This is a genomic window from Pseudomonas putida, from assembly GCA_041879295.1.
GTDB classification, from domain to species: domain Bacteria; phylum Pseudomonadota; class Gammaproteobacteria; order Pseudomonadales; family Pseudomonadaceae; genus Aquipseudomonas; species Aquipseudomonas putida_Y.
The window spans coordinates 5395075-5510417 of record CP047152.1; the positions used below are offsets into that span (position 1 = coordinate 5395075).

General features: G+C 62.5%; 100 protein-coding genes (2 of these 100 only partly in view). 44 read left to right on the forward strand and 56 right to left on the reverse strand.

Annotated elements, in window-relative coordinates; genetic code table 11:
* Window positions 1-1233 carry the 3' portion of a nitrogen regulation protein NR(I) gene (gene ntrC, locus GST84_24570; protein ID XGB15344.1) on the forward strand. 204 nt of this gene lie to the left of the window's left edge, so the window shows 1233 of its 1437 coding nt (coding positions 205-1437); its start codon lies off the left edge, out of view; its stop codon occupies window positions 1231-1233.
* A gap of 358 nt (window positions 1234-1591) precedes the next feature.
* Here the strand turns inward: ntrC and GST84_24575 are convergent, their stop codons facing one another.
* A complete protein-coding gene (locus GST84_24575) occupies window positions 1592-2029 on the reverse strand; it encodes a hypothetical protein (GenBank protein XGB15345.1) in 438 nt (145 codons plus the stop codon).
* On the opposite strand from GST84_24575, the gene trmL reads away from it, so the two are divergent.
* Window positions 2028-2489, forward strand: coding sequence for a tRNA (uridine(34)/cytosine(34)/5-carboxymethylaminomethyluridine(34)-2'-O)-methyltransferase TrmL (trmL, locus tag GST84_24580; GenBank protein ID XGB15346.1), 462 nt, complete (start codon window positions 2028-2030; stop codon window positions 2487-2489). The genes GST84_24575 and trmL overlap by 2 nt on opposite strands.
* A 155-nt stretch (window positions 2490-2644) precedes the next feature.
* Here trmL and secB read toward each other — a convergent pair whose 3' ends face one another.
* The 3 genes from secB to GST84_24595 are packed head-to-tail and all read right to left on the reverse strand — an operon-like array spanning window position 2645 to window position 3839.
* Window positions 2645-3130, reverse strand: a complete 486-nt coding sequence (gene secB / locus GST84_24585; protein ID XGB15347.1) for a protein-export chaperone SecB — start codon at window positions 3128-3130, stop codon at window positions 2645-2647.
* 39 nt (window positions 3131-3169) lie between these two features.
* Entirely contained in the window at window positions 3170-3424 is a 255-nt protein-coding gene (grxC, locus tag GST84_24590; protein XGB15348.1) for a glutaredoxin 3, read from the reverse strand.
* A 1-nt stretch (window position 3425) separates the two neighbouring features.
* Complete coding sequence (locus GST84_24595) at window positions 3426-3839, reverse strand: rhodanese-like domain-containing protein (GenBank protein XGB15349.1); 414 nt, start codon at window positions 3837-3839, stop codon at window positions 3426-3428.
* Between the two features lie 207 nt (window positions 3840-4046).
* Here GST84_24595 and GST84_24600 point away from each other — a divergent pair, with 207 nt between their 5' ends.
* From GST84_24600 to GST84_24615, 4 genes are all read left to right on the forward strand, one after another.
* A complete protein-coding gene (locus GST84_24600) occupies window positions 4047-5582 on the forward strand; it encodes a 2,3-bisphosphoglycerate-independent phosphoglycerate mutase (protein ID XGB15350.1) in 1536 nt (511 codons plus the stop codon).
* A 140-nt stretch (window positions 5583-5722) separates the two neighbouring features.
* Entirely contained in the window at window positions 5723-7030 is a 1308-nt protein-coding gene (locus GST84_24605; GenBank protein XGB15351.1) for a peptidoglycan DD-metalloendopeptidase family protein, read from the forward strand.
* Between the two features lie 78 nt (window positions 7031-7108).
* Complete coding sequence (locus GST84_24610) at window positions 7109-8425, forward strand: PDZ domain-containing protein (protein ID XGB15352.1); 1317 nt, start codon at window positions 7109-7111, stop codon at window positions 8423-8425.
* A gap of 8 nt (window positions 8426-8433) precedes the next feature.
* Window positions 8434-9201: a divergent polysaccharide deacetylase family protein gene (locus tag GST84_24615; GenBank protein XGB15353.1), complete on the forward strand. Its 768-nt coding sequence runs from the start codon at window positions 8434-8436 to the stop codon at window positions 9199-9201.
* Between the two features lie 43 nt (window positions 9202-9244).
* Here GST84_24615 and GST84_24620 read toward each other — a convergent pair whose 3' ends face one another.
* Both GST84_24620 and GST84_24625 read right to left on the reverse strand, forming a co-directional pair.
* On the reverse strand, window positions 9245-13930 hold the full coding sequence (locus GST84_24620; GenBank protein ID XGB15354.1) for a hypothetical protein: 4686 nt from the start codon (window positions 13928-13930) through the stop codon (window positions 9245-9247).
* Between the two features lie 117 nt (window positions 13931-14047).
* On the reverse strand, window positions 14048-16051 hold the full coding sequence (locus GST84_24625; protein ID XGB15355.1) for a BCCT family transporter: 2004 nt from the start codon (window positions 16049-16051) through the stop codon (window positions 14048-14050).
* A 475-nt stretch (window positions 16052-16526) separates the two neighbouring features.
* Here GST84_24625 and betI point away from each other — a divergent pair, with 475 nt between their 5' ends.
* The 6 genes from betI (at window position 16527) to GST84_24655 (ending at window position 27595) form a co-directional block, all read left to right on the forward strand.
* Window positions 16527-17183, forward strand: a complete 657-nt coding sequence (betI, locus tag GST84_24630) for a transcriptional regulator BetI (protein ID XGB15356.1) — start codon at window positions 16527-16529, stop codon at window positions 17181-17183.
* 39 nt (window positions 17184-17222) lie between these two features.
* Window positions 17223-18695, forward strand: coding sequence for a betaine-aldehyde dehydrogenase (gene betB, locus GST84_24635; protein XGB15357.1), 1473 nt, complete (start codon window positions 17223-17225; stop codon window positions 18693-18695).
* Window positions 18696-18772: 77 nt separating this feature from the next.
* On the forward strand, window positions 18773-20470 hold the full coding sequence (betA, locus tag GST84_24640) for a choline dehydrogenase (GenBank protein ID XGB15358.1): 1698 nt from the start codon (window positions 18773-18775) through the stop codon (window positions 20468-20470).
* A gap of 415 nt (window positions 20471-20885) precedes the next feature.
* A complete protein-coding gene (locus tag GST84_24645; protein XGB15359.1) occupies window positions 20886-22628 on the forward strand; it encodes a potassium/proton antiporter in 1743 nt (580 codons plus the stop codon).
* Window positions 22629-22663: 35 nt separating this feature from the next.
* Window positions 22664-25972: a mechanosensitive channel MscK gene (gene mscK, locus GST84_24650; GenBank protein ID XGB15360.1), complete on the forward strand. Its 3309-nt coding sequence runs from the start codon at window positions 22664-22666 to the stop codon at window positions 25970-25972.
* A 162-nt stretch (window positions 25973-26134) separates the two neighbouring features.
* Window positions 26135-27595, forward strand: coding sequence for a YdiU family protein (locus GST84_24655; protein XGB15361.1), 1461 nt, complete (start codon window positions 26135-26137; stop codon window positions 27593-27595).
* Window positions 27596-27946: 351 nt separating this feature from the next.
* Here the strand turns inward: GST84_24655 and GST84_24660 are convergent, their stop codons facing one another.
* Together GST84_24660 and GST84_24665 are read right to left on the reverse strand one after the other, a co-directional pair.
* Window positions 27947-28720 carry an AAA family ATPase gene (locus tag GST84_24660; GenBank protein XGB15362.1) on the reverse strand — a complete coding sequence of 258 codons (774 nt, stop codon included), beginning with the start codon at window positions 28718-28720 and terminating at the stop codon, window positions 27947-27949.
* Window positions 28721-28796: 76 nt separating this feature from the next.
* Complete coding sequence (locus GST84_24665; protein ID XGB15363.1) at window positions 28797-29696, reverse strand: LysR family transcriptional regulator; 900 nt, start codon at window positions 29694-29696, stop codon at window positions 28797-28799.
* Window positions 29697-29804: 108 nt separating this feature from the next.
* Between GST84_24665 and GST84_24670 the strand changes: the two genes are divergently transcribed.
* A complete protein-coding gene (locus tag GST84_24670; protein ID XGB15364.1) occupies window positions 29805-31049 on the forward strand; it encodes an MFS transporter in 1245 nt (414 codons plus the stop codon).
* Window positions 31050-31069: 20 nt separating this feature from the next.
* Here the strand turns inward: GST84_24670 and GST84_24675 are convergent, their stop codons facing one another.
* The 24 genes from GST84_24675 to GST84_24790 form a co-directional block, all read right to left on the reverse strand.
* Window positions 31070-31540: a hypothetical protein gene (locus GST84_24675; protein XGB15365.1), complete on the reverse strand. Its 471-nt coding sequence runs from the start codon at window positions 31538-31540 to the stop codon at window positions 31070-31072.
* Window positions 31537-32649 carry a hypothetical protein gene (locus tag GST84_24680; GenBank protein ID XGB15366.1) on the reverse strand — a complete coding sequence of 371 codons (1113 nt, stop codon included), beginning with the start codon at window positions 32647-32649 and terminating at the stop codon, window positions 31537-31539. The genes GST84_24675 and GST84_24680 overlap by 4 nt, the downstream gene beginning before the upstream one ends.
* Entirely contained in the window at window positions 32642-33499 is an 858-nt protein-coding gene (locus GST84_24685) for a general secretion pathway protein GspK (protein ID XGB15367.1), read from the reverse strand. The genes GST84_24680 and GST84_24685 overlap by 8 nt, the downstream gene beginning before the upstream one ends.
* On the reverse strand, window positions 33496-34089 hold the full coding sequence (gene gspJ, locus GST84_24690; protein ID XGB15368.1) for a type II secretion system minor pseudopilin GspJ: 594 nt from the start codon (window positions 34087-34089) through the stop codon (window positions 33496-33498). Before gspJ ends, GST84_24685 begins: the two co-directional genes overlap by 4 nt.
* Window positions 34076-34459, reverse strand: a complete 384-nt coding sequence (gene gspI / locus GST84_24695) for a type II secretion system minor pseudopilin GspI (GenBank protein ID XGB15369.1) — start codon at window positions 34457-34459, stop codon at window positions 34076-34078. Before gspI ends, gspJ begins: the two co-directional genes overlap by 14 nt.
* On the reverse strand, window positions 34437-34901 hold the full coding sequence (gene gspH / locus GST84_24700) for a type II secretion system minor pseudopilin GspH (GenBank protein ID XGB15370.1): 465 nt from the start codon (window positions 34899-34901) through the stop codon (window positions 34437-34439). Before gspH ends, gspI begins: the two co-directional genes overlap by 23 nt.
* Entirely contained in the window at window positions 34898-35344 is a 447-nt protein-coding gene (gene gspG / locus GST84_24705) for a type II secretion system major pseudopilin GspG (GenBank protein ID XGB15371.1), read from the reverse strand. The genes gspH and gspG overlap by 4 nt, the downstream gene beginning before the upstream one ends.
* A gap of 1 nt (window position 35345) precedes the next feature.
* On the reverse strand, window positions 35346-36551 hold the full coding sequence (gene gspF, locus GST84_24710) for a type II secretion system inner membrane protein GspF (protein ID XGB15372.1): 1206 nt from the start codon (window positions 36549-36551) through the stop codon (window positions 35346-35348).
* Between the two features lie 2 nt (window positions 36552-36553).
* Window positions 36554-38017 carry a type II secretion system ATPase GspE gene (gspE, locus tag GST84_24715; GenBank protein XGB15373.1) on the reverse strand — a complete coding sequence of 488 codons (1464 nt, stop codon included), beginning with the start codon at window positions 38015-38017 and terminating at the stop codon, window positions 36554-36556.
* Window positions 38014-39852 carry a type II secretion system secretin GspD gene (gene gspD, locus GST84_24720; protein XGB15374.1) on the reverse strand — a complete coding sequence of 613 codons (1839 nt, stop codon included), beginning with the start codon at window positions 39850-39852 and terminating at the stop codon, window positions 38014-38016. Before gspD ends, gspE begins: the two co-directional genes overlap by 4 nt.
* Complete coding sequence (locus GST84_24725) at window positions 39849-40211, reverse strand: hypothetical protein (protein XGB15836.1); 363 nt, start codon at window positions 40209-40211, stop codon at window positions 39849-39851. The genes gspD and GST84_24725 overlap by 4 nt, the downstream gene beginning before the upstream one ends.
* Window positions 40212-40347: 136 nt before the next feature.
* Window positions 40348-40860, reverse strand: coding sequence for a hypothetical protein (locus GST84_24730; GenBank protein XGB15375.1), 513 nt, complete (start codon window positions 40858-40860; stop codon window positions 40348-40350).
* Between the two features lie 56 nt (window positions 40861-40916).
* Entirely contained in the window at window positions 40917-42386 is a 1470-nt protein-coding gene (gene gbpA / locus GST84_24735) for an N-acetylglucosamine-binding protein GbpA (protein ID XGB15376.1), read from the reverse strand.
* Window positions 42387-42492: 106 nt separating this feature from the next.
* Window positions 42493-42852 carry a NirD/YgiW/YdeI family stress tolerance protein gene (locus GST84_24740; protein XGB15377.1) on the reverse strand — a complete coding sequence of 120 codons (360 nt, stop codon included), beginning with the start codon at window positions 42850-42852 and terminating at the stop codon, window positions 42493-42495.
* Window positions 42853-42968: 116 nt separating this feature from the next.
* Complete coding sequence (gene hemE, locus GST84_24745) at window positions 42969-44033, reverse strand: uroporphyrinogen decarboxylase (GenBank protein XGB15378.1); 1065 nt, start codon at window positions 44031-44033, stop codon at window positions 42969-42971.
* Window positions 44034-44227: 194 nt separating this feature from the next.
* Window positions 44228-45646: an FAD-dependent oxidoreductase gene (locus GST84_24750; GenBank protein ID XGB15379.1), complete on the reverse strand. Its 1419-nt coding sequence runs from the start codon at window positions 45644-45646 to the stop codon at window positions 44228-44230.
* Window positions 45647-45769: 123 nt separating this feature from the next.
* Window positions 45770-50215: a glutamate synthase large subunit gene (gene gltB, locus GST84_24755; GenBank protein XGB15380.1), complete on the reverse strand. Its 4446-nt coding sequence runs from the start codon at window positions 50213-50215 to the stop codon at window positions 45770-45772.
* Window positions 50216-50588: 373 nt separating this feature from the next.
* Window positions 50589-52172: an AAA family ATPase gene (locus GST84_24760; protein XGB15381.1), complete on the reverse strand. Its 1584-nt coding sequence runs from the start codon at window positions 52170-52172 to the stop codon at window positions 50589-50591.
* A 15-nt stretch (window positions 52173-52187) separates the two neighbouring features.
* Window positions 52188-53285 (reverse strand): 3-dehydroquinate synthase, encoded by a 1098-nt coding sequence (aroB, locus tag GST84_24765; protein XGB15382.1) that lies wholly within the window; start codon window positions 53283-53285, stop codon window positions 52188-52190.
* A gap of 96 nt (window positions 53286-53381) precedes the next feature.
* A complete protein-coding gene (gene aroK / locus GST84_24770; protein ID XGB15383.1) occupies window positions 53382-53900 on the reverse strand; it encodes a shikimate kinase AroK in 519 nt (172 codons plus the stop codon).
* 4 nt (window positions 53901-53904) lie between these two features.
* Entirely contained in the window at window positions 53905-55167 is a 1263-nt protein-coding gene (locus GST84_24775) for a pilus modification protein PilQ (protein XGB15384.1), read from the reverse strand.
* Entirely contained in the window at window positions 55091-56092 is a 1002-nt protein-coding gene (gene pilO / locus GST84_24780) for a type 4a pilus biogenesis protein PilO (GenBank protein ID XGB15837.1), read from the reverse strand. Before pilO ends, GST84_24775 begins: the two co-directional genes overlap by 77 nt.
* An 11-nt stretch (window positions 56093-56103) precedes the next feature.
* The gene (locus GST84_24785) at window positions 56104-56640 is read right to left on the reverse strand and encodes a fimbrial protein (GenBank protein XGB15385.1); all 537 of its coding nucleotides are present in this window, start codon (window positions 56638-56640) and stop codon (window positions 56104-56106) included.
* Window positions 56637-57518, reverse strand: coding sequence for a pilus assembly protein PilM (locus tag GST84_24790; GenBank protein ID XGB15386.1), 882 nt, complete (start codon window positions 57516-57518; stop codon window positions 56637-56639). The genes GST84_24785 and GST84_24790 overlap by 4 nt, the downstream gene beginning before the upstream one ends.
* A gap of 203 nt (window positions 57519-57721) precedes the next feature.
* On the opposite strand from GST84_24790, the gene GST84_24795 reads away from it, so the two are divergent.
* The gene (locus GST84_24795) at window positions 57722-60175 is read left to right on the forward strand and encodes a PBP1A family penicillin-binding protein (protein ID XGB15387.1); all 2454 of its coding nucleotides are present in this window, start codon (window positions 57722-57724) and stop codon (window positions 60173-60175) included.
* A gap of 181 nt (window positions 60176-60356) precedes the next feature.
* Here the strand turns inward: GST84_24795 and GST84_24800 are convergent, their stop codons facing one another.
* The 3 genes from GST84_24800 to rpmE form a co-directional block, all read right to left on the reverse strand.
* A complete protein-coding gene (locus tag GST84_24800) occupies window positions 60357-61625 on the reverse strand; it encodes a malate dehydrogenase (GenBank protein XGB15388.1) in 1269 nt (422 codons plus the stop codon).
* 178 nt (window positions 61626-61803) lie between these two features.
* Window positions 61804-62625: a thermonuclease family protein gene (locus GST84_24805; GenBank protein ID XGB15389.1), complete on the reverse strand. Its 822-nt coding sequence runs from the start codon at window positions 62623-62625 to the stop codon at window positions 61804-61806.
* Between the two features lie 2 nt (window positions 62626-62627).
* Complete coding sequence (rpmE, locus tag GST84_24810) at window positions 62628-62843, reverse strand: 50S ribosomal protein L31 (protein ID XGB15390.1); 216 nt, start codon at window positions 62841-62843, stop codon at window positions 62628-62630.
* A 167-nt stretch (window positions 62844-63010) separates the two neighbouring features.
* Here rpmE and GST84_24815 point away from each other — a divergent pair, with 167 nt between their 5' ends.
* The 3 genes from GST84_24815 (at window position 63011) to GST84_24825 (ending at window position 67854) form a co-directional block, all read left to right on the forward strand.
* The gene (locus GST84_24815; GenBank protein ID XGB15391.1) at window positions 63011-65230 is read left to right on the forward strand and encodes a primosomal protein N'; all 2220 of its coding nucleotides are present in this window, start codon (window positions 63011-63013) and stop codon (window positions 65228-65230) included.
* A 187-nt stretch (window positions 65231-65417) separates the two neighbouring features.
* A complete protein-coding gene (argS, locus tag GST84_24820; GenBank protein XGB15392.1) occupies window positions 65418-67154 on the forward strand; it encodes an arginine--tRNA ligase in 1737 nt (578 codons plus the stop codon).
* A 1-nt stretch (window position 67155) separates the two neighbouring features.
* Window positions 67156-67854 carry an SPOR domain-containing protein gene (locus tag GST84_24825; protein XGB15393.1) on the forward strand — a complete coding sequence of 233 codons (699 nt, stop codon included), beginning with the start codon at window positions 67156-67158 and terminating at the stop codon, window positions 67852-67854.
* Window positions 67855-67944: 90 nt separating this feature from the next.
* On the opposite strand, the gene GST84_24830 is transcribed toward GST84_24825, so the two are convergent.
* Entirely contained in the window at window positions 67945-68364 is a 420-nt protein-coding gene (locus GST84_24830) for an NINE protein (GenBank protein ID XGB15394.1), read from the reverse strand.
* A gap of 166 nt (window positions 68365-68530) precedes the next feature.
* On the opposite strand from GST84_24830, the gene GST84_24835 reads away from it, so the two are divergent.
* Entirely contained in the window at window positions 68531-69157 is a 627-nt protein-coding gene (locus tag GST84_24835; protein XGB15395.1) for a peptidase P60, read from the forward strand.
* 126 nt (window positions 69158-69283) lie between these two features.
* Here GST84_24835 and GST84_24840 read toward each other — a convergent pair whose 3' ends face one another.
* Entirely contained in the window at window positions 69284-70282 is a 999-nt protein-coding gene (locus GST84_24840) for a PilT/PilU family type 4a pilus ATPase (protein ID XGB15396.1), read from the reverse strand.
* Window positions 70283-70347: 65 nt separating this feature from the next.
* Here GST84_24840 and GST84_24845 point away from each other — a divergent pair, with 65 nt between their 5' ends.
* From GST84_24845 to GST84_24885, 9 genes are all read left to right on the forward strand, one after another.
* On the forward strand, window positions 70348-71034 hold the full coding sequence (locus tag GST84_24845) for a YggS family pyridoxal phosphate-dependent enzyme (protein XGB15397.1): 687 nt from the start codon (window positions 70348-70350) through the stop codon (window positions 71032-71034).
* Window positions 71035-71072: 38 nt separating this feature from the next.
* Complete coding sequence (locus tag GST84_24850) at window positions 71073-71891, forward strand: pyrroline-5-carboxylate reductase (GenBank protein ID XGB15398.1); 819 nt, start codon at window positions 71073-71075, stop codon at window positions 71889-71891.
* 10 nt (window positions 71892-71901) lie between these two features.
* Window positions 71902-72492 carry a YggT family protein gene (locus tag GST84_24855; GenBank protein ID XGB15399.1) on the forward strand — a complete coding sequence of 197 codons (591 nt, stop codon included), beginning with the start codon at window positions 71902-71904 and terminating at the stop codon, window positions 72490-72492.
* A gap of 99 nt (window positions 72493-72591) precedes the next feature.
* Window positions 72592-73731 (forward strand): homoserine O-acetyltransferase, encoded by a 1140-nt coding sequence (locus GST84_24860; GenBank protein XGB15400.1) that lies wholly within the window; start codon window positions 72592-72594, stop codon window positions 73729-73731.
* Window positions 73732-73738: 7 nt separating this feature from the next.
* Window positions 73739-74359, forward strand: coding sequence for a methionine biosynthesis protein MetW (metW, locus tag GST84_24865; GenBank protein ID XGB15401.1), 621 nt, complete (start codon window positions 73739-73741; stop codon window positions 74357-74359).
* A 22-nt stretch (window positions 74360-74381) separates the two neighbouring features.
* Complete coding sequence (locus GST84_24870) at window positions 74382-74816, forward strand: DUF4426 domain-containing protein (protein ID XGB15402.1); 435 nt, start codon at window positions 74382-74384, stop codon at window positions 74814-74816.
* On the forward strand, window positions 74813-75409 hold the full coding sequence (gene rdgB / locus GST84_24875) for an RdgB/HAM1 family non-canonical purine NTP pyrophosphatase (protein XGB15403.1): 597 nt from the start codon (window positions 74813-74815) through the stop codon (window positions 75407-75409). The genes GST84_24870 and rdgB overlap by 4 nt, the downstream gene beginning before the upstream one ends.
* Window positions 75406-76581 carry a radical SAM family heme chaperone HemW gene (hemW, locus tag GST84_24880; protein ID XGB15404.1) on the forward strand — a complete coding sequence of 392 codons (1176 nt, stop codon included), beginning with the start codon at window positions 75406-75408 and terminating at the stop codon, window positions 76579-76581. Before rdgB ends, hemW begins: the two co-directional genes overlap by 4 nt.
* Window positions 76582-76590: 9 nt before the next feature.
* The gene (locus GST84_24885) at window positions 76591-76917 is read left to right on the forward strand and encodes a DUF3392 family protein (protein ID XGB15405.1); all 327 of its coding nucleotides are present in this window, start codon (window positions 76591-76593) and stop codon (window positions 76915-76917) included.
* A 207-nt stretch (window positions 76918-77124) separates the two neighbouring features.
* On the opposite strand, the gene trmB is transcribed toward GST84_24885, so the two are convergent.
* The 4 genes from trmB to GST84_24905 all read right to left on the reverse strand — a co-directional run bounded on the left by trmB (window position 77125) and on the right by GST84_24905 (window position 79398).
* Window positions 77125-77847 carry a tRNA (guanosine(46)-N7)-methyltransferase TrmB gene (gene trmB / locus GST84_24890; protein ID XGB15406.1) on the reverse strand — a complete coding sequence of 241 codons (723 nt, stop codon included), beginning with the start codon at window positions 77845-77847 and terminating at the stop codon, window positions 77125-77127.
* A 9-nt stretch (window positions 77848-77856) separates the two neighbouring features.
* Window positions 77857-78669 (reverse strand): thiazole synthase, encoded by an 813-nt coding sequence (locus GST84_24895; GenBank protein XGB15407.1) that lies wholly within the window; start codon window positions 78667-78669, stop codon window positions 77857-77859.
* Window positions 78670-78723: 54 nt separating this feature from the next.
* Window positions 78724-78924 (reverse strand): sulfur carrier protein ThiS, encoded by a 201-nt coding sequence (gene thiS, locus GST84_24900; GenBank protein XGB15408.1) that lies wholly within the window; start codon window positions 78922-78924, stop codon window positions 78724-78726.
* 102 nt (window positions 78925-79026) lie between these two features.
* Window positions 79027-79398: a DUF423 domain-containing protein gene (locus tag GST84_24905; protein ID XGB15409.1), complete on the reverse strand. Its 372-nt coding sequence runs from the start codon at window positions 79396-79398 to the stop codon at window positions 79027-79029.
* 64 nt (window positions 79399-79462) lie between these two features.
* Here GST84_24905 and mtgA point away from each other — a divergent pair, with 64 nt between their 5' ends.
* On the forward strand, window positions 79463-80176 hold the full coding sequence (gene mtgA, locus GST84_24910) for a monofunctional biosynthetic peptidoglycan transglycosylase (GenBank protein XGB15410.1): 714 nt from the start codon (window positions 79463-79465) through the stop codon (window positions 80174-80176).
* A gap of 328 nt (window positions 80177-80504) precedes the next feature.
* On the opposite strand, the gene rpoH is transcribed toward mtgA, so the two are convergent.
* From rpoH to ftsY, 4 genes are all read right to left on the reverse strand, one after another.
* On the reverse strand, window positions 80505-81359 hold the full coding sequence (rpoH, locus tag GST84_24915; GenBank protein ID XGB15411.1) for an RNA polymerase sigma factor RpoH: 855 nt from the start codon (window positions 81357-81359) through the stop codon (window positions 80505-80507).
* Between the two features lie 111 nt (window positions 81360-81470).
* On the reverse strand, window positions 81471-82496 hold the full coding sequence (locus tag GST84_24920; GenBank protein XGB15412.1) for a cell division protein FtsX: 1026 nt from the start codon (window positions 82494-82496) through the stop codon (window positions 81471-81473).
* A complete protein-coding gene (gene ftsE / locus GST84_24925; GenBank protein ID XGB15413.1) occupies window positions 82493-83164 on the reverse strand; it encodes a cell division ATP-binding protein FtsE in 672 nt (223 codons plus the stop codon). Before ftsE ends, GST84_24920 begins: the two co-directional genes overlap by 4 nt.
* Before the next feature lie 2 nt (window positions 83165-83166).
* On the reverse strand, window positions 83167-84660 hold the full coding sequence (gene ftsY, locus GST84_24930) for a signal recognition particle-docking protein FtsY (GenBank protein XGB15414.1): 1494 nt from the start codon (window positions 84658-84660) through the stop codon (window positions 83167-83169).
* A 231-nt stretch (window positions 84661-84891) separates the two neighbouring features.
* Here ftsY and GST84_24935 point away from each other — a divergent pair, with 231 nt between their 5' ends.
* The 6 genes from GST84_24935 to GST84_24960 all read left to right on the forward strand — a co-directional run bounded on the left by GST84_24935 (window position 84892) and on the right by GST84_24960 (window position 92140).
* Complete coding sequence (locus tag GST84_24935) at window positions 84892-86247, forward strand: insulinase family protein (GenBank protein XGB15415.1); 1356 nt, start codon at window positions 84892-84894, stop codon at window positions 86245-86247.
* The gene (locus GST84_24940; GenBank protein XGB15416.1) at window positions 86240-87730 is read left to right on the forward strand and encodes an insulinase family protein; all 1491 of its coding nucleotides are present in this window, start codon (window positions 86240-86242) and stop codon (window positions 87728-87730) included. The genes GST84_24935 and GST84_24940 overlap by 8 nt, the downstream gene beginning before the upstream one ends.
* A complete protein-coding gene (rsmD, locus tag GST84_24945; GenBank protein XGB15417.1) occupies window positions 87730-88332 on the forward strand; it encodes a 16S rRNA (guanine(966)-N(2))-methyltransferase RsmD in 603 nt (200 codons plus the stop codon). The genes GST84_24940 and rsmD overlap by 1 nt, the downstream gene beginning before the upstream one ends.
* A 90-nt stretch (window positions 88333-88422) precedes the next feature.
* Window positions 88423-89724, forward strand: coding sequence for an insulinase family protein (locus GST84_24950; GenBank protein XGB15418.1), 1302 nt, complete (start codon window positions 88423-88425; stop codon window positions 89722-89724).
* On the forward strand, window positions 89717-91087 hold the full coding sequence (locus GST84_24955; protein ID XGB15419.1) for an insulinase family protein: 1371 nt from the start codon (window positions 89717-89719) through the stop codon (window positions 91085-91087). The genes GST84_24950 and GST84_24955 overlap by 8 nt, the downstream gene beginning before the upstream one ends.
* A gap of 60 nt (window positions 91088-91147) precedes the next feature.
* Window positions 91148-92140, forward strand: coding sequence for a hydrolase (locus tag GST84_24960; GenBank protein XGB15420.1), 993 nt, complete (start codon window positions 91148-91150; stop codon window positions 92138-92140).
* A 102-nt stretch (window positions 92141-92242) separates the two neighbouring features.
* On the opposite strand, the gene GST84_24965 is transcribed toward GST84_24960, so the two are convergent.
* Entirely contained in the window at window positions 92243-93097 is an 855-nt protein-coding gene (locus GST84_24965; protein XGB15421.1) for a sulfurtransferase, read from the reverse strand.
* A gap of 35 nt (window positions 93098-93132) precedes the next feature.
* On the reverse strand, window positions 93133-93798 hold the full coding sequence (locus tag GST84_24970) for a TetR family transcriptional regulator (GenBank protein XGB15422.1): 666 nt from the start codon (window positions 93796-93798) through the stop codon (window positions 93133-93135).
* 151 nt (window positions 93799-93949) lie between these two features.
* On the opposite strand from GST84_24970, the gene GST84_24975 reads away from it, so the two are divergent.
* The 5 genes from GST84_24975 (at window position 93950) to GST84_24995 (ending at window position 98446) form a co-directional block, all read left to right on the forward strand.
* On the forward strand, window positions 93950-95380 hold the full coding sequence (locus GST84_24975) for an aldehyde dehydrogenase family protein (protein XGB15423.1): 1431 nt from the start codon (window positions 93950-93952) through the stop codon (window positions 95378-95380).
* A 10-nt stretch (window positions 95381-95390) separates the two neighbouring features.
* Complete coding sequence (locus GST84_24980) at window positions 95391-95876, forward strand: twin-arginine translocation pathway signal protein (protein ID XGB15424.1); 486 nt, start codon at window positions 95391-95393, stop codon at window positions 95874-95876.
* A 20-nt stretch (window positions 95877-95896) separates the two neighbouring features.
* Window positions 95897-97495 (forward strand): GMC family oxidoreductase, encoded by a 1599-nt coding sequence (locus GST84_24985; protein XGB15425.1) that lies wholly within the window; start codon window positions 95897-95899, stop codon window positions 97493-97495.
* A 112-nt stretch (window positions 97496-97607) separates the two neighbouring features.
* Window positions 97608-98093: a pantetheine-phosphate adenylyltransferase gene (gene coaD, locus GST84_24990; GenBank protein ID XGB15426.1), complete on the forward strand. Its 486-nt coding sequence runs from the start codon at window positions 97608-97610 to the stop codon at window positions 98091-98093.
* A 101-nt stretch (window positions 98094-98194) separates the two neighbouring features.
* Window positions 98195-98446 carry a YfhL family 4Fe-4S dicluster ferredoxin gene (locus tag GST84_24995; protein XGB15427.1) on the forward strand — a complete coding sequence of 84 codons (252 nt, stop codon included), beginning with the start codon at window positions 98195-98197 and terminating at the stop codon, window positions 98444-98446.
* A 161-nt stretch (window positions 98447-98607) separates the two neighbouring features.
* Here the strand turns inward: GST84_24995 and mutM are convergent, their stop codons facing one another.
* Together mutM and GST84_25005 are read right to left on the reverse strand one after the other, a co-directional pair.
* Window positions 98608-99420, reverse strand: a complete 813-nt coding sequence (gene mutM / locus GST84_25000) for a bifunctional DNA-formamidopyrimidine glycosylase/DNA-(apurinic or apyrimidinic site) lyase (GenBank protein ID XGB15428.1) — start codon at window positions 99418-99420, stop codon at window positions 98608-98610.
* Window positions 99421-99423: 3 nt separating this feature from the next.
* The gene (locus tag GST84_25005) at window positions 99424-100296 is read right to left on the reverse strand and encodes an HDOD domain-containing protein (GenBank protein ID XGB15429.1); all 873 of its coding nucleotides are present in this window, start codon (window positions 100294-100296) and stop codon (window positions 99424-99426) included.
* Between the two features lie 121 nt (window positions 100297-100417).
* Here GST84_25005 and GST84_25010 point away from each other — a divergent pair, with 121 nt between their 5' ends.
* Together GST84_25010 and ilvD are read left to right on the forward strand one after the other, a co-directional pair.
* Complete coding sequence (locus GST84_25010) at window positions 100418-101614, forward strand: methyltransferase domain-containing protein (GenBank protein XGB15430.1); 1197 nt, start codon at window positions 100418-100420, stop codon at window positions 101612-101614.
* 270 nt (window positions 101615-101884) lie between these two features.
* Window positions 101885-103726, forward strand: coding sequence for a dihydroxy-acid dehydratase (gene ilvD, locus GST84_25015; GenBank protein ID XGB15431.1), 1842 nt, complete (start codon window positions 101885-101887; stop codon window positions 103724-103726).
* Window positions 103727-103841: 115 nt separating this feature from the next.
* On the opposite strand, the gene GST84_25020 is transcribed toward ilvD, so the two are convergent.
* Window positions 103842-104897: a haloacid dehalogenase-like hydrolase gene (locus tag GST84_25020; GenBank protein ID XGB15432.1), complete on the reverse strand. Its 1056-nt coding sequence runs from the start codon at window positions 104895-104897 to the stop codon at window positions 103842-103844.
* A gap of 244 nt (window positions 104898-105141) precedes the next feature.
* On the opposite strand from GST84_25020, the gene GST84_25025 reads away from it, so the two are divergent.
* Window positions 105142-106533, forward strand: a complete 1392-nt coding sequence (locus GST84_25025; GenBank protein ID XGB15433.1) for a cation:dicarboxylase symporter family transporter — start codon at window positions 105142-105144, stop codon at window positions 106531-106533.
* A 124-nt stretch (window positions 106534-106657) separates the two neighbouring features.
* Here GST84_25025 and GST84_25030 read toward each other — a convergent pair whose 3' ends face one another.
* Complete coding sequence (locus tag GST84_25030) at window positions 106658-107173, reverse strand: dihydrofolate reductase (protein ID XGB15434.1); 516 nt, start codon at window positions 107171-107173, stop codon at window positions 106658-106660.
* 54 nt (window positions 107174-107227) lie between these two features.
* Between GST84_25030 and GST84_25035 the strand changes: the two genes are divergently transcribed.
* Complete coding sequence (locus GST84_25035; protein ID XGB15435.1) at window positions 107228-108619, forward strand: DUF2868 domain-containing protein; 1392 nt, start codon at window positions 107228-107230, stop codon at window positions 108617-108619.
* On the forward strand, window positions 108612-109976 hold the full coding sequence (locus tag GST84_25040; protein XGB15436.1) for a DUF3482 domain-containing protein: 1365 nt from the start codon (window positions 108612-108614) through the stop codon (window positions 109974-109976). The genes GST84_25035 and GST84_25040 overlap by 8 nt, the downstream gene beginning before the upstream one ends.
* Before the next feature lie 315 nt (window positions 109977-110291).
* On the opposite strand, the gene GST84_25045 is transcribed toward GST84_25040, so the two are convergent.
* From GST84_25045 to GST84_25065, 5 genes are all read right to left on the reverse strand, one after another.
* A complete protein-coding gene (locus tag GST84_25045; GenBank protein XGB15437.1) occupies window positions 110292-111317 on the reverse strand; it encodes a putative 2-aminoethylphosphonate ABC transporter substrate-binding protein in 1026 nt (341 codons plus the stop codon).
* 18 nt (window positions 111318-111335) lie between these two features.
* Window positions 111336-113060: a putative 2-aminoethylphosphonate ABC transporter permease subunit gene (locus tag GST84_25050; GenBank protein ID XGB15438.1), complete on the reverse strand. Its 1725-nt coding sequence runs from the start codon at window positions 113058-113060 to the stop codon at window positions 111336-111338.
* Window position 113061: 1 nt separating this feature from the next.
* Window positions 113062-114120 carry a putative 2-aminoethylphosphonate ABC transporter ATP-binding protein gene (locus GST84_25055; GenBank protein XGB15439.1) on the reverse strand — a complete coding sequence of 353 codons (1059 nt, stop codon included), beginning with the start codon at window positions 114118-114120 and terminating at the stop codon, window positions 113062-113064.
* Between the two features lie 119 nt (window positions 114121-114239).
* A complete protein-coding gene (locus tag GST84_25060) occupies window positions 114240-115109 on the reverse strand; it encodes a LysR family transcriptional regulator (protein XGB15440.1) in 870 nt (289 codons plus the stop codon).
* Window positions 115110-115118: 9 nt separating this feature from the next.
* Window positions 115119-115343: the 3' portion of a heavy metal translocating P-type ATPase gene (locus GST84_25065; protein ID XGB15441.1), read on the reverse strand. It continues 2034 nt past the right edge of the window; 225 of the gene's 2259 nt are visible here — the last part of the coding sequence; its start codon lies beyond the right edge, outside the window; the stop codon is at window positions 115119-115121.

The window sequence follows — 115343 nt, forward strand, 5'->3', positions numbered from 1 at the left end:
CAGATCCGCGAGCAGCACCCACGCCTGCCGGTCATCATCATGACCGCCCACTCCGACCTGGACAGCGCCGTGGCTTCCTACCAGGGCGGTGCCTTCGAGTACCTGCCCAAGCCATTCGACGTCGACGAAGCGGTATCGCTGGTCAAGCGCGCCAACCAGCACGCCCAGGAGCAGCAAGGCCTGGATGTGCCACAGAACCTGGCGCGCACCCCGGAAATCATTGGTGAAGCCCCGGCGATGCAGGAGGTGTTCCGCGCCATCGGACGCCTCAGCCACTCCAACATCACCGTGCTGATCAACGGCGAGTCCGGCACCGGCAAAGAACTGGTGGCCCACGCCCTGCACCGGCACAGCCCGCGCGCAGCATCGCCGTTCATTGCCCTGAACATGGCCGCCATCCCCAAGGATTTGATGGAGTCGGAGCTGTTCGGCCATGAGAAAGGTGCCTTCACAGGTGCTGCCAACTTGCGTCGCGGCCGTTTCGAGCAGGCCGATGGCGGCACGCTGTTCCTCGATGAAATCGGGGACATGCCTGCCGACACCCAGACCCGCCTGCTGCGTGTACTGGCCGATGGCGAGTTCTACCGCGTGGGCGGCCACGTGCCGGTCAAGGTCGACGTGCGCATCATCGCCGCCACCCACCAGAACCTGGAGTCACTGGTGCAGGCCGGCAAGTTCCGTGAGGACTTGTTCCACCGGCTGAACGTGATCCGCATCCATATTCCGCGCCTGGCCGACCGCCGCGAAGATATCCCCGCCCTCGCCCGTCACTTCCTTGCCCGGGCCGCCCAGGAGCTGGCAGTCGAGCCGAAGATCCTCAAGCCGGAGACTGAAGAGTTCATCCGCAACCTGCCATGGCCGGGCAACGTGCGGCAGATGGAGAACACTTGCCGCTGGATTACCGTGATGGCCTCCAGCCGTGAAGTGCTGATCGGCGACCTGCCGCCAGAACTGCTGAACCTGCCACAAGACGCCGCGCCGGTAACCAACTGGGAGCAGGCCCTGCGCCAGTGGGCCGACCAGGCGTTAACGCGCGGCCAGACCAACCTGCTGGACAGCGCAGTGCCGAGTTTTGAACGCATCATGATCGAGACGGCACTCAAGCACACCGCCGGACGTCGGCGGGATGCCGCGCTGTTGCTGGGCTGGGGGCGTAACACCCTGACGCGCAAGATCAAGGAGTTGGGGATGAATGTGGCGGGAGGGGATGATGAGGACGGTGATGACCACTGAGTTCCGGGTTAATCCGTAGACCTCTGGGGCCGCTTTGCGGCCCCAGTCATTTCAGCCCCCCGATGCACCGATCCTGTGCCCGATGCACCTCACGAAGGCACAAACCCCCTCAAAAGCCGGCCAATTCGTCCTCAAAGCCCAGTATTCACGGGCTTTGCAAAACTGGCACGCCCCCTGCAATAAGCAATACATCTCCAATTTCGGGGGCCCTGGTACAGGCAGGCCGGGTGAACCCCTCTTTTATACGCAGCACCGCCCGTTTTGGGGACCTCGGTACAGGCAGGCCGGGACATCCCCCCTTTATACGCAGTACCCCTTTCGGGGACCCTGGTACAGGCAGGCCGGGATATCCCCTCTTTTATTCGTGCAGTTTCACTTGCACCCGCCAGCGCCCAGCGTCCTCTGCACCGGCCCATTCGCCGTGCAGGGGGCGCGCGGCCACCACCGTCAGCAACAAACCTTCCTTGCTGTGCTGTATCCGCCAGCTCACCGGCTTGCCCAGCAGGCTAAGCTGCCCTTGCTGAGCCTTGCCCTGGGCCTGGAACAGCAACGCCACCGTCCCTTCCACGTTCTCGCCATGCAGCTTGGGCTCTTCGTTGAACCAAAGCTCCAGGCCATCCTGCATCACCTGCACCTGCTGCAGCTCGCGCTCGTCAGGCGTAGTCAGGCGACCGATCATCAGCCCCACCATCAAGCCGACGATCGCCAACGACAGCATCACCCGTGGGAAGGCCTTCGAACGCACGTCCGGTTCAGGGGTAGAATGCCCGTCATCTTCACGCTTGGAGCCGTGCATGTTTCACGTCATCCTTTTTCAACCAGAAATTCCGCCGAATACCGGCAACATCATTCGTCTATGCGCCAACAGTGGCTGCGCCCTGCACCTGATCGAACCCATCAGCTTCGAACTGGATGACAAGCGCCTGCGCCGCGCAGGGCTGGACTACCACGAGTATGCCACGCTCAAGCGCCACGAGAGCCTGGCCAGATGCCTGGAAAGCCTTGGCAACCCAAGGCTGTTCGCCTTTACCACCAAGGGCTCGCACCCGTTCCACGAAGTGGCCTTCCAGCCGGGCGACGCCTTCCTGTTCGGGCCAGAGAGCCGCGGGTTGCCGGCCGAGGTGCTGGACAGCCTGCCGGCCGAGCATCGCCTGCGCCTGCCGATGCGGCCGGGGTGCCGTAGCCTGAACCTGTCCAATACCGTGGCGGTGACGGTGTATGAGGCGTGGCGGCAGAACGGGTTTGCCGGGAGCTGATGTTTTGCCCGTACGGGCCTCTTCGCGGGTAAACCCGCTCCTACACAAGCCGAGGGAACGGCGCAATCCCCTGTAGGAGCGGGTTTACCCGCGAAGAGGCCCGCACAGGCAACAAAAAAGCGCCCCGAGAGGCGCTTTCTGGATACCGGCAGTTATTACTGCACAGTCGGCGCTTCACCCGCTTCCTGCATACGCTGCATTTCTTGCGCGTACAGGGCGTCGAAGTTGACAGGCGACAGCATCAGCGCCGGGAACGAACCGCGGGTCACCAGGCTATCCAGGGCCTCACGGGCATAAGGGAACAGGATGTTCGGGCAGAACGCACCCAGGGTGTGGCTCATCGAAGGCGCATCGAGGTTGGCGATCAGGAAGATACCGGCCTGCTGCACTTCAGCAATGAAAGCCACTTCGTCACCGTTCTTGACAGTAACCGACAGGGTCAGCACGACCTCATGGAAGTCGCCTTCCAGGGATTTCTGCTTGGTGTTCAGGTCCAGGGCAACGCTTGGCTCCCAGGTCTGACGGAAGATCTGCGGGCTTTTCGGGGCCTCGAACGACAGGTCGCGCACATAGATGCGTTGCAGGGAGAACTGCGGGCTGTTGTCTTCTGCAGCAGCGCCGTTGGTCTGTTGGTCAGTCATGTCAGATCCTTATCCTAATGTTTTTGAATGCAGTGCAAATCAGGCCGCCAGCAGCGCGTCGAGCTTGCCGGCGCGCTCCAGGGCATAGAGGTCATCGCATCCACCGACATGGGTGCTGCCGATCCAGATCTGCGGCACAGACGTACGGCCGGCTTTCTGACTCATCTCGGCGCGAACCTGCGGCTTGCCGTCGACCTTGATTTCCTCGAAGGCCACGCCTTTGCTCTCGAGCAGGTACTTGGCGCGCATGCAGTAGGGGCAGTAGTCGCTGGAATAGACGATGACAGGCTTCATATCACTTCACCAGGGGCAGGTTATCGGCTTTCCAACTGGAAACGCCACCGCTCAGTTTGGCGGCGTTGTAACCAGCTTTGAGCAGCTCGCGGCAAATAGTGCCGGACTGCTGGCCCATCGCGTCGACGACAATCAGGGTCTTCTCTTTATGTTTGCCCAACTCGGTCATGCGGTTGGCCAGTTTGTCCTGCGGGATGTTCACCGCGCCGACGATATGGCCAGCGGAGTATTCCTTGGCCGGGCGAATGTCGATCACCAGGGCCTTCTCGGCATTGACCAGGGCTGTCAGTTGGCCATTAGTCAGGCTCTGGCCACCACGACGGATTTCATTGATGAGCAACAGGACCAGCAGAATGAGGAAGATCGCAACCAGGATGTAGTGATCTGTCGCGAATTGAATCAGGTGAGCAACCATCAGCGGTGTTCCAGGCGATTGAAAATGCCGGCCAGTATACACAGCCCCTTGGTGCCACCAAAGCCCGGCGGGCCGGCCACAAAACCACCTTCATGTTGCTAGCACAGGTGCGCCGGTCGGTGGAATGGGACGAATATTCGCCGCGGGTGGCGTATTTGCCCTAAAATGCGTGTCTTTATCATCTTTGAACAACCGTGAGTTTGATTGATGACGAGCACGCCCAAACCTCTGGTCCTGATTATCCTGGATGGCTTCGGCCATAGCGATATCCCCGAACACAACGCCATCTTTGCCGCCAATAAACCGGTCTATGACCGCCTGTGCGCCACCCAGCCGCATGGCCTCATTTCCGGCTCGGGCATGGATGTCGGCCTGCCGGACGGGCAGATGGGCAACTCCGAAGTCGGTCATATGAACCTCGGCGCAGGTCGCGTCGTCTATCAGGACTTCACCCGGGTGACCAAGGCCATCCGCGACGGCGAGTTCTTTGAAAACCCGGTGCTGACCGGTGCTGTAGACAAGGCAGCCAGTGCTGGCAAGGCCGTACACATCCTCGGCCTGCTGTCCGATGGTGGCGTACACAGCCACCAGGACCACTTGGTGGCCATGGCCGAACTGGCCGCGCAGCGTGGTGCCGAAAAGATCTACCTGCACGCCTTCCTCGACGGCCGCGACACCCCGCCACGCAGCGCGCAGTCGTCCATCGAACTGCTCGACGCCACCTTCGCCAAACTGGGCAAGGGCCGCATCGCCAGCCTGATCGGCCGCTACTACGCCATGGACCGCGACAACCGCTGGGACCGCGTCAGCGCCGCCTACAACCTGATCGTCGACAGCGCTGCCGAGTACACCGCTGACACGGCTCTGGCAGGCCTGGAAGCCGCTTATGCCCGTGACGAGAGCGACGAATTCGTAAAAGCCACGCGCATTGGCGAAGCAGTCAAGGTCGAAGATGGCGATGCCGTGATCTTCATGAACTTCCGCGCCGACCGTGCTCGCGAACTGTCGCGTGCATTTGTAGAGCCAGACTTCACGGAATTCGCCCGTGCGCGCCTGCCGAAGATGGCAGCGTACATCGGCCTGACCCAGTATTCGGCGAAGATTCCGGCACCGGCGGCCTTTGCGCCGTCCAGCCTGAACAACGTGCTGGGCGAATACCTGGCGAAAAACGGCAAGACCCAACTGCGCATCGCCGAAACCGAGAAATATGCCCACGTCACCTTCTTCTTCTCTGGTGGCCGCGAAGAGCCGTTCGAAGGCGAAGAGCGCATCCTGATCCCGTCGCCGAAGGTCGCCACCTATGACCTGCAACCGGAAATGAGCGCACCGGAAGTGACCGATCGCATCGTCGAAGCCATCGAACAGCAGCGCTTCGACGTCATCGTGGTCAACTACGCCAACGGCGACATGGTCGGCCACACCGGCGTGTTCGAAGCTGCGGTGAAGGCCGTCGAAGCACTGGATACCTGTGTAGGGCGCATTGTCGACGCGCTGGACAAGGTGGGCGGCGAAGCACTGATCACCGCTGACCACGGCAACGTCGAACAAATGGAAGACGAGTGCACCGGCCAGGCGCACACCGCACACACTACCGAGCCGGTACCATTCATCTATGTGGGCAAGCGCAACGTGAAAGTGCGTGAGGGCGGCGTGCTGGCCGACGTGGCGCCAACCATGCTGAAGCTGCTGGGGCTGGAAAAGCCGGTGGAAATGACCGGCACCTCGATTCTGGTCGACGCCTGAATGTCGAAAGGGGCTGCGTTGCAGCCCCAATTGCACATGAATTCCAGACAAACGCCCCCCTGCATCCGCAGCGAGGCGTTTTTTTTGCCTGCCCACGCGGGCATACTAGGCCAGTCTCCATCCTTGGTACGCCAAACCCCATGCTTCGCGCCCTGATCCTCCTAGCCCTGTCTTGCCTGCTCAGCCCGGCCTTCGCCGATGAGCGCGCGCAGACCCAGCAGCAACTGGATGCCACCCGCCAGGACATTGCCGAGCTCAAGAAGACGCTGAGCAAGCTCCAGGAAGAAAAGGCCGGTGTGCAAAAGGACCTCAAAACCACCGAAACCGACATCGGTAACCTCGAAAAGCAGGTGGAGGCCCTGCAGCAAGAACTAAAAAAGACTGAAGGCGAGCTGGAGCGCCTTGATACCGAGAAAAAAAAACTCCAGAGCGCCCGCGTTGAACAACAACGACTGATCGCCATTCAGGCCCGCTCGGCCTACCAGAACAACGGTCGCGAGGAATACCTCAAGCTGCTGCTCAACCAGCAGAACCCCGAGAAGTTCGCCCGCACCCTCACCTATTACGACTACCTGAGCAAGGCGCGCCTGGAGCAATTGCGCACCTTCAACGAGACCTTGCGCCAACTGGCCAACGTCGAACAGGAAATTTCCAGCCAGCAACAACAGCTGCTGGCCCAGCGCGCCGACCTCGACAGCCGCCGTCAAGAGCTGGAAACCGAGCGCGCCAAGCGCCAGCAGGTACTGGCCAAGCTCAACAGCGATGTAAAGGACCGCGGTCAAAAGTTGCAAGCGCGCGAACAGGACCAGGCCGACCTGGCCAAGGTCCTGAAAACCATCGAGGAAACACTCGCCCGCCAGGCCCGTGAAGCTGAAGAAGCGCGCAAGAAGGCCCTGCTGGCGCAGCAGGAAGCGGAAAAGCGCCGCAAGCAGGAAGCGCTGGCCGCTGCGGCTGCCCGCGACCAGGCCCGTGAGCCAGCGGAGCCGCCGAAAAAGGCCCGCACCACCCTCGGGCCGATGGTTTCCAGCGATGGCGCGAACTACGGCGGCGCATTTTCTGCTGCGCGAGGCAAACTTCCATGGCCAGTCAATGGTCGACTGCTGGCACGCTTCGGTGATGCCCGCGGCAGCGACGCCCGCGCCAAGTGGGACGGGGTCATGATCAGCGCCACACCGGGCACTCAGGTACGTGCCGTGCACGGCGGGCGTGTGGTATTCGCGGACTGGTTGCGCGGCGCCGGGCTTCTGGTCATTCTCGACCATGGCAACGGTTACCTGAGCCTGTACGGCCACAACCAGAGCCTGCTCAAGAATGCCGGTGATATCGTCAAGGCCGGTGAGGCCATTTCCACCGTTGGCAACAGCGGTGGCCAGGAAGCGGCAGGCTTGTACTTCGCTATCCGCCAGCAGGGCCGCCCTACCGACCCTTCGCAGTGGTGCCGAGGCTAGTCAAATTTCTACGGCGCAGCTTGAGTGCTGCACCGATGCTCCCCAAGGAGCACCTACAGGATCAGGAGTTCGTTCGACATGCTGCACTCGCCTCGTCTCACCCAGCTGGCCCTGTCCATCGCCCTGGCGGTCGGCGCGCCCCTGGCCACCGCCGCAGAGCCGGCCAAGGTCGCCGCAGTGCCAGCCACCGAGGTGACCGCCAAGGCGCCACTGCCGCTGGAAGAACTGCGCACCTTCGCCGAGGTCCTGGACCGTATCAAGGCCGCCTACGTCGAACCGGTAGACGACAAGACCCTGCTGGAGAACGCCATCAAGGGCATGCTAAGCAACCTTGACCCGCACTCGGCCTACCTTGGCCCCGAGGACTTCCAGGAGCTGCAGGAAAGCACCAGCGGCGAGTTCGGCGGGCTGGGCATTGAAGTAGGCCAGGAAGACGGCTTCATCAAGGTGGTCTCGCCAATCGACGACACCCCTGCCTCGCGGGCCGGCGTGCAAGCTGGTGACCTGATCGTCAAGATCAATGGCGCCCCGACCCGCGGCCAGACCATGACCGAGGCGGTCGACAAGATGCGCGGCAAGGTTGGCGAGAAAATCACCCTGACCTTGGTGCGCGACGGCGGCACCCCGTTTGACGTGACCTTGAGCCGCGCGGTCATTCAGGTCAAGAGCGTGAAGAGCCAGCTACTGGAGAACGATTACGGCTACATCCGTATCACCCAGTTCCAGGTCAAGACCGGTGACGAAGTGGGCAAGGCCCTGGCCAAGCTGCGCAAGGACAACGGCAAGAAGCTGCGCGGGGTAGTGCTGGACCTGCGCAACAACCCGGGCGGCGTGCTGCAGTCGGCGGTGGAAGTAGCCGACCACTTCCTGACCAAAGGCCTGATCGTCTACACCAAGGGCCGCATCGCCAACTCCGAGCTGCGATTCTCGGCCGACCCGGCCGATGCCAGCGAAGGCGTGCCGCTGGTGGTACTGATCAACGGTGGCAGTGCATCGGCATCGGAGATTGTCGCCGGCGCCCTGCAGGACCAGAAACGCGCCGTGCTGATGGGCACCGACAGTTTCGGCAAAGGCTCGGTGCAGACCGTGCTGCCACTGGCCAACGACCGCGCCCTGAAGCTCACCACTGCGCTGTACTACACCCCCAACGGCCGTTCGATCCAGGCCCAGGGCATCGTCCCGGACATCGAAGTGCGCCAGGCCAAGCTCACCGCCGAGGTCGACACCGAAAGCTTCAAGGAGGCCGACCTGCAGGGCCACCTGGGCAACGGCAACGGCGGCGCCGACCGCCCGACCGGCAGCAGCAAGCGCAAGGAACGCCCGCAGGATGACGACTTCCAGTTGAGCCAGGCTCTGAGCCTGCTCAAAGGCCTGAACATCACCAAGGGCGACTGATCTACCCTATGCGTTATCTGCTGTGTCTGTTGTTTTGCCTGATGGCCGGAATCGCGCAAGCGGCGCCGGCCAACAACGCCTACATGAGCATCATCATCGACGATCTGGGCCAGAGCCCCGAGCGTGACAGCCGTACCCTGGCGCTGCCCGGGCCGGTGACCATGGCGATCATGCCCGACACCCCCCATGCCACCGACTTCGCACGCCAGGCGCACAAGGCCGGCAAGACGGTGATCCTGCACATGCCCATGGACCCGGCCACCGGGCCCTATGCCTGGCACCCGGGCATCGCCATCGAAGAACTGGCGCGGCGCCTGGACGCAGCATTGGTCAAGGTGCCCTACGCCGCCGGCATCAACAACCACATGGGCAGCCGCATGACCGCACAGCGTGAACCCATGGCGTGGTTGATGGGCGAACTGCAGCGGCGCCAACTGTTCTTCGTCGACAGCCGCACCAGCGCCGCCACGGTCGCCGCGGCCGAGGCTCAAGCACACGATGTGGCGCATGTGTCGCGGGATGTATTTCTGGATGACGTGCGCACACCGGAAGCCATCGACGCTCAGCTGCAACAGGGTATTGCGCTGGCCCGCAAGCAAGGCTCGGCCGTGTTGATCGGCCACCCCTACCCGCAAACGCTAGCGGTGCTGGAAAGGCAGATTCCACGGCTCAAGCAACTGGGTATCGAACTGATCACGCTGCAACAGATGATCGCCACACGGGGCAACCAGGCCATGCCTGCACACGGTAAGCATGGCCGTTACAGCAATCGCTAGCGTTGCCGATCACGGGTTACCACTGGGCTGAAAGTGCAACTGTTCAGAGGTTGAACGGGATCACATCCTTGGCCTGCGCATAGGTCAGGTTACCTCGATAGATGCTCAGTACCTGCCCCTCGCTCGCGGCCATCATTTGTTCGCGATACCCCATCTTGCGCTGGCTCCACAGCTTCAGATGGCCTTTGCCAAACGCCGTGGGCGCCGCCTGCGAGTCGGCAAAGTGGAAATGCGCGGCCCACAAGGGTCTACCCTTGGCCTCGCCGGGAGCCCGCAACAGGCTGATCCGGTACTCGTCCAGATAGCCATCGGAGACCACCTGCCGAGGCCCGACATATTCCACGGCGAGCAACCCCTGCTGATGGAGAAAATTCAGCCCTCTGGAACCTGGGTAGCGCGTCTTGCTGTAAAGCGCTACCAAACAGTCGCGGCGGGCCTGGCGCAACTGAATCAACGCATCGTCCATGCCTGCCAGCAGCGCGTGCTCTGCGTCGGCATCGCTGAGCTGTTCCCGCAGCTCGGCCACTTCGTTGATCTGGCCGTCCAGCATCGACATCAGGCCCATGTCGTCAGCATCCTTGGCAACCAGGGCTCTGGCTTGAGCGATGACATTTTCGTTCTGTGCCAGCATGGCCTCGGCCAGTTCCCGGTTGTTCCTTTCGGAGTCCGGCGTAGAATTCCGCGACTGCGGTTCCGGTTCTCCCGCGGCTACCTCTTCAACCCAGGTGTTTCCCTGCTTCTGGAAGCGATGCAGCGCGCTCTTGTTGAAAGCCGCTACAACTTGCAGCACAGCCTGCCCGTCGACTACCGATTCGCTGCCAATGACTATCTGACCAGCCCGTGTGTGGGCCACCTGCAGGCTCTTTCGTGAATAGACCGCACGACGTGTGCCTCGGACCTGCCCGTCCGCCTGCTCGCGCATGGCCTCGACCAACGCCTCACCGGCTATGCTTTTCAGCTCCACCATCTGTTGCTTGTAGGCCTCAAGGCGCTGGACATCGATGAGCTTGCTACCGAGTGTCTTGATCCGTTCGGCGTTGAGAATCGCCGCGAGGTATTCGTCCCACGCACTTTGCAGTACCTCGATTCGTTCGGCGACAGGCAAATCACAGAACATCAGCAGATGATGCGTTTGTGCGGCCACCCGCAGACGCTGACTGGCGAGCGCATGGCGGAAGATCATGTAGTGCTGGGTAGGCGTGCCTTTATGCCACTGCAGGGCCAGCTCGACCAGGCCCATGGCCTGGAAAAACCGGATGTTGATCGTGGTCGTCTTGCGGCTCGCGATAATGCTCGAAACGGTCAGCGTGGTATTGACGTAAGGCACTTGCATGTCGATATCGGTGATGGCCAACAGGCGATCCAGCTGGCTGGAGACATTGATGATCCTGGGCTGCTCTTCAAGCAACTTCTCCAACATCGTCCGGAACCTGGCATACAACTCGGCCTGTTTCTCTGGCGGTGCCTCATTGAGCGCATTGGTGAGTTGGTCGTATTCCCTGAACCCACCCAAGGCCAGGAGCTCATCAATGAAGAACATGCCAAAGCTGATCAGGTTCTTGCGGACCTGGCCCAAGAGTATCCGTTGATCTCTCACGCTGCCGCCCTGCGTCGAAGTGCTCGCCTTGTCGAGCACGTAGATAATGTTGCGTTCAGCCTCGAGATACCCCTGGAATAGACTGTCGTTCAACGCCAGGCGCCGGGTGCGCAGCGCATTCGTCTGCTCGTGCAACTGCTGGAGTTTGCGCTTGAACAACTCGGTAGCCTGCTCGAATTGCGCACGTTCGCCCGGGTCGGTTGGTGGCGCCTTTTGCAACCGATCCTCGACTTTCTTTACCGGATCACGCAAACCGACAACCTGCTCGCTCAACGCGTTGAAATCCTTCGTGGCAGCCTCCGCGGCCAAGAGAAGCCGCTCTATCTCGGACTGAGCCTTGGCGATCGGTCCGCTAAGCTTCTTGCGCAGTCGCTCGCGGGCCAACTCGCCGGAGCGATCATTGCCACCGTGCAATCGCGAATTATTGAGGTGCCAGACATTGCCGTCGCGCATCAGGTATGGCCCAACCGTGCCGTCCGGACCGATGATGCGAAACGCTGCGTTATCAAGGCTGACTCGGTAGACATCACCGTCCAGAGACACATAGAAATCATCCCCAATCCGCACCAGGCCAGCAGCCACGCCCTGCGTCTGCGGTTCACGCCCCGCCAGCGAAACGCTGGTCGCCAACGCCCGCATTTGACCGCGCTGGGCACTCGACAGGCCGTTGAGCCCCCCAGCCCCACGCCAGGAAAAGTCGAGGTGGGTGTTGGCCATCGCCTGCAGCCTGTCGACCGTGGTACTGGGCTCCCGCGTTGCTGTGGAAAGGCTCGCCAACTCGATCCCGTTGCCTGGAGGTGGCCCCTGGAGCAGCGATGGCGGCAGGTCACCAGAAACGGCCGGCGCTGCCAGTTTCGGCGTCTGCAGGTGTATCAGCGCCAGCAAGGTGTTGTTCAGCACATCGACCATCGCCTGGATTCGCTCGTCGAGATGCGGGCTGGCCAGCCCCTGCACATCGTTGATCAGGCTGCGCATGCCGATGTAAAGCCAGGCAACCGAGGTGAGCGGCCCCGGTAACACCGGAAACACAACATTCAGCAGCTCCCAGGAAAATGCCGTGACCAGCCGCCAGCGCACCTCGCTGTTGCTCATGGCGCTGCGATCCGCCAGCTCCAGCAACATCCGGCCCTTGGCTTCGAACATCTGCCGATCCACGTCCTGCGCCCAGAACTGCAGCGCCAACTGAACAGGCTGCGGTTTCGCCGGGAGGGTGTAAGGGTCGAGCAGCCATTGGGGCAGGTGCGGCTCCCGGAAGCCGCCATTGTCGTAGACCGCGCGCTGAGCTTGCTCGATCCACAGCAGCACGCTGTCCTGCAACGCCCCCGGGCGGCTGATCGCATCCAACAGCGCCTGAGCGCTGTCGAACTGAATCAGCGCCTTGTCGGTGTACAGCGGGCAATACAACAGATGAGCCCCCAGCTCGATGAGTTCGATCACGTAGAAACCATGCGCCACGTCGACCCTCTCTGATGTCGGCGAGCGTTTGAACGCAAGCGGTGCAATCCGCACAGCCGCTGCACCTTCCTGGCCACTACGGCAGAATTCTGCCAGGGCGCCGTAGGCGAACTTGTCGAGCCGCTTGACTGCCCGCGCCCGCGCAGCATCGAACATCAGGGTGATACGCCAGCGTATGGCAAATGCCGAGATGTGTTCGGCCCGGCTCGCCGAGCGATCGAGCATCGACTGTACATGACGTGGATAACTGCCGCCGATGTCGACTCGCTGCACCAGCTCACGGACGTAATCAATAGTCATCCACTTCATGATCAGCTGGTTTTCCCGGTGCGCGATATGTGTCACCACCCCTCCTGCGGTGGCATCCAGGCGGCCGATCGCCAGTTGCGTCAAGGTCAGCTTCTTTTCACCGGTCTTCTGGCCGAAGCCCAGCCCGTGACCGTCACTGACAAAGGTCTCGACAGTGAGGATAAGGTCGTCAGGGAAGTAATTGGCGTCTACCGGGTGGTCATGCAGCATCTCCTCGCGCAGGCGCGTCGCCGCATAGGTGTGCAAGTCCGGCAGACCGTCCTGAATGCCCTGGGCTGGGCTGTGCTGTTGCAGTAGCGACAAGTCGAGCATGGCTTGCAGATAGGCGGTCTGGCTATCCGTATCGGCTCGCGACAGGCCCTTGGGGAGCGCCAGGCCCAGCCCACCGGCGCCATAGTCACTGAACTCGGCAAAAAAGGACGCGGGGTCGCAGGCCACATGGCAGTAATGCTCCAGTTGGTCGACGCTGTCGATCGCGCTCCAGCGCAGGCGGGCAACGCGCTCGAGCAAGATTTCCAGCAACAAGGCGCTGTACAGGGCGAAAGCGTCGCCCTCCACAGTCAGGCCTTGCCAGCTCAACTCATCAAACCGGTAACGTCCAGCCATCTGCATTTGCAACGCCGTGACGAACGCGGCCTGGGGGTCGTAACTGCGGACCAGACCTTCGGGAGAACACCAGAGTGTCAGTTCGCGAACTTCACTGGAGGCGGTAATCAGCAAACCGGGCAACAGCTCATGGAAAGTGTCTTCGCCCTCACGTAACGCAACCCGCACCAGCTGCACATCGAGCCCGGTACGGTTACCCATCATCAGGTCACGCAGCAGCTTGCGTTGTTCGTCGTCCAGCGCTTCGTCTTTCAGGCCATCGAGCAGGTTGGCGCGCAACAACTGCTGCAACCACAGGTCGCGGTCGATCGTGGCGTCGCCGTTCCAATAGTCGATCTGCGCTCGCTGGAAGTGCCAAAGCAGCACCGGCAGCAACGCGTTGAGGCCATCGGTCAGGCGCGCGGGCTCGATCAAATCGCCCTCGGCAGTTTCAAGGCTCGACTCGATGGCGAAAAAGCGCCGGGGCGGGTTCAGGCTAAGGCGGTAGTCACCCGCTGGGGTGAGGTCCAGTGGTTTAGCCTCAAGCAGGGCCTGCAGCACCACATCCACCAGCGGCTGAGGGTGCCAGACACCATCCGGCTGCAGGGACATCAGGTACAGCGGTGCAGCCGAGGCCATTTCAGGGCGATGCACGCCAACCAGAGGATAGTGCTCCAGGATCACCTTCATGACCTGTTCGCCTACAACCTGGCGGAGCGTGGGACGGCTGGCGAACTGGGTGGCGACTGCGTGTTTGAGGTTGTGCGCGTGAGTGGCGGGCATGACCAGGACTCGTTATGGAATGAACCACAAAGCGTCCTGGAGATGTTATCGAACGAGGTGCTACATATTGCTGCTGGCAGGCCGCGGCACCTGGCAGTGCGGCGGCCTGCCGGGCATTCAGCTATAGACGCGGCCAAGCACCTGGCGATGGCTCTCGAACTGATCGAGCACATCACGCACGATCTGGTCTGGGACAAAGCCCATCAGGTCGTATTCCTGACTGCCGTCATGCAGGTAGACCTCGGCGCGGTAGAAGCGCTGGCGCAGTTCAGGCTCACCCTCGACCGGCGCCTCGCTCGGCGCGGCCATATAGCCATCAAGGCTCACTTCGTAGACGAACGGGTTGCCTTCTTCCATCATCACCCGCAAGCCCATCAGGTTGCGCGACTGGCCGACACGGGTTTCCACCTCGAAGCCCAACGTCTGCAGCTGCGCTGCGGCTTCTTTCAACGCCGGGCTGACCTGCTTGTCCATGAAGCGCTGCACCACGGCCTGGGTGGGCTGCAGTTCCAGCTGGGTCAGGCGCTCGCTAAAGCCGCGACGGCCACGGGCGGCCAGTTCAGCGCGCTCCTGCTCGATCACCACGTCCTGCTTCATGGCCTTGTACAGGCCGAACATGAACAGCACCAGCACCACCGAGAACGGCAGGCCCGCCAGCACGACCATGGTCTGCATGGCCTCGAAGTTACCGGCGAACAGCAGGCCGATGGTCACCAGAGTGATAACCACGGACCAGAACACCACCATCCAGTGCGGGGCGTCTTCGTCGACCTTGCCGCCTTTGCACGACAGGTTGGCCATCATCACCGCGCCGGAGTCGGCCGGGGTGAGGAACAGCACGAAACCGACGAACACTGCCACACCAATGACGATCTTGGCTGCCGGGAAGTATTCCAGCAGCTGGTAGATCGACATCGACGGCTGTTCCAGCGCAGTCTTGCCTAGCTCCACAGCGCCCTGGTTGATCACCAGGTCCAATGCGGTATTGCCGAAGATCGACAGCCAGGCCAGGGTGAAGCCCAGCGGAATCAGCAGCACGCCCATTACCAACTGGCGCACGGTACGACCCTTGGAGATACGCGCAATGAACATGCCGACGAACGGGCCCCAGGAGATCCACCAGGCCCAGTAGAACACGGTCCACAGGCCCAACCAGTGCTCGGACTTGCCGGCTTCGCCTTCATACACATACAGGTCGAAGGTTTTCAGCACGATGCCGTTGAGGTAGTCGCCGACGTTCTGCACGAGACCATTGAGCAGGTGCAGGGTTTCGCCGCCCAGCAATACGAAAATCAGCAGCCCGCTGAACAGCACGATGTTCAGGTTGGACAGGCGACGAATGCCGTTCTCCACACCCGAGACCGCAGCCACGGTGGCCACACCGGCCATGACCAGAATCACCACCAGCAGGTTGGTCTTGCTGTGGTCCATGCCGAACAGGTATTCCAGGCCCGAGGATACCTGCATCGAGCCGATACCCAGGTTGGTCACCAGGCCAAGCAGGGTGACGAACATGCCGAAGATGTCGACGGCATTGCCGGCAGCACCCTTGACCCAACGCTCGCCCACCAGCGGGTACAGCGCCGAGCGCAGTGCCAGCGGCTGGTTGTGGCGGTAAGCGAAGTAACCCACGGCCAGGCCGACCAGGGCATAGATCGCCCAGCCGTGCAGGCCCCAGTGCAGGAAGGTCAGCTGCAAGCCCTGGCGCGCGGCCTCAAGGCTGGCCGGTGTGCCTTCCGGTGGGTTGAAATAGTGGTCCAACGGCTCGGAGGCGCCGAAGTACAGCAGCGAAATACCGATACCGGACGAGAACAGCATGCCGGCCCAGGCGCCATAGCTGAAGTCCGGCTGGTCGTCCTTGCCACCCAGCTTGAGGCTGCCGTAGTCGGAGAAAGCCAGGTAGACGACGAACAGCAGGTATCCGCAAATGACCAGCATGTAGTACCAGCCGAAGGTGCGCGTCAGCCACTTCTGGGCCACGCCCAGCACCTGGCCGGCGGTTTCGGGTGCAGCGATCAGCAAGGCAGTCAGAACAAGGATCATCAGCGCAGAGGTGAAGAACACCACGCGGTTGACCCGTACCCTCTCGGCGGGGGGCTTGATAAGTGAGGCAGAACTCATTGCACGAATGCTCCGGGCAGTGCGGCTGTGGAGGCTAATCAGTCTTTCCCGAGCAATTGGTGGAATATCCCCACTGCATCAGGTGTTATAAATGAACCCTGGAAACCGTGATCCCGAATCGATACGTTGCCAAAAACAGACAGGTGGCCCGCTGAAAATGCCACGCCTCAACGCAGGTGCGCGCATTCGTCACAGGTCACCCCGCCCGCTCCAAGGGCCTGTCGCAGGACCAATGGCCGTACGGCAGAATCTGCATTTCGCATCGCTCACGCCCGTCAACGCCTTGTTTTCCGGGGGTTACACGATTTCCTGGGGTGTCAATCCGTGCCTTCTCGACCGCCTGAAAAACTGTCAATGGCACAAATTGTCGCAGAGCTTATTCTTTATTGATTGAACGTTCAATCAAAACAAAATAGACTGGCCTTCGCCGAGTCAGCCGCCTGTCGTCTGCTCGCAGGCCTGAGGAGATAGCAAGATGCCCAAGGTCGGTATGCAACCCATCCGGCGCCAGCAGTTGATCGAAGCCACATTGCAGGCAGTCGATCAGGTCGGACTGGGGGACGCCAGCATTGCGCTGATTGCCCGTTTGGCCGGTGTGTCGAACGGCATCATCAGTCACTACTTTCGGGACAAGAACGGCCTGATCGCAGCGACGATGGGTTACATCATGAGCATGCTCAACGAAGGCGTCAGAGCACGTCGCCAGGCCCTGAAAGACGACAGCCCGCGCGCTCACCTGAAAGTGATCATCGAGGGCAACTTCGATGCCAGCCAGGTAAACGGCCCGGCAATGAAAACCTGGTTGGCCTTCTGGGCTTCCAGCATGCACCAGCCCGATTTGCACAGGTTGCAGCGGATCAACGACCACCGCTTGTATTCCAACCTGTGCTGCCAGTTCCGCCGCGCCCTGCCGCTCTACCATGCGCGCAAGGCAGCCCGCGGCCTGGCAGCCCTGATCGACGGTTTGTGGCTGCGTGGCGCCCTGTCGGGTGATGCATTCGACACCGACCAGGCGGTACGGATTGCTTACGAATACATGGAACTACAACTGGCCAAGCAGCACACCCTGGCCACAAACGACCAGGCTGCTGACCATGCGCGCAGGGCCCTTGCCAACCCGGCAGGAGCATGACGCGCGAGCCAAACCACACACTGCACTTGCGAGGACACTATGGCCCGTTTCGGAACGCAAAAACTCTACATTGATGGCGCTTACGTCGACGCTGGCAGCGATGCCACTTTCGAAGCCATCAACCCGGCCACTGGCGAAGTCCTCGCCCACGTACAGCGTGCTACCGAGGCAGACGTCGAGAAGGCCGTTGAAAGCGCCGAGCGTGGCCAGAAGATCTGGGCCGCGATGACCGCCATGCAGCGTTCGCGCATCCTGCGCCGCGCCGTCGACATCCTGCGCGAGCGCAACGATGAGCTGGCCATGCTGGAAACCCTGGACACCGGCAAGTCGTACTCCGAAACCCGCTACGTCGACATCGTCACCGGCGCCGACGTGCTGGAATACTACGCAGGCCTGGTGCCGGCCATCGAGGGCGAGCAGATCCCGCTGCGTGAATCGTCCTTCGTCTACACCCGCCGCGAGCCGCTGGGCGTGACCGTGGGTATCGGTGCCTGGAACTACCCGATCCAGATCGCCCTGTGGAAATCTGCCCCGGCCCTGGCCGCTGGCAACGCGATGATCTTCAAACCGTCGGAAGTCACCTCGCTGACCACCCTGAAACTGGCTGAGATCTACACCGAAGCCGGCCTGCCAAACGGCGTGTTCAACGTTCTGACCGGTAGCGGCCGCGAAGTCGGCACCTGGCTGACCGAGCACCCGCGCATCGAAAAAGTGTCCTTCACCGGCGGCACCACCACCGGCAAGAAAGTCATGGCCAGCGCCTCCAGCTCTTCGCTGAAGGAAGTGACCATGGAGCTGGGCGGCAAGTCGCCACTGATCATCTGTGCCGACGCCGATCTGGACAAGGCTGCTGACATCGCCATGATGGCCAACTTCTACAGCTCGGGCCAGGTGTGCACCAATGGCACCCGTGTGTTCATCCCGGCTGAAATGAAGGCGGCCTTCGAAGCCAAGATCGCCGAGCGCGTTGCCCGCATCCGCGTTGGCAACCCGGAAGACGAAAACACCAACTTCGGCCCGCTGGTCAGCTTCCAGCACATGGAAAGCGTGCTGGGCTACATCGCCAAAGGCAAGGAAGAGGGTGCCCGCGTCCTGTGCGGCGGCGAGCGTCTGACTGCCGGTGACTTCGCCAAAGGTGCCTTCGTTGCCCCAACCGTGTTCACCGACTGCACCGACGACATGACCATCGTCAAGGAAGAGATCTTCGGCCCGGTGATGAGCATCCTCACCTACGAAACCGAAGAAGAAGTGATCCGCCGTGCCAACGACACCGACTACGGCCTGGCCGCTGGCGTCTGCACCAACGACATCACCCGCGCCCACCGCATCATCCACAAGCTCGAAGCCGGTATCTGCTGGATCAACGCCTGGGGTGAATCGCCGGCCGAAATGCCGGTAGGTGGCTACAAGCAGTCGGGCGTCGGCCGTGAAAACGGCGTCAGCTCGCTGGCTCAATACACTCGCATCAAGTCGGTCCAGGTCGAGCTGGGCGGCTACAACTCGGTTTTCTGAACCCTGTCTAGCCACGCCCGTGCCACCGCGCACGGGCGTACCCGCTCCCCGATCACCGCCAACACGAGGGTACTTTCATGTCCCAAGAATTCGATTACATCATCGTCGGTGCCGGCTCGGCCGGTAACACCCTGGCGACCCGCCTGACCGAAGACGCCGGCGTCACCGTCTTGCTGCTGGAAGCCGGTGGCCCCGACTACCGCTTCGACTTCCGCACCCAGATGCCAGCGGCCCTGGCCTTCCCGCTGCAAGGCCGCCGCTATAACTGGGCTTACGAGACCGACCCAGAGCCGCACATGGACGGCCGCCGCATGGAATGTGGCCGTGGCAAGGGCCTGGGTGGCTCGTCGCTGATCAACGGCATGTGCTACATCCGCGGCAACGCCATGGACTTCGACGGCTGGGCAGAACTGCCAGGCCTGGAAGACTGGACCTACCTCGACTGCCTGCCGTACTTCCGCAAAGCTGAAACCCGTGACATCGGCCCTAACGACTACCACGGTGGTGACGGCCCGGTCAGTGTCGCCACGCCAAAGGCTGGCAACAACCCGCTGTTCCACGCCATGGTTGAAGCTGGCGTGCAAGCCGGTTACCCGCGCACAGAAGACCTCAACGGCTACCAGCAGGAAGGCTTCGGCCCAATGGACCGTTCGGTGACCAAGAACGGCCGCCGCTCCAGCACCGCCCGTGGTTACCTGGACCAGGCCAAAAAACGCCCGAACCTGACCATCGTCACCCACGCCCTGACCGACCGCGTGCTGTTCGACGGCAAGCGCGCCGTAGGCGTGACCTACCTGGTCGGCGACAGCGAAGAACGCGTTGAAGCCCGCGCCCGCAAGGAAGTGATCGTCAGCTCTGGCGCCATCGCTTCGCCGCAGCTGCTGCAGCGCTCCGGCGTCGGCCCGCGCGCCCTGCTGGAAAGCCTCGACATCCCGGTTGTGCACGACCTGCCGGGCGTTGGTGAAAACCTGCAGGACCACCTGGAGCTGTACCTGCAGTACGCCTGCACCCAGCCAGTATCGCTGTACCCATCGCTGCTGTGGTGGAACCAGCCGGCCATCGGTGCCGAGTGGCTGTTCAATGGCACCGGCATCGGCGCCAGCAACCAGTTCGAGGCCGGTGGTTTCATTCGTACCCGCCCTGAATTCAAGTGGCCGAACATCCAGTACCACTTCCTGCCGGTTGCGATTAACTACAACGGCTCCAATGGCGTGAAGGAACATGGCTTCCAGGCGCACATGGGTTCCATGCGCTCACCTGCTCGCGGCCGCATCCAGGCCAAGTCGAAAGACCCACGCCAACACCCGAGCATCCTGTTCAACTACATGTCCACCGAGCAGGACTGGCAGGAATTCCGTGACGGCATCCGCCTGACCCGTGAAATCATGGCCCAGCCGGCCCTGGACCCGTACCGTGGCCGCGAAATCAGCCCGGGCGCCGACGTGCAAACCGACGAGCAGCTGGACAAGTTCATCCGCGAGCACGCCGAAACCGCCTTCCACCCATCCTGCTCGTGCAAGATGGGCACCGACGACATGGCCGTGGTCGATGGTGAAGGCCGCGTGCATGGCATGCAGGGCCTGCGCGTGGTCGATGCTTCGATCATGCCGCTGATCATCACCGGTAACCTCAATGCCACCACGATCATGATTGCCGAGAAGATTTCGGACAAGATCCGTGGTCGCAAGCCACTGCCGCGCAGCACCGCCAAGTACTACGTGGCAGGGGATGCACCAGTGAAAGGCAAGCCGATGCGTGAAGTGAAGCAGGGCTGAGACCTTGATCAGGGGCCGCACAGCGGCCCCTTTCACGTTTGCTCAGGCGGGCAGCGTGAGAAAGCATTCCTGCCACTGATCTGCCTGACCAGCCGCTCTCGCCCCGCTGTCGCGGTGGCCTGGTAGCGAAGCACATGGCCCGCCGCCTGGTGCGCCAACAAATAGTGCAAATCAGGAAATTTCCCGAGCAGGCACTGAGCCATCTAGGCGCGGTAAATGGTTTTCCTGCCATTCATGTTACTCGGCTGCCTGACAGTGGACGAACCATTGCAGCCACAAGCTGCAACGACGATGCGGTATCGCTTTACAGCCTGCGTCGGCCTCAGGTTAGAATCGATTGGCACGCGACCTGCTAGCTTTTGCTGAAAAATGCGCTACCAAGTCCCTCCCCCTCGCTGTCTCGGAGTACCTGCCTTTGGATGCAAGCACCATCAATAGCCTGTTCCTGATCGGCGCATTACTGGTGGGTGCAAGTATCCTGGTCAGCTCGCTGTCGTCGCGCCTGGGTATCCCTATTCTGGTCATCATCCTCGCCGTCGGCATGCTCGCCGGTGTCGATGGTGGCGGTATCATCTTCAACAATTACCCAACTGCTTACCTGGTGGGCAACCTGGCACTGGCCGTCATCCTGCTTGATGGTGGCCTGCGCACGCGGGTAGCAAGCTTTCGCGTAGCGCTTTGGCCGGCGCTGTCGCTGGCCACGGTCGGGGTAATGATCACCACCGCCCTCACCGGCCTGGTCGCCGCCTGGCTGTTCCAGCTCAGCCTGATCCAGGGCCTGCTGATCGGCGCCATCGTCGGCTCCACCGACGCCGCTGCAGTGTTCTCGCTGCTCGGCGGCAAAGGCCTGAACGAGCGGGTTTCTGCTACCCTCGAGATCGAGTCGGGCAGCAACGACCCAATGGCGGTGTTTCTCACGGTCACCTTGATCGACATGATCGCCAGCGGCGAGACCGGCCTGCATTGGAGCCTGCTGGGCCACGTGCTGCGTGAGTTCGGTATCGGCGCGCTGGTGGGCCTGGGCGGCGGCTGGCTGATGCTGCAACTGGTCAATCGCATCAATCTGGCCGGCGGCCTGTACCCCATTCTGGTAGTGGCCGGCGGCCTCGTGGTGTTTTCGCTGACCAACGCCCTGCATGGTAGCGGCTTCCTCGCCGTATACCTGTGCGGCCTGGTGCTGGGCAACAGGCCGATCCGTAGCCGCCATGGCATCCTGCATATGCTCGACGGCATGGCCTGGCTGGCCCAGATCGGCATGTTCCTGGTGCTGGGGTTGCTGGTCACGCCGCACGACCTGCTGCCCATCGCCCTGCCAGCACTGGGCCTGGCGCTGTGGATGATCCTGGTGGCACGGCCACTGTCGGTGGTTGCTGCCCTGCTGCCGTTCAAGGCTTTCCACGGCCGTGAAAAGGGCTTCATTTCGTGGGTCGGCCTGCGCGGTGCGGTACCGATCATTCTGGCGGTGTTCCCGCTGATGGCGGGCCTGCCAGACGCCCAACTGTTCTTCAACCTGGCCTTCTTCATCGTGCTGGTATCGCTGCTGGTGCAAGGCACCAGCCTGCCGTGGATGGCCAAGCTGTTGAAAGTGACGGTACCGCCAGACCCGGCGCCGATCTCCCGTTCCGCCCTTGAGGTGCACATCACCAGCGAGTGGGAAATGTTCGTCTACCGTCTGGGCGCAGAAAAATGGTGCATCGGTGCTGCCCTGCGCGAACTGAAAATGCCCGAAGGCACGCGGATTGCCGCGCTGTTCCGTGGCGAGCAACTGCTGCACCCGTCGGGCAGCACCGTGCTGGAGGTTGGCGACATGCTCTGCGTGATCGGCCACGAGCACAACCTGCCTGCCTTGGGCAAACTGTTCAGCCAGGCGCCGCAACGTGGCCTGGACCTGCGTTTCTTCGGTGACTTCGTGCTCGAAGGCGATGCCGAACTGGGTGCCGTGGCGGCGCTGTACGGCCTGAAACTCGATGGCCTCGACGCGAAAATGCCGCTGGCGCAGTTCATCCGACAGAAGGTCGGAGGCGCTCCAGTAGTAGGGGACCAGGTCGAATGGCATGGCACGATCTGGACCGTGGCAACCATGGACGGGAACAAGATCCAGAAAGTAGGCGTCAGATTCCCCGAAGGAACGCGACCCGGACCAGGATTGTTCCTCTAAACTTCGTTTCAGCCGGATCCACAAGTAGCCTGCCTATGTCCCTGCGCGTGTACCTTCGCACAGCCCTGCTCGGGTTGTGCCTGTCCCTTTCTTTTGCGGCTACTGCGGCAGAAGCCCCGACCACCGCCAGCATCCAGAACAGCCTCGACAAGATCGCCGAGCGCAAGCTGCCCGAGGCGGACCAGAAGGCGCTGCAGCAGGTGCTCGAACAAACGTTGAGCCTGCTTGCTGCCAAGGAAGATAGCGAGAAGAAGCTTGCTGCACTGAAGCAGCAGTTGAGCAGTGCCCCCAAAGAGACCAGTGACAGCCAGAAGGAGTTGGCCAGGCTCAAGGAAACCAAGGCACAACCGGTGGCCCAGCGCTACGCCAACCTCACCGTGCCACAGCTTGAACAGATGCTCAGCGAACGCAACACGCAGCAGGGCGAACTGCAAAAGGCGCTGTCTGAAGCCAACAGCCTGATCATCAACTCGCAAACTCGCCCCGAACGCGCCCAGGCCGAGATCAGTAGCAGCCAGACTCGCACCCAGCAGATCAACAACATCCTCAAAACCGGCAAGGACGGCGGCAAATCCATCAATGCCGACCAACGCAACCAGCTCAACGCCGAGCTGGCCTCGCTCAACGCGTTGACCCTGCTGCGCCGCCAGGAACTGGCCGGCAACAGCGTGCTGCAAGACCTCGGCAATGCGCGTCACGACTTGCTGGTCGAGCGTGCTGCGCGCCTGGAGCAGGAAATCCAGGACCTGCAGACGCTGATCAACGACAAACGCCTGGCCCAGTCCCAGGAAGCCGTCACTCAGCAGTCGATCGAGGCTCAGAAGGCCGGCGGCAGCAGCCTGCTGGCCACTGAAAGCGCGGTCAACCTCAAGCTTTCCGACTACCTGCTCAAGAGCACCGATCGCCTTAACGAATTGACCCAGCAGAACCTGCGCACCAAGCAGCAGCTCGACAGCCTGACCCAGGCCGACCAGGCGCTCGACGAGCAGATCAACGTGCTCAAGGGAAGCCTGCTGCTGTCGAAGATCCTCTATAAGCAGAAACAGACCTTGCCGCACCTGAAGGTCGACCGCGACCTGGCCGACCAGATCGCGGACACCCGCCTGTACCAGTTCGAAGTCAACCAGCAACGCGAGCAGATGAGCAGCCCGGTCACCTATGTCGACAAGCTGCTGGCGGCGCAACCCCAGGAAGATGTGACCCCGCAGCTGCGCAAAGCCCTGCTGGATGTAGCCATCACCCGCAGCGACCTGTTGGAGCGGCTGAACCGCGAGCTGTCGGCGCTGCTCAACGAATCGATCACCCTGCAACTCAACCAGAAGCAACTGCTGGGCACCGCGCAGAGCCTGCGTACCACCCTCGACGAGCAAATGTTCTGGATCCCCAGCAACAAGCCGCTGGACTGGGACTGGCTGCAATACGTGCCAGCGCGCCTGGCCGACCAGGTCGCCAACCTGCCGTGGGGCTCCAGCCTGAAAGAGCTGGCCGATGGCCTGAGCCAGCGCCCGTTGCTGTTCCTGCCGCTGCTACTGGTGATCGGCGCGCTGTTGTGGCGGCGCAAATACCTTTACCAACGGTTAGGCAAAGTGCACCAGGATATCGGCCACTTCCGCCGTGACAGCCAATGGCACACGCCCCAGGCAATTCTCATCAACATTCTGCTGGCGATGCCGGTCAGCCTTGGCCTGGCGCTGTGCAGCTACGCCCTGCAGATCGACGCCCGCGGGCAGAATGCCAACCTGGGTGCCGCACTCTGGCAGCTGGCCCAGGCCTGGCTGGTGTTCTACACCGCCTATCGTATCCTCGCACCCGGTGGCGTGGCGGAAGTCCACTTCCGCTGGCACAAACCGCAGGTCGAGTTCCTGCGCGGCTGGGTTCGCCGCCTGGGCACCGTGGTGCTGGCACTGGTCGGCGTCGTTGCGGTGGCCGAGCACCAGCCTTCGGCACTGGCAGACGACGTATTGGGCATCGGCGTGGTGCTGACCTGCTACGCGCTGATGGCCTGGCTGCTCAGCCGTCTGCTGCTCAGCAGCCCGGCACACCGTGACACCTCGCTGTTTCGCAGGGCCGTGGGCGTAGCATTCACCGCCCTGCCCGTCGCCCTGTTTGTCGCCGTGTGCTTCGGCTACTACTACACAGCACTGAAGCTCACCGACCGTCTGATCTATACCCTGTACCTGCTGCTGTTCTGGCTGGTGATCGAAGCCGCCTTCGTGCGCGGCCTGTCGGTAGCTGCACGACGCCTGGCCTACCAGCGTGCGTTGAGCAAGCGTGCGGCGGCCAAGGAAGGGCTGGATGGCGAAGTCATCACCGAAGAGCCAACGCTGGATATCGAACAGGTCAACCAGCAGTCGCTGCGCCTGATCCGCCTGGCCCTGCTCGGCGGCTTCATCGCCGGCCTGTACTGGGTATGGGCCGACCTGATTTCGGTGTTCGCCTACCTCAACAATTTCGTCCTCTACGAATACACCAGCGGCACCGGCGCCGCCGCCAGCATGGTACCGATCAGCCTCGGCGACCTGCTCGGCGCACTGGTGATCGTCGGCATCACCTTCGCCCTGGCCGGCAACTTGCCAGGCCTGCTGGAAGTACTGGTGCTGTCACGCCTGAACCTCGCCCAGGGCAGTGCCTACGCCACTACTACGTTGCTGTCGTACACCATCGTCGGTATCGGCATCGTCAGTACCCTGTCGACCCTGGGGGTGAGCTGGGACAAGCTGCAATGGCTGGTGGCCGCGCTGTCAGTAGGGCTGGGCTTCGGCATGCAGGAAATCTTCGCCAACTTCATCTCCGGCATCATGATCCTGTTCGAGCGCCCGGTACGGATTGGCGACACCATCACCATCGGCAACCTGTCGGGTACAGTAAGCAAGATCCGCATCCGTGCCACCACCATTACCGACTTCGACCGCAAGGACATCATCGTCCCCAACAAGACCTTCATCACTGGCCAACTGATCAACTGGTCGCTGACCGATACGGTCACCCGGGTGACGCTGAAGCTGGGCATCGACTATGGCTCAGACCTCGACCTGGTGCGCGACCTGCTGCTCAAGGGCGCGCATGAGAACCCCCGCGTGCTCAAGGATCCGGAACCGATCGTGTACTTCCTCAACTTCGGCGAAAGCTCGCTGGACCACGAACTGCGCATGCACGTCCGTGACCTGGGCGACCGCAACCCGACGCTGGACGAGATCAACCGGTACATCAACCGCGAGTTCAAAGCCCACAACATCAAGATCTCGGTGCGCCAGGTAGAGGTATTCCTGATGGACGCCAAGGGCAGCAAACAGCAATTGATTCCGATGGAACAGCCAAAATCGGATGGCACTGCTTCGGCCTGAATAGGCTCGAATACTTTATTGTGTGCAAAATGGCTGCGAGGGCTTCGCCCTCGTTCGCGGGTAAACCCGCTCCTACATCGGGCGCTGGCCGCTGTGGGAGCGGGTTCACCCGCGAAGGGCCGCCAAGCGGCCCGATTGGCACCGAACCCAAGGAGCAGTCCCGTGAAAGCCCTCGACCAACTCACCTTCGACAACCGCTTCGCCCGCCTGGGCGATGCGTTCTCCACCCAGGTGCTGCCCGAGCCCATTGCAGACCCGCGCCTGGTGGTAGCGAGCGAGTCGGCCATGGCTTTGCTTGACCTCGACCCCGCCCAGGCCGAACTGCCGGTGTTCGCCGAGCTGTTCAGCGGCCACAAACTGTGGGAAGAGGCCGACCCTCGGGCGATGGTTTATTCCGGCCACCAGTTCGGCTCGTACAACCCACGACTGGGCGACGGCCGTGGCCTGCTGCTGGCCGAAGTGCTCAACGACGCTGGCGAACACTGGGACCTGCACCTCAAGGGCGCCGGCCAGACACCCTACTCCCGCATGGGTGACGGCCGCGCCGTGCTGCGCTCGTCGATTCGCGAGTTTCTCGCCTCCGAAGCCCTGCACGCCTTGGGCATCGCTACCAGCCGGGCACTTTGCGTAATCGGTTCCAGCACCCCGGTGTGGCGTGAAACCCGTGAAAGTGCGGCCATGCTGACGCGTCTGGCGCAGAGCCATGTGCGTTTCGGCCATTTCGAGTACTTCTACTACACCAAGCAGCCCGAGCAGCAGCGCGTGTTGATCGACCACGTGCTGGAACAGCACTATCCCGAATGCCGTGACGCCGAGCAGCCCTACCTGGCCATGTTCCGCACCATCGTCGAGCGCAATGCCGAACTGATCGCCCGCTGGCAAGCGTATGGCTTCTGCCACGGCGTGATGAACACCGACAACATGTCGATCCTGGGCATCACCTTCGACTTCGGCCCGTACGCGTTTCTGGACGACTTCGATGCCAACTTCATCTGCAACCACTCCGACGACCGTGGCCGCTACAGCTACGCCAACCAGGTGCCCATCGCCCACTGGAACCTCAGCGCGCTGGCCCAGGCACTGACCACCGTGATCGAAGTTGAGCCACTGAAGGAAGCGTTGGGCCTGTTCCTGCCGCTGTACCAGGCCCATTACCTGGACCTGATGCGCCGGCGCCTGGGGCTGACCACGGCCGAAGATGACGACATGGCGCTGGTCGAGCGCCTGCTGCAGTGTATGCAACGCGGTGGCGTGGACTACAGCCTGTTCTTCCGCAAATTGGGTGAGCAGCCGGTGGCCGAGGCACTGAAGGTAGTGCGCGATGACTTTATCGACCTGGCCGGTTTCGATGCCTGGGGCGCAGACTACCTGGCCCGTTGTGGGCGTGAACCCGGTAATGCCGAAGGCCGCCGTGAGCGGATGCATGCGGTGAATCCGCTGTACGTGCTGCGCAACTACCTGGCGCAGAACGCCATCGAAGCGGCCGAGGCGGGGGACTACAGTGAAGTTCGACGGCTGCACCAAGCACTGACCAGGCCTTTCGAGGAACAGCCCGGGATGCAAGCCTACGCCGAGCGACCGCCGGAGTGGGGCAAGCACCTGGAAATCAGTTGCTCTTCCTGAGTAACGCCTCTTCTACAAGGAATTAGGGAGTACGCGTGATTGGGTTGGGGTGGCCAAGCGTAGGCCTTGAGGGGGGGGCGCCTGTGAGATCGAGCGCCGCCCGCGCGGCGCATCGCGAGCTGTGCTCGCTCCTACGTTTGTTTCGGGCCAATCAGTCCTGAGGGATTTGCGCGCGAACGTTATGGCGCACGACGCGATATCGTGTTGCGCGAACAAGGCGGTCGCGCGCGTCTGTCACAGGCATGACTGGCCCGAAACAAACGTAGGAGCGAGCACAGCTCGCGATGCGCCGCGCGGGCGGCGCTCGATCTCATAAGCGATGAAAATCCCCCGCCAACCGCTCCGGCCTATTCAACCGTTCTCTTCAAGCAGCGAATGCAACTCGACAAACTGCAGAGTCAGCTTGTGCCGCGGTTCCAGGTGAATCAGCGGCAGGCTGGCGTGGTGCGATTCGCGCATTTTCACCGAACTGCCCAAGTACACCGGCAGCACCGGCAACCCTTCGGCCAGCAGCTCGTCGAGCATCTGCTGTGGCAGGCTGGCACGTGACTGGAACTGGTTGACCACGATGCCTTCAACCATCAGGTCTTCGTTGTGGTCTTCCTTGAGGTCTTCAATCTCGGCCAACAGGCCATACAAGGCCTGTCGCGAGAAGCTGTCGCAGTCGAAGGGGATCAGCACGCGATCGGCAGCGATCAGCGCAGAAACCGCATAGAAGTTCAGCGCCGGCGGGGTATCGATGTAGATACGCTCGTAATCCTCGTCCAACTCGTCGAGCAACTTGCGCAGCTTGTTGATCTTGTGTTTTGCCTCCAGCTTTGGTTGCAGGTCGGCCAGCTCGGCAGTGGCGGTGACCACATGCAGGTTGTCGAACGGGGTTTCATAGATATCGACCTTGTTCTTCTTGCTGAACGGCCCACTGGAGAGGCTTTGCTTGAAGAAATCGGCAATACCCATGGGGATGTCCTCGCCGGTCAGGCCGGTGAGGTATTGGGTCGAGTTCGCCTGGGCATCCAGGTCGATCAACAAGGTCCGGTAACCTTCATTGGCACTTACCGCCGCCAAGTTGCAGGCAATGCTCGACTTGCCCACGCCACCTTTCTGATTGAACACCACGCGCCGCATGATTGACCTCCGTGTATCAACGAATGCCCGAGTATGTGGCGGCTGTGGGGCAATGACCAGCGCCATTTGGCCGGCATCACGCCTGACCGACCACCTGCCCCGTCAACAACTCGGCGAATGCCTTGGCCATCACCGAATGACCGCGCTCGCGCTGCACCAGCCACACCGCCGTCATCGCCTCTTCATCGAGCAAGGTACGGTACACCACCCCTTCTATGCGCATGCGCTGGAACGACGCCGGCAGCACCGACACCCCTAGCCCCGCCGAGACCAGGCCGATGATGGTCATCGCTTCACCTGCCTCTTGTGCAAAATGGGGGCTGAAACCTGCATGCCGCGCCAGGCTCAGCAATTGTGCATGCAAGCCGCTGCCATAACTGCGCGGGAAGAACACGAAGGGCTCATGGGCCAACGCCGCCATGTAGACGCCTTGTTCGGTGCCCTCAGCCAGTGGATGCGAGGCATTGATCACTGCCACCAACGGTTCTCGGAACAACTCGGTGGCCACCAACCCCTCCGGCAGCGGCATCGGCCGCATCAACCCCACCTCGATGGACTCGTCGAATACCCCTTCGGCCACGTCACGGCTGCTCAATTCCTTGAGGTTCAGGTGCACCGCCGGAAAGCGCTGACGGAAGGCATGAATGGCCTTGGGGATTTTGGAGGTGAACGGGGCCGAGGAGGTGAAGCCGATTTTCATCTCACCCAGCTCGCCCAACTGCGCACGCCGGGCTACATCCGCAGCCTTCTCCACCTGCGCCAATACCTGGCGCGCTTCCTCGAGGAACAATCGACCGGCCTCGCTCAGTTCGACACGACGATTGGTCCGGTCGAACAACCGGGCCCCCAACTCCTGCTCAAGGGCCTGGATCTGCTGACTCAAGGGCGGCTGGGAAATACCCAGCTGCTGGGCGGCGCGGCCAAAGTGCAGCTCTTCGGCCACAGCAATGAAGTAACGCAGATGACGCAGTTCCATGATCCGCTCCAAACAAGTCGCCAAACATCTCAAATAGGTCGAACAATATATTGGATCTAATCGTTAGCCAGCTATATGCTTTTTTCATTGCGCCAGAGGTACCCGTCCGTGAAAACTGCAGTAGCCCCCCTCCTCCTTGAGCCAAAGCCTGCCATCCTGACCGAAATGTGGATCGAAAAAGGCACACCCGCCTTCATGAAAACCGTGCTGGCCTTGTTCAGCGGCGGTTTCGCCACCTTCGCCTTGCTGTACTGCGTACAGCCGATGATGCCTCTGCTATCCAGGGAGTTTGCCATCAACGCGGCGCAGAGCAGCCTGGTGCTGTCGGTGTCCACCGCCATGCTGGCGTTCGGCCTGCTGATCACCGGCCCCATTTCTGACCGCATCGGACGCAAGCCCGTGATGGTGTTCGCGCTGGTCTGCGCCGCCCTGTCCACCTTGGCCAGCGCAGTGATGCCCAGCTGGGAGCTGGTACTGGCCACCCGCGCCTTGGTCGGCCTGTCGCTGAGCGGCCTGGCGGCAGTGGCGATGACCTACCTGAGCGAAGAGATCCACCCGCAACACATTGGCCTGGCCATGGGCCTGTACATCGGCGGCAACGCGATTGGCGGCATGAGCGGGCGGCTCATCACTGGCGTACTGATCGACTTCGTCAGCTGGCACACGGCGATGCTGACCATTGGCGGCCTGGCCCTGGTGGCCGCACTGGTGTTCTGGAAGGTGCTGCCGGAGTCACGCAATTTCCGCGCACAGACGATGAACCCACGCAGCCTGCTGGACGGTTTTGTCGTGCACTTCAAGGACGCCGGCCTGCCCTGGCTGTTCCTTGAAGCCTTCCTGCTGATGGGCGCCTTCGTCACCCTGTTCAACTACATCGGCTACCGCCTGCTGGCCGAGCCCTATCACATGAACCAGGCGCTGGTCGGCTTGCTGTCGGTGGTTTACCTGTCGGGCATCTACAGTTCGGCACAGGTCGGCGCCTTGGCGGACAAGCTGGGCCGGCGCAAGGTATTCTGGGCCAGCATCGTGGTAATGGCGGTTGGCTTGCTGATGACACTGGCCAGTCCCCTGGTGATGGTGATCGTGGGCATGCTGGTGTTCACCTTCGGCTTCTTTGGTGCGCACTCGGTGGCCAGCAGCTGGATCGGCCGCCGGGCACTGAAGGCAAAGGGGCAGGCGTCGTCACTGTACCTGTTCTGCTACTACGCCGGCTCCAGCGTGGCCGGTACGGCGGGCGGGGTGTTCTGGCACCAGTGGGGCTGGAACGGGATAGGGCTGTTCATTGGCAGCTTGCTGGCGGTGGCATTGCTGGTGGCGTTGCACCTGAGCCGCCTGCCGGCCAAAGCAACCTGAACGCACAAGCAATACGGACTTCAGCCTTCAGCCAGCGCCATAGCCAACTGCACCTGCAACTGTTCATCCACAGCCTGCAACTGCAGGCGCTGAACCTGTCCACCGTCCCGTTCCAGGGCATGCAACCAACTCAGCACAGCAGCTGGCGGGCCTTGCAGGCTGACCTCCAGCTGCCCCTCCCTGGCCTCCAGGCCCGCAACATGCAGGCCGGCAAGCCGTGCACGCTCGCTCAAACTGGCAGGCGTGAGCGGCTCGGAAGTGCCAGCCGACTGAGGTTGGCGTTGGGTAACACGCTTCAACAGCGCAGCCAACGCTTGTTCTTGCACAAGGTGAGCCTCAGCATTACGCAAACGGATCTGGCTCGGTAACCAGGCCAGCTGCCAGACAATCAACAGGCCCACAGCCCAAAGTGCCAGCGTCAAAATCGTTCGCCTGGCAGCCGGTATCTGCTGCCACTGCTGCGCCAGCGCCTTTTTGTTCAAGCGTTTCATTCAGCCTCCAGCCAGGAGATGGTTGCCCGTACACCTTCGCCGACCTGCCGTGCGTGCCCCATCCTCACCCCTGGGGCACGCTGGCGAAGGCGTTCCAGATCATCGAAACCTTGGGCGACGACGTCGATGGTCCAACCCTCTGAGGTCTTGGCCTCGGCGTGCTCGATCGTAACGTTGCCAACACCCGCCAACGGGTCTGCAAGCATCGCCAACCGCTCGACAGCCGTCGGTGGTCCAGGCCGTTGCTCCAGAGCCTGGACCTGAGCGGCCAGGTCAGCGCCGGGCACCTGCCCGGGAGCCCAGCGCGCGAACATCTGCACGTTTTCGGCATGCTGCAGTAAAGCTTGCTGCTGCAGCCAGTCGGCACGCAGGTAACCAGCCAGACATACCAGCAGCAGCGCTGCCAGCATGCCACCGCCCAAGGCTTGCCAGGGCGGGCTGCTACGCTGTCGACGCATCGTGCCCTGGCGCAGGTCCACCGCAGTGCCGCCCCCGTCCACCAGCCTGCCAACAGCACTGGCGACATGCTTGTCGCTCAAAGCCTCGCCAGGCGAACCCGGCTCGGCCAGCCAGAGCCGGGGAGCCAAGCGGCGCGACAACACATGAGCCTGCCGTTCACTGACAGCCAGGCGCGTACCGTCCGCCCCACCCAACAGCCAGCGACCCTCGAACCATAGCGCGCAAGCCTCCTCAGTGCCCAACAGGTCGGCGTCTACATGCACCGCAACCGGGTCGATGCCCTGTGCCTGCAACATCGACATGAGGTGTCGATACTCCTCCAGCGCGACTGTCACAACTTGCCGGTAACCACCTGCGTCTGGGGGACCGAATGCCAAATGCAAGGTTTCCAGTGCCTCAGCAAGCTGCTCCTCGGCAGCGTAAGCCAGCGACTCGCGCGTCGGCCGCCTGCCCGGCACCGGGTCCAGCTTGCAGCATCCGGCCATCTCCATCGGCAACACCAGTACCACGGCAGCACCCGCCAACCAAGTAGGTAGCGCCCCGAGGGTGGTTCGGCATTGTTCGCCTTGCGCCGTGTACAGCAGCGCCGGCCACTGCAGCCCCGCGGCAGGCATGCCTTGGGCCAGTAAAAACAGGTAATGCCTACTCATCTGGCCTTTGCTCCGGTTGTGCAGAATATGAACGTCGCATGACGCGCACTTGGTGCGTGTCCAAATCGATTTCCAGGTCGCTGTAGAGGTACATCCGCCTGCCTGCCAGTTCTGCCTGAACCTCCAGGCGGTACCATCGGCTCGTCACGGATAAACCATGACTGTCGACGCCCAGGCCGTCCAACGAGGGGAGTGCCAGAAAACGTTGCACGGTGGGAATGCCATGCTCGGGGCGCTCGCCTACCAACTGCCGCGCAACAGACAGCTCCACACCTTCAAGGGCCGCCAGCAACCGTGCCGAAGCCGTATTGATGTTCAGCCCTGCTGTGCGCGGCAGGGCTGTCACCCAAGGCTGCAACCGCGCCACGGCTTGAGCATCCATGCCTGGTAGCGCACGCAGCTGGGAAGGGTCGAGCATGGGCTGCCCCAGCAGCGGATCGAGCGCTGGAGGTTCGATCTTCAATGACCGGCAAAGGCGTTTCCAGCGCTTGAGCAAGACTGGATTGGGTGTCCCGTTCACCGTCAGGGCAGCGAGGTTGAACCGGCCTGAAAGGTCTTCCAGGCGATAGCGGAGCTGGCCTTCACCAAGACTCAGCTGACGGCTGCGCGCCCAGGGCTGGCCGAGATGGGTCACCTGAAGCACAGTGGCAACCTGCTGCTTCAAATGCCCCAGCGCATGACGCTCCCCGGCCAGCGCCAGTTTCAGCAACTGCGATGCGTCAATCTGCTGGCCCACACTGCCCAGCATTCCCTGATGGCTGCGCAACATCCCGGCCACCAGGAACGACAACAGCGCCATGGCCAGTAGCACGGTAACCAGCGCCAGGCCACGCTGCTGCGCGCTTTTCACAGAGTGCCCCCGGCCAGCGGCAGCACGCGGCGTATCGCCTGCAATCGTTTGGTCGACAACATCACCTCAAGTGCCTGCGGTGGTTGCCGGGTGTGGGCCGATGGCCACTCGGGTTGCCAGCCCACACCGGCTGCATGCATGCGCCAACGCAACTCGACAACCCCCTCCAACAGGCGCTGAGGCTGGCCCTGGCCATTTTCCAGCCCGCGGCGTTGGCGCCACAGCACACCTTCCGCCAACCAATACTCCACGACTCTCAGATCGCTGCGTGGTAACGGCTGGCTGTCACGCTCCGCTCCCAGTACCCAGCTCACCCGATGCTTTTCCAGCGTCACGCCATGACCGCTGCCCTTTGCCTTGCCCGCATGCCAATAACCCTGCAAGGCATCTCGCTGCATTACGCTCATCGCCCGGCCAAGGGCTCGCAGTTCAGCGGCCTGGGGCTGACGTACCGTATCCGTCTGTAACACTGCTGCCACCAACTGGCTCGTCCCTTGAGCCAGCAGGGCAAATACGGCAATGGCCAGCAACAGCTCCAGCAGGGTGAAGCCCCGCTGGCGGCCCGCTGTTTTGCTTTCATGGCAGAGCATTGCCACCCTCCAGCCAGCCCGTGGCCTGGTGGAGCACTGTGCGATCTGCAGCCAGCCCTACAGTGATGGATACTTCGATCAATCCCACATCGACCAGGTGATGCATCGACTCCCGCACGAACCAGGTGCGCTGGCCAAAAACGACTGTCTCGGCGCGCTGCCCTGCAACGGGCAGTGGGTTAAGGCCAAGCTCGGTCAAACGGTTATCAGCGATCCAACTTGCGAACAACCGGTCATGGGCACCCTGCGTTTGCACCAACACGTGCTGGCTGGCGGCAGTCACGGCCGCAGCCAATACGGCAAAGATCGCCAACGCCACCAGCACTTCCAGCAACGTGAATCCGCGTTCAGAGGTGAAGGTGGGGGTCATTCAGGCCATCGCTCGATACATGGGCAAGCCGCACACCTGCCTCAAGGAAATACAACAGGAACGGGGTGTACTCATCGTTGCTGGCAAACGTGAGTTGTGCTGTTTCGCCGTGCCTCGAAAGCCCTGCCGGCAACCCGTCGATCTCCAGCCGCAGGCTCAGGCTCAAACTACGGCGCTGCCCCGTCGGCATCCAGGTTTGCCCCGTACGCAACATCAACTGGTAGCCGTCAGTGTCGATGCGAATACCCAGGGTCTGCCCCTCGAGCACTGCTCGCTGCCTGGCCTGTTGAACCACCTGCAGGAACAGCCCGGCCTCCTGGCGTGCGGTCCGTTGCGGATCGTGCCCGACCATCAAACCGCTCATGCCCATGACGATACCTGCCAGTACCAGTACCAACAGCAATTCAAGGAGGGTAAAACCCTGGGAGCGGCGCCGGATCATTCGTCCCAGTTACCGATGTCTGTATCCAAGCCTTCACCACCCGCTTGGCCATCGGCACCTAACGAGTACAGGTCATAGCCCTGGCCCGAGCGCACTCCGGGGCTTGCGTACCGGTAAGGCGCCCCCCAAGGGTCTGACGCAGCGCGCTTGAGGTAGCCCTGGGCGTTCCACTGACGCGGCAGAGGCGCCACGCTTGGGCGCCGAACCAGCGCTTCGAGGCCTTGAGCCGTGGTCGGATAACGCCCGTTATCCAGCCGGTAGATCTCCAGTGCAGTGGAAATGGACTGAATATCGGTGCGCGCCGCCGTGACCTTGGCATGGTCCGGGCGGCTCATGACATTGGGCAGCACCAATGCTCCGAGTACACCAAGGATGATGACTACGACCATGATTTCGATAAGGGTGAAGCCACGTTGCGAGTGACGTGCAGAGCCATTGAGCATGTCAGTTGACCAGTTGGTTGAGGTTGAGAATAGGCAGCAGAATGGCCAGGACGATGAACAGCACGATGCCCCCCATCACCAGCAGCATCAGGGGCTCGCACAGGCTGACCAGTAACGAGATACGACCTGCCAGGTGCTTTTCCTGAAGGTCGGCAGCGCGCTCGAGCATGCTGTCCAGCTCCCCTGCTCGCTCACCACTGGCAATCATGTGCAGCATGAGCGCAGGCAGGGTTTTACTGCGCGCCAGACTGCTGGCCAGCGTTGCACCTTCGGCTACTTCGCGCACGGCAGTCAGCAAGCGTTCCCGTAGCACCAGATTGCCGACTACCCCGGCGCCAATGCTCATTGCTTCCACCAGCACGACACCACTACGGCCAAGAATTGCCAGGGTACTGACGAAGCGGGCGGCTTCACGTGTGCGAACGAATTCGGCATAGCCGGGCAACTGCAACGCCAGGGCATGCCATTGCCGTTTGCGTGCGGGGTGGTGAAGTGCCAGGGCAATCGATGCGATCAACGCAGCCAGCGCCAGCACTGCGATCACCCCATAGCGCCCGGCCGCGTCACTGAGCGCGATCAATACCCGTGTCGCCAGCGGAAGTTGGGCGTGGTCACGACTGAATGCCTGAACAACGTCCGGTACTACATAACCGAGCAGAAAACCCACCACCAACAGCGATACCACCATCAGGATCGCGGGATAGGCCATCGCCAGCTGTACCCTCTGGCGTAACGCCTGCTGATGTTCGCCATGCTCGGCCAACCGTTCAAGCACGGCAGCCAGGTACCCGGAGCGCTCTGCAGCAGCTATGGTTGCGCGGTAGACAACCGGGAATGCCAATGGGTAGTGCGCCAGTGCATCTGCAAACGTATTGCCTTCCACTACCCGCTCAGCGACCCCGAGCAACACCTGCCGGACCTGCCGTTGACCGTTCTGGGCAGCCACCGCCTGTAGCGCCTCGGTCAGCGGCACGCCCGCCTGCAAAAGGGTCGACAGTTGACGCGTCAACAGGCACCGCCGGGCAAGCGTCAATCGCCTGCGCACGGGCACGATGGAAAATGAAGACTGCCTGGCCGCTTTGACCTTGAGCACGAACAGGCCCTGATCACGCAGCTGCTGCCGGGCCTGTTGCGCACTACTGGCCTCTACGCAGCCGCGCTGACGAACGCCGCTATTGTTCCGTGCGATGAAGCTGAAAACCGCCATGCTCAGTCCTGGCCAGTCACGCGCAAAAGTTCTGCGGCGCTGGTCTGTCCCATACAGACCCTTTGCACGCCATGCTGAAACAGGCTGGCTGAGTCGCCACGGACTATTTCGCGCATGGTCGCTTGTGACGCCCGGGCGTGAATCGCCTGGGCCAACTGTTCATCGACGACAACCATTTCGTGTAACGCCAGGCGGCCGCTGTAGCCCTGCTGACACTGTTCACACCCCACCGCCTGATAGACATGCGTCGGCAGCTCCTTGGGGTAGCCCAGGGCACTGGCCATGGCATCATCGACCACACAGGCAGCCTTGCAGTGCGGGCACAGCACCCGCACCAGCCGCTGAGCCATGACGCCGGCAAGGGAAGTAGCAAGCAGGCAGGTATCAACGCCCATGTCCGCCAGCCGCGTGATGGCCCCCAAAGCGCTGTTGGTATGCAAGGTCGAGAGCACCAGATGCCCGGTCAGGGATGCCTGCACGGCAATATCGGCAGTTTCACGGTCACGAATTTCGCCCACCATCACAACGTCCGGATCTTGGCGAAGTATCGCCCGAAGACCTCGGGCGAAGGTCATGTCCACCTTGGTGTTGACCTGGGTCTGGCCTATGCCGGGCAGGTGATATTCGATCGGATCCTCGACAGTAAGAATGTTGCGGGACTCCCGGTTAAGCACCGAAAGCGCCGTATAAAGCGTTGTGGTCTTGCCGGACCCGGTTGGTCCTGTAACCAGGAAGATGCCATTTGGCCTGTCCAGCATGGCGAGGAAGGCCTTGCTCACCGAAGCCTCCATTTGCATGTGCTGGATATCCAGGCGCACTGCCTGCTTGTCCAGCAACCGCAGCACAACGCGCTCGCCGTGAGCAGCGGGCAACGTCGACACCCGCACATCCACCTCATGGCCTGCCAGGCGCAAGCTGATGCGGCCATCCTGGGGCACACGCTTCTCGGCGATATCCAGACGCGCCATGACCTTGATACGCGACACCAGCAGCGCCGCCAGCGCCCGTGGCGGCGACAGGACCTCACGCATGACGCCATCGATACGCATGCGTACCCGCAACTGTTGTTCGAAGGTTTCCAAGTGGATATCCGAGGCGCGCGACCTGACTGCTTCGCTGAGCAAGGCATTGAGCAAGCGGATAATCGGCGCGTCCCCTTGCTGGTCGAGCAGGTCGCATGACTGCGGCAAGGCTTGCGCCAGGCGTGGTAAGTCAATCTGCTCATCCAGCCCCTGGATGACGGTATGGGCAGCGTCCTGAGTACCGCCATAGCAAGCGGCAAGGCGCTCGGCAAAATGCCCTTCATCGACCAGACGCAGCGGCCAGTGACTGCCTGTCACGCGCAACACCTCAGAAAGCACCTGCAGCGAGGCGCTGTCGCGCATCAAAACGGCCGGTTCTGCCGCCTGCCGGTCCAGCAGAATGCCGTGGCGCCGGGCAAAGCCGAATGAGAGTTCAGGGTTCAAGAGCCAGGCTCCCGGGTAGGGACAGGCCGGGTTTCGAACAACTCGCGGGCCTCCCGAGGCATACGCTGCGGATCGGCTGAGTGCACATCACGGTAAGCGCGGCGCCCCGAATCGATCAGTTCAGCCTGGGTACGTAAAAGGGTAGGCCGCAGGAAGACCATCAGGTTGGTCTTCTCCTGAATGTCCCGACTCCAGCGGAAAAGCCCGCCTATCAGCGGTATGCGGCTCAACAGAGGCACCCCTCGCTGCTCGGTACGCACGCTGTCCTTGATCAACCCTCCGATCACGATGATCTCGCCATCGGCGGCAAGGATGGTGCTTTTGAGCGTTCGCTTGCTGGTGATCAGGTCGCCTTCGACGGTGCTGGGGGCGAGTTCGGAGCTTTCCTGCTCGACCTCCAGGCGTAGGCTCCGGCCCTCATTGATATGCGGGCGAACCTTGAGGCTGATACCGATATCCTTGCGTTCCACGGTTGTAAACGGGTTGTCCGCGCCGCTGCCGGAAGTGGTATAGGAGCCGGTCTTGAACGGTACATTCTGGCCCACCAGAATCTGCGCTTCCTGGTTGTCCAGCGTAAGCAGGCTGGGCGTGGAAAGCAGGTTGCTTCGGCTGTTGCTGGCCAGAGCCGACACCAGCAGGCCAAACCTGTCCGACCCAATGGCCAGCGCTGCGCCGCTGGGCAACAGTTTGTCCGCGTCGAACAGATCAGCGAAAGCAGCCCCGCTGTCGGGGAAGGTCACGCCGCCTTTCAGGCTGCCGGTATCGACGCCCCACTGCAGGCCCAGAGCTTCGTTGATATCCCCGCTGACTTCGACAATGGCTGCATGTATCAGCACCTGCGCGCGGGGCTGGTCCAACTGCGCGATCATTTGCGCCACATTGTCGAGCATGCGTGGCTCCCCCAACAGCAGCAGCGCATTCTGACTGGCATCGGCCTTGACCATTACCCCAGCCGCCAACGCCGGGGCCGGGCTCTCGCTATAGGCCTTGCCATCCAGTTGCTTGCCTACATCGTTCAGTACCTCGGCCAACTGCTCGGCATTGCCATGCTGAAGGCGCACCACCCGCCAGTTTTGCGAAGAGGCCGGTGCCGCCACATCCAGGTCACGGGCCAGCTGCGCCATACGTTGCCGGGACTTTTCCGGGCCGAGAACAAGCAGGCGATTACCGCGCACATCTGCAAGTACCCGTACACCGCTATCGGGGCCACCGGCCGATGCTTCGACGACAGGCAATACTTCAGCAGCCTGTGCCGTACGCAATGTCACCAGCTCATAGTCATGTCGCTGACCGCTGTCCAGTTGTGCCACCAAGGCTTGCAAGCGGTCCAGGTTCGCAGCCGAGTCGGTAACCACCAAGGCATTGGCAGAACTGGACGGGCCAATGTAGCCATTGCTCGATACCAGCGGCCGCAGCAAGCCCGCCAGATCGGCGGCAATGCTGCCCGACAGGCTGAACACCCGCGTGGTGAAGGCAGCAGGGATCGCGTCGGCTTGCTGGTTCGCCCAGACCTTGGCTTCGCTGGCTGGAAGCACCAGCAAGCGGTCGCCATCGTTCACCGCTGCAAAACCCTGCGCATTCAATACCGAATAAAACAGCCGGCGAACGCCCTCGCGATCATGCGGCTCATTCGATAGCACGGTGATACGCCCCTGCACGCGAGGGTCGAGCACGATCGTCTGATCCAGAATTGCCCCGACTTCCCGTACGACATCGCGCACATCGGCATCGCTCATCGCCAACTGCCAGGTTGCAGTATCTGCCAATGCCAACGTGCCGGCCACAGACAGGCAAGTGCCGACCAAGGCAACCTGCAAATAGCGTTGTAAAGTCATTGCACCTCCCGCAACAAGCGGGGTGGATCTGCTGGAGCAGGGCCAGCCACAGCCGCGCTGCCAGAGGTAAGGAATATACTGGGGCGGCTGCCGGACATCGCCACGCTTTGTTCGACGCTGCCGTCCCAGAGCGTGATGCTGCGCACCTCGATACGGCGCACAACGCTCCCGTCCGGCAACCGGTCGCCGACCCGATAGAGGGCGTCACCGTCCCGGCTGCCCACAAGCGCACGCGCTTCGCCACGGCTGGGAATGAAGCATGCCTTGAGCACCAGATCAGCCCGGCCCGTAGGTTGCCCGTCAGGCGAGCTGAGACCGAAGGCCAGGACCAGTGATGCCGTGGAGAGCGGCTTTTCCAAAGGTGCGCTGTGGGCGAAACCTTCGGGCACTTCAGGTTCAAATGACCATGGCCGTACCGTTTCGCGGATGCCCAGCGCCACCATCGTCATCACAGGTATCGCCGCCCAGGCCCAATGCCCCAACCGTTTCATCGACTCAAGGCAACATCCGCCGAATGATGCGTCGACCCGAAAGTTCGTGCATTACCACCGCTACGACATGCAGCAACATGGCGCCAGCAAGCAACGTACTTGCTGCAACGTGCAACTTGCGCCAGGCATCCAGCCATGAAGGGTCAACAAGCAAGGGCGCTATGGCAAACCAGCCGAACACCTCGATCGGTCGGTCCATCATCAGCACACCGGACAGCAGAACCAATGCCGTGAGCCAGTACAGCCCTTCATGGACGAAATGAGCTACCCGGCGCCCGGCGACACTCTGGTGTACCGCGCCTGGCCTGGCCATGCACACGCGAAGCAGCCAACGCATGAGAAAAACCGGGATAAAAAGCGTGGTCAGCCCAACATTCACGAAGCCGATGAAGTCAGCGCTGGAGGGTTGGACCTCAACCAGGGAAACATAGAAACCACTCGCCAGCGCCCAACCGATAATCAGGGCAGAGATCCAGTGCAACACAACCTGTTGCCAAGCATATTTATCTTGCGACATCGAAAAGTCCCGAGCCTGACCCGGCAGCCCAACTCAGGCTGCCAGGCCAGATCTCCTTAGCGTTTGATCCAGGCGTCTTGCCAGTTGCTGCCCACACCTGGCTCATACTGACTGGCACTTTCCGAATAGATCTTGCACCAGCCTTCATACGGGAATGGCTTGCACTCGAACACCTCGCCAGTTTTCGGTTGCAGGACGCGAGTTCCTGCCTTGTAACTGGCAAGCGATTGCGGGAATTCGAAGTCGTAGCCTTCACCCCCGGCCGTCTTCAACTGAACCTTGCGCTCCTCCTGAAGCAATATGCGCCCGGTTTTATTGACACCGACAACCTTGAGCAGGTGCTCGCCTTCGACACTGGCTACCGGCAGAGAAATCGGGCTGGTGGTGGCATCCACTTGCTGACGGACGAAGCCGACCTGCTGGTTGGCTGAATCGTACAGCCGCGCACTCACCTGCAAGTTACGGTTGGTCATCACCGTGAAGTCCAGCGCCGCCTTTCCATCAGTCAGGGTATATTCCGACTTGAGATCATGCAGGTGCAGATAGCTGTCATCCGAAGGCACGCCTTCGAAGTCCAACTGATAGCTGCTGATACCTGTCTCAGGCTTTGCATAGATATTGTTGGCGCCCTGTACCGGCGTGATATTGCCTTCTTGATCGGGTTGACCTGCCTGTACCAGCGACTGGCTTTCATTGATACGCGTGGCGAGCTTGTACGACCAGTTGGGTGCAAGGCCTTCTTCAGCGTTCTCGATGGTAATACTCACGCTGTAAGGCGCGCTCTCTGAACCCGCCACGAACGCACGGGCCTTCACCTTGTCGCCAATCTGCAAGTCCCGATGTGGATTGATGGCGCCTACTTGTGGCCATTGCGGAACAGGGCCGCCATCAGTTTGGATATCCACATCCATCACGTTGTAAAACGCGGCGGCCGTATCATCGACAGTCCAGACACCCATGATGACATGGTGCCCCGACCTGTCTGCCGGCAAGGTGCACTGATGCTTGACCGGCGATGGCCCGACGGTGGGTTGACCTTCGCCGCGCGCCGGCTTGCCGTGGCCATCTACCTTGCAGAAAGGCGTCAACTCGAACGCATCGCGCGCCAAGGGTGAATTGGGATTCCAACCGGCCTTGGTGATGAAGTATTCCCAACCGGTTGTCTTGTGCCCTTCGGTGTAATGCCACTCGAAGGTAATGTCGCGCTGCTTGATAGTGGTCAGGTGCCAACGATTGGCAGACTGTTCGTCAAGCGGAGCAAAGTCACCTCGCTCTCCACCACTGGCGAGTTTGCCGTCGACAGGGCCACGTGCAGGGAATCCTTTAACGGTTTCTCCGACTGACTGGGGCTCGTACGTCGCTGCCCCGCACTCGGTATTTTGCCCCAAGCGACAGGCGTAGGCGCGCGAAGGCGGCTCGCTGGTATAACCATGGGCATAGGCCAATTGTCCCTGTATACCCGCACCGGCCATTGCTACCCACACACTGGTAGCCAACAGCCTTCGCACATTCTTTGTTGTACTCATGATGCCCCCCGGCGTAATGGACTTGCACCAGCAAGCCCGACTGAGTGGCCCAGTCTATTTACGCGCCAGGGATCAATATGTAGGAATTAGCTCGTTACACGCGCTGCTATCGCCCAACCGGGGTGAGGAGTTCGACAACATCTACATCGACCTCCCTGCTCATCAGGTGCTTCTCCACCTCACCAGTCAGTTTGACCTTGGTTTTTTCGTTGAACGGTGTCTGCGGGAGATCTTCATCGTCAATTTCGACGGTTATGGTGCCCGTGTCATCCTTGAACTCGTACTTGTCGTCGTTATTGATCTTTTTGGTCACGAACCCCTGCAGCACCACCGGAGTATCATCGGCGGCATCATTGGCAGCAGCCACGGTGGAAACTGGCTGGGCACCAGGGCCCGTATAGCTGCCAGCAAGGGCAGCGGTACTGAACAGCGGGACGAGGATCAGTGCGAGATAATGGGTTTTCATGAGGATCGGGTCCTGTTTCGGTTTCGATGGGACCAGATTAACGACGATCGCTGAATTAAAACTTAATGCACAAAAAACCCGGCATCGAAGCCGGGTTTACTGAGCAGTGCATCAAGTCACTGGTGGTACTGCGCCGACAGCTCGTGCACAGCATTGACGAACACACCGGCATGCTCCGGATCGACTTCCGGGGTAATACCATGACCAAGGTTGAACACATGGCCAGTGCCGTGGCCATAACTGGCCAGGATGCGCGCCACTTCCTTGCGAATGGCTTCAGGCTTGGCGTACAGCACGGTCGGGTCCATGTTGCCTTGCAGCGCCACCTTGTCACCCACACGGCGACGGGCGTCGCCGATCTCGCAGGTCCAGTCCAGGCCCAGCGCGTCAGCACCGGCTTCGGCAATGCTTTCCAGCCACAAGCCGCCGTTCTTGGTGAACAGGATCACCGGCACCTTACGCCCTTCGTGCTCGCGGATCAGGCCGCTGACGATCTTGCGCATGTAGGCCAGTGAGAACTCCTGGTAGGCCGCCGCCGACAGGTTGCCGCCCCAGGTGTCGAAGATCTGCACGGCCTGGGCGCCGGCCAGAATCTGGCCGTTAAGGTAGCTGGTGACCGACTGGGCCAGCTTGTCCAGCAGCAGGTGCAGGGCTTGCGGGTTGTCGTAGGCCATGGCCTTGGTCTTGCGGAAGTCTTTCGACGAGCCGCCTTCGACCATGTAGGTGGCCAGGGTCCACGGGCTGCCGGAGAAGCCGATCAGTGGCACACGACCATTGAGCTCACGGCGAATGGTGCTGACCGCGTCCATCACGTAGCCAAGGTCTTTCTGTGGGTCCGGGACTGGGAGCGCTTCGATGTCGGCCGGAGTGCTGATGACCTTCTTGAAACGCGGGCCTTCGCCGGTTTCGAAGTACAGGCCCAGGCCCATGGCATCGGGAATGGTGAGGATGTCCGAGAACAGGATCGCCGCGTCCAGCGGGTAGCGGTCCAGCGGCTGCAGGGTGACCTCGCAGGCGAACTGCGGGTTCATGCACAGGCTCATGAAGTCACCGGCCTTGGCGCGGCTGGCGCGGTACTCCGGCAGGTAGCGGCCGGCCTGGCGCATCATCCACACCGGGGTGACGTCTACGGGTTGCTTGAGCAGTGCACGCAGGAAACGATCGTTCTTCAGGGCAGTCATGTCGGCATCCGGAAAAATAGTGCGGGCATTTTCTCAGACACCAGCGCAAAAGGCACGGCCATGGCCATGTGTTTTGTCTATTGGATGCCACAGATCAAGCGTTTTTGTATACAAAAGCTTCGCGGGCATGCCTGCCCCCACGGGTTCTGCGCTTAACCCTGCGGGAGCGGGCATGCCCGCGAACAGGTCGAACCTCAGACTTCGAGGTAGTCCAGGATACCCTCGGCAGCCGTACGCCCTTCGAAGATCGCAGTCACCACCAGGTCCGAACCGCGCACCATGTCGCCACCGGCAAACACTTTCGGGTTGCTGGTCTGGTGCTTGAACTTGCCCTTCTCCGGGGCAACCACACGGCCCTGGCTGTCCAGCTGAATGCCATGCTGCTCAAACCACGGCGCCGGGCTCGGGCGGAAGCCGAAGGCGATCACCACGGCATCTGCCGGCAGGATCTCTTCGGAGCCCGGGATGGGCTCAGGGCTGCGGCGGCCACGGGCATCAGGCTCGCCCAGGCGGGTCTCGACCACTTTGACGCCTTCGACCTTGTCCTCACCCACAATGGCAATGGGCTGGCGGTTGTAGAGGAACTTCACGCCCTCTTCCTTGGCGTTCTTCACCTCTTTGCGCGAACCCGGCATGTTGGCTTCGTCACGACGATAAGCACAGGTCACCGCCTTGGCACCCTGACGGATCGAGGTACGGTTGCAGTCCATCGCGGTGTCACCACCGCCCAGCACCACCACTTTCTTACCCTGCATGTCGACGAAGTCTTCCGGCGACTTCTCGAAGCCCAGGTTGCGGTTGACGTTGGCGATCAGGAAGTCCAGTGCGTCATGCACGCCCGGCAGGTCCTCGCCCGGGAAGCCGCCCTTCATGTAGGTGTAGGTACCCATGCCCATGAACACTGCATCGTACTCGGCGAGCAGCTGTTCCATGGTCACGTCCTTGCCCACCTCGGTGTTCAGGCGGAACTCGATACCCATGCCGGTGAAGACTTCGCGGCGGTTGCTGAGCACGGTCTTTTCCAGCTTGAACTCGGGGATGCCAAAGGTCAGCAGGCCGCCGATTTCCGGGTTCTTGTCGAACACCACCGGGGTTACCCCAGCGCGCACCAGGACGTCGGCGCAGCCCAGGCCCGCCGGGCCGGCGCCGATGATGGCGACGCGTTTACCGGTTGGCTTGACCTTGGACATGTCCGGGCGCCAGCCCATGGCGAAGGCGGTGTCGGTGATGTACTTCTCCACCGAGCCGATGGTCACCGCGCCAAAGCCGTCGTTCAAGGTGCAGGCACCCTCGCACAGGCGGTCTTGCGGGCAAACACGGCCGCATACTTCGGGCAGGGTGTTGGTCTGGTGCGACAGTTCCGCCGCGGCCAGGATGTTGCCTTCGGAGACCAGCTTCAACCAGTTGGGGATGAAGTTGTGTACCGGGCACTTCCACTCGCAATACGGGTTACCGCAGCCCAGGCAGCGGTGCGCCTGCTCTACGGACTGCTGCGGCTTGAACGGTTCGTAGATTTCCACGAACTCCTTCTTGCGCTGGCGCAGCAGCTTTTTTTTCGGGTCCTTTCGGCCCACTTCGATGAACTGGAAGTCATTGTTCAGACGTTCAGCCATTTTTCAAAACCTCTTTACAGCAGCTGCAAGCTACAAGCTGCAAGCCGCAAGACGATCACTTAAGCCGGGCAAACCTCGTACTGCCATTACTTGCAGCTTGAGGCTTGCCACTTGCAGCTGTTTTTACTGCGGGTTGGCACGGGTGCTGGACAACAGCTGCTTCAGGTTGGCTGCCTTCGGCTTGACCAGCCAGAAGCGCCGCACGTAGTCGTCCAGGTTCTCCGAGAGCTCACGCCCCCACTCACTGCCGGTCTCATCCACATACTCGGCAAGGACACGCGCCAGGTGGCTACGGTAGGCCTCCATCGCTTCGCCACTGATACGCTGGATTTCCACCAGCTCGTGGTTGAGCTTGTCGACGAAGCTATTGTCCATGTCGAGCACGTAGGCAAAGCCGCCAGTCATGCCAGAACCGAAGTTGTAACCGGTCTTGCCCAAAACGCAGACAAAGCCGCCGGTCATGTATTCACAGCAGTGATCGCCAGTGCCCTCGACAACAGCATGGGCGCCGGAGTTACGTACAGCGAAGCGCTCGCCCGCAGTACCTGCGGCAAACAGCTTGCCGCCAGTGGCACCGTACAGGCAGGTGTTGCCGACGATGGCGCTGTGCTGGGTTTCGAACGGGCTGCCGGCTGGCGGCACGATGGTGACCTTGCCACCGGTCATGCCTTTGCCGACGTAATCGTTGGCGTCGCCTTCCAGGTGCAGGTTCAGGCCACCAGCGTTCCACACGCCAAAGCTCTGGCCCGCAGTCCCCTTGAAGCGGAAGGTGATCGGCGCCGCAGCCATGCCCTGGTTGCCGTGCAGGCGGGCGATTTCGCCCGACACACGCGCACCGATGGAGCGGTCGCAGTTGCAGATGTCGAGGCTGAACTCGCCACCCGCCTGGTCGCGGATGGCCGGCATGGCCATATCAACCATCTTCTCGGCCAACTCGCCCAGATCGAACGGCGGGTTCTTGTCGACTTCGCAGAACTGCGGTTTGTCCGCCGGAATGTGCGAGCTGCCCAGCAGCGGCGACAGGTCCAGGTACTGCTGGCGTTCGGTGTCACCTGGCAGCACATCGAGCAGGTCGGTACGGCCGATCAGTTCACCAAGGCTGCGCACGCCCAGCTTGGCCAACCACTCGCGGGTTTCTTCGGCGACGAAGGTGAAGAAGTTGATCACCATGTCGACGGTGCCGATGTAGTGGTCCTTGCGCAGCTTGTCGTTCTGGGTGGCCACGCCGGTGGCGCAGTTGTTCAGGTGGCAGATGCGCAGGTACTTGCAGCCCAGGGCAATCATTGGCGCGGTACCAAAGCCGAAGCTTTCGGCACCGAGGATGGCCGCCTTGATCACGTCCAGGCCGGTTTTCAGGCCGCCGTCGGTCTGCACTCGCACCTTGCCGCGCAGGTCGTTGCCGCGCAGGGTCTGGTGAGTTTCCGCCAGGCCCAGCTCCCAAGGGGCGCCGGCGTATTTGATCGAGGTCAGCGGCGAAGCACCGGTACCACCGTCGTAACCGGAGATGGTGATCAGGTCGGCATAGGCCTTGGCCACACCAGCGGCGATGGTGCCCACGCCCGCTTCGGCTACCAGCTTGACCGATACCAGCGCCTGCGGGTTGACCTGTTTGAGGTCGTAGATCAGCTGCGCCAGATCTTCGATCGAGTAGATGTCGTGGTGTGGAGGTGGCGAGATCAGGGTCACGCCCGGCACCGCATAACGCAGCTTGGCGATCAGGCCGTTGACCTTTCCGCCCGGCAACTGGCCGCCCTCACCGGGCTTGGCGCCCTGGGCAACCTTGATCTGCAACACTTCGGCGTTGACCAGGTACTCCGGAGTCACACCAAAACGGCCGGTGGCCACCTGCTTGATCTTCGAGCTCTTGATGGTGCCATAGCGCGACGGGTCTTCGCCGCCTTCACCAGAGTTGGAGCGCGCGCCCAGGCGGTTCATGGCCTCAGCCAGCGCTTCGTGAGCTTCCGGCGACAGTGCACCCAGCGAGATACCCGCCGAGTCGAAGCGCTTGAGAATCGCCTCCAGCGGCTCGATCTGCTCAAGCGCCAGCGGCTGGTCGGCCACCTTCACTTTGAGCAAGTCACGGATCATCGACACCGGGCGCTGGTCCACCAGCGTGGTGTATTCCTTGAACTTGGCGTAGTCGCCCTGCTGCACGGCGGCTTGCAGGGTGTTGACCACGTCCGGGTTGTAGGCGTGGTATTCGCCACCGTGGACGAACTTCAGCAGGCCGCCTTGCTGGATCGGCTTGCGCGCGCTCCAGGCTTCGGCCGCCAGCAGCTTCTGGTCGTTTTCCAGGTCTTCGAAGCGCGCACCCTTGATGCGGCTGGACACGCCCTTGAAGCTCAGGCCTACCACTTCCTCGGCCAGGCCGATGGCCTCGAACAGCTGTGCACCGCGGTACGAAGCGATGGTGGAGATCCCCATCTTCGACAGGATCTTCAGCAGGCCCTTGGAGATACCCTTGCGGTAGTACTTGAACACTTCATCCAGGTCGCCCAGCACTTCGCCGGTACGAATCAGGTCAGCCAGTACTTCATACGCCAGGTACGGGTAAACGGCCGAGGCACCGAAGCCCAGCAGCACGGCGAAGTGATGCGGATCACGGGCGGTAGCGGTTTCCACCAGGATGTTGCTGTCGCAACGCAGGCCCTTTTCGGTCAGGCGGTGGTGCACGGCACCCACGGCCAGCGAAGCGTGCACCGGCAGCTTGCCCGGGGCGATATAACGGTCGCTCAGCACCAGCTGGGTCTTGCCCCCACGCACAGCTTCTTCGGCCTGGTCGGCAATGTTGCGGATGGCTGCTTCCAGGCCGACGCTTTGCTCATAGTTGAGGTCGATCAGCTGGCGGTCGAAGCCTTCGCGCTCCAGGTTCATCAGCGAACGCCACTTGGCAGGCGAGATGACCGGCGAGCTTAGGATTACCCGCGAAGCGTGCTCCGGGGACTCCTGGAAGATGTTGCGCTCGGCACCCAGGCAGATTTCCAGCGACATCACGATCGCTTCGCGCAGCGGGTCGATCGGCGGGTTGGTCACCTGAGCGAACTGCTGGCGGAAGAAGTCGTATGGCGAACGCACGCGCTGCGACAGCACGGCCATCGGCGTGTCGTCACCCATCGAACCAACGGCTTCCTGGCCCTGCTCACCCAACGGGCGCAGCACCTGGTCACGCTCTTCGAAGGTAACCTGGAACATCTTCATGTATTGCTTGAGCTGGTCAGCGTCGTAGCTGGCCACGCCCTGGTCGTCGGTCAGTGTCGCCTGGATACGCGTAGCGTGCTGACGCAACCAGCGCTTGTATGGGTGCCGCGACTTCAGGCGGTTGTCGATGGCGTCGGTGTCGAGAATCTGGCCGGTTTCGGTGTCCACGGCAAGGATCTGGCCCGGGCCGACACGGCCCTTGGCCAGCACTTCCTCAGGCTGATAGCCCCATACGCCGATTTCCGAGGCGATGGTGATGTAGCCATTGGTGGTGGTCACCCAGCGCGCCGGGCGCAGACCGTTACGGTCGAGCAGGCACACCGCGTGGCGGCCTTCGGTCATGACGATACCGGCCGGGCCATCCCACGGCTCCATGTGCATGGAGTTGTATTCGTAGAAGGCGCGCAGGTCGGCGTCCATGGTCTCGACGTTCTGCCATGCCGGCGGTACCAGCATGCGCACGCCGCGGAACAGGTCGATGCCACCGGTGACCATCAGTTCCAGCATGTTGTCCATGCTCGACGAGTCGGAACCGACGCGGTTGACCAGCGGGCCGAGCTCTTCGAGGTCGGGGATCTGGTCGTTGGCGAACTTGGTGCGACGAGCCACGGCCCAGTTGCGGTTGCCGGTGATGGTGTTGATCTCGCCGTTGTGGGCGAGGAAGCGGAACGGCTGCGCCAGCGGCCATTTCGGCAGGGTGTTGGTGGAGAAGCGCTGGTGGAACACGCAGATCGCGGTTTGCAGGCGCTCGTCACCCAGGTCTGGGTAAAACGCCGCGAGATCGCGCGGCATCATCAGGCCTTTGTAGATGATGGTCTTGTGCGAGAAGCTGCAGATGTAGTGGTCGGCGTCGTGGGCGTTGGCCACCGACGAACGACGACGGGCGCTGAACAGCTTGATGGCGAACTCCTGGTCGCTCAGGCCTTCACCGCCAATGAACACCTGCTCGATCTGCGGCAGGCGCTCCAGGGCCAGGCGGCCGAGGACGCTGGTGTCGATCGGCACCTTGCGCCAGCCGACCAGTTTCAGGCCGGCGGCGAGGATCTCGCGGTCCATGTTGGCGCGGGCAGCTTCGGCTTTGACCGGGTCCTGGTTGAAGAACACCATGCCGACGGCGTACTGCTTGGGCAGCTCGACAGCGAAGTGCTCCTGGGCCACGGCTCGCAGGAATTGATCGGGCTTCTGCATGAGCAGACCGCAACCGTCACCGGTCTTGCCGTCGGCATTGATGCCGCCGCGGTGGGTCATACACGTCAACGCCTGCATGGCAGTTTGCAGAAGGTGGTGGCTCGGCACGCCCGTCATATGGGCGATCAGGCCAAAACCACAGTTGTCCTTGAATTCTTCGGGATGGTACAGACCTGTTTTCATAGACACATTCTCACCAGGTTCACCTCTCAACGGAGGTAAATCTCTTTTTTAACAACCACTTACCATCCACGCCGATCAAACGCCAGCTTTTTTGCGGTGGTCATGGAAAACCATTGTTGCACAGCGACAGCGATGCCCACAAATTTTCATGTCTCGGCATTGAAAATTTATGTCGCAATTTTGAATGTTTTTGCGCCATGCGCCGTGATAGCGGCTTGACTCGAGTCTGAAGCGTTTCAGCCATGACTGCAACTAGGGGCTTGTGGCCGGCAGTCCGGGACAGAAAAGCCTGCCGCGCTCGGGCGCAGCAGGCTAGTCGAAAGCTAGAATTCGCTTAGCTACTGGGCGGCGGGGTGATGCCGCCCGGAAGGTATCAGCGGGCCGCAGCCAGCTCTTGTTGGACGCTGGCGACGGTACGTGGCCAAGGTTTACCAGCCTGGACCTTCGCTGGCAAGTTCTTGATTGCTGCAACCGCTGCGTCGCGGTTGGCGAAACTGCCGTAAGTCACGACGTACAGGGGTTTGCCCTGCAGGTTTTTCTTGAAGTAGCGATAGTCGCCACCCTGGGCCTTGACGTAAGCCTGGGCCGACGCTTCGGAGCTGGTTCCGAGGATCTGCACCACATAATTGCCCGGCTTCTGTCCAGCATACCAGCCACCGTTGCCAGCGCTGGCGGCGGCAGGCTTTTCGGCAGCTTTGGCGGCCGGTTTGGCCACGGCGACCTGGGTCGGCGCTGGCTTGGCAGGCGCAACCGGCTTGGCGGGCTGGGTTGCAACAGGCTTCGACGCAGGCGCAACCGACTGTACTGGCTGGGCAGGCGCAGGCGCCGGGCCAGCCGGCACACCTTGTGGCGGGGCGATGGTGGTTACGGTCGGTGGCGGGTTGCCAGGCTGCAGCGCGGTGTCGCCAGCCGGGCTTCCCTCTTCACCGTCGCCCATGCCTGCGGCTTGGGCCAGCGGTTCGCGCATCACCGGCTGCGACTGGCCAACCAGTGGCAGCGGCATTGGCTGGGAGGAGCCGGAGAACTCGATGGCAGCGCCCTGCTTGCCGTCACCCAGCGGCAACTGGGCTTGGGCGGCCGGCGCTTCGGCGGGGGCCTTGTCGCCTTTCTTGGGCATCAATACCGCGGCCGCAACGGCAACCACGACCACAGCGGACAGCGCGAGCACATGTTTTTTAGGCATCTTGAACCCCATGGTAGGTCGCTTGGCCGTCGAGCGGCTGGCGATCATCGCTTCGATCAAAGTGTCACGGGCGACCTGGTTGATGTTGCCAGGCCAGCCGTCGGAGTTTTCATGGATATCGGCGATCTGTTCACGGCTGAACACCTCAATGCCCCGGCCAGCCCCTTCCAGGCGCTGCTCCAGGTACTCGCGGGTCTCTTCTTCACTGTAGGGCGCAAGCTCGATGATGTGGAAACGTTCTTCCTCGACATTGAGCTCGTCCAGCCCGGCAATCAGCGATGGCTCACCGAACAGAAACACGTGCGGACGCCCCTCAGGTACCCCCGCCGCCAATTCCAGCAACGCTTGGAGTGCCGACTCGTCGAGTTGTTCCGCATCGTCCACCAGCAAATACACTTCCTGCCCGGTCAGTGCCAGCTGCACCACCTTCGACAGGATCGCCTGTACCTCGGGCTGGGCCACACCCAGCTCCTGCGCGACCTGCGCGAGCATACTGGAGGCATCGCTGGCGCTGCGGGCCGACACCACCACACTTTGCACAGCCTGCTTGTTGGTGCTGGCCACCAGGGCCTGGCGCAACAGCGACTTGCCGCTGCCCAATGGGCCACTGACCACCAGCATCAACTGGCTATAGCGCGCCAGGTGGTGCAGTTGGCCAAGCACAGGCTTGCGCTGGGCCGGGAAGAACTTGAAGCCAGGTACGCGGGGCGCGAATGGATCATGGCTCAACTGGTAATGGTCGAGAAAGGCCTCATCGGCATGCAAACTTGTCATTGCGCTGTCACAACCTCAAAGCTGGGCCACGATCGCGCGGTAATCCGCCGACAGCGTGGCCTGGAGAATCTCTTTCGAATAGTCGTCGGTCACCACGGCCTCGCCCATCTGGCGCAGTAGCACCAGACGCAAACGACCGTCGAGCACCTTCTTGTCGACCGCCATGTGCTCCATGAAATGCGCCGGGGTCATTTCCTGTGGTGGCACCACCGGCAAACCTGCGTCCTGCAACAGGCGGATCCCACGATCGCGCTCAGCCTGGTCGATCCAGCCAAGGCGCATGGACATTTCCAGGGCCATCACGGTGCCCGCCGCCACGGCTTCGCCGTGCAGCCACACGCCATAGCCCATGTGGGTTTCGATAGCATGCCCGAAGGTATGCCCCAGGTTCAGCGTGGCCCGTACGCCAGACTCGCGCTCGTCGGCGCCCACCACCGCGGCCTTGGCCGCGCAAGAGCGGCGGATGGCCTCGGTCAGGGCTGCCGAATCGAGGGCACGCAGTGCCTGCATATTGTCTTCGAGCCAGGCGAGGAACGGCTTGTCGCAAATCAGGCCGTACTTGATCACTTCGGCCAGGCCTGCAGACAACTCGCGCGCTGGCAGGGTCTTGAGGCTGGTGGTATCGATCAGCACCGCATTGGGCTGATAGAAGGCACCGACCATGTTCTTGCCCAGCGGATGATTGATGCCGGTCTTGCCCCCCACGGAAGAGTCGACCTGGGACAACAGGGTCGTTGGCACCTGGATAAAGTCGACGCCGCGCTGGTAGCAAGCGGCAGCGAAGCCAGCCATGTCACCAATCACGCCACCGCCCAGAGCGACCACCGTAGTACGACGATCATGGCGGGCTGTCAGTAGGCCATCGAAGATCAGCTGCAATGTTTCCCAGTTCTTGTGGGCTTCACCATCGGGCAACACCACTGGCAGTACCGAATAGGCACCGAGGGCCTTGCTCAGGCGTTCGAGATACAGCGGCGCGACGGTCTCGTTGGAAACGATGGCAACCTGCCGACCCGCGATGTGCGGTGCCAGCAGCTCGGGCTGGTCCAGCAGGCCTTCGCCAATGTAGATCGGGTAGCTACGCTCGCCCAGGTCGACCTTTAGTGTCTGCATGTATCCCCACAATGTACTTGGGCGCGGCGCCATCCGGCGACCTGCGCGGTAACGTTGAGCCTCGCCTCGGCGCTGGTGGCCGAGAATAGTCCCGGGTTAACGGGGCGGCAACTGCTGCAAGCGCTCGAGAATATCGATCACCACCATGCGTGGTGGCCGCTCGTCGGTTTCAACCACCAGGTCGGCGATCTCGCGGTAGAGCGGGTCGCGGGTTTCCAGCAAGGTGCGCAAGGTCGCCTCGGGGTTGGCCGTGCGCAGCAGCGGGCGGTTGCGGTCGCGCGCGGTGCGGCCGACTTGCTGTTCGACCGAAGCATGCAGGTAGATCACCCGGCCACCCTGATGCAGCGCCTGGCGGTTGGCTTCGCGCATTACCGCGCCACCGCCGGTGGCCAGGACCACACCGTCGAGCGCGCACAGCTCGGCGATCATCGCTTGCTCGCGATCACGGAAACCCGGCTCGCCTTCCTTGTCGAATATCCACGGGATGTTTGCGCCGCATCGCAGTTCGATTTCCTTGTCGGAATCCTTGAACAGCAGGCGCAGCTCTTTGGCCAACAGGCGTCCGATGGTGCTTTTACCAGCGCCCATGGGCCCCACAAGTATCAAATTTCGCACAGAATCAACGACTCACAGCAATCGCCTGGTCACTCATGATACGCGGAGTCAGGAAGACCAGCAGCTCGGATTTTTTCTCTTGTAATGCATCGCGTCGAAACAGCCGCCCAACATACGGCAGATCGCCGAAAAATGGCACCTTGTCGACCACATTGTTTTGCGAAGTCGAGTAGACGCCACCGATCACGATCGTTTCGCCGTCCGCCACACGCACCTTGGCATTGACCTCGTTCTTGCGGATCGGCGGTACATTGTTCAAGGCATTGACGTAATCCGGCTCGTCCTTGGTCACCCTGACGGTCATGATCACCTTGTTGTCCGGGGTGATCTGTGGCGTTACTTCCAGCGACAGCGAGGCTTCGCGAAACGATACCGAGGTAGCGCCGCTTTGGCTCGTTTCCTGGTAAGGCACCTCGGTACCCTTGAGGATCCTCGCCGTTTCCTTGTCAGCCGTGACCACCTTGGGCTGCGAAATGATCTCGCCGTTGCCGCTTTTCTCCATGGCACTGAGCTCCAGGTCCAGCAATACGTCACCGCGCAACAAACCAAGGCCGATACTGCTGCCGGCACGCTCCAAGCCGAGGTCGACGAACAGTTCCTTGCCGGGCCGCAACTTCTCGCCGTACAGCGGCCCGCCCCAGCGCACCCCCAGGCTTTTCTCATAATCGACGTTGGCCTCGACGATACGCGCCTCGATCGCTACCTGGCGCACCGGCACATCCAGCTGCGCCACCAGCTGGCGCAACTCGGCCAGGCGTTCAGCGGGCAGATACACCACCAGCGTATTGGTGCGCTCATCGACACTCAGGCTACCCGTGGGGATGCCGTCACCCTCCAGACTTGCCTGCAGCAACTGCGCCAAATCGGCGGCCTTGGCGTGGTGAATGGGCAGCAGCTCCCGACGCAATGGCTGCAGGTGCGCATCCAGCAACTGACTCACCCGGGCATCTGCTGATTGCGCGGCAAACTCGGCTGCAGGCGCCACCAACAGCACATTACCCTCCTGGCGCCGGGACAGGCCCTTGCTGCGCAGCACCAGGTCAAGCGCCTGATCCCACGGCACGTCCTGCAAACGCAAAGTGACACTGCCTTGTACTGCATCGCTGGCGACCAGGTTGACGCCGGCGTAGTCAGCCAGCACCTGCAGCACCGCACGCACCTCTACATCCTGAAAGTTCAGCGACAGGGGTTCACCCTGGTAAGGCGTCGCCGAAGCCAGCGGGATCGACAGCAGGGTTGCCAGCAGGTATTTCATCCACGTTTTCATTCGGGTCCGAGGCCTCCTTGCCCAGGCGCTTGGCGAGGGTGATGAACGCCGTGCGCTCGTGCCATACCCCCGCCATGAAAAGCCGCTCACGCACTTCGACCTGACGTTGGTCTATATGCTTCACTACCCCCTGATCGCGCCCTACCCGGTCCCCCGGGCGCACGCGATAGAGCTTGCCAGCCGCCATCAGCAGCGCCTCGCGTGCCGTCCCGCGCGCCAGGCTGCCGACCATTTCCAGCTGCGCCAACGGCACGCCGACCAAGCCGGCACTGGCCACTCGCGCCATAGCAGGGGCAAACGGGTCCACCTCAGGCGCAGCCATTGCGGCTCTTGCCGGCAGGTGCGCCAGCATTGCGGGTGCCTTCATGGGCGTAGCCGCATGATAGGCATCAACCCGCAACCGCAGGCGCAACAGCCCAGGCTGGCGATCAACGGTTGCCAGGCTCATGTCACCGCTGCGCAGAATCCGCGCCTGCCCTAACCATTCGTCCAGCCACAGCCGCAAGGCCGGGTAACGCCCTACCACTTGTACCTCCAGGGGTACCTTGCTGAATCCGGCCTGTTGCTCGCCCTCACTTACATCCAGGCGCTCGACAAGCAACCCATGCGCATGCCCCGACACTGCCAGGCGCTCAAGCAGGTCGCTCATGCTTTCCCCGGCTGCCAGATACCAGTGCGCTTCTTGCAACCGTTGCTCGGCAAGCACCACTAAAGCTTTCAGCCGCTCCAGTTCTGCCAACTGCGATGCACTGGCTGCCTGCAGCTGGCTCAGCTCGACATGCCTGGCCTCCTCCCGCGCCTGCTGCTGTAACAGTGGGGGCAGGCGTATCGCGCAGCCGAGGCCGAACAGCACAATAGCTACGAGCACTGGCGCCAGCCGTCGGAAGCGGCCTGAGCGCTCGACCACCGCCAGCCAAGCGACCATTTGTGCTGTACTCACGACCAAAACGCCGCAACGCGAGCGGTCAGCAAAAACTCATCGCCGTCCGGCAGGCTCTTGATGTGCTTGAGTTCCAGATCGAGCAAAGCGTTCGAGCGGTTCAAGTCGCGCATGAACTGCGCAACCACAGCACCAGACGCAGCCACCCCTGTCATCTGCAAGCGGTCACTATCAAGGCTCAGGTCTAGTAGCTGCACACCTTCAGGCAGCGCCCCTTCAAGGTCGGCGAACACACCGGCCAATACATCCTGATGGGCGCGCAGGCCTTCCAAAGCCACCGCACGGGCAAGTAACGCTTCATGCTGTGCACGTACCTCGGCCAGCGGTTGCACCTGCTCACCCAGTACATCAAGGGTCGCTTGGCGCTGGGTATTGGCCAACACCTGCTGCTGCCCGCGCTGGCGGGCCAGCTGATCAACCAGCATCACGGCGCACAAAGCCAACAGTGCGCCAGCAACCAGCTGGCCTCGAAAGCGCCGCAGCGCCGCCTGACGCTGCCTTTCGCGCCAGGGCAGAAGGTTCAGCCGCATCATGGACGCAACCCTCCCAAGGCCAAGGCGCAGGCCAGGAGCATCGACCCATCAACATGTTCAAGCCCTGCCAGACCAGGCAGGTACGTGCACGGCACATTCAGCCGGCTGCCAAGGCCCTGCAGCCAGTCCGGACTGACCGATGAGCTGCTGACAACCCACAACCGCGCAGGCAGGCCCTGCCCGGCAAGCCAAGCCTGCAGGCGCTCTGGCCATTGCCCGTGCATGTCCGGGCCAGCCGTTTGCAGCTCACAGCGCTGGTAGGCCCTGCCGGGCTGCCAGTCATGAAGGGTTACGCTGCGGGCTTCGACACGCAGCAGTGCTGCTCCCTCAAGGCCGCCCTGTGGCAACATGCGGCACAAGGCAATGTTGTCGACCTCGACGGCTTCCAACTGCAAGCCCGCCTCCTCGACGACGGCTTCGAGTGACGCCAGCGCACTCTGCCGACAGGCGGCAACCATCACCTCGGAGCAACCTGGCTGGGCATGGGAAGCGCCCATGACCTGAAAATCCAGGGCCAGATCTTCCAGCGGGAACGGAAACAGCCGCTCTGCATCGGCAAGCAACTGCGCCTCCAACTGTGCCCCGCCCTGCTGCACAGGCAGATGGCACAACTTGCAAATAACCTGACTGGCCGGCAGCGCCAGTGCTACCCGACGTTGCCTGAGGCCGCTGCGCCGGTATGCTCGCTGCAGCGCAGCCGCCACCACGTCAGGTTCCGCAGCCCAGTCATCGGCCAGCGGCGCCTGAAACAGCTCTTGTGCCGACCCCATCACACGGCAGCGCCGATTGCGCTGTTGCAGTTGCATTATCCGAACGGCGTCGGGCGTAATTTCCACCCCCACGAGTGAACCGGCATCCTTGCCGAAGCGTCCAAGCATCGCGACTCCTTTGCTGTTTGGTGCAGCTGCCAAACGCAACTGCCTGTCGCAACCCCGCGGCAACACTGGGCCGGGGCTACTCATCAAGTCGACGGGTAGCCTGGCCGGTCACCCGGAGAGGCGAAAAATGCTTATAATGCCCAGCGTTTTTTGGTCCACCGGACCTGCGTGCAATCCACTCCCAACCTGGACACCGAAAAGCCTTGATACGTCTGCTGAAGTTCTTCTGGTGGTCTTCCGTCGCAGTCATCTGCGCGCTCGTACTCGGTGTGAGCGGTGCGTTTCTGTATCTTAGCCCCAGCCTGCCCTCGGTCGAGTCCCTCAGAAGCATCCAGTTGCAGATCCCCCTCAGGGTGTACAGCAGCGATGGCAAGCTGATTGCCGAATTCGGCGAAATGCGCCGCTCGCCGATCCGCTTCGCGGATATTCCCCCACAATTCATTCAGGCGCTGCTGTCAGCCGAGGACGACAATTTCCTCAACCATTACGGTGTCGACCCCAGCAGCCTGATGCGCGCCGCGACCCAGCTGGTGAAAACCGGCCATATCCAGACCGGCGGCAGCACCATCACCATGCAGGTGGCGAAGAACTTCTTCCTCACCAGCGAGCGCAGCTTCTCACGCAAGACCAACGAAATCCTGCTGGCCCTGCAGATCGAGCGTGAGCTGACCAAGGACGAAATCCTTGAGCTGTACGTGAACAAGATCTACCTGGGCAACCGCGCCTACGGTATCGATGCAGCTGCACAGGTGTATTACGGCAAGTCCATCCGTGACGTGAGCCTGGCGCAGATGGCGATGATCGCCGGCCTGCCCAAGGCACCGTCACGCTTCAACCCGCTGGCCAACCCGGTGCGCGCCAAAGAGCGTCGCGACTGGATCCTCGGACGCATGTACAAGCTGGGCAAGATCGACGAGGCCAGCTACCAGGCCGCCCTGGCCGAGCCGCTCAATGCCAGCTACCACGTGCCGACGCCTGAGGTGAATGCCCCGTACATCGCCGAAATGGCCCGCGCGGAAATGGTCGGCCGCTACGGCAGCGACGCCTACACCGAAGGCTTCCGCGTCACGACCACCGTGCCTAGTGACATGCAGGAAATGGCCAACAAGGCCGTCCTCAAAGGGCTCTCCGACTACGATGAGCGCCACGGCTACCGTGGCCCTGAAGCACGTTTCCCGGGCCGCACCCAGGCAGCCTGGCTGAAGGAGCTGGGCAAGCAACGCACCCTTGGCGGCCTGGAGCCAGCCATTGTCACCCAGGTGGAACAAACCGGCCTCAAGGTGCTGACCCGCGACGGCCAAGAGGCGCAGGTTGCCTGGGACACCATGAAATGGGCGCGTCCGTTCATCAACAACAACGCCCAGGGCCGCACACCGCAATCGCCGGCCGATGTGGCCCAGGTCGGTGACCTGGTACGCCTGCAACGCCTTGAAGATGGCACGTTGAAGTTCAGCCAGGTGCCCGCTGCGCAAAGCGCCCTGGTCACCCTCGACCCGAACAACGGTGCCATCCGCGCCCTGGTTGGCGGTTTCTCGTTCGAGCAGAGCAACTACAACCGCGCCGTGCAGGCCAAGCGCCAACCGGGCTCAAGCTTCAAGCCATTCGTCTACAGCGCCGCGCTGGACAGCGGCTACACCGCTTCCAGCCTCGTCAACGATGCGCCGATCGTGTTCGTTGACGAGTCGGTGGATAAAGTGTGGCGACCGAAGAACGACAACAATACCTTCCTCGGCCCTATCCGCATGCGTGAGGCGCTGTACAAGTCGCGCAACCTGGTGTCGATCCGCCTGCTGCAAGCCATGGGCGTGGATCGCACCATCGACTACATCACCAAGTTCGGCTTCAACAAACAGGACCTGCCGCGCAACCTGTCGCTGGCCTTGGGCACCGCCACCCTGACCCCGATGGAGATCGCCACCGGCTGGAGCACCTTTGCCAACGGTGGCTACAAGATCACCCCGTACCTGATCGACCGCATCGAAAGCCGCAGCGGCGAGACACTGTTCACCGCCAACCCGCCCCGCGTACCACAAGGTGCCGAGGACCAGGCGGGCCTGGCCGCCCCCGAGCAGCCAATCAGCACTGCCGCCATGCCAGGCGAGGCACCTTCTGCTGTCAACCAGGTGGCCGCAGCACCGCAAACGCCAGCAGTGGCCGAACGGATCATCGACGGGCGTACCACCTACATCCTCACCAGCATGCTGCAGGATGTGATCAAGCGCGGCACCGGCCGCCGGGCCCTGGCCTTGGGCCGTACCGACCTGGCGGGCAAGACGGGGACCACAAACGAATCCAAGGACGCCTGGTTCTCCGGTTACAACGCCGATTACGTGACTACCGTTTGGGTCGGCTTCGACCAGCCGGAAACCCTCGGCCGCCGCGAATATGGCGGGACTGCGGCCCTGCCGATCTGGATGAACTTCATGGGCGCGGCGCTCAAGGACAAGCCTGCGCACGCCCCGGCAGAGCCGGAAGGCATTCTCAGCTTGCGCGTCGACCCGATCAGCGGTCGCGCAGCATCGCCGAGCACACCGAATGCCTACTTCGAGCTGTTCAAAGCCGAAGACTCGCCGCCGTCGGTGGATGAACTGGGCAATGGCGTGGCACCGGGCAGCCCGCTGCCAGCCGATGAAGCGACGCCGATGGATCTGTTCTAAGGCAGGGCGCCTGACTCAGGTTTTGCGTGGGCGCGTGAATCGAGCGCCGCGCGGGCGGCGCTCGATCTGATAGGCGCCACAAGTGCCCTGACGAACACCTTGCAGCCCTGACACATTCCCAAGCCCCAACAAAAAGCCCCGGCTCATGCGAGCCGGGGCTTTTTTATGTCGCTTGCGGCAATCAGCCGTTGAACACTTCATCCACGCTGGTCAGCGGGTAGTGCTTCGGATAAGGCAGGGTAGCCACGCCGGATTCGATGGCAGCCTTGGCCACAGCATCGGAAACGACGGTGATCAAGCGTGCATCCAGCGGCTTCGGAATGATGTACTCACGGCCGAACTCCAGGCCTTCAACGCCATAGGCTTCGCAAACTTCCTTCGGCACTGGCAGCTTGGCCAGGTCTTTCAGGGCGATAGCGGCAGCGATCTTCATCTCTTCGTTGATACGCTTGGCGCGAACGTCCAGAGCACCACGGAAGATGAACGGGAAGCCCAGCACGTTGTTGACCTGGTTCGGGTAGTCGGAACGACCGGTCGCCATGATCACGTCGTTGCGAGTGGCATGCGCCAGCTCTGGGGAGATTTCCGGGTCCGGGTTCGAGCAGGCGAACACGATCGGGTTGGCAGCCATCGACTTCAGGCCTTCTGGGCTCAGCAGGTTCGGGCCGGACAGGCCTACGAACACGTCGGCACCGTCAAGGGCGTCGGCCAGGGTGCGCTTGTCGGTCGCGTGGGCGAACTGCGCCTTGTACTGGTTCAGGTCGTCACGGCCAGCGTGGATCACGCCACTACGGTCGATCATGAAGATGTTCTCGACCTTCGCACCCATGCTTACCAGCAGCTTCATGCAGGAGATGGCAGCAGCGCCGGCGCCCAGGCAGACGATCTTGGCGTCTTCCAGTTTCTTGCCGGCGATTTCCAAGGCGTTGATCATGCCAGCGGCAGTCACGATGGCAGTACCGTGCTGGTCATCGTGGAACACTGGAATATCGCACTGTTCGATCAGGGTACGTTCGATTTCAAAGCACTCAGGTGCCTTGATGTCTTCAAGGTTGATACCGCCGAAGGTGATCGAAATGCGGCGAACGGTGTCGATGAACGCTTGCGGGCTTTCCGATTCGACTTCGATGTCGAACACATCGATACCGGCGAAACGCTTGAACAGAACACCCTTGCCTTCCATGACCGGCTTGGAAGCCAGTGGGCCGAGGTCACCCAGACCGAGGATGGCAGTGCCATCGGAAATCACCGCAACCAGGTTGCCTTTGCCGGTGTATTTGTAAGCCAGCTCTGGATCACGGCCAATTTCGCGCACCGGCTCTGCAACACCTGGGCTGTAGGCCAGGGCGAGGTCACGGGCGGTGGCAGTGGGCTTGGAGAGTTCAACGCTCAGTTTCCCCGGACGAGGTTGAGCGTGATATTCGAGAGCGGCGGTTTTCAGGTCTGACATGGTGGGCATTCCGCTATTTACTGTTCTGACGGACCGCCGAGGATACGCAAAGAGCCGGGGAGCCACAAGACTGGCCGGTCACTTGTGTCAAGGCCTTTAGCCTACGACTTTACGCTACAACCCACGGGGGCATACGACCTACAGTGTGTACAATCCACTATCGAAATGTCTACATCTTTTAGCCTGAAATGCGCGCCAGCATGCTCGGATCGGTCAATGGCAACACCCAGCGTCGCTGCCCGGGCTTGAGGCCTCCCCTGCGGGAACGATCCAGCACCCAGCCGCGCGCTTCGACCTGGTGTCCCTTGAGGTTATCGAAGAAGCTGGCGGGGAAGTTGCGCTGCAGACGAGCGGGAACCTGCAGCACCATGGTATTGCCCAGGGTCAGCCAGACCCCGCCACGATTATGCTCAATGCCTCCGATACGACCACGTACAACAGCGAAACCTGACCGCCTGACATCGCCTGCAGGCACCACGGGTGAACGCCGCCACAGGCCAACACCAGCCTGGCGCGCCGCTTGTTCGGCAAGCTGCTGGCAGCCGCTGAAGCGCACATTAGGGGCAATTGCCACGCGATAGCCCAAGCCCTCGCTAAGCAATTGTGCTTCCAGATTGTCGCCATTGCGGCTGTAGATGTGCGCCAGTGTGCGACCGTACTTGTCTTTGCCTTCAACACCAGGCACCAGCCCGACGCGATGGTCACTGGCCTTTATCAAGGCCTGCAATCGCCGCCTGGCAGCTTCGGCATAGGGCTCACTGGTACGCCCCTTGCGGCCTATTTCCGGGGCATTGATACCGATCAGCCGCACACTGCGGCCATCGACCAGACGCAAGGTGTCGCCATCGACCACCTGTCGTACCGCTACCCATTGGGGCTTGTCCGGCAGTGGGCAGAACGCCAGGACCGGGAAATGCCAGATAACGCCCACAAAAAAGGCGCCCACAAGGGGCGCCTTCTTCAGCAACAATGCGAAACCCGAAGGATTCGCCATGCGCATGATTACTTCTTGGCACCGAACATGCCGAAGCGATCGGCGAACTTCTGTACGCGACCACCGGTGTCCAGAACTTTCTGCTTACCGGTGTAGAACGGGTGGCACAGGTTGCAAACGTCGATCGACAGGACATTGCCCAGGGTCGAACGAGTTTCGAACTTGTTACCGCAGCTGCAGGTGACTGCAACTACTTCGTAGTTCGGGTGGATACCTTCTTTCATGGTCACTTCCTCGAGCTGCGTGCCGCCACCCAACACCAATTGTTGAATACCGCACGTAATTAGGCGGCGAATAATACCAGAGCACACCGTCAGCGCAAGATGTCGCTTGCACCGACCGTCGTCTGCTAGGCTCGCCAGTCCTTGTAACGCCCTCCGAGACTTTCCGCGTGTCCGACGTCATCCTGCGCCTTGCCCTGCCCTCTCCGCTGCGGCGCCTGTTCGACTACAAGGCGCCGGCGAGCATGGCGCGCCAGACCTTGACCCCTGGCATGCGCATCCGCGTGCCCTTTGGCCGCCGCGAAATGATCGGCGTGCTGATAGAGGTGTGCACGCAGAGCGAAGTGCCCGCCGACAAACTGAAGCCGGCCAGCGCCCTGCTCGACCCGGTGTCCCCCATCCCCGCGTCGCTGTTCAAGTTGTGCCTGTGGACCGCCCAGTACTACCAGCACAGCCTGGGCGATACCCTGAGCTGGGCGCTGCCCACGCTACTGCGCCAGGGCGAAGCCGCCGAAATGCGCCAGGAACGCTTCTGGCATATAGCCCCTGGCGCCCGCCTGGAAGACCCGCGCATTGCCCGCGCGCCGCGCCAGCGCGACGCCCTCAAGACCCTGGCCCAGCACCCGCACGGCGTGGCCCACAGCCTGCTGGCCAAACTCAACCTGAACAAGGACAGCCTCGACCTGCTGCTGGCCAAGGATCTGGTGCAGGTCGAGACGCGCCGCCACTTGCCGGCACAACGCCATGAGCACTGGCTGGCACAGCCGGAACTGCCACTCAACGAAGAACAACGCGATGCCTTCGACGCCGTGTGCGAGGGCTTTGGCGGCTTCGGCGCGTTCTTGCTGGCCGGCGTCACCGGCAGTGGCAAGACCGAGGTCTACCTGCAACTGATCCGCGAAACCCTGGAAGCCGGCAAGCAGGCGCTGGTGCTGATCCCGGAGATCAACCTCGGCCCGCAAACCCTGGCGCGCTTCGAGCAACGCTTCAACGCGCGTATTGCCCTGCTGCACTCGGCGGTGAACGACCGCGAACGTCTGGATGCCTGGCTGGCGGCACGGGACGGCGAGGCCGATATCATCATCGGCACCCGCTCGGCATTGTTCACGCCGATGAAAAACCCCGGCCTGATCATCATCGACGAAGAGCACGACGGCTCCTATAAACAGCAGGAAGGCCTGCGTTACCACGCCCGCGACCTGGCGCTGGTACGCGCTCACCAGGAGAACGTCCCGATCCTGCTCGGCTCCGCCACACCGTCGCTGGAAACCCTGCATAACGCCTTGACCGGCCGCTACCGCCTGCTGCGCATGAACCAGCGCGCCGGGGGGGCACGCCCGCCGCGCATGCTGCGCCTGGATGTGAAGAGCCTGCCGCTGGACAGCGGTATCAGCGGCCCGCTGCAGCAGGCTATTCGGCAGACGCTGGAAGCCGGCCAACAAGTGCTGGTGTTCCTCAACCGCCGGGGCTTTGCTCCAACCTTGCTGTGCCACGATTGCGGCTGGCTGTCCGAATGCCCACGCTGCGATGCGCGCATGACCGTGCACCAGCGCTCCGGCGTGCTGCGCTGCCACCACTGTGGCTATGACGAACGCCTGCCGCACCAATGCCCGCAATGCAACCACGTCGACCTGCGCCCGGTCGGTGCCGGTACCGAGCGCGCCGAAGAGCGCCTGAAGGTGCTGTTCCCGGATTACCCGATCCTGCGCGTGGACCGTGACAGCACGGCGCGCAAGGACGCCATGCACAACCTGTTCAGCACCATCCAGCGCGGCCAGCCGAGCATCCTCGTCGGCACCCAGATGCTCGCCAAGGGCCACCACTTCCCGCGGGTGACGCTGGTGGCCATCCTCGATGCCGATGGCGGGCTGTTTTCCGGCGACTTCCGCGCCAGCGAGCGCATGGCACAACTTATTGTCCAGGTGGCCGGGCGGGCCGGGCGGGCCGAAGAACCCGGCAAGGTCATCATCCAGACCCACCTGGCCGACCACCCACTGTTGGTCCAGCTAACCGAGCAAGGCTACTTCGCCTTCGCCGAACAGGCCCTGGACGAACGCCGAGCCGCCGGGCTGCCGCCCTACTCGCACCTGGCCTTGCTGCGTGCCGAAGCACACAAGCCGGGGCAGGCCGAAGGTTTCCTCGACGAAGCCTGTGCCGCCGCCGAGCGCCTGGTGGCCGAACAACGCCTGCCGGGCATCGAACTGCTGGGCCCGGTACCGGCACCCATGGAGCGTCGCGCCGGACGATTCCGCGCGCAACTGTTGATACAGGCCAATACCCGGGCGCCGTTGCATCGACTGATCAGCGCCTGGTTGCTAGTGTTGGAACAGATGCCAAGCGGGCGCCAGGTGCGCTGGTCGCTGGATGTCGACCCGGTAGACCTGTATTGAGCTGCAAGCTGCGAGTGACCAGCGACAAGCAAGCGCCGGGCGGGGGCGATGCCGCTTTTTCTTGCGGCTTGTGGCCCCCCGCTTGCCGCCCAAAGGTTGGCAACCTGCTCCCGGCAACGGATAATGCCCAGTTTTTCCACCTGCGCATCCAGGCGCTCACCGCGCTTGCGGTCGAAAAGAGATCCCCATGAAAGACACCATTCGCCAGCTAATCCAGCAAGCCCTCACCCAACTCGTCACCGACGGTGTGCTGCCTGAAGGGCTGTCGCCGGCGATCCAGGTGGAAAACGCCCGGGACAAGACCCACGGCGACTTCGCCAGCAACATCGCCATGATGCTGGCCAAGCCGGCCGGCATGAAGCCGCGCGACCTCGCCGAAAAACTGATCAACGCCCTGCCGGCCAGCGCCGACATCAGCAAGGTCGAGATTGCAGGCCCTGGCTTCCTCAACTTCTTCCAGAACACCGACGCCCTGGCCAGCCGCCTGGATGCCGCCCTGGCCGACGCCCACCTGGGTGCACGCAAAGCCGGCCCGGCGCAAAAGGTGGTGATCGACATGTCGGCACCTAACCTGGCCAAGGAAATGCACGTCGGCCACCTGCGCTCGACCATCATCGGCGACAGCGTTGCGCGCGTGCTGGAGTTCCTGGGCGACAACGTCATCCGCCAGAACCACGTCGGCGACTGGGGTACCCAGTTCGGCATGCTGATGGCCTACCTGCAGGAAAACCCGATCACCAGCGACGAGCTGTCGGACCTCGAAAACTTCTACCGTGCGGCGAAGAAACGCTTCGATGAATCGGAAGAGTTCGCCACTCGCGCCCGCGGCCTGGTGGTCAAGCTGCAAGCTGGTGACCCCGAGTGCCTGGCTTTGTGGACTCGCTTCAAGGACATCTCGCTGTCGCACTGCCAGAAGACCTACGAGCTGCTCAACGTCAAACTGACCATGGCCGACGTGATGGGCGAAAGCGCCTACAACGACGACTTGGCCAACGTGGTGGCCGACCTCAAGGCCAAGGGCCTGCTGGTCGAAGACCAAGGCGCCCAGTGTGTGTTCCTCGACGAGTTCAAGAACAGCGAAGGCGACCCCCTGCCGGTGATCGTGCAGAAGGCCGACGGAGGCTACCTGTACGCGACCACCGACCTGGCTGCCGTGCGTTACCGCAGCAACGTATTGAAAGCTGACCGCGCACTGTACTTCGTCGACCAGCGCCAGGCCCTGCACTTCAACCAGGTGTTCGAAGTGGCCCGCCGCGCCGGCTTCGTCAGCCACCCGATGCAAATGGAGCACATGGGCTTCGGCACCATGAACGGCGCCGACGGCCGCCCGTTCAAGACTCGTGACGGCGGCACCGTGAAGCTGATCGACCTGCTCACCGAGGCCAAGGAGCGCGCCTACGCGCTGGTCAAGGAAAAGAACCCGAGCCTGGCCGACGACGAACTGCGCCACATCGGCGAGGTGGTGGGCATTGGCGCGGTGAAATACGCCGACCTGTCCAAGCACCGCACCAGCGACTACAGCTTCAACTTCGAGCTGATGCTCAACTTCGAAGGCAACACCGCGCCTTACCTGCTGTACGCTTACACCCGCGTAGCCGGCGTGTTCCGCAAGCTGGGCAAAGGGTTTGACGAAGTCGACGGCAAAATCGTGCTGCAAGCTGCCCACGAGCAAGATTTGGCCGCGCGCCTGGCGCAGTTTGGCGAAATTCTCAACAACGTCGCCGAAAAAGGCACGCCGCATGTGCTGTGCAGCTACCTGTACGACTTGGCCGGCCTGTTCTCCAGCTTCTACGAGAACTGCCCGATCCTCGCTGCCGAAACCCCTTCGCAGCAGCAGAGCCGGCTGCGCCTGGCCGCCCTGACCGGCCGCACCCTCAAACAAGGTCTGGAACTGCTCGGCCTGGAAACCCTGGAGCGCATGTAAGTTGGCTGCCAAGAAAAAACCTGCCCCGAAACGCGGCGCCAGCCGCCAGACGGCACCGGCCAAACAGCCGATCCCCGGCTGGGTATGGCTGGCGGTCGGCCTGACCGTAGGCGCGTTCATCGTGTTCCTGATGAAGCTCGAACCCGGTGGCGACGACATCAAACGCACCAAACCCGAGCAGCAGAAGCCGGCGAAAACGGCCGAAGCCGGCAAGCCAGCGCAAGCTACCACGCAACAGCCGGTGAAGCCGAAGTACGACTTCTACACGCTGCTGCCGGAGTCTGAGGTGATCGTGCCGCCGGAAGCCGTACCGGAGAAAACGCCACCAGTGCCGGCCCAGCCGGTAGCTCCGGTAACACCAGCAGAAGCGGCGAAAATCGACACGGCGAGGGCCCAGGCAGCACTGCTCGGCCAAACCCCGCCACCGCCACCACCTGTGATCAAGCCGGCTGCGACCACGCAGTACTTCCTTCAGGCAGGCTCGTTCCGCAAGCAGGCCGATGCCGACAAGGTACGGGCACAGATCATCCTGCTGGGCCAGTCGGTGAAGGTGGAGTCGGGTACGGTCAAGGAGGAAACCTGGTACCGCGTGCTGGTCGGGCCGTTCAGCAACCGCGAGCAATTGACCGGGGCACAGAAGCAGCTGGCTGGGGCCGGTTTCAGCAACCTGTTGCTGCAACAGCGGCAGACCCGCCAGTAACAAAGAAGGCCTTGCCGCAGCGGTGCGACAAGGCCTTTTTTATATAGGCAGCATTACCCGTGAGTGGGCTGTAAAACAGCCACGGCACCGTCAGCCCCGCCCCGCATTCCTCTCGGACACCTGGGTGTTCAACGTCCAGAAGTCATACAGCACCCCCACCAGGAACAACCCACCGGTAAAGAAGTAGATGATCGCGGTGATCCACTTGCCCTGATACAGCCGGTGCAGGCCAAACACCCCGAGGAAGGTCAGCAGAATCCAGGCGATGTTGTAGTCGATACGCCCGGACTGAAACCTCAGGTCGGCTTCACGGTCCATGGACGGGATCAGGAACAGGTCGATCAACCAACCAATGCCCAGCAAGCCCAAGGTGAAGAACCAGATGGTCCCGGTAATCGGCTTGCCGTAATAGAAGCGATGGGACCCGGTGAAGCCGAAAATCCACAGCAGGTAGCCAATGGTTTTGCTGTGAGTGTCGTGAAAGGGCACCCCCTGTTGATAACTGTTCATTCATAGCCCCCGTGGGTTATCCGAAAATTTTCTAAGAAAAAATGTGACTTTCTCGTCGCAAGCCGACATACGGCACCTGGACAATCGACCAACGGATCAATGATTGATCAAAAAGCTGTTATAAAGTTGCGCGCCCAACACATAACTATTCATAAGAGCTTCATCTATGCCGCCTTTGATCAAGACATGGCTGACCCTCTGCCTATTATTGCCCCTGGCCGCCCACGCCACCAATCGTGAGCAACGTCTTCCCAATGGTTTTACCGGCTACACGACCAACGCGTCGGTGAAACACGCACCCGCCAAGCAGACCGCGCTGCGCGCCCGCCCAAGCAACGCCGTCAGCAGCCGCGGTGCCAATGTCGCCGCCATGTCGCCGAAGCAAAGCAGCGACGTGCTCAGCCGTGCGGTCAATGTGCTCGGTACCCCTTATGTTTGGGGCGGCAGCAGCCCGAAAAAAGGCTTTGACTGCAGCGGGCTGGTCAAATACGCCTTCAACGACGTCGCCGACGTCGACCTGCCGCGCACCTCCAATGCCATGGCCCGGGGCCACGGGGTGAAGGTGGCCAAGGGTGATCTGAAGCCCGGCGACCTGATCTTCTTCAACATCAAGAGCCGTCGGGTCAATCACGTAGCCATCTACCTGGGTAACGACCGCTTCATCCACGCGCCACGCCGTGGCAAGCGGGTGAGTATCGACACCTTGAGCAAGCCTTACTGGCAGAAGCACTACGTGGTGGCCAAGCGGGTACTGCCGAAGGAACAGCAACAGCTGAACCTGGCCAAGCGTTAATCTGATCGGCGCTATCCGGTACCGGCCCCTTCGCGGGCACGCCCGCTCCCACAGGTACCGCGTCGCTCTCGCGGGCAGCGCCATACCTGTGGGAGCGGGCGCGCCCGCGAAAGGGCCTTTCAGGTACTACAAGCCTTTGATCAACCCTCGCTCCCTCAGCCTCCGCAACGCCCCCTCCATCGTCCGCATCCCCTCAGCCGCCCCGCCCTGCATCACCGAAGACAACTGCGCCAACCGCCCCTCCCGAACCAGGTTACGCACCGCCGGCGTCGCCACCAGCACTTCCCGCGCAGCCACCCGCCCACCTTCCACACGTTTGACCAGCAACTGCGCGACCACCAGGCGCAGCGACTCGGCCAGCATCGCCCGCACCAACGGCTTTTCCTCGGCAGTAAAAACCTCCACCAACCTGTCGATGCAGCTGGTCGCCGAACGCGCATGCACGGTTGCCAGCACCAGGTGCCCGGTTTCGGCCGCGCGCAGGGCCAGGCGAATGGTTTCCAGGTCGCGCAACTCGCCGATCATGATCACGTCCGGGTCCTGGCGCAGTGCACTGCGTAGCCCCTGAGCAAAGCCGCGACTATGGCGCCCCATCTCACGCTGGTTGACCAGGCTGCGCTGGCTGTCATGGATGACCTCGACAGGGTCCTCCAGGGTAATGATGTGCAGTGCCCGCTCGCGGTTCAACTGGTCGAGCAGCGTTGCCAGAGTGCTGGACTTGCCGCTGCCGGTCGGCCCGCCGACGAGGATCAAGCCATCACTGCATTGCGCAACAGCTTGAAACACATCCGCAAGGTCCAGCTCGCTCACCGTGGCAATGCGCCCTGGAATCAGCCGAAAGGTCACCGCCGGGCCATTCAACTGGCGAAACAGGTTCAGCCGAAAGCGCCCAAGCGCCGGCAACTCCAGCGCAAGGTCCAGTTCATCGCCTTGGGCCCACTGCTGGCACTGGTGGTCATCCAGCACGCTCGCCATGCCCTCGATCAAGGCATCCGCGCTCAAGGGCGGCAAGCCCATACGCTGCAACTCGCCATCCAGGCGCAGCATCGGAATCTGGCCCGTCGCCAGGTGCAGGTCCGAAGCCCCCGCATCCACAGCTCGGGCCAACAGGTCGGTCACATCCATGAGACTCCCCAAAGGCCTTCAAGCAGGTAGAATGCCGCAGACCCTACAGCTGCCGGCATTGATCCATGTCCACCCTAGCAGACAACCTTTCCGCGATTTCCGCCCGTATCGCCAGTGCTGCCCAGGCAGTCGGGCGTGATCCGGCCAGCGTCCAGTTGCTGGCCGTGAGCAAGACCAAGCCCGCCAGCGCTATCCGCGAGATCCATGCCGCCGGTGTGCGCGACTTCGGGGAAAATTACCTACAGGAAGCACTGACAAAGCAGCAGGCGCTCAGCGACTTGCCCTTGATCTGGCACTTCATCGGCCCCATTCAGTCGAACAAGACCAAAGCGATCGCCGAGCACTTCGACTGGGTACATTCCGTGGACCGCCTGAAAATTGCCCAACGCCTGTCGGAACAGCGCCCTGCCGGGTTGGCGCCGCTGAACATCTGCCTGCAGGTGAACGTCAGCGGCGAAGACAGTAAATCCGGCTGCACCCCGGCCGACCTACCCGCGTTGGCCAAAGCCGTAGCCGCACTGCCCAACCTGCGCCTGCGCGGGCTGATGGCAATCCCGGAACCCACCGAAGACCGCGACACCCAGGAGGCCGCCTTCGCCAGCCTGCGCAAGTTGCAGGAAGACCTGGGGCTTGGCCTGGACACCCTGTCGATGGGCATGAGCCACGACCTGGAAGCGGCCATCGCCCAGGGCGCGACGTGGGTACGGATTGGCACGGCCCTGTTCGGAGCCCGCGACTACGGCAACACCTGATTCCATGCTTCACTCACTCTTTTCCACAAGGACCTGACATGAGCAAGACACGTATTGCCTTTATCGGCGCCGGCAACATGGCCGCCAGCCTGATCGGTGGTCTGCGTGCCCAGGGCCTGGACGCCTCGCAGATCCGCGCCAGCGACCCGGGCGCCGAGACCCGCAGTCGCATCCAGGCCGAGCACGGCATTGAAGCCTTCGAGGACAACGCCCAGGCCATCGATGGCGCTGACGTCATCGTGCTGGCGGTCAAGCCACAAGTCATGAAAACCGTCTGTCAGGCACTGCAACCCAACCTGCAGGATGGCCAGCTGATCGTTTCCATCGCCGCCGGCATCACATGCGCCAGCCTGCAAAGCTGGGTGGGCGCTCGCCCGGTAGTGCGCTGCATGCCCAACACCCCGGCTTTGCTGCGCCAAGGCGTGAGCGGCCTGTACGCCACCGCTGAAGTGTCCGGCGAACAGCGTCAGCAGGCCGAACAACTGCTGTCGGCCGTGGGCACCGCCCTGTGGCTGGAGCAGGAACAGCAACTGGACGCCGTGACTGCTGTGTCTGGTAGTGGCCCGGCGTACTTCTTCCTGCTGATCGAGGCCATGACCGCGGCCGGCGAAAAACTCGGCCTGCCACGCGAAACCGCCTCCCAACTGACCTTGCAGACGGCCCTGGGCGCCGCGCGCATGGCGGTTGCTAGCGATGTCGATGCCGCCGAACTGCGCCGCCGCGTCACCTCGCCCGCCGGCACCACGGAAGCGGCGATCAAGTCGTTCCAGGCTAGCGGCTTCGAAGCCATCGTCGAGCAGGCGCTGCAGGCTGCAGCCACGCGCTCCGCCGAGCTGGCCGAACAACTGGGCAAATAAGGAGCTTTAGATGAATGCACTGTCAGGCGCCGCGATTTTCGTGGTGCAAACCCTGGTAAGCCTTTACCTGGTAATCGTCCTGCTGCGCTTCGTACTGCAGTTGGTCAAGGCCAACTTCTACAACCCGCTGTGCCAGTTCGCAGTTCGTGCCACCCAACCGCTGCTCAAGCCGATCCGCCGGATCATCCCTAGCGTTGGCGGGCTGGATACCTCGTCGCTACTGCTGGCGGTGGTCATCCAGGCTCTGCTGATGGGCTTCGTGCTGATGGTCACCTACGGTACTTTCGGCGACGTCCTGCACCTGCTGATGTGGGCAATCATCGGCATCACCTCGCTGTTCCTGAAGATTTTCTGGGTGGCGATGATCGTCATGGTGATCGTTTCCTGGGTTGCACCCAACAGTCACAACCCGGCGGCCGAACTGGCCTACCAGATCAGCGAGCCAGTGCTGGCGCCGTTCCGCCGCCTGGTGCCAAATCTGGGCGGCATGGACATTTCGCCGATCTTCGCCTTCCTGGCGATCCAGGTGATCCAGTCGTTTGTCATGCCCCCTCTGGCCGCCTACGCCGGCATGCCTCAAGAGCTGTGGCGAATGATCTGAGGCTCGCCAGCCCCAGCTTGCCCCCAGTCGCAAGCCTTTGCTTGCCGCTGGGGGTAGCGCTCTTTAGACTTACGCCTCCGTCAAGCGTGAGCAGGGTCGATGTCAACTGTCTTTCCCGAAGATTCCGTCGGTCTGGTAGTACCGCAAACAGCCCGGTTCGATGAACCGCTGGCACTGGCCTGTGGCCGTTCACTGGCCAGTTACGAACTGGTCTACGAGACCTATGGCACCCTGAACGCCAGCGCGAGCAATGCCGTGCTGATCTGCCATGCCCTGTCCGGCCACCACCATGCCGCTGGCTACCATGCCGCCACCGACCGCAAGCCGGGCTGGTGGGACAGCTGCATCGGCCCCGGCAAGCCGATCGATACCAACCGCTTCTTCGTGGTCAGCCTGAACAACCTCGGCGGCTGCAACGGCAGCACCGGCCCCAGCAGCGTCAACCCGGCCACCGGCAAACCGTATGGCGCCGATTTCCCTGTACTGACCGTAGAGGACTGGGTACACAGCCAGGTGCGCCTGGGCGAGCGCTTGGGCATCCAGCAGTGGGCCGCTGTCGTGGGCGGCAGCCTTGGCGGTATGCAGGCACTGCAATGGACCATCAGCTACCCCGAGCGTGTGCGCCATTGCGTCGACATTGCCTCGGCACCCAAGCTGTCGGCGCAGAACATCGCCTTCAACGAGGTGGCGCGCCAAGCCATTCTCACTGACCCTGAGTTCCATGGCGGTTCGTTCCAGGACCAGGGCGTGATCCCCAAGCGCGGCCTGATGCTGGCACGCATGGTCGGGCACATTACCTACCTGTCCGACGACTCGATGGGTGAAAAATTCGGCCGTGAGCTGAAAAGCGACAAGCTCAACTACGATTTCCACAGCGTCGAGTTTCAGGTCGAAAGCTACCTGCGCTATCAGGGCGAAGAGTTTTCCGGCCGTTTCGACGCCAACACCTACCTGCTGATGACCAAGGCACTGGACTATTTCGACCCGGCCGCCAAGCAGGGGGGTGACCTGGCAGCCACCCTGGCCCACGTCACGGCGGACTACTGCATCATGTCGTTCACCACCGACTGGCGCTTCTCTCCGGCCCGTTCGCGCGAGATCGTCGACGCACTGATGGCTGCGCGCAAGAACGTCTGTTACCTGGAGATCGATTCGCCCTACGGGCACGATGCCTTCCTGATCCCCACACCTCGCTACATGCAGGGTTTCTCGAACTACATGAACCGCATTGCCATCTGAGGACAGCATGAGAGCCGATCTGGAAATCATCCACGACTGGATCCCCGCCGGCAGCCGGGTACTCGACCTGGGCTGCGGTAGCGGCGAACTGCTGGCCTCGCTGCGTGACCGCAAACAGGTCACCGGCTATGGCCTGGAAATCGACGCCGACAACATCGCCGCCTGCGTGGCCAAGGGCGTCAACGTCATCGAACAAGACCTGGACAAAGGCCTGGGCAACTTCGCCAGCAACAGTTTCGACGTGGTGATCATGACCCAGGCCCTGCAGGCCGTGGAGTACCCCGACCGCATCCTCGACGAAATGCTGCGCGTGGGCCGTCAGTGCATCATCACCTTCCCCAACTTCGGCCACTGGCGCTGCCGCTGGTACCTGGCGACCAAAGGCCGCATGCCGGTATCGGACTTCATGCCGTATACCTGGTACAACACGCCGAACATCCACTTCTGCACCTTCGCCGACTTCGAAGAACTTGTGCACGAACGCCGAGCCAAGGTACTCGACCGCCTGGCGGTCGACCACTTGCACCGCAATGGGTGGGGTGGGCGGCTATGGCCTAATCTTCTAGGTGAGATCGGCATCTACCGCGTCAGCAGCCCGGGCCTGCAAGAGCAGCCGCTCGCGGTCTGACGCCCACCGGAGGAATCGCCCCATGCGCCGCCTAGCCCTGTTCCTGATCAGCCTGTGCCTAGCCCTGCCAGTATTGGCTGCCGATGCCGCACGCCCTGAGCGCAAGGAGGTATTTGGCGACGTGACGGTGCACTACAGCGCATTCACGTCGAGCATGCTCACGCCCGAGGTGGCAGCGGCCACCGGCCTGGTTCGCAGCAAGAACCAGGGCGTGCTCAACATTACCGTACTCAAGGCCAGCAAACCGGCCACAGCGGTGGTCAGCGGCACGATCAAGGACCTGACCGGGCGCAGCAGCCCGCTGTCGTTCAAGCAGATTACCGAACAGGGTGCGGTGTACTACATCGCCCAGTTCAAGATCGACCAGCCAGAAACCGTCACCTTCGACCTGAACATCGAAACCGGCGGCATCAGCAACTCTCTCCGCTTCAACCAGGAAGTGTTCCCAGGCGAATGATGAATTTCCAGCAACTCGTATTGGCCAGCCACAACGCCGGCAAACTCAAGGAACTCCAGGCCATGCTCGGCCAATCCGTGCAACTGCGCTCGATTGGTGAGTTCAGCCAGGTAGAGCCGGAAGAAACCGGCCTGTCGTTCGTCGAGAACGCCATCCTCAAGGCGCGCAACGCCGCCCGCATTTCCGGCCTGCCGGCCCTGGCCGATGACTCCGGTCTGGCGGTGGATTTCCTCGGCGGCGCGCCGGGCATCTACTCGGCACGTTATGCCGATGGCCAGGGTGACGCGGCAAACAACGCCAAGCTGCTCGAAGCCTTGAAAGACGTGCCTGAAGGTGAGCGCAGTGCACAGTTCGTCTGCGTTCTGGCACTGGTGCGTCACGCCGACGACCCATTGCCGATCCTGTGCGAAGGCCTGTGGCAAGGGCGCATCCTGTTCGAGGCCAGCGGTGAGCAGGGCTTTGGCTACGACCCGCTGTTCTGGGTACCGGAGCGCAACTGCTCCAGCGCCGACCTGGCCCCGGCAGACAAGAACCAGCTCAGCCACCGCGCCCGTGCCATGGCCCTGCTGCGCCAACGTCTGGGCCTGGCATGATCGAAATGCTGTCGCCCCCCGGCGCGGCGGGCTTTACCAGCCTGCCGCCGCTGGCGCTGTACATCCACATCCCGTGGTGCGTACGCAAATGCCCTTATTGCGACTTCAACTCCCACGCTGCCGGGCCTGAGCTACCGGAAGATGCCTATGTCACAGCCCTGCTCGACGACCTCGACCAGGAGCTGTCTGCCGTACAAGGCCGCCCGCTCAGCTCGATCTTCTTCGGTGGCGGTACGCCAAGCCTGTTCAGTGCCAAGGCCCTCGGCCGGCTGCTGCGCGGCGTAGAGCAACGTATTACGTTCGCGCCAGACATCGAGATTACCCTGGAAGCCAACCCGGGCACCTTCGAGCAGGACAAGTTCAAGGCCTACCGGCAGACCGGCATCAACCGCCTGTCGATCGGTGTGCAGAGCTTCCAGCCAGCCAAGCTGGAAGCACTAGGGCGCATCCACAATGGCGACGAAGCGGTTCGGGCCGCTGGCATGGCGCGCGCGGCCGGTTTCGACAATTTCAACATGGACCTGATGCACGGCCTGCCCGACCAGTCGCAGGACGACGCGCTGGCTGACCTGCGCCAGGCCATCGACCTGGGCCCGACACACCTGTCGTGGTATCAGCTCACCGTGGAACCGAACACGGTGTTCTGGAACCAGCCGCCAGAGCTACCCGAAGACGATATCCTCTGGGATATTCAGGAAGCCGGCCAAGCGCTGATGGCCGCGCACGGCTACCGCCAGTACGAGGTATCAGCCTACGCCCAGGCAGACCGCGCCGCCCGGCACAACCTCAATTACTGGCGCTTCGGCGACTTCATCGGTATCGGCGCCGGCGCCCACGGCAAGCTCACCTTTGCCGACGGGCGCATCCTGCGTACCTGGAAGACCCGCCTGCCCAAGGATTACCTGAACCTGGCCAAGCCGTTCAAGGCCGGCGAGAAGCTGCTGCCAGTCGATGAACTGCCGTTCGAGTTCCTGATGAACGCCCTGCGCCTGACCGATGGCGTGGAAGCCGAACTGTTCACCCAACGCACCGGCTTGCCACTGGCGCAGCTGCATGAGGCACGCCGTGCCGCCGAACAAAAGGGCCTTTTGCAGGTCGAACCGGATCGACTGGTAGCCACGCCGAGGGGCCAGTTGTTCCTCAATGACCTGCTGCAGTATTTCTTGACCTAAGGATGACCCATGGATCTGGTACTTGATCTGCTCGCGACGGTTTCCCGCTGGAGCCGCAGCAACCTGTCGGAGATTTCACTGGCCTTGGTAGGCTGCCTGCTGGTGCTGTTCGGCACCGATGTCAAAGCCTGGGCAGAGCAACGCCTGGGGGGCTTGGCCGGCGCCCTGCGCGTGCCGTTCATGGCGCTGATGGTAATGATCGGCAGCGGTGCCGCGCTGATCTATGCCACGCCGTGGGTGGTGAAGGGGCTGAGCCAGTTCAACAACTATGCGTTGGCGCCTGTGTTGCTGGTGGTGCTGGTATTGATTGGCGTGGTGGCGGATCGCCGAGGCTGAGCCAATGGCCCCGGGCCCTTGTAGGAGCGGGTTCACCCGCGAAAGGGCCGGCCGTGCTGGCCAATCTCCACCCGCCGTTCACCGTTGCCGCCACTACCGTATTCGCGGGTAAACCCGCTCCTACAAAGAAAAAACCGCCCTTCTCAAGGCGGTTTTTTCGCCTGCATTCCTGCAAGCATCGGCACATCGAGAAGCCGTATCAGCCGCTCAATCCACCTTCTCGAACTTCAAGTCCCACACCCCATGGCCCAGCCGCTCACCGCGGCGTTCGAACTTGGTGATCGGGCGCTCTTCGGGGCGCGGCACATAAGTGCCGTCTGCCGCACGGTTGCGATAGCCAGGAGCTGCGCTCATCACTTCCAGCATGTACTCGGCATACGGCTCCCAGTCGGTGGCCATGTGGAACACACCACCAGGCTTGAGCTTGCGACGTACCAGCTCGGCGAACTCCAGCTGGACGATGCGGCGCTTGTGGTGACGCGCCTTGTGCCAAGGGTCTGGGAAGAACAGCATCAACCGATCGAGGCTGTTATCCGCCACGCAACGGTTCAGCACCTCGATGGCATCGCAGTCATACACCCGCAGGTTTTTCAGCCCCTGGGTCAGCACGCCATTGAGCAGCGCGCCAACACCCGGGCGGTGCACTTCCACACCGATGAAGTCCTGCTCAGGTGCGGCAGCCGCCATTTCCAGCAGGGAATGGCCCATGCCGAAGCCAATCTCCAAGGTGCGCGGGGCCGAACGGCCGAACACCTGGTCGTAGTCAACCGGGCTGTCAGCCAGTGGCAGGATGTACAGCGGGCCGCCTTGGTCCAGGCCGCGTTGCTGGCCTTCGGTCATGCGCCCGGCACGCATCACGAAGCTCTTGATGCGGCGGTGTGGGCGGGCGTCGCCGTCGGGGGTGATCGGCGTATCGTGCGATTCAGTCATCAGTTGCTCTTACTTGATCAGACCATCCAGCGGCGAAGAGGCGCTGGCATAGAGTTTCTTCGGCATACGACCGGCCAGATAGGCCATGCGACCCGCAACAATGGCGTGTTTCATGGCCTCGGCCATCAGCACCGGCTGCTGGGCATGGGCAATGGCCGAGTTCATCAGCACTGCCTCACAGCCCATTTCCATGGCGATGGTGGCGTCGGATGCGGTACCCACGCCAGCATCGACCAGCACCGGCACCTTGGATTCTTCCAGGATGATCTGCAGGTTGTAGGGGTTGCAAATACCCAGGCCGGTGCCAATCAGGCCTGCCAGCGGCATGACCGCGATGCAGCCGACTTCGGCCAGCTGACGGGCGATGATCGGGTCGTCGCTGGTGTAGACCATTACATCGAAACCTTCCTTGACCAGCACTTCGGCAGCCTTGAGGGTTTCGATCACGTTAGGGAACAGGGTTTTCTGGTCGGCCAGCACTTCCAGCTTCACCAGCGTGCGGGACTCGTGCGATTTACGCCCATCGAGCAGTTCGCGGGCCAGACGGCAAGTGCGTACCGCTTCCACCGCATCAAAGCAGCCTGCAGTGTTCGGCAGGATGGTGTACTTGTCGGGCGACAGTACATCGAGCAGGTTCGGCTCGCCCGCGTTCTGTCCAAGGTTGGTGCGGCGCACAGCGACAGTGACGATTTCGGCACCCGAGGCCTCGGTGGCCAGGCGGGTTTCTTCCATGTCACGGTACTTGCCGGTACCGACCAGCAGGCGCGACTGGAAAGTACGCCCGGCCAGGGTGAAGGGCTTGTCGCTACGAACGTTGCTCATCGTTGTTCCTCGGGAAAAGGTTGCAGGGCTTGCTTGTGAACCGCCGGGCTGCTGTCAGCCGCCACCGATGGCGTGGACCACTTCGACCTGGTCGCCGTCATTCAGCAGCGTGCTGTCGTGCTGGCTGCGCGGCACGATATCCAGATTCAGTTCCACTGCAACACGGCGCCCGGTCAGTTCCAGGCGCGCCAGCAGGGCTGCAACGCTTTCGCCGGCAGGCAGTTCGTAAGGTTCACCGTTCAATTTAATGCGCATGCGCACGGCCACCATTGTTCTTTGGGGCCAGCATTCTAGCGCCGAACCGCCCTGCAACCCAAGGGCGGTGCGCGCCATTAGTCGTGATTGTGGACCACTCGGTCAGCCCAGCCGCCAGGCTGCCAGGCCCAGGCACAACCAGCCGCCGAGGAAGCACAAGCCACCAATCGGGGTGATGATGCCAAGCTTGCCGATGCCGCTGAGGGTCAGCAGGTACAGGCTGCCGGAGAACAGCACGATGCCCAACGCAAACAGGCCGCCGGCCCACCCCACCAGGCGCCCGGGCAGGTGCGCCGAGAGCACCGCAACGCCGAAGATCGCCAAGGCATGGACCAGTTGGTAAGTCACGCCGGTATGGAAGATTGCCAGGTAGTCAGCCGTCAGCCGGTTTTTCAGGCCATGAGCGGCAAAGGCGCCCAGGGCGACCCCGGTAAAGCCAAAAAAGGCGGCAAGCATCAGGAAGCTGCGAAGCATGGGACGACTCCTTGTATCGGGTCTGTATAATGGCCCCTTCCACCCTTAGGGCCAAGCCATCGACATGCTGTCAACGCTTATCCGTCGCCTTTCCCGTGCCCTGCTCTGGTTCGTTGCCTGCAGCATCGTACTGGTGCTGGTGTTCCGCTGGGTCCCACCGCCCGGCACGGCGCTGATGGTCGAGCGCAAGGTACAGTCTTGGGTGAGTGGTGAACCGATCGACCTGCAGCGCGACTGGGAGCCATGGGAGAACATCTCCGATCAGCTCAAGGTCGCAGTCATTGCTGGCGAGGACCAGAAGTTCGCCAGCCACTGGGGCTTCGACATCCCGGCCATTCAGGCGGCGCTGGCCCACAACGAGCGCGGCGGCAACATTCGCGGCGCCAGCACCCTGACCCAACAAGTGGCCAAGAACCTGTTTCTGTGGTCAGGCCGCAGCTGGTTTCGCAAGGGGTTGGAGGCCTGGTTCACCGCGCTGATTGAGTTGTTCTGGTCGAAGGAACGGATTCTCGAGGTCTATTTGAACAGCGCCGAGTGGGGCAAGGGCGTGTTTGGCGCCCAGGCGGCGGCGCGTTATCACTTCGGTGTCGACGCCAGCCGGCTCAGCCGCCAGCAGGCGGCGCAGCTGGCTGCGGTGCTGCCTAGTCCGATCAAGTGGAGCGCCAGCCGGCCGAGTGCGTATGTGGCCAGCCGGGCCAGCTGGATTCGCCGGCAGATGAGCCAGTTGGGCGGGCCCAGCTACCTGATGCAGCTCGACACGTCGCGCAACAAGCTTTGAGTTTTGCGGTGATGCGCAAATCGAGCGCCGCCCGCGCGGCGCATCGCGAGCTGCGCTCGCTCCTACGTTTGTTTCGGGCCAATCATTCCTATGGGATCTGCGCGCGGTCGCCTTGGCGCATGCCCCCATTCGCGTTGAACAAACAAGGCGGTCGCGCGCGCCTGTCACAGGCGTTACCGGCCTGAAACAAACGTAGGAGCGAGCGCAGCTCGCGATGCGCCGCGCGGGCGGCGCTCGACCTCACAGGCGCCACACCCCTCACGCCGAGCACAAAAAAAGCCGCTCACCCCATCAGGGCCAGCGGCTTTTCTTTACAACCAAGACTCGATCAGGCAGCGATCAACGCCTTGACCTTGTTCATCGCATTCTTCTCCAGCTGGCGAATACGCTCAGCCGATACGCTGTACTTGTCTGCCAGTTCGTGCAACGTGGCCTTCTCTTCCGCCAGCCAACGCTGATAGAGAATATCGCGGCTACGCTCGTCCAAACCTTGCAGCGCTTCGTGCAGGTTGCTGGTGGAGTTGTCACTCCAGTCGGCATCCTCCAGCTGCACCGCCGGATCGTAACGGTGGTCTTCCAGGTAATGCGCAGGCGACTGGAATGCGCTGTCGTCGTCCGCTTCCGCTGCCGGGTCGAAGGCCATGTCCTGGCCGCTGAGGCGGCTTTCCATCTCGCGCACTTCGCGCGGCTCGACGCCAAGGCTTTCCGCCACGCGATGCACTTCGTCGTTGTTCAGCCACGCCAGGCGTTTCTTCTGGCTACGCAGGTTGAAGAACAGTTTGCGCTGAGCCTTGGTGGTAGCCACCTTCACGATACGCCAGTTGCGCAGAATGAACTCGTGGATCTCAGCCTTGATCCAGTGCACCGCGAACGACACCAGGCGCACGCCCATTTCCGGGTTGAAGCGTTTGACGGCTTTCATCAGGCCGACGTTGCCTTCCTGGATCAGGTCAGCCTGAGCCAACCCGTAGCCGGCATAGCTACGGGCGATATGTACAACGAAACGCAGGTGGGCCATCACCATCTGACGAGCGGCCTCGACATCCTGCTCATAATAGAGACGCTCGCCCAGATCACGCTCCTGCTCGACCGTCAGCAGCGGAATGCTGTTGACCGTGTGCACATAGGCTTCCAGGTTTGCACCGGGTACCAGGGCATAGGCAGGTTGCAACGATGTGGTCATTCAAGAACCTCCGACTTACAAAACTCGCACCTTGTGGGCGCTGCCAACATTGACCTGGAACGACGGTACAAGTTCCGCAGTGAAGAAAATGTCAATGCTGACACGTAAAAACTATCGCGGCGCCAGCTCGTTCAAGTGGCGGGCGACTGCAATCCATGCACCGATATACCCCAACAACACTGCTCCGATCAAGAGCGACAGACCATCGGAAGCCGGAACGCCGCCCAGGGCGAAGTCACTGCCATACAGCCCGGAAAGCCCTACCACCGCCTCGTTCAGCCAGTTCAGGCCAAACGCCAGGATGCCCCACGCCAGCAGGCCTGCGCCCAGGCCATACAGGGCGCCCATGTACAGGAAAGGCCGGCGCACGTAGGCGTCGGTGCCGCCGACCAGCTTGATCACTTCGATCTCGATACGACGGTTTTCAATGTGTAGACGAATTGTGTTACCGATTACTAACAGCAGGGCAGAAATCAGCATCACGGCCAGACCGAAGACGAAGCGGTCACCCAACTTGAGGATGGCTGCCAGCCGCTCGACCCAAACCAGGTCCAGTTGCGCCACGTCCACCCGCGGCAGCTCCGACAGGCGCTGACGCAAGGCTTCCAGGGCTGGCTTGTCGACCTCGGTCGGAGTTACAACCACCACACCCGGCAGTGGGTTGTCTGGCAGTTCGCGCAGGGCCTCGCCCAGCCCGGACTGCTGCTGGAACTCCTCCAGCGCCTGCTCGCGGCTGACATACTGGGCGTCCGCCACGCCAGGCATGCCCTTGATCTCGTCGCGCAGCGCTTCGCCATCACGGCTGCCAGCATCAAGCTTGAGGTACAGCGAAATCTGCGCAGCGCGCTGCCACGAACCGCCAAGCTGCTCGACGTTCTTCAGCAACAAGGACAGGCCCATCGGCATGCTCAGCGCCACTGCCATCACCAGGCAGGTGAAGAAACTGCCAATCGGTTGCTTGCCCAGGCGGCGCAGGCTGTCGGCCAGGCTGGCACGGTGGCTTTCCAGCCAGGCATGCAGCAGGGTGCGGAAGTCCGGGCCATCATCGTCTTCCCCGCGTTTTTTCTTCGCAGGTTGCGGATCGGCCGGTTTCGGTGCGACCCGCTCGGAAACCTTCGGAGTACGTGTAGTGTTCATTGCCCGGCCTCCCCATCGCCGATCAAGCGGCCGCGTTGCAACGTCAGCATGCGGTGGCGCATGCGCGCGATCAGTGCCAGGTCGTGGCTGGCGATCAATACCGTCGTGCCCAGGCGGTTGATGTCCTCGAACACGCCCATGATCTCTGCAGCCAGACGCGGGTCGAGGTTACCGGTGGGCTCGTCGGCCAGCAGCAGAGCCGGCTGGTGAACGATGGCTCGGGCGATACCGACCCGCTGCTGCTGCCCGGTGGACAGGTCGGCCGGGAACAGCTCGCCTTTGTCGGACAGCGACACACGTTCCAGGGCCGAGTCCACGCGCTTGGCGATCTCGACCTTGGACAGGCCGAGAATCTGCAGCGGCAAGGCAATGTTGTTGAACACGGTGCGGTCGAACAACAGCTGGTGGTTCTGGAACACCACGCCGATTTGCCGGCGCAGGAACGGGATTTGCGCATTGCTGATCTGGCCCAGGTCCTGCCCTGCCAGCATCAGCTTGCCGCTGGTCGGGCGCTCCATGGCCAGCAACAGGCGCAGCAGGGTGCTCTTGCCAGCGCCCGAGTGGCCGGTGACGAACAGGAATTCGCCCCGGCGCGCCCGGAAACTCAGCTCATGCAAACCCACATGACCATTGGGATAGCGCTTGGCAACCTGCTCGAATCGGATCATGGTCAATCTCGCTCGGCGAACAGAGCCTTGACGAACGGCTCGGCTTCGAAGGTACGCAGGTCGTCGATGCCTTCACCGACGCCGATGAAACGGATCGGGATGTTGAACTGCTTGGCCAGGGCGAAGATCACCCCGCCCTTGGCAGTGCCGTCCAGCTTGGTCAGGGCCAGGCCGGTCAGCTCGACGCTCTGGTTGAAGTACTTGGCCTGACTGATGGCGTTCTGGCCGGTGCCGGCATCAAGCACCAGCAGCACCTCGTGCGGTGCCTCAACGTCGAGCTTGCCGATAACCCGGCGGACCTTCTTCAGCTCTTCCATCAGGTTATCTTTGGTGTGCAGGCGGCCGGCAGTGTCGGCGATCAGCACGTCAACGCCACGGGCCTTGGCGGCCTGCACGGCATCGAAGATTACCGAGGCAGAGTCGGCGCCCGTGTGCTGGGCTATCACCGGAATCTGGTTACGCTCGCCCCACACCTGCAACTGCTCGACCGCCGCTGCACGGAAGGTATCACCGGCAGCCAGCATTACCTTCTTGCCTTCCAGTTGCAGCTTCTTCGCCAGCTTGCCGATGGTGGTGGTCTTGCCGGCGCCGTTCACGCCAACCACAAGGATCACATAGGGTTTGTTCTGGGCTTGTACGTTCAGCGGCTGCTCGACCGGGCGCAGCAGCGCAGCCAGTTCTTCCTGCAACGATTTGTACAGGGCATCGGCATCGGCCAACTGCTTGCGCGCGACCTTCTGGGTCAGGTTCTGGACAATGGCCGAGGTAGCCTCCACACCCACGTCGGCTGTCAGCAGGCGCGTTTCGATTTCGTCGAGCAGGTCGTCATCGATGACCTTCTTGCCGAGGAACAGGCTGGCCATGCCCTCGCCGATGCTGGCACTGGTCTTGGACAGGCCTTGCTTGAGGCGCGCGAAGAAGCCGGGCTTGGCCTGTTCGGCGGGAGCCGCAACAGGGGCAGCGGGAACTGGTACCGCGCGTTCCGGGATGGCGGGCGGCGCTTTCGGCTCCAGGTCCGGCACCAGGGCGACGGGCTCTTCGGCAACCGGCAGCACCAGGTTGCTGACCGGCGCTGCGGCCTCGACAGGGGCAGACTCGACAGGGGCCGCCTGCAAGGGCATGGACGCGACCGGCTGCGGTGCAGGCGCCACCAGCGGCCGGGACGCGACCGGCTCGGGCTCAGGGGCCTGCAACGGCTGGGACGCAACCGGTTCAGGGACGGGGGCCTCGACTACCGGGGGCCGGGCGGGTGCGGCGACCGGCTGCGGCTCAGCCAGCTGTGGAGCCGCAGGGGCCTGAACGGGTTCGGGGGCCTGTGGCACTTCGGCGGTTGAGCCCTCGACCGGCGCGGCTGCAGACTGCTCGGCAGCGGGGGGTTCATTCGCGGGCACGCCCGCTCCCGCAGGTGGCTGCGGCTTCTTGCGAAACCAGCTGAACAGGCCTTTCTTCTCACCAGCCTCGGCCGGCGCTTTTTTGTCGTCGTTGGAACCAAACATGGAAGACGGCTATCTCAGGGTAGCGATGGGCCAGCGAGGGCCAATCAGGAATTCTCTCTACGCAGAACAGACTATCTTGAAGCCGGCTGGTTCATGCGCAACGTTTTGTCTTAGTGTCCTGTGGGCCAGAACGGCGACAGGCATGGTCGCCAGGCAACCGGATCAGTATCCTAGCACCTCCTGGCCCGCCGACGCTAAACCCAGCGGGCCGCCGAACAGGTTAAACACCGTATGAATGCTCTAGCCCGCCGCGCCGCTGGCCTGTTGCTCGGCACGCTCTGCATGCCGCTCGCGGCATTTGCCGCCGATGTGCAACCCACCCACGAATTCATCCTCGACAATGGCCTTAAGGTCGTGGTCCGCGAAGACCATCGCGCCCCGGTGGTGGTCTCGCAGATCTGGTACAAGGTCGGCTCGAGCTACGAGACCCCGGGCCAGACCGGGTTGTCCCATGCACTGGAACACATGATGTTCAAGGGCAGCGCCAAGGTCGGCCCCGGCGAGGCTTCGCGCATTCTGCGTGACCTCGGCGCCGATGAAAACGCCTTCACCAGCGACGACTACACCGCCTATTACCAAGTGCTGGCCCGCGACCGCCTGCCGGTAGCCCTGGAACTGGAGGCCGACCGCCTTGCCAGCCTGCGCCTGCCTGCCGACGAGTTCAGCCGCGAAATCGAGGTCATCAAGGAAGAACGCCGCCTGCGCACCGACGACCAGCCCAATGCCAAGGCATTCGAGCTGTTCCGCGCCATGGCCTACCCGGCCAGCGGCTACCACACGCCGACCATTGGCTGGATGGCAGACCTGGAGCGCATGAAGGTCGAGGAGCTTCGCCATTGGTACGAGTCCTGGTACGCCCCCAACAACGCCACCCTGGTGGTGGTCGGTGATGTCACCGCCGACGAGGTCAAGGGCCTGGCGCAGAAGTATTTCGGCAACATTCCCAAACGCGCCGTACCCCCAGCCAAGCTGCCCTTGGAGCTGGCCGAACCAGGTTGGCGCCAGTTGACCCTGCACGTACGAACCCAGCTGCCAAGCCTGATCTACGGTTTCAACGTGCCCGGCCTGCCCACCGCCAAGGACCCACGTACGGTGCATGCACTGCGCCTGATCTCGGCACTGCTCGACGGCGGCTACAGCGCCCGCATGCCGGCACGCCTGGAGCGTGGCCAGGAACTGGTCGCCGGCGCTTCGTCCAGCTACAACGCTTTCACCCGCGGCGACAGCCTGTTCCTGATCTCGGCGACGCCGAATGTGCAGAAGCAGAAAACCCTCGCCGACGTCGAGAAAGGCATCTGGCAGTTGCTTGACGAACTCAAGAGCACGCCACCCAGCGCCGAAGAGCTGGAGCGCGTACGCGCCCAGGTCATCGCCGGCCTGGTCTACGACCGCGACTCCATCAGCAGCCAGGCCACCACCATCGGCCAGCTGGAGACCGTCGGCCTGTCCTGGAAGCTGATCGACAGCGAACTGGACGAGCTCAAGCGCGTCACCCCGCAGGACATCCAGAACGCCGCGCGCACCTACTTCACCCGCGAACGCCTGAGCGTTGCCCATGTACTGCCTGAGGAGTCCGCTCATGAGTGATCGCCGCGCACCACGCCCAACCCTGCTGGCCACGGGCATTCGTGCCCTGGCGCTGGCGGCTGTGCTGGCCGCTCCGGCCATGGCCGATAACGCTGCCAAGGCCGACAGCAGCGCAGCCCGCCCGGCCAACACCTTGCAATCGCTGGCCGAACTGAATGGCAAGGCACCCAGCCGGCGTCAGTTGAACATCCAGCACTGGAACACCGCCGAGGGTGCCCGGGTGCTGTTCGTCGAGGCCCGCGAACTGCCCATGTTCGACCTGCGTGTCACCTTCGCCGCCGGCAGCAGCCAGGATGGCGGCACGCCAGGCCTGGCCGCTCTGACCAACGCCATGCTCAACGAGGGCGTGGCCGGCAAGGACGTCACCGCCATCGCCGAGGGCTTCGAAGGCCTGGGTGCAGACTTTGGCAACGGTTCCTACCGCGATATGGCCGTGGCATCACTGCGCAGCCTCAGTGCCAAGGACAAGCGCGAACCGGCCCTCAAGCTGTTTACAGAGGTAGCGGGCAAGCCGACATTCCCCGAAGATGCCCTCAAGCGCATCAAGAACCAGATGCTGGCAGGCTTCGAATATGAGAAGCAGAACCCGGGCAAGATCGCCGGCAAGGCCCTTTTCGGCAACCTCTATGGCGACCACCCCTACGCCCACCCAAGCGACGGCACCGCAGAGAGCATCGCGGGCATAAGCCTGGCACAACTACGCGCGTTCCACGCAAAGGCCTATACCGGCGGCAATGCGGTAATCGCCCTGGTCGGCGACCTCAGCCGTGCAGAAGCCGAAGCCATCGCCGCCCAGGTATCTGCCGGCCTGCCCAGGGGCCCGGCGCTGGCCGCACCGGCCCAACCAAAAGACGCCAAGGCTGGCTTGACCCACATCGACTTCCCGTCCAAACAGACCCACCTGATGCTGGCCGAACTGGGGATCGACCGCCAGGATCCGGACTGGCCAGCCCTGTCGCTGGGCAACCAGATCCTTGGCGGTGGTTCCTTCGGTACCCGGCTGATGAGCGAGGTGCGGGAGAAGCGCGGGCTGACCTACGGCGTTTACTCGGCATTCAGCCCGATGCAGGTGCGCGGCCCATTCATGATCAACCTGCAAACCCGTGCCGAGCTCAGCGAGGGCACGCTCAAACTGGTGCAAGACATTCTCGCCGACTACCTGAAGACGGGCCCGACCCAACAGGAGCTGGACGATGCCAAGCGTGAGCTGGCCGGTAGCTTCCCGCTGTCCAATGCCAGTAATGCCAGCATCGTCGGCCAACTGGGCGCGATCGGCTTCTACAACTTGCCGCTGACCTGGCTGGAGGACTTCATGCAACAGTCCCAGGCCCTCACCGTCGAACAGGTCAAGGCAGCCATGAACAAACACCTGTCAGCCGATAAACTGGTGATCGTCACCGTTGGCCCGAAAGTGCCACAAAAACCGCTGCCAGCACCCACTGACAAGCCCTCCGAGCAACCGCTCGGGGTACCGGAGCACTAATGCCAAGATCCACCCCTCCCGCCCGCCCGCAAGCGGGCAAAAGCAAGGGCCAGGGCCACCTGCGCATCATCGCCGGCGAGTGGCGCAGCCGCCGCCTGGCGGTGCCGGAAGGCGAAGGCCTGCGGCCAACGCCTGATCGCGTGCGGGAAACCGTATTCAACTGGCTGGCCCCCTACATCGAGGGTGCCCGCGTGCTGGACGCCTTTACCGGCAGTGGCGCTCTGGTGCTCGAAGCCCTGTCCCGTGGGGCCGAGGACGCCGTGGCGCTGGATAGCAACCCTGCGGCCATCGCCAACCTGAAGAACAACCTCGAAATCCTGCGCTGTCCCCGCGGGCAAATTCTGCAGACCGACGCCCTGCGCTACCTGCACGGCCCGGCCAAGCAGCAGTTCGATGTCGTGTTCCTCGACCCGCCGTTCCACCAGGACCTGCTGGCCAACACCTGCAACTTGCTGGAGCAGAATCAGTGGCTGGGCGAGCAGGCATGGGTCTACACCGAAAGCGAAGCGGCACCCTCGACCTTGCAGTTGCCAGGCAACTGGCGCCTGCACCGCGAGAAGAAGACCGGCCAGGTGCACTACGCACTCTGGCAGCGGGGCTGATTACCCGCGGGTTGGATGTACTTAGTTACCGCATCCCACCTGCGCCATGGTTGAAGCTGCACCTTCATTTCCTGAAGGAGCAGTTCAACCATGGCCGAACACCCCTCCCCGCCGCTAATGGCGAGCTCGAAAGGTTCTTTTACCCTCGCCAACGGCCTGCACGTCTGCCTGCGTGAAGACCACCGTGCGCCACTGGTCAGCGTGCAACTGTGGTACCACGTAGGCTCCAGCTACGAACCTGAAGGCCACACCGGCCTGTCCCATGCCTTGGAGCATCTACTGTTCGAGGGCAGCAGCAAACTGGCGCCTGGCCAGTACTCAACGCTCATGACCCGCTTGGGCGGCGACCCGAATGCATTCACCTATTCGGATGCCACGGTATTTCCGCTCACCCTGCCAACCCGCCACCTGGAAATTGCCCTGGAGGCCATGGCTGATGTCATGGCCAGTGCCACCCTCGGCGATACGCCCTTTGCTCGGGAACTGGCAGTGGTCATGGCTGAGCGGCGCGAGGCAGTGGACAACAATCCTTGGGCATTGGCGCTGGAGCATCACGACCTGCTGGCTTACGGCAATAGTGGCCATGGCACGCCTGTCATTGGCCACATGTCAGATCTGGAGAGCCTCACTCCAGCCGCAGCGCGTACCTGGTACAAGACCTGGTATCACCCCAACAATGCCACCCTCGCTGTGGCCGGCGACATCAGCCTGCTACAACTGCAGACCTTGGTGACGCGCCACTTTGCGGCGATTCCCGCCCATCGCTTGCCGATGCAGCCCTTACCCACAGGGCCCTCCTCCCAGGGCCGGCGCTTTCAGACGCTGCGCCTGCCAGGCTTGCACAACGGCGCGATCATAAGCTTCAAACTACCCAGCCAGCGTACCGCGCAGTCTGCCAGGCAGGCCTACGCGCTACGTCTGCTTCCCGATCTGCTTGCCAACGGCTACAGCAGCATCCTCCAGCGCAGGCTGCTGCTGGACGAACCAATCCTGCAATACATGAAAGCGACCTATGAACCCTGGCAGCGCGGTGACAGCCTGCTGACCCTTTACGCGTTCTGCAGCCCACACGTAACCCCGGAGACCGCGGCCGAGCGGCTGATGCAGGAGATCGAAGCGTTTCGCCAGTCAGCGCCAGCCAAGGAACACCTGCAACGTGCCAAGGCTCGTCTGCTGGCCAGGCTGATTTTCGAACGGGACGACATTGCCGAGCAGGCCCAAACCATGGGTAAACAGGCCGCCTGTGGCTTGCCGGTTATTTCGCTCGAGGAAGAACAACAGGCCATTGAGACCGTGACAGCCGAGCAGGTAGGCCTGGCTGCCTATGAATTCCTCACCGATTCCCGTGCAGCCTTCACGTTCACGCACCACAAGGAAAGCGCTCATGACTGACTCAACGACCCTGCAACAGCCTGCCGGGGCCAACAACCTCTACGGCGGGCTGCTCTCTGCCCAGGGACTTGACCTGGACCAGTTCGAAACCATCCATACACAGGTTCAAGCGTGGAAGACGACTGCGGGCACGGACGTCAAATTCGTTGAAGCACGGGAACTGCCAATCGTTGACGTGATACTACGGTTCAAGGCCGGCAGCACGCAGGACACTCTGTACCCTGGCCTGGCAGCCTTGACGCTCTCCATGCTCGATGAGGGTAGCCAGGCCTACACGGCTGCCCAGCAGGCTGAACACCTGGAGCGCCTGGGCGCGGTCATGGAAAAACAAGTACGTCTGGAACATGCGACGCTGCGCCTGCGCAGCCTTAGCCCTCCTTCTTTGCTCGACCCGGCCTTGGCGCTGCTCACCGACCTCGTGGCCCACCCTGTCTTCCACCCAATGGCCCTGACCAAGATCAAGCGCCAGTTGCTGCAAAACCACGCATCGCGCGAGCGGCTACCCATCCTCAGAGCACGTAGCGAAGTCTTCCGCCACCTGTTCAACGGGCATCCTTACGGCAACCCTCTGGGCAGCACCGCTCAAGGTATCGAGGCCATTACCCCTGAGGACTTGCGGGCATTCCACCAACGCGCCTACAGCGCCAGCAACCTTGAGATGGTCGTGGTAGGCGACCTTTCCCTTGCACAAGCCCAAGCCATCTCACAACAGATCAGCCAGGCCCTGCCGCAAGGCTGGTCGGCCACTGAACTACCGGCGGCCCCGGCGGCCCCCAGCGCGACGATAGCCGTCGAACAGGCTGGTGCCAGCAGTGCGGTCCTGCTGGCACTGCCCATGAACGTACCCGCCAACGATCCGGAGTTTCTGGCCCTGACCTTGGCAAGTGCTGTTCTGGGAGAGGGCCTCGAGTCGCGCTTGATGGTGGAGTTGCGCCAACGACGCGGCCTGACCTACGGCGTGTACACGCATGTATTGCCATTGAGTGCAGGCGGCCTGTTCACCGTGGAATGGGAGGTTGCGCCCCAGCATGTGCAGGGCACGCAGGCACTGGTAGAAACCCTGCTGCAGGCGTTCATCGACGAGGGGCCCACCCAGCGGGAGCTGCAACTGGCACGCAAACAGCTGGAAGGGCAGTTGCTGCGAGGGATCGCGCAGAACAGGCAACTCGCAACACTGCTGACGGAAGTAACCCATCAGCGACAACCTGCCGATCATCTCGACACGTACAGCGCCCGTATTGCCGAGCTTACCCCGGCAGATGTCCGAGCCGTCATGCAGCGCCGGCTGGCCCTGAGCCGCAAGGTGCTTGTCAGTGTCGGACCAGGCGTTCAGCAACAGCCGCTGCCAGCCCCCGACCAATAGCGCAGGTACTGTGGCGCTGTTTCATGGCAAGCTAGCAAGGCACATCATGAGCCACCCAGCATGCCCAGCCACAACGCCACATTCCGTCCAGCCATCGGCCTATCCAATCCCCACCTGCAGACCCTGTGGGGGCCACTCTGGCGCAAGCTGCCTGAGCTGCAGCGTGACCGAGAGCGGCTGTGGCTGGCCGACGGCGACTTCATCGACCTGGACTGGCACGGTCCGCACCAACCCCATGCACCACTGGTACTGGTGCTGCATGGGCTGACCGGCTCGTCTCACTCGCCTTACGTGAAAGGCTTGCAGCAGGCGCTGCAAAGCCGCGGCTGGGCCAGCGTGGCAGTGAACTGGCGTGGTTGCTCAGGCGAGCCCAACCTGTTGCCGCGCAGCTACCACTCCGGCGCCAGCGAAGACCTGGCGGAAATTGTCAGCCATCTTCGCGCCCAGCGCCCGCTGGCACCGCTGTACGCAGTGGGTTATTCGCTGGGTGGCAATGTACTGTTGAAGTACCTGGGTGAGAGCGGCGTCGCCAGCCAACTGGAGGCAGCAGTTGCAGTATCGGTACCCTTTCGCCTGGACCACTGTGCCGACCGCATCGGCCAGGGCTTCTCCAAGGTGTATCAAGCGCATTTCATGCGCGAGATGCTGGCATATGTTCAGCTCAAACAGCGGCACTTCCACGCCCGGGGCCAGCACGAGCAGCTGGCGACACTGGAACGTCTGGGCCAACTCACCAACTTGCGCACATTCTGGGACTTCGACGGAAAAGTCACTGCACCGCTCAATGGCTTTCGCGATGCACACGACTACTATCGCCGCTCATCCAGCCACTTCTTCCTTGGCCAGAACCGCACGCCAACGCTGATCATCCATTCCAGCGATGACCCGTTCGTGTCCAGTCACAGCCTGCCGACGGCCCGTGAACTGTCACCACAGACCCGCTTCGAACTGCATGGCCGCGGTGGGCATGTGGGCTTTGTCGATGGCAGCCTGCGAAATCCGGGGTACTACCTGGAACGACGGATTCCGCAGTGGCTGGTGGACGGTAGCTAGCCCGCGAATTGGTAAAGGCTGCGCGCCCCCTGTGGGAGCGGGCATGCACGCGAACACCGGCATTGCCGGTGCCACCCACCGCGGGGGTTCAACCCGGTCTGCTTACTCGTCGGTGGCCACAGCATGCTGCGGGTTGTTGATCCACTCGCTCCACGACCCCGCATACAGCTTGCCCAGCGGGTATCCCGCCAGCGCCAGCGCAAACAGGTTATGGCAAGCGGTTACCCCAGACCCGCAATAAGACACCAACTGCTCCGGCGCCCGTCCACCCAGTTTTTCGGCAAAACGCTGCTTTAGCTGATCCGCCGGCAGAAAACACCCGTCAGCCCCTAGGTTGTCGGTAAACGCCGCACACTGGGCACCGGGAATATGCCCCGCCACCGGGTCGATCGGCTCTACTTCACCGCGAAAACGCGGCAAGGCACGCGCATCGATCAAGGTCAGGTCTGCACTACCAAGGCGCTTGCCCAGATGGTCGGCATCAATCAGCAGCTTCGCGTCCGGCTCACCACTGAAAGTGCCCTCACATTTGGGCGGCGGGTCCAGGCTCAACGGCAGGTGCGCCGCGTGCCAGGCCTTCAGGCCACCGTCGAGAATCGCCACACCGCTGCGCTTGCCCAGCCAGACCAGCAGCCACCAGGCCCGGGCGGCAAAGGCGCCGGGGCCGTCGTCGTACAGCACCACTTCGCTATCGTTGTTCAGGCCCCACTCTCGCAGGCGCTCGACCAGCCGCTGCGGATCGGGCAATGGGTGGCGCCCGGTGCGCCCCTTGCTCACCGGCCCGCTGAGGTCGCGGTCCAGGTCGGCAAAATGCGCCCCGGCAATATGCCCCTGGGCATAGCTGCGCTGGCCATAGTCCACATCCTCGAGGGCAAAACGGCAGTCGAGAATCACCAACCCGGGCGAGTCCAGTCGCTCGGCCAACTGCTGCGGGGTGATCAATTGCGCAAGGGGCATGACAATCTCCTGATCAATGGCACGAGGGCCCTGGGCTAGCGCTCCAGGGCCTGGTTGAACGGTACATGGAATTCTTCGCACAGCGCGTCCACGGCAGTGCGGGCATTGTCGGTGACGAAGCCGAGCTCCAGCACCAACACCTGATAGACGCCGCGCTTGAAGGCTTCTTCACCCAAGTGCGCGGAATGTTCACGCGTGGTGCTGAGAAAACGTACCCATGACGTCAGCACGATCCAGGCGTTGATGGTCAGCGACTCGATCTGCGCCGGCACCATGGCCAGAATGCCCGCCTCGACGAAGCCGCGGTAGATCGCCTGGCCCTGGCGCAGGCAGCGCTCGGAAAAACGCCGGTAACGGGCGGCCAGTTCGGCATCGCTGTCCAGCAGATGCTCCAGGTCACGGTGCAGGAAGCGGTAGTTCCACATCGCCGCCAGCAAGGCCTTGAGGTAGAAGCGCTTGTCTTCCACGGTTGCCGCGCGGCCCTGCGGCGGGCGCAGAAAGCTGTCCACCAGTTCTTCGTACTGGCTGAACAACAGGGCAATTATCGCTTGCTTGTTGGGGAAGTGGTAATACAGGTTGCCAGGCGAGATTTCCATGTGCGCGGCAATGTGGTTGGTACTGACGCTGCGTTCGCCCTGCTGGTTGAACAGCTCCAGGCTGTTCTGCACGATGCGCTCTCGGGTCTTCATGCGCGGGGCCATGCTCAGCTCCCAGTCTGCGGGCCTTCATCAAAGGTTTATCTTACGGCGTATTACAGGTGGAATGCACCGTGGAACAGCATGTAAAAATTCGCACCATGGTACAAATTAGAGTATAGGCTCTAGGCAACCCCTGCCCGGACTCGACACCGCCATGAACTCGCCCAGTGCCTTGCCCTCTGTGCAATTCGACCTCGACCTCGCGACGACGTTCGCGGCCCAGCGTTTGGCCTTTGCCGGTAACCCGCTGCCACCAGCGGCACAGCGGCGCCAGTGGTTGAAAAGCCTGCGTGAAGCCTTGCTGGGCAACCAGGCAGAACTGATCAATGCCATCAGCCAGGATTTTGCCGGGCGCAGCGCCGACGAGACCTTGCTGGCCGAACTGCTACCGTCGGTGCAGGGCCTGCGCCACGCCGAAAAGCACTTGCAACGCTGGATGCGCAGCAGCCGACGCCGCGTCGGCCTGGCGTTCCAGCCGGCAAGCGCACAGGTGCGCTATCAACCCCTGGGCGTGGTCGGCATCATCGTGCCGTGGAACTACCCGCTGTTCCTCGCCATCGGCCCGTTGACCTGCGCCCTGGCCGCCGGCAACCGGGTCATGCTCAAGCTTAGCGAGGCCACGCCCGCGACTGGCCTGGCCCTACAGCAACTGCTCGAGCGTGTGTTCCCCACAGACCTGGTCAGCGTTGTGCTCGGTGAAGTCGAGGTGGGCCAGGCCTTTGCCCGCCTGCCCTTCGACCACCTGCTGTTCACCGGTGCCACCAGCGTGGGCCGTCAGGTGATGCAGGCTGCCGCGCACAACCTGACCCCGGTCACCCTGGAGTTGGGTGGCAAGTCTCCCGCTATTGTTTCTGACGATGTGCCGCTGGACAGCGCTGCCGAGCGCATCGCCTTCGGCAAGACCCTCAACGCCGGCCAGACCTGCGTTGCCCCCGACTATGTACTGGTGCCGCGCGAACGGCTGCCCGCCTTCAGCGACGCCTACCAGCGCGCCGTGCACCGACTGTACCCGCGCATAGCCGACAACCCCGACTACACCGCCATCATCAACCCGCGCCAGTTGCAGCGCTTGCAGCACCTGCTGGACGATGCCCGGGCCAAAGGCGCGCAAGTACTCGACTTGTACCCAGGCGAGGCTCCTCAAGGCCGGCGCCTGCCGCCACACTTGCTGCTGGATGTGAACGACAGCATGCAGGTGATGCAGGACGAAATCTTCGGCCCGCTATTGCCGCTAGTGCCTTATGACGGCATCGACCAGGCCTTGGCCTACATCAACCAGCGCCCACGCCCACTGGCGCTGTACTTCTTTGGCTATGACCGCCGCACCCAGGAGCATGTGCTGCGTCACACCCACTCCGGTGGTGTGTGCCTGAACGACACCTTGCTGCATGTTGCCCAGGACGATCTACCCTTCGGCGGCATCGGTCCTTCAGGCATGGGTCACTACCATGGTCATGACGGCTTCCTCACTTTCAGCAAGGCCAAGGCGGTACTTGCCAAGCAACGCTTCAACGCCGCACGGCTGATTTACCCGCCTTATGGCAAAGCCTTGCAGCGCCTGGTCTACAAACTGTTCATCCGCTGAGGATCGCACCATGCACCGCCGCGAACTGCTGCGTTTCAGCCTCGGCGCCAGTGCTTTTCTGGCGGGCGCCAGCCTGGTGGGGTGCAGCGCGCAAACAGCCGCGACCGGCTATCAGGTACTCCGCGACGACGACCTGCCACTGCTGCGAGCGCTGATCCCGGTGGTGCTGGCCGGCACGCAGGCCACCGAGACGCCGGTAATGCGCAGCCTCGACAACAAGCTGGCGGCGTTGTCGCCGGAAATGCTCAAGCTCACCCGGCAATTGTTCGACGTGCTCAGCCTGCCACTGACTCGCGGCCCGCTGACCGGCGTCTGGGTCAGCTGGGGCCAGGCTGGCGCCACGCAGGTCACGGCGTTCCTGCAGCGTTGGCAGGACAGCTCGCTGAACCTGCTACGCATGGGGCACGCCTCGTTGCTGCAACTACTGCAAATGGCCTGGTACGAATGCCCCGAATCCTGGGCAGACTGCGGTTACCCGGGCCCACCGAAAATCTGAAAACAACAAGAGCATCGCCAATGCCTGTCCCCGACCCGTTTCGCCAAGGCCTCGAACGCGGCTGGATCACCTACGACGCCTCGCGCCTGGAGCACGACCTGTCTCTGGAGGCCGACATTGCCGTGATCGGCAGTGGTGCCGGCGGCGCCACCAGTGCCCAGATGCTCGGCGCTGCCGGTTTCAAGGTACTGCTGATTGAAGAAGGCCCACTGAAGACCAGCAGCGACTTTCACCTGCTGGAGAATGAAGCTTACGCCAGCCTTTACCAGGAAGGCCTGGGGCGCATGAGCAAGGATGGCGCCATTACCATCCTGCAGGGCCGTGCCGTGGGTGGCACCACGCTGGTGAACTGGACCTCGAGCTTTCGTACCCCGCCGCAAACCCTGGCGCACTGGGCCTCGGTCCACGACGTGAACGGTTTGAGCGAGGATGAACTGCGCCCCTGGTTCGAACGCATGGAGCAGGAGCTGGGCATCAGCCCTTGGGCCTTGCCGCCGAATGCCAACAACGATGTGCTGCGCCGGGGCTGCGAACAGCTGGGCTACCGCTGGGGGGTGATCCCGCGCAACGTGCGCGGCTGCTGGAACCTGGGCTACTGCGGCATGGGTTGCCCGGTGAATGCCAAACAATCGATGCTGGTGACCCGTATACCTGCCACCCTCGAGCAAGGCGGCGAGCTGCTGTACCTGGCGCGGGCCGAGCGCTTCACCCACAACGGCGAACGCATTCAGAGCCTGACATGCCGGGCCCTGGACGCCCGAGGCATACACCCAACCGGCAGGCAGATCAGCGTGCGGGCACGCCATTACCTCCTGGCCGGTGGCGGTATCAACAGCCCGGCCCTGCTGCTGCGCTCTGCCGCGCCCGACCCGCATGGCCGCCTCGGCAAGCGGACCTTCCTGCACCTGGTCAACTTCAGTGCGGCACGCTTCAGCGAGCGTATCGACCCTTACTATGGCGCCCCGCAGTCGATCTACAGCGACCACTTCCAGTGGCAAGGCGGCGCAGACGGTCCGGTTGGCTACAAGCTGGAAGTACCGCCGCTGCACCCGGCCCTGGCCAGCACCCTGCTGGGTGGGCACGGCCACGAGAATGCCCAGCGCATGGCCGAGCTGCCCCATACCCATGTGATGCTGGCGCTGCTACGCGATGGTTTTCACCCCGAAAGCCAGGGTGGGACCGTGGAACTGCGCGGCGATGGTTCACCCGTGCTCGATTACCCGGTCACCGACTACCTGCGTGACGGCTTGCGACGAGCCTACCGCAGCATGGCGCAAGTACAGTTCGCCGCTGGCGCCACCCAGGTGACCCCAGTGCACAGCGACGCCAGCGCCGCATCAGGCCTGGAACAGGCCCTGACCATGATCGACAAACTGCGCCTGGAGCCCTTCCGCACACGCTTGGGCAGCGCCCATGTCATGGGCGGCTGCGCACTCGGCGAAGACCCGCGCCAGGCGGTGTGCGACAGCCTGGGACGCCATCACCAGCTGGAAAACCTGTCGATTCACGACGGTTCGCTGTTCCCCACCAGCATCGGCGCCAACCCGCAACTGTCGGTGTATGCCATCAGCGCCAGGCTCAGTGAAGCACTGGCCACCCGCCTGGCACACAGCGCATGACAACGAATATGGCCCCTGTCTATAGTGCCATCAGTCGGCCGCATGACTTGGCCGGGGCGCCGTCGCTGCGCTACCATCCGACTCCCCAACGCACTCCAGCCAGGATGACGCGATGAACCGAGTGTTGTACCCGGGTACTTTCGACCCCATTACCAAAGGCCATGGCGATCTGGTCGAGCGCGCTTCGCGGCTATTCGACCACGTGATCATCGCGGTGGCGGCCAGCCCCAAGAAAAACCCCTTGTTCCCGCTGGAACAACGGGTTGAGCTCGCCCGTGAGGTCACCAAGCACCTGCCCAATGTCGAAGTCATCGGCTTCTCTTCCCTGTTGGCGCATTTCGCCAAGGAACAGGGCGCCAACGTCTTCCTGCGTGGCCTGCGTGCAGTGTCCGACTTCGAGTACGAGTTCCAGCTGGCGAACATGAACCGGCAACTGGCCCCCGATGTCGAGAGCCTGTTCCTGACGCCGTCGGAGCGTTATTCGTTCATTTCCTCGACCTTGGTCCGGGAGATTGCGGCGCTGGGCGGTGATATCAGCAAGTTCGTCCACCCGGTGGTGGCCGACGCGCTGACTGAACGCTTCAAGAAGCAAGCCTGACGCCTGATTGTCGCGCCCGCGTGCACTGCGGGCGCGAATGCGGCACAATTGTGCCCATTGCGTTGAACATGCCCGGGCTATGAGCCCCGGCCGGAGCCCCCATGTCCCTGATCATCACCGACGATTGCATCAATTGCGACGTCTGCGAACCCGAGTGCCCGAACGAGGCTATCTCCCAAGGCGAAGAGATCTACGTGATCGACCCTAACCTGTGCACCCAGTGCGTAGGCCATTACGACGAGCCGCAGTGCCAACAGGTCTGCCCGGTCGACTGCATCCCGCTGGATGAAGCGCACCCGGAAACCGAAGAACAGCTGATGGCCAAGTATCGCCGGATCACTGGCAAGGGCTGATCACTGCACTTCGCTGCACGCTCCCTGTGGGCACGGGCATGCCCGCGAACACCGGCGCAGCCGGTGCCATTCATCGCGTCGCCTGCTTCGCGGGCTTGCCCGCTCCCACAGGGACCGCGCCAACGTTCAGGTTTTGCTTCAACAGGTTTGCAGCGAACGTTTCATCGCTGGCAGCGCGGGCAGTACACGCTCGCCCTCTGCCCCAGCTTCACTTCGCGCAACTCGGTGCCGCATACTTTGCACGGCTGCCCGCCACGCCCGTACACAAACAGTTCCTGCTGGAAGTACCCCGGCTGCCCGTCGCCACCGATGAAGTCACGCAGGGTGGTACCACCCTGCTCGATCGCCGCCGCCAGCACCCGCTTGATCTCGGTCGCCAGCTTCAGGTAGCGCGCCCGGGAAATCCCGCCCGCCTCCCGGCGTGGGTCGATACCGGCAGCAAACAGCGCCTCGGTGGCGTAAATGTTGCCCACTCCCACCACCACCGCGTTGTCCATGATGAACGGCTTGACCGCCATCGACCGTCCGCGGGACAGCTGGAACAGCCGTTCACCATCGAACAGGTCCGTCAGCGGCTCAGGCCCCAGGCGCAGCAGTAGCTCATGGTTCAGAGGGTCCAGGCTCCACAGCATGGCACCAAAGCGGCGTGGGTCGGTGTAGCGCAGCATCAGCCCGGACTCCAGTTCGATGTCGACATGCTCATGCTTGGCCGCCGGCAAGCCCAGCTCGACCAGCCGCAGGTTGCCCGACATGCCCAAGTGGCTGATCAGCGTCCCCACTTCGGCATTGATCAACAGGTACTTGGCGCGTCGCTCCACGCTGACGATGCGCTGCCCTGACAGACGCACATCGAGGTCTTCCGGAATCGGCCAGCGCAGGCGCCGGTCGCGTACCACCACACGGCTGACGCGCTGGCCTTCCAGGTGTGGCGCAATACCGCGCCGGGTGGTTTCTACTTCTGGCAATTCCGGCATGTGTCAGTGTCCGCCCAACTCGCGAATGTTCTGCTTGAGGTTTTCGAAATCGTATTCCGACAAGCCAATGTAATCGAGCACCAAAGGGCCGACCGCATTCCATTCGTGGTCCACCGACTGGTTGCCCAGCACCCGGTAGGACGCGCAGATGTGCTCGGCCATCTTCAGCACCGCCAGCAGGTTTTTCAGCTGGCTCTGGGTATTGCGCGAAGTATCGTCGCGGAACACGCCCAAGGCATTGTGGTGGTTGGCGATGGCCGCACTGAGGTGCTCAGGCAAGCGCCAGGATTTGGCTGTGAAGTAGCCGACCACTGAATGGTTGGTGTTGAACGTGCGGTTTTCGGTATCGACCACGCGTGTTTCTTCGTCGGCCTTGGCGTATGCCTCTTCCAGCACTTCCATGTAAGTGGGGAAGCGCTTGAGCATCAACGGCACGCCGCAGTCATGGAAGAGGCCAAGGGTATAGGCCTCGTCCGCCGCCTGAATGCCGGTACGCTTGGCCAGCGTCAGGCAGGTCATCGCCACGTCCTGGGCGGTATCCCAGAAGCGGTTGAGGGTAACGATGGTCTCGTCGCTCATCTCACCCTTGATCGACTGGGCGTTGATCAGGTTGATGATCGAACGGCTACCCAGCAGGTTCACCGCACGCTGGATCGAACCGATCTTGTTGGACAAGCCAAAGTGCGGAGAGTTGACCAGCTTGAGCAAGGCGCCAGAGAGGCCCGGGTCCTGGGAAATCAGCTTGGCGATGGTTTCCAGGTCCGGGTCAGGCATGTACTGCTCGAACTGCAGATCGACCATGATCTGCGGTTGAGGCGGGATGGTGATGCCTTGCAAGGCTTGCTGGATCTGTTCGGCGCTGAGTTCTTGGGACATACGTGCACACTCGTTTAGGACGCGGCATTTTAACCCTCTAAGCGCCCCCGGTTACCACTCCTCTAAAGGCGAAAGCACCGCAGACACGCTATAATCCCGCTCTTTTTCCCGGAGCGACGTCATGTCCCTGCCCAGCCTTCGCCTCAAAGCCAATGCCGACCGCCGCCTGCGCGCCGGCCACCTGTGGGTCTACAGCAACGAAGTCGATGTCAGCGCGACCCCTTTGCAAGGCTTCCAGGCGGGTCAGCAGGCCATTCTCGAGGCAGCCAACGGCAAGCCGCTGGGCATCGTCGCACTGAGCCCGAACAACCTGATCTGCGCCCGCCTGCTGTCACGCGACATCAAGCTGCCGCTGGACAAGTCGCTGCTGGTACACCGCCTGAACGTCGCCCTGTCGCTGCGCGAGCGCCTGTTCGACCAGCCGTGCTACCGCCTGGTCTACGGTGACTCCGACCTGCTCCCAGGCCTGGTGGTCGACCGCTTCTTCGATATCCTCGTGGTGCAGCTGGCCTCGGCCACCATGGAAGCGCACAAGGATGACGTGATCGCCGCGCTGGTGCAGGTGCTCAAGCCCAGCGGCATCCTGTTCAAGAACGATTCCGCCGCGCGCGACGCCGAAGGCCTGCAGCGCTATGTCGAAACCGTCTACGGCGAAGTGCCGGACTGGGTGCCGCTGGAAGAGAACGGCGTCAAGTTCGAGGCCCCGGTGCGCGAAGGCCAGAAGACGGGCTGGTTCTACGACCACCGCATGAACCGCGCCCGCCTGGCGCCGTACGTGAAGGGCAAGCGTGTACTCGACCTGTTCAGCTACATCGGCGGCTGGGGCGTGCAGGCCGGTGCCTTTGGCGCCAGCGAAGTGTTCTGTGTCGATGCCTCGGGCTTTGCCCTGGACGGCGTGGAGCGTAACGCTGCACTGAACGGCATCAGCGAGAAGCTGACCTGCATCGAAGGCGACGTGTTCGAAGCCCTGCGCGAGCTCAAGGCAGCCGAAGAACGCTTCGACGTGATCATTGCCGACCCACCCGCCTTCATCAAGCGCAAAAAAGACCTGAAAAACGGCGAAGCGGCCTACCGCCGCCTGAACGAACAGGCCATGCGCATGTTGAACAAAGACGGCATCCTCGTCAGCGCCTCGTGCTCGATGCACCTGCCCGAGGACGACCTGAACAACATCCTGCTGACCAGCGCCCGTCACCTGGACCGCAACATGCAGTTGCTCGAGCGTGGCGGCCAGGGCCCGGATCACCCGGTACACCCGGCCATTGCCGAAACCCGCTACATCAAAAGCATCACCTGCCGGTTACTGCCGAACAGCTGAAATCTGCCAAAAAGGGCCGCCCAGCGGCCCTTTCCTGCCGCAATCCCCCCGCCAACCATCCACATCTGCATTCCCTCACCGCGTCAGCGGTGTAGAATCGGCCTATTCATCGCCAGTCATCCCCGGCGGGTTTATGAGCTCTGGTCAAGCACGCGGCGATCCCGCGCCGTCTTGGCCCCATCCGTGCCAGTGGCAACCGGCCTGCGGCGCAAAGGACAAGAGAAGCTCACTCCCCTATTTGTGACCTGATTAAGCCGCCAGGAGTGTTTCATGCCTGATTATCGTTCCAAGACTTCCACCCAAGGCCGCAACATGGCCGGCGCCCGCGCCCTGTGGCGCGCCACCGGGATGAAGGACGAAGACTTCAAGAAACCGATCATTGCCATCGCCAACTCGTTCACCCAGTTCGTCCCGGGCCATGTGCACCTGAAGGACCTGGGCCAGCTGGTGGCCCGCGAAATCGAACGCGCCGGTGGCGTGGCCAAGGAATTCAACACCATCGCGGTCGATGACGGCATCGCCATGGGCCACGACGGCATGCTGTACTCGCTGCCAAGCCGCGAAATCATTGCCGACGCCGTGGAATACATGGTCAATGCGCACTGCGCTGACGCCATCGTCTGCATCTCCAACTGCGACAAGATCACCCCCGGCATGCTGATGGCCGCCCTGCGCCTGAACATCCCGGTGATCTTCGTTTCCGGCGGCCCGATGGAAGCCGGCAAGACCAAGCTGGCCAGCCACGGCCTGGACCTGGTCGATGCCATGGTCATCGCGGCCGACTCCACGGCTTCCGACGAGAAAGTCGCCGAATACGAGCGCAGCGCCTGCCCGACCTGCGGTTCGTGCTCCGGCATGTTCACCGCCAACTCGATGAACTGCCTGACCGAAGCCCTGGGCCTGGCCCTGCCGGGCAACGGTTCGACCCTGGCCACCCACTCCGACCGCGAGCAGCTGTTCCTCACGGCCGGCCGCACCATCGTCGAACTGTGCAAACGCTACTACGGCGAGAATGACGAGTCGGTCCTGCCACGCAGCATCGCCAACTTCAAAGCGTTCGAAAACGCCATGATGCTGGACATCGCCATGGGCGGTTCGACCAACACCATCCTGCACCTGCTGGCAGCAGCACAGGAAGGCGAAGTGGCGTTCGACCTGCGCGACATCGACCGCCTGTCACGCAAAGTGCCGCAGCTGTGCAAAGTGGCGCCGAACATCCAGAAGTACCACATGGAAGACGTCCACCGCGCCGGCGGCATCTTCAGTATCCTCGGTTCGCTGGCCCGTGGCGGCCTGCTGCACACCGACCTGCCGACCGTGCACAGCCGCAGCATGGAAGAAGCCATCGCCAAATGGGACATCACCCAGACCGATGACGAAGCCGTGCACACCTTCTTCAAGGCCGGCCCTGCCGGTATCCCGACCCAGACCGCATTCAGTCAGTCGACCCGTTGGGAAACCCTCGACGACGACCGTGAAAACGGCTGTATCCGCAGCTTCGAACACGCCTACTCGCAAGAGGGCGGCCTGGCCGTGCTGTACGGCAACATCGCGCTGGATGGCTGCGTGGTCAAAACCGCCGGTGTCGACGAATCGATCCACGTGTTCGAGGGCACCGCGAAGATCTTCGAAAGCCAGGACAGCGCCGTGCGCGGCATCCTCGCCGACGAGGTGAAAGCCGGCGACATCGTGATCATCCGCTACGAAGGCCCGAAAGGCGGCCCGGGCATGCAAGAGATGCTGTACCCGACCTCGTACCTCAAATCCAAAGGCCTGGGCAAGGCCTGCGCCCTGCTTACCGACGGCCGCTTCTCAGGCGGTACTTCGGGTCTGTCGATCGGCCACGCCTCGCCAGAGGCCGCGGCAGGTGGCGCCATCGGCCTGGTGCGCGACGGCGACAAGGTACTGATCGACATCCCTAACCGTTCTATCAACCTGCTGGTCAGCGATGAAGAGCTGGCGGAACGCCGCGTCGAGCAGGACAAGAAGGGCTGGAAGCCAGCTGAGGTCCGTCCACGCAAGGTGACCACCGCACTCAAGGCCTATGCCCTGCTGGCCACCAGTGCCGACAAAGGCGCTGTGCGTAACAAGGCGATGCTGGAAGGGCTCTGAGGTGTTTTTAGCGTGAAATAAGAACCGGCGCCCTGGGCGCCGGTTTTTTTATGCCTGCACCGGCCCCTTCGCGGGCACGCCCGCTCCCACAAGGGCCGCACAGGTAGGGCAAGATTTACTGGATCTGCTCCGGCGTGACGATCACCCAGTTCTTGTCCGCCGTCACCGGCAACCCTTCCTTGGCCTGCGCCGCCGCATTTTTGGCGATCATCCCGTTGAGCTGGTCCATGTACTTGGCCTTGCGGTTTATCCACAGGTGGATACCGCCTTTGCCCACATCCACACCGTGGAACTGCATGTAGCCATCGCTGGTCGGCGTGTCGCCGCCCACTAGCACCGGTTTCTTCCATTCATCGATGTAGGTAAGGATCGCCGCCTGCTTGCCCGCCATCCAGGTGGCTGGGGTCCACAGGTAGGGGGTCAGCTCCAGGCCCTCGTTAGCCTTGGCATCGTAGTGCCCGGCGCTGATCTGCTTGCGCGCAGTGGTCAGCTGGCCGCTGGCGCGGTCCTTGAGCAACAGGCTCACGCCAATCACGTTCTGGGGCTTCACGTTGTATCCATACTTGGGGTCCGAGGCGACCATGCGCACCAGCTCTTCGGAGGCCGCCGAAACCACATAGACCTCGATGCCATTCTCCATCAGCTTGTTGTACAGCTCGGCCTGGCCCTTGAAGACCTTGGGCGGCTGAACCTCGATGGCCTTGACCTGGTCGCCTTCGTAATAGGTGCTGGGGATCGGCTTGGTCGAAGCCATCAGCTCATCCACCTGCGCTTTCAGCTGCTTGAGGGTAAAGCCAGAGAACACCTGGGCTACCCACGGGTAGCAGACCATGTCATCAATTTCACACAGCCGGTAGTAGTAACTGAACAGGCTTTCCTTGTGCTCGGCAGTGTCCTTGAACGGCATCAGCTTCAGCGATGGGTCGAGCTTGTCGCGGCTTAGCAGGCCCTTGTTTTCCATGAACGGAAGCAAGGCTTCTTCCAGGTCATGGCGGTAACTGGTGTTGTCCATGTCGAACACCGCGTAGTTACCCTTGTTGGCATTGGCGGCGATCATGCTGTCGAGCTGCTTGGCTGCGTCGGCAGGCCAGTGTTTGAGCTCGGTGGCGAAGGTTTCGATACTGAACAGCAGGGACAGGCCGATGGCGGCGGCTTTCACAGCGACTTTCATGTACGAATCTCCTGAAATGACCCAGAAACGCTAGTGCAACAATCCCCACTGCAAACCCTCGATAACGACCCCCAGGCAACTGTAAACGCCTTGTTCATTGCAATTTGCGACACTTCGTTATTCCATAAACGACTATGCAAATTCCATTTGGGTATAAATTCGTTTGTTTTCAGCCTGTTAGCATTTCCGTTCGCAATCGCTCACAGAGGCGATGCCACTTCTGCTTTTTTCTGCTGGAGCTTCAATGAACCTGCCGCTGTCACTCAACCTGCTGGCGTTCCTGGCCCTGTTGCTGGGCCTGGCACAAACCCGCCGCACAGACTGGAGCCTGGCCAAGAAGGTACTGCTTGGCCTGGTGCTGGGCGTGGTCTTCGGCCTTGTGCTGCACACGATCTACGGCGCTGGCCACCCCGTGCTCAAGGCAACCATTGCCTGGCTCGACCTGGTCGGCAACGGCTATGTCGGCCTGTTGCAGATGATCGTCATGCCGCTGATCTTCGCCTCGATCCTCAGTGCCGTGGCGCGCTTGCACAATGCCTCTTCACTGGGCCGCATCAGCGTGCTGAGCATCGGCACCCTGTTGGCGACCACCGCCATTGCCGCTCTGATCGGCATTGTGTTGACCAACCTGTTCGGCCTCAGCGCCGAGGGCCTGGTGGCCGGTGCCCAGGAAAGCGCACGCATGCAGGTTATCCACAGTGACTACGCGGGCAAGGTCGCCGACCTCAACATCCCGCAACTGTTGCTGTCGTTCATCCCCAGCAACCCGGTAGGCGACCTGGCTCGGGCCAAGCCGACCTCGATCATCAGCGTGGTGATCTTTGCCGTGTTCCTCGGCCTGGCCGCGCTGCAGTTGATCAAGGACGACGCAGAGAAGGGCGAGCGCGCCCTGTCGGCCATCGACACCCTGCAGGCCTGGGTGATGCGCCTGGTGCGGGTAGTGATGAAGCTGACCCCCTATGGCGTGCTGGCGCTGATGACCAAAGTCGTGGCCAGCTCCAACACGGAGGACATCCTCAAGCTGGGCAGCTTCGTGGTGGTGTCGTACCTGGGCCTGGGGTTGATGTTCGTGGTGCATGGCATCATCCTCGCCGCCACCGGCGTAAGCCCGCTGCGCTTCTTCCGCAAGGTGTGGCCGGTGCTGACCTTTGCCTTCACCAGCCGCTCCAGCGCCGCCAGCATTCCACTGAACATCGAAGCACAAACCCGCCGTCTGGGCGTGCCGCAATCGATCGCCAGCTTCAGCGCATCGTTCGGCACCACCATTGGCCAGAACGGCTGTGCCGGGCTCTACCCGGCCATGCTGGCGGTGATGGTTGCGCCAGCGGTAGGCATCGACACCTTCGACCCACTGTGGATTGCCACCCTGGTGGCCATCGTCACGCTGAGTTCGGCAGGGGTTGCCGGCGTGGGCGGCGGTGCTACCTTCGCCGCGCTGATCGTGCTGCCAGCCATGGGCTTGCCGGTGGAGTTGGTGGCGCTGCTGATTTCGGTGGAGCCGCTGATCGACATGGGCCGTACGGCGTTGAACGTGAACGGTTCGATGACGGCGGGCGTTGTCACCAGCCAGCTGCTGAAAGAGACAGACAAGGAAGTGCTGGCCGGAGATGAACATGCCGAGCTGAGCCACACCTGACAGATCGCCCGGGGCGCTTTGCGCCCCTTTCGCGGCAAGACCGCTTGAGTCTTGCTCAAAATCTGAACACCCTGTGGTCCCCCGTAGGAGCGGGTTCACCAGCGAAGCAGCCCCCCCGACAATCTCAACCCTTGTCCCAAACCTCGAAGTGATACGCCGGCTTGCCTTCCTCAGCCTGTGCCTCGCTAGAAGTCAGCCTCCACTGCCCTTCATCAAACGCCGGGAACCACGCATCCCCCTCTGGCGCCAACTCAACCCGCGTCAGGTACATACGGTTTACCAGCCCCTTCTCCAGCGCCTGCCCATACAGCTGCGCCCCACCTATCAGCATCAGCTCTCCGACGCCCTGCTCGCGCGCCCACTGCTCGGCCCGCACCAACGCCTCTTCAAGCGAGGCGAACACCTCGGCACCCGCCAGTTGAAGCTCCGGCTGGCGGCTGACCACGATGTTCAGCCGCCCAGGCAACGGCCGCCCCAGCGAATCCCAGGTCTTGCGCCCCATGATGATCGGCTTGCCCAGGGTGGTGGCCTTGAAGTACTTGAAGTCCCCCGGCAAATGCCAGGGCATGGAGTTGTCGATGCCGATCACGCGGTTCTCGGCATACGCCGCGATCAGGCTGAGGGGGAGTGATGTATTCATGCCAGCGAGGATAGCACCGGGCGTGTGGGTTATGCTTCTGCCTTGACCTGTGCAATGGAAGACCTTGTGACTGCACCCACGCCACTGGACAAGCGCTGGCTCACCGAAGCGGTACGCCTGCGCGAAGAACATGCCGGCCCGCTGGAAGACCAGGAAGCCAACCGCCACGCCCGCCAGCTAGGTGGCGACCTGGCCACGCGCATCGAAACACGTGCGCTGTTCCTCGCCGAGCGCGATGGCATGACCGGCGCCCTGCGCCATTGGAAGCAGGGCGCGCGCCTGGCGCTGCTGGCCTTGCTGCTGATGGCCGTGCTCAGCGGCGCAGGCCTGGGGCTGGCCGCCCTCGGTGACGGGCAGCGCCCGGTGAATGTGTTCTGGGCGCTGGGCAGCCTGCTCGGGCTGAACCTGCTGATGCTGCTGGGCTGGACCATGGGTTTTGCCCTGAGCGGCGAGCATGGCGCAGGGCTGGGCCGCTTGTGGCTGTGGCTAAGCGAACGCTTTGCCCGCGATGCCCAGGCCGCGCACCTGGCGCCAGCGCTGCTGGTGCTGCTGCAACGTCAACGCCTCAACCGGTGGCTGCTCGGCCTGTTGGTACATGGCCTTTGGCTGTTGGCGATGCTTACCGCACTGGGCATGCTGCTGGCCTTGCTGGCGACCCGGCGCTATGGCTTTGTCTGGGAAACCACCTTGCTCGCCGCCGACCCGTTCATTCACCTGACCCAAGCGCTGGGCGCCCTGCCCTCGTTGCTAGGCTTCGCCGTGCCCGACGAAGCCATGATCCGCGCCAGCGGCGACAGCCTGCCGGCCCTGGACATGGCACGCCAGGCCTGGGCCAGCTGGCTGCTCGGCGTGGTGCTGGTATACGGCCTGCTGCCCCGCCTGCTGCTGGCCGGGCTATGCCTGTGGCGCTGGCGCCAGGGCCGTGAACGCCTGACGCTGGACCTGGGCCTGCCTGGCTACGCGCAACTGCGCGAGGCACTGATGCCGCGCAGCGAGCGTATCGGCGTGCAGGACGCCGCACCGGAAGCCTTGCCACAATTTGCCGCCGGGCAGCTGGAAAGCGGCAGCAGCGGTGCCCTGCTGGTGGGCCTGGAGCTGGATGACCAGCGCCCCTGGCCACCCGCCCTGCCCAAAAGCGTGACCGATGCCGGCGTGCTCGACAGCCGCGAATCACGCAACCGGCTGCTGGAACAGCTCAGCCGCTTCCCACCGGCACGCCTGGCCATCGCCTGCGACCCACGCCGCTCGCCCGACCGAGGCAGTTTGGCGCTGCTCGCCGAACTGGCGCGCAATGCCGGCGCCACCCGTATCTGGCTGCTGCAGGCCGCACCGGGCCAGCCCCTCGATGCCGAGCGCCTGGGCGATTGGCACGAGGCCCTTGACCGCCTTGGCCTGCAACATGCCGACACCTCACCGCTGACCTGGCTGGAGCATGGCCATGACTGAGCCACTGAAACTGGCCGTGGTCGGCCATACCAATGTTGGCAAAACCTCGCTACTGCGCACCCTGACCCGCGACGTCGGTTTTGGCGAAGTGTCCCACCGCCCCAGCACCACCCGCCATGTGGAAGGTGCGCGACTGTCTGTGGACGGTGAACCCTTGCTGGAGCTGTACGACACGCCCGGCCTGGAAGATGCCATCGCGCTGCTCGACTACCTTGAACGTCTGGAACGCCCGGGCGAGCGCCTGGACGGCCCGGCCCGCCTGGAGCGTTTTCTGCAGGGCAGCGAAGCGCGCCAACGTTTCGAGCAGGAGGCCAAGGTATTGCGCCAACTGCTGGCCAGTAATGCCGGCCTGTATGTGATCGATGCGCGCGAGCCGGTGCTGGCCAAGTACCGAGACGAACTGGAAGTACTGGCCAACTGCGGCAAGCCGTTGCTGCCGGTGCTCAACTTCGTCGCCAGCAGCCAGCACCGCGAACCGGAATGGCGTGAAGCCCTTGCCCGGCTTGGGCTTCACGCATTGGTGCGGTTCGACAGCGTGGCCCCGCCAGAGGATGGCGAACGCCGTTTGTACGAAAGCCTGGCGCTGCTGCTGGAAAGCGCCCGCCCGGCACTGCAACGGCTGATCGACGACCAGCAGGCGCAGCGCCTGGCACGCCGGCACAGCGGCAAGCGCCTGATCGCCGAACTGCTGCTCGACTGCGCTGCATGCCGGCGCAGTGTCGAGGCCGAACCGGCGGCAGAAGCCCGGGCCATCGAGGCGCTGCGCCAGGACATACGCCAACGTGAACAGCGTTGCGTCGAGGCCTTGCTCAAGCTGTATGCCTTCCGCCGCGAGGATGCCCATGCCAGCGACCTGCCGTTGCTGGATGGCCGCTGGGGCGATGATTTGTTCAATCCAGAGACGTTGAAACTGCTGGGCGTGCGCTTGGGAAGCGGTGTGGCGGCGGGGGCTGCGGCCGGTGCCGGGGTCGATTTGCTGGTTGGTGGCCTTACCCTCGGCGCAGCGGCGCTGGCCGGGGCGATTGCCGGCGGCGCGCTGCAGACGGCGCGCAACTATGGGTCACGGTTGATGGGCAAGCTCAAGGGCAAGCGCGAGCTGACCGTGGACGATACGGTATTGCGTTTGCTGGCCTTGCGTCAGCAGCAGTTGATGGTGGCGCTGGATAACCGCGGGCATGCGGCACAGGACAGCATTCGTCTGGTGGAGCTGGATGAAAAGGCCTGGCGTGAGGGCAAGTTGCCGGAGGCGTTGGTCAAAGCGCGGGCGCACCCGCAGTGGTCCACCCTCAATCCAGGGGCAAAGCTGAATCAGGCTGAGCGGCAGGAGCAGCTCGAAGCGCTGGTTTCGCAGATTTGAGGGGCTGCGAGGGGTATGCCTTGAAGGATGTGGTGCCTGTGAGATCGAGCGCCGCCCGCGCGGCGCATCGCGAGCTGCGCTCGCTCCTACGTTTGTTTCGGGCCAGTTATGCCTGTGACAGGCGCGCGCGACCGCCTTGTTTGTACGACGCGATATCGCGGCATGCGCCAAGGGGGGACGCGCGCAAATCCCGCAGGAATGATTGGCCCGAAACAAACGTAGGAGCGAGCGCAGCTCGCGATGCGCCGCGCGGGCGGCGCTCGATCTCACAGGCGACAAAAACCTCAAGCCGGGCCCCCACCAGCCCTCACCCAATCACTGCGCTGCCACCTTCTCCGACTTACCGTCATAGCGCTTGCGCCATTCGGCCAGAATCTGGTCACGGTTTTTCGAAGCCCAGACAAAGTCGTTCTTGATCAACCGCTGCTCATAATCTGCCGGCAGTTCGGTCTGCGGCTTGGCAATGCCCGGCGCGGCCAGTACGGCGAAGTTTTCCTTGTACAGTTCCATGGCCGCCGGGCTGGCCGAGAAGTCGGCCAGGCGCTTGGCCGCATCCGCCTTGGGCGAGCCTTTGATCACCGCGGTTGCCTCGATCTCCCAGCCCAAACCCTCCTTCGGCAGCACGATGTCCAACGGCGCACCTTGGCGCTTGAGCTGCACGGCCGGGTATTCGAACGAAATACCGATCGGGAACTCGCCCGCCGCCGCCAACTTGCATGGTTTGGAGCCGGAATGGACGTACTGGCCGATGTTCTGGTGCAGCGCGTCCATATAGGCCCAGCCCTGCGGCTCGCCAAAGGTTTGCAACCAGGCACTGACATCCAGGAAGCCGGTGCCGGACGAGGCCGGGTTGGGCATGACAATCTTGCCTTTGTACTCAGGCTTGGTCAGGTCCTGCCAGCTCACCGGTTTGCTCAGGCCCTGTTTTTCGGCCTCGATGGTATTGAAGCAAATGGTGGCGGCCCACACGTCCATGCCAACCCAGGCTGGCGGGTTGGCGGCGTCGCGATAATTACCGGAGATCTTGCCCAGGTCCTTGGGCGCATAGGCTTCAAGCATGCCGCTCTGGTCGAGGATGGCCAGGCTCGACGCCGCCAGACCCCACACAGCGTCGGCTTGCGGGCGGTCTTTCTCGGCCAGCAGCTTGGCGGTGATGATACCGGTGGAATCACGCACCCACTTGATCTCGATATCCGGGTTGGCCTTTTCGAAGGCCTGCTTGTAGGTTTTCAGCTGTTCGGCTTCCAACGCGGTGTAGACCGTCAGCTGGGTATCGGCGGCCGACGCCTGCAGGCTGAACACGGCGGAAACGGCAGCGGCAAGGGCAAGGTGCTTGTGCATGGGTAGGTTCCTTGGAAGTCAGACGGTCGCGGCGCGTTGGCGCCAGGCTTGGGAGCGGCGCAGCAGGCCGCGCGAGGCTGCAGCCAGCAACAGTGAAGCGCCGGCACTGGTCAGCAGGATGAGAGTGGACATGGCGGCGGCACCGCCAACGTTGCCGGCGTCGTCCATGTTCAGCACGGCAACTGCAGCCAGGAGGGTGTCGGGGCTGTACAGGAAAATCGCTGCCGACACGGTGGTCATCGCCGATACGAACAGGTAGCGGATGATATCCAGCAGCGCCGGCAGGCAGATCGGCATGGTCACACGCAGGAAGTGCCTGTACAGCGGCGCTTTCAGCGACAGCGCGGCGGCCTCGAACTCGCCGTCGAGCTGGCGCAGGGCGGTGGTCGCGGTCATCTGCGCGGTGGTCAGGTAATGGGCAATGGTGCACACCACCAGCAACCCCATGCCGCCGTACAACACATGCAGCGGGTTGCCGTTCAGGTTGAAGAAGAATACATAGCCCAGGCCCAGTACCAGGCCCGGCACGGCCATGGGGATGAAGCTGAGCAGGCGCAGCGCATGGTTGAGCAGGCGTTGGCCCTGGGTCTTCTCCATCAGGTAGGCACCGGTGAAGATCACGATGCTGCCAATCAGCGCGGTGCCAATGGCCATGGTCACGCTATTGCGGTAGGCCAGCCAGCCGCCACCGGCAGTGTCTTCGAACATGTAGTGGCGCAGCGACAACGACAGGTTGTAGGGCCAGAAAGTGACCAGCGAGGAGTACACCGCCATACCGATCACCACCAGCAACGCCGCGCACACCAGCAGCACAATGGTCAGGAAGCAGGCATCGCGGCTGCGTGATGGCTTGGGTTCGAATACCTGCGCTCGGCCGCCCATGGCCTCGCCCTGGCGCCTACGCAGCCAGGCGTCGACGGTAAAACTGAACAGGGCCGGCAACAGCAGCACCATGCCGATCAGCGCTCCACGACCGAACTGTTGCTGGCCCACCACCGCCTTGTAGGCTTCCAGCGCCAGCACTTGATAGTCGCCCCCCACCACGACCGGTACACCGAAGTCTGTGATAGTCAGCGTGAATACCAGGCAAAACGCCGCGAATACCGCCTGGCGCGAGGCCGGCCAGGTGATGCTGGTGAACGCCCGCCACGAGCCTGCCCCCATGCTGGAGGCCGCATCGAACAGGCGAGCATCAGCCAGTGACAGTGCCGACAGCAGAATCATCAGCGCATGCGGGAAGGTGTAGATAGCCTCGCCCAGCACGATACCCCAGAAGCCGTAGATATTGTCGCTGAGCAACCCGCGCAGCAGGCCCTGATTGCCAAACAGGTAGACCAGGGCAATGGCCGGCAGCATCGACGGTGCCAGCAATGGCAGCAGCGAAATCCCCCGCCACAGGCCCTTGGCCGGGATTAACGTGCGTTGGAGGGCAAAGGCGAACAAATAGGCCAGCGGTACCACAATGGCCGCGACGGTGAAGGCCACCGACAGACTGTTGCCAAGTAGCCAGTGGAAGCTGGGGCTGGCGAACAGTTCACGGGCCGCCAGCAAGCCACCACCCTGGCCCGCTTCCCCGCTGAAGCCACGCCAGAAGATCGCCAGCAAAGGCATCAGCACGGCCAGCACCAACAGAATCAGCAGCAGGCTCTTGCCGCCGATGACGAACAACCGGTCACCCAGGGCGATGCCAGCACGCGGCGTGGCTTTGGCCTGGCTCAACGGCAGGGACATTGGCGCGGCCATCTCAGGCAAACACCTGTAGGCTCTGCGGCGGCAACGCCACCCAGATGTCCTGCGAGCCCAGGCGCGGCATGGCCTCGGGGGCCAGCTCGGCCAGCAGGGCATGGCCTGGCAGAGCCTTGAGTTCAAAGCTCATGCGGCAGCGGTTACCGAGGAAGGTAATTTCACGGACCATGGCCGGGAACAGGTTCTCTTCGTGCACCACCGGGTTGACCGTGATCGCTTCCGGGCGGCAGAACAGCCGGCCACTGCTGGCCTGGGATGACCCCGGCGCCAGGCGCATGTTCATGTCGCCGACCTGAGCATGGTTGTCGCTGCTGCGCTGGAACGGCAGCCAGTTGCCCTGGCCGACGAACTCGGCAACGAACGGCGTGGCCGGATGGTCGTAGATTTCCTGCGGGGTGGCGTACTGCTCGACCTGACCGTTGTTCATCACCGCAATGCGGTCGGCCATCAACATGGCCTCGTCCTGGTTGTGGGTAACCATCAACGTGGTGATGCCCAGTTGGCGCTGCAACTGACGCAGTTCGGTGCACAAGTGCTCACGCACCCGGGCGTCCAGCGCCGACATCGGCTCATCGAGCAGCAGCAGCGATGGCGACGGTGCCAGAGCGCGGGCCAGGGCCACACGTTGCTGTTGGCCACCGGAGAGCTGGCCTGGGTACTTCTTCTCGCTGCCCGACAGGCCTACCAGTTCGAGCATTTCGGCCACCCGCTGGCGGGCCTGCTCCCGAGCACTGCCCGACAGGCCATAGGCGATATTGGCTTCGACGGTAAGGTTGGGAAACAGCGCGTAGGACTGGAACAGGATGCCGTAGTCCCGCGCCTGGGGAGACAGATCGGAGATATCGCGTTCGCCGATGTACAGCGTACCGCGGTCCTGGCGTTCCAGGCCGGCAATGCAACGCAGCAGCGTGGTCTTGCCACAGCCGGATGGGCCGAGCAGGCACACCAGCTCGCCCGCGGCGATGTCCAGCGAGACATCGTTGAGCGCCGTGAAGGCTCCGAAGCGCTTGTGGATATTGCACACTTTTATCTGTGCGCCGGGGGTGGTGTGGTTCATGGCAGGGCCTCATCGAAGAGATGGGGCCATGCTAGGCAGGCTGTGCGAAGGTTCTGTGGCTTTAAGGCAAAAGCCGGTGATAGTGGTATAGGCAGATTTAGTAGTGGACCGCGAAGAATCTAGAACTGCGAACCGGCCACTTCCTGCGCCACCCCCAGGAATGCCGCCGGCAACCTCGCCTGGCGCCGTTCCTTCAGGCAATACAGGTACTCATGCATCACCGGCGCATTCTCCAGCGCCAGCACCCGGAGTTCAGGGTTGTGCGGCACCTCATGGCGGGCAATCACGCTGATGCCGATATTGCGTAGCACCGCTTCGCGGATCGACTCGCGGCTGCCGATTTCCATCATGGCGCTGGCCTTGACCCCAGCCTCCTGCATCATCTGCTCGGTCAGCTTGCGTGTGGTCGAGCCCTTCTCGCGCATCAGCAGGCAATGCCCCGACACCACCTCGATCGACACCGTCTGGCGATGGGCCAGCGGGTGGTTACGGTGCACCGCCACCACCAAAGGGTCAGTGCCCAATATCCGCCGCACCAACCGTGCGTCCTCCACCCATTGCGACGACGCGGCAATATCCACCCGGTAATCCTCAAGCATTTCCAGTACCTGCTGCGAATTGCCGATCTCCACCGCTACCTCAACCTGCGGCAGGCGTTCGCGATAGACCTTGACCAGGTCGAGAATGTAGTAAGGCGCAGTGGCAGCGATGCGCAAGCTGCCCTGGGCCTGGCCACTGTTGCGCAGCTCGAACTCGATGTCGGCTTCCTGCTGCAGCAGCGCCTTGACCATCGGCAGCAGGCGTAGGCCTTCCTCGCTCAATACCAGGCGCCGCCCGCCGCGGTAGAACAGCTCCACAGCGTACTGGCCTTCCAGGCTGCGGATCTGGGTGGTCACCGTGGGCTGGCTGAGGCCAAGCTTCTTCGCCGCCTGGGTGATGCTGCCCAGACGGGCCACCATGTAGAAGGCCTTCAGCTCGGCACTCAGCATGCACGTCCTCTATTTACGCAAAAGGCGCAAGCCGTTGAACACCACCAGCAAGCTCACGCCCATATCAGCGAACACCGCCATCCACATCGTGGCCATGCCGGCAAAGGTAATCGCCAAAAATATCGCCTTGATGCCCAATGCCAGAACGATGTTCTGCATAAGGATCGCCGCACTTTGGCGCGACAGCCTGACGAAGGCCGGGATTTTCCGCAAGTCATCGTCCATAAGCGCCAC

Excerpts from the sequence above, each read along its gene's own strand:
- trmL (XGB15346.1), top strand. The coding sequence starts at position 2,028 with ATGTTTCACGTCATCCTTTTTCAACCAGAAATTCCGCCGAATACCGGC.
- GST84_24575 (XGB15345.1), bottom strand. The coding sequence starts at position 2,029 with ATGCACGGCTCCAAGCGTGAAGATGACGGGCATTCTACCCCTGAACCG.
- secB (XGB15347.1), bottom strand. The coding sequence starts at position 3,130 with ATGACTGACCAACAGACCAACGGCGCTGCTGCAGAAGACAACAGCCCG.
- grxC (XGB15348.1), bottom strand. The coding sequence starts at position 3,424 with ATGAAGCCTGTCATCGTCTATTCCAGCGACTACTGCCCCTACTGCATG.
- GST84_24595 (XGB15349.1), bottom strand. The coding sequence starts at position 3,839 with ATGGTTGCTCACCTGATTCAATTCGCGACAGATCACTACATCCTGGTT.
- GST84_24600 (XGB15350.1), top strand. The coding sequence starts at position 4,047 with ATGACGAGCACGCCCAAACCTCTGGTCCTGATTATCCTGGATGGCTTC.
- GST84_24605 (XGB15351.1), top strand. The coding sequence starts at position 5,723 with ATGCTTCGCGCCCTGATCCTCCTAGCCCTGTCTTGCCTGCTCAGCCCG.
- GST84_24610 (XGB15352.1), top strand. The coding sequence starts at position 7,109 with ATGCTGCACTCGCCTCGTCTCACCCAGCTGGCCCTGTCCATCGCCCTG.
- GST84_24615 (XGB15353.1), top strand. The coding sequence starts at position 8,434 with ATGCGTTATCTGCTGTGTCTGTTGTTTTGCCTGATGGCCGGAATCGCG.
- GST84_24620 (XGB15354.1), bottom strand. The coding sequence starts at position 13,930 with ATGCCCGCCACTCACGCGCACAACCTCAAACACGCAGTCGCCACCCAG.
- GST84_24625 (XGB15355.1), bottom strand. The coding sequence starts at position 16,051 with ATGAGTTCTGCCTCACTTATCAAGCCCCCCGCCGAGAGGGTACGGGTC.
- betI (XGB15356.1), top strand. The coding sequence starts at position 16,527 with ATGCCCAAGGTCGGTATGCAACCCATCCGGCGCCAGCAGTTGATCGAA.
- betB (XGB15357.1), top strand. The coding sequence starts at position 17,223 with ATGGCCCGTTTCGGAACGCAAAAACTCTACATTGATGGCGCTTACGTC.
- betA (XGB15358.1), top strand. The coding sequence starts at position 18,773 with ATGTCCCAAGAATTCGATTACATCATCGTCGGTGCCGGCTCGGCCGGT.
- mscK (XGB15360.1), top strand. The coding sequence starts at position 22,664 with ATGTCCCTGCGCGTGTACCTTCGCACAGCCCTGCTCGGGTTGTGCCTG.
- GST84_24660 (XGB15362.1), bottom strand. The coding sequence starts at position 28,720 with ATGCGGCGCGTGGTGTTCAATCAGAAAGGTGGCGTGGGCAAGTCGAGC.
- GST84_24665 (XGB15363.1), bottom strand. The coding sequence starts at position 29,696 with ATGGAACTGCGTCATCTGCGTTACTTCATTGCTGTGGCCGAAGAGCTG.
- GST84_24675 (XGB15365.1), bottom strand. The coding sequence starts at position 31,540 with ATGAAACGCTTGAACAAAAAGGCGCTGGCGCAGCAGTGGCAGCAGATA.
- GST84_24680 (XGB15366.1), bottom strand. The coding sequence starts at position 32,649 with ATGAGTAGGCATTACCTGTTTTTACTGGCCCAAGGCATGCCTGCCGCG.
- gspJ (XGB15368.1), bottom strand. The coding sequence starts at position 34,089 with ATGCTCTGCCATGAAAGCAAAACAGCGGGCCGCCAGCGGGGCTTCACC.
- gspI (XGB15369.1), bottom strand. The coding sequence starts at position 34,459 with ATGACCCCCACCTTCACCTCTGAACGCGGATTCACGTTGCTGGAAGTG.
- gspH (XGB15370.1), bottom strand. The coding sequence starts at position 34,901 with ATGATCCGGCGCCGCTCCCAGGGTTTTACCCTCCTTGAATTGCTGTTG.
- gspG (XGB15371.1), bottom strand. The coding sequence starts at position 35,344 with ATGCTCAATGGCTCTGCACGTCACTCGCAACGTGGCTTCACCCTTATC.
- gspF (XGB15372.1), bottom strand. The coding sequence starts at position 36,551 with ATGGCGGTTTTCAGCTTCATCGCACGGAACAATAGCGGCGTTCGTCAG.
- gspD (XGB15374.1), bottom strand. The coding sequence starts at position 39,852 with ATGACTTTACAACGCTATTTGCAGGTTGCCTTGGTCGGCACTTGCCTG.
- GST84_24730 (XGB15375.1), bottom strand. The coding sequence starts at position 40,860 with ATGTCGCAAGATAAATATGCTTGGCAACAGGTTGTGTTGCACTGGATC.
- gbpA (XGB15376.1), bottom strand. The coding sequence starts at position 42,386 with ATGAGTACAACAAAGAATGTGCGAAGGCTGTTGGCTACCAGTGTGTGG.
- GST84_24740 (XGB15377.1), bottom strand. The coding sequence starts at position 42,852 with ATGAAAACCCATTATCTCGCACTGATCCTCGTCCCGCTGTTCAGTACC.
- hemE (XGB15378.1), bottom strand. The coding sequence starts at position 44,033 with ATGACTGCCCTGAAGAACGATCGTTTCCTGCGTGCACTGCTCAAGCAA.
- GST84_24750 (XGB15379.1), bottom strand. The coding sequence starts at position 45,646 with ATGGCTGAACGTCTGAACAATGACTTCCAGTTCATCGAAGTGGGCCGA.
- gltB (XGB15380.1), bottom strand. The coding sequence starts at position 50,215 with ATGAAAACAGGTCTGTACCATCCCGAAGAATTCAAGGACAACTGTGGT.
- GST84_24760 (XGB15381.1), bottom strand. The coding sequence starts at position 52,172 with ATGACAAGTTTGCATGCCGATGAGGCCTTTCTCGACCATTACCAGTTG.
- aroB (XGB15382.1), bottom strand. The coding sequence starts at position 53,285 with ATGCAGACACTAAAGGTCGACCTGGGCGAGCGTAGCTACCCGATCTAC.
- GST84_24775 (XGB15384.1), bottom strand. The coding sequence starts at position 55,167 with ATGAAAACGTGGATGAAATACCTGCTGGCAACCCTGCTGTCGATCCCG.
- pilO (XGB15837.1), bottom strand. The coding sequence starts at position 56,092 with ATGGTCGCTTGGCTGGCGGTGGTCGAGCGCTCAGGCCGCTTCCGACGG.
- GST84_24785 (XGB15385.1), bottom strand. The coding sequence starts at position 56,640 with ATGATGCGGCTGAACCTTCTGCCCTGGCGCGAAAGGCAGCGTCAGGCG.
- GST84_24790 (XGB15386.1), bottom strand. The coding sequence starts at position 57,518 with ATGCTTGGACGCTTCGGCAAGGATGCCGGTTCACTCGTGGGGGTGGAA.
- GST84_24800 (XGB15388.1), bottom strand. The coding sequence starts at position 61,625 with ATGTCAGACCTGAAAACCGCCGCTCTCGAATATCACGCTCAACCTCGT.
- GST84_24805 (XGB15389.1), bottom strand. The coding sequence starts at position 62,625 with ATGCGCATGGCGAATCCTTCGGGTTTCGCATTGTTGCTGAAGAAGGCG.
- rpmE (XGB15390.1), bottom strand. The coding sequence starts at position 62,843 with ATGAAAGAAGGTATCCACCCGAACTACGAAGTAGTTGCAGTCACCTGC.
- argS (XGB15392.1), top strand. The coding sequence starts at position 65,418 with ATGAAAGACACCATTCGCCAGCTAATCCAGCAAGCCCTCACCCAACTC.
- GST84_24830 (XGB15394.1), bottom strand. The coding sequence starts at position 68,364 with ATGAACAGTTATCAACAGGGGGTGCCCTTTCACGACACTCACAGCAAA.
- GST84_24835 (XGB15395.1), top strand. The coding sequence starts at position 68,531 with ATGCCGCCTTTGATCAAGACATGGCTGACCCTCTGCCTATTATTGCCC.
- GST84_24840 (XGB15396.1), bottom strand. The coding sequence starts at position 70,282 with ATGGATGTGACCGACCTGTTGGCCCGAGCTGTGGATGCGGGGGCTTCG.
- GST84_24845 (XGB15397.1), top strand. The coding sequence starts at position 70,348 with ATGTCCACCCTAGCAGACAACCTTTCCGCGATTTCCGCCCGTATCGCC.
- GST84_24850 (XGB15398.1), top strand. The coding sequence starts at position 71,073 with ATGAGCAAGACACGTATTGCCTTTATCGGCGCCGGCAACATGGCCGCC.
- GST84_24855 (XGB15399.1), top strand. The coding sequence starts at position 71,902 with ATGAATGCACTGTCAGGCGCCGCGATTTTCGTGGTGCAAACCCTGGTA.
- GST84_24860 (XGB15400.1), top strand. The coding sequence starts at position 72,592 with ATGTCAACTGTCTTTCCCGAAGATTCCGTCGGTCTGGTAGTACCGCAA.
- metW (XGB15401.1), top strand. The coding sequence starts at position 73,739 with ATGAGAGCCGATCTGGAAATCATCCACGACTGGATCCCCGCCGGCAGC.
- GST84_24870 (XGB15402.1), top strand. The coding sequence starts at position 74,382 with ATGCGCCGCCTAGCCCTGTTCCTGATCAGCCTGTGCCTAGCCCTGCCA.
- rdgB (XGB15403.1), top strand. The coding sequence starts at position 74,813 with ATGATGAATTTCCAGCAACTCGTATTGGCCAGCCACAACGCCGGCAAA.
- hemW (XGB15404.1), top strand. The coding sequence starts at position 75,406 with ATGATCGAAATGCTGTCGCCCCCCGGCGCGGCGGGCTTTACCAGCCTG.
- GST84_24885 (XGB15405.1), top strand. The coding sequence starts at position 76,591 with ATGGATCTGGTACTTGATCTGCTCGCGACGGTTTCCCGCTGGAGCCGC.
- trmB (XGB15406.1), bottom strand. The coding sequence starts at position 77,847 with ATGACTGAATCGCACGATACGCCGATCACCCCCGACGGCGACGCCCGC.
- GST84_24895 (XGB15407.1), bottom strand. The coding sequence starts at position 78,669 with ATGAGCAACGTTCGTAGCGACAAGCCCTTCACCCTGGCCGGGCGTACT.
- thiS (XGB15408.1), bottom strand. The coding sequence starts at position 78,924 with ATGCGCATTAAATTGAACGGTGAACCTTACGAACTGCCTGCCGGCGAA.
- GST84_24905 (XGB15409.1), bottom strand. The coding sequence starts at position 79,398 with ATGCTTCGCAGCTTCCTGATGCTTGCCGCCTTTTTTGGCTTTACCGGG.
- mtgA (XGB15410.1), top strand. The coding sequence starts at position 79,463 with ATGCTGTCAACGCTTATCCGTCGCCTTTCCCGTGCCCTGCTCTGGTTC.
- rpoH (XGB15411.1), bottom strand. The coding sequence starts at position 81,359 with ATGACCACATCGTTGCAACCTGCCTATGCCCTGGTACCCGGTGCAAAC.
- GST84_24920 (XGB15412.1), bottom strand. The coding sequence starts at position 82,496 with ATGAACACTACACGTACTCCGAAGGTTTCCGAGCGGGTCGCACCGAAA.
- ftsE (XGB15413.1), bottom strand. The coding sequence starts at position 83,164 with ATGATCCGATTCGAGCAGGTTGCCAAGCGCTATCCCAATGGTCATGTG.
- ftsY (XGB15414.1), bottom strand. The coding sequence starts at position 84,660 with ATGTTTGGTTCCAACGACGACAAAAAAGCGCCGGCCGAGGCTGGTGAG.
- GST84_24935 (XGB15415.1), top strand. The coding sequence starts at position 84,892 with ATGAATGCTCTAGCCCGCCGCGCCGCTGGCCTGTTGCTCGGCACGCTC.
- GST84_24940 (XGB15416.1), top strand. The coding sequence starts at position 86,240 with ATGAGTGATCGCCGCGCACCACGCCCAACCCTGCTGGCCACGGGCATT.
- rsmD (XGB15417.1), top strand. The coding sequence starts at position 87,730 with ATGCCAAGATCCACCCCTCCCGCCCGCCCGCAAGCGGGCAAAAGCAAG.
- GST84_24950 (XGB15418.1), top strand. The coding sequence starts at position 88,423 with ATGGCCGAACACCCCTCCCCGCCGCTAATGGCGAGCTCGAAAGGTTCT.
- GST84_24955 (XGB15419.1), top strand. The coding sequence starts at position 89,717 with ATGACTGACTCAACGACCCTGCAACAGCCTGCCGGGGCCAACAACCTC.
- GST84_24960 (XGB15420.1), top strand. The coding sequence starts at position 91,148 with ATGCCCAGCCACAACGCCACATTCCGTCCAGCCATCGGCCTATCCAAT.
- GST84_24965 (XGB15421.1), bottom strand. The coding sequence starts at position 93,097 with ATGCCCCTTGCGCAATTGATCACCCCGCAGCAGTTGGCCGAGCGACTG.
- GST84_24970 (XGB15422.1), bottom strand. The coding sequence starts at position 93,798 with ATGGCCCCGCGCATGAAGACCCGAGAGCGCATCGTGCAGAACAGCCTG.
- GST84_24975 (XGB15423.1), top strand. The coding sequence starts at position 93,950 with ATGAACTCGCCCAGTGCCTTGCCCTCTGTGCAATTCGACCTCGACCTC.
- GST84_24980 (XGB15424.1), top strand. The coding sequence starts at position 95,391 with ATGCACCGCCGCGAACTGCTGCGTTTCAGCCTCGGCGCCAGTGCTTTT.
- GST84_24985 (XGB15425.1), top strand. The coding sequence starts at position 95,897 with ATGCCTGTCCCCGACCCGTTTCGCCAAGGCCTCGAACGCGGCTGGATC.
- coaD (XGB15426.1), top strand. The coding sequence starts at position 97,608 with ATGAACCGAGTGTTGTACCCGGGTACTTTCGACCCCATTACCAAAGGC.
- GST84_24995 (XGB15427.1), top strand. The coding sequence starts at position 98,195 with ATGTCCCTGATCATCACCGACGATTGCATCAATTGCGACGTCTGCGAA.
- mutM (XGB15428.1), bottom strand. The coding sequence starts at position 99,420 with ATGCCGGAATTGCCAGAAGTAGAAACCACCCGGCGCGGTATTGCGCCA.
- GST84_25005 (XGB15429.1), bottom strand. The coding sequence starts at position 100,296 with ATGTCCCAAGAACTCAGCGCCGAACAGATCCAGCAAGCCTTGCAAGGC.
- GST84_25010 (XGB15430.1), top strand. The coding sequence starts at position 100,418 with ATGTCCCTGCCCAGCCTTCGCCTCAAAGCCAATGCCGACCGCCGCCTG.
- ilvD (XGB15431.1), top strand. The coding sequence starts at position 101,885 with ATGCCTGATTATCGTTCCAAGACTTCCACCCAAGGCCGCAACATGGCC.
- GST84_25020 (XGB15432.1), bottom strand. The coding sequence starts at position 104,897 with ATGAAAGTCGCTGTGAAAGCCGCCGCCATCGGCCTGTCCCTGCTGTTC.
- GST84_25025 (XGB15433.1), top strand. The coding sequence starts at position 105,142 with ATGAACCTGCCGCTGTCACTCAACCTGCTGGCGTTCCTGGCCCTGTTG.
- GST84_25030 (XGB15434.1), bottom strand. The coding sequence starts at position 107,173 with ATGAATACATCACTCCCCCTCAGCCTGATCGCGGCGTATGCCGAGAAC.
- GST84_25035 (XGB15435.1), top strand. The coding sequence starts at position 107,228 with ATGGAAGACCTTGTGACTGCACCCACGCCACTGGACAAGCGCTGGCTC.
- GST84_25040 (XGB15436.1), top strand. The coding sequence starts at position 108,612 with ATGACTGAGCCACTGAAACTGGCCGTGGTCGGCCATACCAATGTTGGC.
- GST84_25045 (XGB15437.1), bottom strand. The coding sequence starts at position 111,317 with ATGCACAAGCACCTTGCCCTTGCCGCTGCCGTTTCCGCCGTGTTCAGC.
- GST84_25050 (XGB15438.1), bottom strand. The coding sequence starts at position 113,060 with ATGGCCGCGCCAATGTCCCTGCCGTTGAGCCAGGCCAAAGCCACGCCG.
- GST84_25055 (XGB15439.1), bottom strand. The coding sequence starts at position 114,120 with ATGAACCACACCACCCCCGGCGCACAGATAAAAGTGTGCAATATCCAC.
- GST84_25060 (XGB15440.1), bottom strand. The coding sequence starts at position 115,109 with ATGCTGAGTGCCGAGCTGAAGGCCTTCTACATGGTGGCCCGTCTGGGC.